This is a genomic window from Microbulbifer sp. ABE4_465 (assembly GCF_056160765.1).
Genome location: NZ_JBSWXV010000001.1, coordinates 230,687 through 346,029, shown reverse-complemented (window position 1 = coordinate 346,029; position 115,343 = coordinate 230,687). Strand labels below are relative to the sequence as shown.

Annotated in this window: 76 protein-coding genes and 3 tRNA genes (2 of these 79 running past the window's edge); 24 read left to right on the top strand and 55 right to left on the bottom strand. The window is 56.0% G+C overall.

What is annotated here, in order from left to right; translation table 11 throughout:
* On the top strand, positions 1–692 hold the final stretch of the coding sequence (locus ACXAG1_RS01385; RefSeq protein WP_475118717.1) for an aldehyde dehydrogenase family protein. Its footprint begins 769 nt before the window's first position; 692 of the gene's 1,461 nt are visible here — the last part of the coding sequence; its start codon lies off the left edge, out of view; it ends in the stop codon at positions 690–692.
* 55 nt (positions 693–747) lie between these two features.
* Here the strand turns inward: ACXAG1_RS01385 and ACXAG1_RS01380 are convergent, their stop codons facing one another.
* From ACXAG1_RS01380 to ACXAG1_RS01370, 3 genes are all read right to left on the bottom strand, one after another.
* Entirely contained in the window at positions 748–2,463 is a 1,716-nt protein-coding gene (locus ACXAG1_RS01380) for an FG-GAP repeat domain-containing protein (RefSeq protein ID WP_475118716.1), read from the bottom strand.
* Positions 2,464–2,730: 267 nt separating this feature from the next.
* Positions 2,731–4,206: a sulfatase-like hydrolase/transferase gene (locus ACXAG1_RS01375; RefSeq protein WP_475118715.1), complete on the bottom strand. Its 1,476-nt coding sequence runs from the start codon at positions 4,204–4,206 to the stop codon at positions 2,731–2,733.
* A 74-nt stretch (positions 4,207–4,280) separates the two neighbouring features.
* Entirely contained in the window at positions 4,281–5,771 is a 1,491-nt protein-coding gene (locus tag ACXAG1_RS01370; RefSeq protein WP_475118714.1) for a sulfatase-like hydrolase/transferase, read from the bottom strand.
* A gap of 394 nt (positions 5,772–6,165) precedes the next feature.
* Between ACXAG1_RS01370 and ACXAG1_RS01365 the strand changes: the two genes are divergently transcribed.
* Genes ACXAG1_RS01365 through ACXAG1_RS01350 form a run of 4 tightly spaced genes read left to right on the top strand, consistent with a single transcriptional unit; the run spans position 6,166 to position 10,651 of the window.
* Complete coding sequence (locus tag ACXAG1_RS01365) at positions 6,166–7,266, top strand: XdhC family protein (RefSeq protein WP_475118713.1); 1,101 nt, start codon at positions 6,166–6,168, stop codon at positions 7,264–7,266.
* Positions 7,263–7,883 carry a nucleotidyltransferase family protein gene (locus ACXAG1_RS01360; RefSeq protein WP_475118712.1) on the top strand — a complete coding sequence of 207 codons (621 nt, stop codon included), beginning with the start codon at positions 7,263–7,265 and terminating at the stop codon, positions 7,881–7,883. Before ACXAG1_RS01365 ends, ACXAG1_RS01360 begins: the two co-directional genes overlap by 4 nt.
* 16 nt (positions 7,884–7,899) lie before the next feature.
* Entirely contained in the window at positions 7,900–8,394 is a 495-nt protein-coding gene (locus ACXAG1_RS01355; protein WP_475118967.1) for a (2Fe-2S)-binding protein, read from the top strand.
* Positions 8,387–10,651, top strand: a complete 2,265-nt coding sequence (locus tag ACXAG1_RS01350; RefSeq protein ID WP_475118711.1) for a xanthine dehydrogenase family protein molybdopterin-binding subunit — start codon at positions 8,387–8,389, stop codon at positions 10,649–10,651. Before ACXAG1_RS01355 ends, ACXAG1_RS01350 begins: the two co-directional genes overlap by 8 nt.
* Before the next feature lie 84 nt (positions 10,652–10,735).
* Here the strand turns inward: ACXAG1_RS01350 and ACXAG1_RS01345 are convergent, their stop codons facing one another.
* From ACXAG1_RS01345 to ACXAG1_RS01335, 3 genes are all read right to left on the bottom strand, one after another.
* A complete protein-coding gene (locus tag ACXAG1_RS01345; protein ID WP_475118710.1) occupies positions 10,736–11,470 on the bottom strand; it encodes a FadR/GntR family transcriptional regulator in 735 nt (244 codons plus the stop codon).
* A gap of 65 nt (positions 11,471–11,535) precedes the next feature.
* Positions 11,536–12,273: a FadR/GntR family transcriptional regulator gene (locus ACXAG1_RS01340; RefSeq protein WP_475118709.1), complete on the bottom strand. Its 738-nt coding sequence runs from the start codon at positions 12,271–12,273 to the stop codon at positions 11,536–11,538.
* Between the two features lie 131 nt (positions 12,274–12,404).
* Positions 12,405–14,840 carry a glycoside hydrolase family 42 gene (locus ACXAG1_RS01335; RefSeq protein WP_475118708.1) on the bottom strand — a complete coding sequence of 812 codons (2,436 nt, stop codon included), beginning with the start codon at positions 14,838–14,840 and terminating at the stop codon, positions 12,405–12,407.
* A 352-nt stretch (positions 14,841–15,192) separates the two neighbouring features.
* Here ACXAG1_RS01335 and ACXAG1_RS01330 point away from each other — a divergent pair, with 352 nt between their 5' ends.
* Together ACXAG1_RS01330 and ACXAG1_RS01325 are read left to right on the top strand one after the other, a co-directional pair.
* On the top strand, positions 15,193–18,693 hold the full coding sequence (locus ACXAG1_RS01330; RefSeq protein ID WP_475118707.1) for a LamG-like jellyroll fold domain-containing protein: 3,501 nt from the start codon (positions 15,193–15,195) through the stop codon (positions 18,691–18,693).
* Between the two features lie 107 nt (positions 18,694–18,800).
* Positions 18,801–21,938 (top strand): Ig-like domain-containing protein, encoded by a 3,138-nt coding sequence (locus tag ACXAG1_RS01325; RefSeq protein WP_475118706.1) that lies wholly within the window; start codon positions 18,801–18,803, stop codon positions 21,936–21,938.
* Positions 21,939–22,027: 89 nt separating this feature from the next.
* On the opposite strand, the gene ACXAG1_RS01320 is transcribed toward ACXAG1_RS01325, so the two are convergent.
* From ACXAG1_RS01320 to ACXAG1_RS01255, 14 genes are all read right to left on the bottom strand, one after another.
* The gene (locus tag ACXAG1_RS01320; protein WP_475118705.1) at positions 22,028–22,990 is read right to left on the bottom strand and encodes a DUF4862 family protein; all 963 of its coding nucleotides are present in this window, start codon (positions 22,988–22,990) and stop codon (positions 22,028–22,030) included.
* Between the two features lie 69 nt (positions 22,991–23,059).
* A complete protein-coding gene (locus tag ACXAG1_RS01315) occupies positions 23,060–23,692 on the bottom strand; it encodes a 2-dehydro-3-deoxy-6-phosphogalactonate aldolase (protein ID WP_475118704.1) in 633 nt (210 codons plus the stop codon).
* A 25-nt stretch (positions 23,693–23,717) separates the two neighbouring features.
* On the bottom strand, positions 23,718–24,737 hold the full coding sequence (locus ACXAG1_RS01310) for a 2-dehydro-3-deoxygalactonokinase (protein ID WP_475118703.1): 1,020 nt from the start codon (positions 24,735–24,737) through the stop codon (positions 23,718–23,720).
* A 124-nt stretch (positions 24,738–24,861) separates the two neighbouring features.
* Positions 24,862–26,025 (bottom strand): mandelate racemase/muconate lactonizing enzyme family protein, encoded by a 1,164-nt coding sequence (locus ACXAG1_RS01305; RefSeq protein ID WP_475118702.1) that lies wholly within the window; start codon positions 26,023–26,025, stop codon positions 24,862–24,864.
* Positions 26,026–26,218: 193 nt separating this feature from the next.
* Positions 26,219–27,661 (bottom strand): NAD-dependent succinate-semialdehyde dehydrogenase, encoded by a 1,443-nt coding sequence (locus ACXAG1_RS01300; RefSeq protein WP_475118701.1) that lies wholly within the window; start codon positions 27,659–27,661, stop codon positions 26,219–26,221.
* A 334-nt stretch (positions 27,662–27,995) separates the two neighbouring features.
* Entirely contained in the window at positions 27,996–28,775 is a 780-nt protein-coding gene (locus ACXAG1_RS01295) for a glucose 1-dehydrogenase (protein ID WP_475118700.1), read from the bottom strand.
* A gap of 29 nt (positions 28,776–28,804) precedes the next feature.
* The gene (locus ACXAG1_RS01290; RefSeq protein WP_475118699.1) at positions 28,805–30,433 is read right to left on the bottom strand and encodes a sugar porter family MFS transporter; all 1,629 of its coding nucleotides are present in this window, start codon (positions 30,431–30,433) and stop codon (positions 28,805–28,807) included.
* A gap of 90 nt (positions 30,434–30,523) precedes the next feature.
* Positions 30,524–31,411 (bottom strand): SMP-30/gluconolactonase/LRE family protein, encoded by an 888-nt coding sequence (locus ACXAG1_RS01285; RefSeq protein WP_475118698.1) that lies wholly within the window; start codon positions 31,409–31,411, stop codon positions 30,524–30,526.
* Between the two features lie 14 nt (positions 31,412–31,425).
* Positions 31,426–32,589 carry a mandelate racemase/muconate lactonizing enzyme family protein gene (locus ACXAG1_RS01280; RefSeq protein ID WP_475118697.1) on the bottom strand — a complete coding sequence of 388 codons (1,164 nt, stop codon included), beginning with the start codon at positions 32,587–32,589 and terminating at the stop codon, positions 31,426–31,428.
* Between the two features lie 58 nt (positions 32,590–32,647).
* Positions 32,648–33,355, bottom strand: coding sequence for a hypothetical protein (locus ACXAG1_RS01275; RefSeq protein WP_475118696.1), 708 nt, complete (start codon positions 33,353–33,355; stop codon positions 32,648–32,650).
* 92 nt (positions 33,356–33,447) lie between these two features.
* Positions 33,448–35,259, bottom strand: coding sequence for an Ig-like domain-containing protein (locus ACXAG1_RS01270; RefSeq protein WP_475118695.1), 1,812 nt, complete (start codon positions 35,257–35,259; stop codon positions 33,448–33,450).
* An 83-nt stretch (positions 35,260–35,342) separates the two neighbouring features.
* Positions 35,343–39,020 (bottom strand): TonB-dependent receptor domain-containing protein, encoded by a 3,678-nt coding sequence (locus tag ACXAG1_RS01265; RefSeq protein WP_475118694.1) that lies wholly within the window; start codon positions 39,018–39,020, stop codon positions 35,343–35,345.
* 611 nt (positions 39,021–39,631) lie between these two features.
* The gene (locus ACXAG1_RS01260; RefSeq protein ID WP_475118693.1) at positions 39,632–41,068 is read right to left on the bottom strand and encodes a sulfatase; all 1,437 of its coding nucleotides are present in this window, start codon (positions 41,066–41,068) and stop codon (positions 39,632–39,634) included.
* Between the two features lie 108 nt (positions 41,069–41,176).
* On the bottom strand, positions 41,177–43,741 hold the full coding sequence (locus ACXAG1_RS01255) for a TonB-dependent receptor (RefSeq protein WP_475118692.1): 2,565 nt from the start codon (positions 43,739–43,741) through the stop codon (positions 41,177–41,179).
* Positions 43,742–44,140: 399 nt separating this feature from the next.
* Here ACXAG1_RS01255 and ACXAG1_RS01250 point away from each other — a divergent pair, with 399 nt between their 5' ends.
* From ACXAG1_RS01250 to ACXAG1_RS01240, 3 genes are all read left to right on the top strand, one after another.
* Positions 44,141–46,096 (top strand): Ig-like domain-containing protein, encoded by a 1,956-nt coding sequence (locus ACXAG1_RS01250; RefSeq protein ID WP_475118691.1) that lies wholly within the window; start codon positions 44,141–44,143, stop codon positions 46,094–46,096.
* A gap of 129 nt (positions 46,097–46,225) precedes the next feature.
* Positions 46,226–47,257 carry an aldose epimerase family protein gene (locus tag ACXAG1_RS01245; protein WP_475118690.1) on the top strand — a complete coding sequence of 344 codons (1,032 nt, stop codon included), beginning with the start codon at positions 46,226–46,228 and terminating at the stop codon, positions 47,255–47,257.
* Positions 47,258–47,309: 52 nt separating this feature from the next.
* Complete coding sequence (locus ACXAG1_RS01240) at positions 47,310–48,764, top strand: sulfatase-like hydrolase/transferase (RefSeq protein ID WP_475118689.1); 1,455 nt, start codon at positions 47,310–47,312, stop codon at positions 48,762–48,764.
* A 69-nt stretch (positions 48,765–48,833) separates the two neighbouring features.
* Here ACXAG1_RS01240 and ACXAG1_RS01235 read toward each other — a convergent pair whose 3' ends face one another.
* From ACXAG1_RS01235 to ACXAG1_RS01215, 5 genes are all read right to left on the bottom strand, one after another.
* Complete coding sequence (locus ACXAG1_RS01235) at positions 48,834–50,291, bottom strand: sulfatase family protein (RefSeq protein ID WP_475118688.1); 1,458 nt, start codon at positions 50,289–50,291, stop codon at positions 48,834–48,836.
* Between the two features lie 87 nt (positions 50,292–50,378).
* Entirely contained in the window at positions 50,379–51,434 is a 1,056-nt protein-coding gene (locus tag ACXAG1_RS01230; RefSeq protein WP_475118687.1) for an SMP-30/gluconolactonase/LRE family protein, read from the bottom strand.
* A 5-nt stretch (positions 51,435–51,439) separates the two neighbouring features.
* The gene (locus tag ACXAG1_RS01225) at positions 51,440–55,876 is read right to left on the bottom strand and encodes an FG-GAP-like repeat-containing protein (RefSeq protein WP_475118686.1); all 4,437 of its coding nucleotides are present in this window, start codon (positions 55,874–55,876) and stop codon (positions 51,440–51,442) included.
* A gap of 2 nt (positions 55,877–55,878) precedes the next feature.
* Positions 55,879–58,245 carry a beta-galactosidase gene (locus tag ACXAG1_RS01220; RefSeq protein ID WP_475118685.1) on the bottom strand — a complete coding sequence of 789 codons (2,367 nt, stop codon included), beginning with the start codon at positions 58,243–58,245 and terminating at the stop codon, positions 55,879–55,881.
* Positions 58,246–58,266: 21 nt separating this feature from the next.
* A complete protein-coding gene (locus ACXAG1_RS01215; RefSeq protein WP_475118684.1) occupies positions 58,267–59,568 on the bottom strand; it encodes an MFS transporter in 1,302 nt (433 codons plus the stop codon).
* Between the two features lie 225 nt (positions 59,569–59,793).
* On the opposite strand from ACXAG1_RS01215, the gene ACXAG1_RS01210 reads away from it, so the two are divergent.
* Complete coding sequence (locus ACXAG1_RS01210) at positions 59,794–61,611, top strand: carbohydrate-binding protein (protein WP_475118683.1); 1,818 nt, start codon at positions 59,794–59,796, stop codon at positions 61,609–61,611.
* Positions 61,612–61,691: 80 nt separating this feature from the next.
* On the opposite strand, the gene eno is transcribed toward ACXAG1_RS01210, so the two are convergent.
* From eno to ACXAG1_RS01195, 3 genes are read right to left on the bottom strand one after another with little or no spacing between them, the layout of a single operon-like run.
* A complete protein-coding gene (eno, locus tag ACXAG1_RS01205) occupies positions 61,692–62,996 on the bottom strand; it encodes a phosphopyruvate hydratase (RefSeq protein ID WP_475118682.1) in 1,305 nt (434 codons plus the stop codon).
* Positions 62,993–63,985, bottom strand: coding sequence for a phosphotransferase family protein (locus ACXAG1_RS01200; RefSeq protein WP_475118681.1), 993 nt, complete (start codon positions 63,983–63,985; stop codon positions 62,993–62,995). The genes eno and ACXAG1_RS01200 overlap by 4 nt, the downstream gene beginning before the upstream one ends.
* Before the next feature lie 2 nt (positions 63,986–63,987).
* Entirely contained in the window at positions 63,988–65,472 is a 1,485-nt protein-coding gene (locus ACXAG1_RS01195; RefSeq protein WP_475118680.1) for an aldehyde dehydrogenase family protein, read from the bottom strand.
* 265 nt (positions 65,473–65,737) lie between these two features.
* Here ACXAG1_RS01195 and ACXAG1_RS01190 point away from each other — a divergent pair, with 265 nt between their 5' ends.
* Together ACXAG1_RS01190 and ACXAG1_RS01185 are read left to right on the top strand one after the other, a co-directional pair.
* Complete coding sequence (locus ACXAG1_RS01190; RefSeq protein ID WP_475118679.1) at positions 65,738–68,167, top strand: agarase; 2,430 nt, start codon at positions 65,738–65,740, stop codon at positions 68,165–68,167.
* A 404-nt stretch (positions 68,168–68,571) separates the two neighbouring features.
* Positions 68,572–72,669 (top strand): carbohydrate-binding protein, encoded by a 4,098-nt coding sequence (locus tag ACXAG1_RS01185; RefSeq protein ID WP_475118678.1) that lies wholly within the window; start codon positions 68,572–68,574, stop codon positions 72,667–72,669.
* 99 nt (positions 72,670–72,768) lie between these two features.
* On the opposite strand, the gene ACXAG1_RS01180 is transcribed toward ACXAG1_RS01185, so the two are convergent.
* From ACXAG1_RS01180 to ACXAG1_RS01165, 4 genes are all read right to left on the bottom strand, one after another.
* Positions 72,769–73,539, bottom strand: coding sequence for a ThuA domain-containing protein (locus tag ACXAG1_RS01180; protein WP_475118677.1), 771 nt, complete (start codon positions 73,537–73,539; stop codon positions 72,769–72,771).
* Positions 73,540–73,550: 11 nt separating this feature from the next.
* The gene (locus ACXAG1_RS01175) at positions 73,551–75,239 is read right to left on the bottom strand and encodes a GMC oxidoreductase (protein WP_475118676.1); all 1,689 of its coding nucleotides are present in this window, start codon (positions 75,237–75,239) and stop codon (positions 73,551–73,553) included.
* A gap of 27 nt (positions 75,240–75,266) precedes the next feature.
* Entirely contained in the window at positions 75,267–75,797 is a 531-nt protein-coding gene (locus tag ACXAG1_RS01170; protein WP_475118675.1) for a gluconate 2-dehydrogenase subunit 3 family protein, read from the bottom strand.
* 85 nt (positions 75,798–75,882) lie between these two features.
* The gene (locus ACXAG1_RS01165) at positions 75,883–79,377 is read right to left on the bottom strand and encodes a TonB-dependent receptor (protein WP_475118674.1); all 3,495 of its coding nucleotides are present in this window, start codon (positions 79,375–79,377) and stop codon (positions 75,883–75,885) included.
* A gap of 469 nt (positions 79,378–79,846) precedes the next feature.
* On the opposite strand from ACXAG1_RS01165, the gene ACXAG1_RS01160 reads away from it, so the two are divergent.
* Both ACXAG1_RS01160 and ACXAG1_RS01155 read left to right on the top strand, forming a co-directional pair.
* Complete coding sequence (locus ACXAG1_RS01160) at positions 79,847–80,821, top strand: sugar kinase (RefSeq protein WP_475118673.1); 975 nt, start codon at positions 79,847–79,849, stop codon at positions 80,819–80,821.
* Positions 80,822–80,849: 28 nt separating this feature from the next.
* Positions 80,850–83,237 (top strand): alkaline phosphatase D family protein, encoded by a 2,388-nt coding sequence (locus ACXAG1_RS01155; protein WP_475118672.1) that lies wholly within the window; start codon positions 80,850–80,852, stop codon positions 83,235–83,237.
* 40 nt (positions 83,238–83,277) lie between these two features.
* On the opposite strand, the gene ACXAG1_RS01150 is transcribed toward ACXAG1_RS01155, so the two are convergent.
* The 3 genes from ACXAG1_RS01150 to ACXAG1_RS01140 all read right to left on the bottom strand — a co-directional run bounded on the left by ACXAG1_RS01150 (position 83,278) and on the right by ACXAG1_RS01140 (position 88,468).
* The gene (locus ACXAG1_RS01150; RefSeq protein ID WP_475118671.1) at positions 83,278–84,027 is read right to left on the bottom strand and encodes a SapC family protein; all 750 of its coding nucleotides are present in this window, start codon (positions 84,025–84,027) and stop codon (positions 83,278–83,280) included.
* Positions 84,028–84,041: 14 nt separating this feature from the next.
* Positions 84,042–85,595: a tryptophan halogenase family protein gene (locus tag ACXAG1_RS01145; protein WP_475118670.1), complete on the bottom strand. Its 1,554-nt coding sequence runs from the start codon at positions 85,593–85,595 to the stop codon at positions 84,042–84,044.
* A 92-nt stretch (positions 85,596–85,687) separates the two neighbouring features.
* The gene (locus ACXAG1_RS01140; protein ID WP_475118669.1) at positions 85,688–88,468 is read right to left on the bottom strand and encodes a TonB-dependent receptor; all 2,781 of its coding nucleotides are present in this window, start codon (positions 88,466–88,468) and stop codon (positions 85,688–85,690) included.
* A gap of 263 nt (positions 88,469–88,731) precedes the next feature.
* On the opposite strand from ACXAG1_RS01140, the gene ACXAG1_RS01135 reads away from it, so the two are divergent.
* On the top strand, positions 88,732–89,826 hold the full coding sequence (locus ACXAG1_RS01135; RefSeq protein ID WP_475118668.1) for an RICIN domain-containing protein: 1,095 nt from the start codon (positions 88,732–88,734) through the stop codon (positions 89,824–89,826).
* Entirely contained in the window at positions 89,827–90,099 is a 273-nt protein-coding gene (locus ACXAG1_RS01130) for a carbohydrate-binding protein (RefSeq protein ID WP_475118966.1), read from the top strand.
* A 79-nt stretch (positions 90,100–90,178) separates the two neighbouring features.
* On the opposite strand, the gene ACXAG1_RS01125 is transcribed toward ACXAG1_RS01130, so the two are convergent.
* From ACXAG1_RS01125 to ACXAG1_RS01115, 3 genes are all read right to left on the bottom strand, one after another.
* Positions 90,179–90,254: transfer RNA gene (locus tag ACXAG1_RS01125), tRNA-His, on the bottom strand.
* Between the two features lie 229 nt (positions 90,255–90,483).
* A tRNA-Arg gene (locus ACXAG1_RS01120) sits at positions 90,484–90,560 on the bottom strand.
* Positions 90,561–90,577: 17 nt separating this feature from the next.
* Positions 90,578–90,654 (bottom strand) — tRNA-Pro (locus ACXAG1_RS01115).
* 285 nt (positions 90,655–90,939) lie between these two features.
* Between ACXAG1_RS01115 and folD the strand changes: the two genes are divergently transcribed.
* The 3 genes from folD to ACXAG1_RS01100 are packed head-to-tail and all read left to right on the top strand — an operon-like array spanning position 90,940 to position 93,549.
* Entirely contained in the window at positions 90,940–91,785 is an 846-nt protein-coding gene (gene folD, locus ACXAG1_RS01110) for a bifunctional methylenetetrahydrofolate dehydrogenase/methenyltetrahydrofolate cyclohydrolase FolD (protein WP_475118667.1), read from the top strand.
* Positions 91,778–92,497, top strand: a complete 720-nt coding sequence (gene rsuA, locus ACXAG1_RS01105; protein WP_475093237.1) for a 16S rRNA pseudouridine(516) synthase RsuA — start codon at positions 91,778–91,780, stop codon at positions 92,495–92,497. Before folD ends, rsuA begins: the two co-directional genes overlap by 8 nt.
* Positions 92,498–92,529: 32 nt before the next feature.
* Complete coding sequence (locus tag ACXAG1_RS01100) at positions 92,530–93,549, top strand: class I SAM-dependent methyltransferase (protein WP_475118666.1); 1,020 nt, start codon at positions 92,530–92,532, stop codon at positions 93,547–93,549.
* A gap of 43 nt (positions 93,550–93,592) precedes the next feature.
* Here the strand turns inward: ACXAG1_RS01100 and ACXAG1_RS01095 are convergent, their stop codons facing one another.
* The 11 genes from ACXAG1_RS01095 to ACXAG1_RS01045 all read right to left on the bottom strand — a co-directional run bounded on the left by ACXAG1_RS01095 (position 93,593) and on the right by ACXAG1_RS01045 (position 106,527).
* Positions 93,593–94,048 (bottom strand): hypothetical protein, encoded by a 456-nt coding sequence (locus ACXAG1_RS01095; protein ID WP_475093239.1) that lies wholly within the window; start codon positions 94,046–94,048, stop codon positions 93,593–93,595.
* An 88-nt stretch (positions 94,049–94,136) separates the two neighbouring features.
* Positions 94,137–94,889 (bottom strand): methyltransferase domain-containing protein, encoded by a 753-nt coding sequence (locus tag ACXAG1_RS01090; RefSeq protein ID WP_475118665.1) that lies wholly within the window; start codon positions 94,887–94,889, stop codon positions 94,137–94,139.
* 17 nt (positions 94,890–94,906) lie between these two features.
* The gene (locus ACXAG1_RS01085; protein ID WP_475093241.1) at positions 94,907–95,377 is read right to left on the bottom strand and encodes a GAF domain-containing protein; all 471 of its coding nucleotides are present in this window, start codon (positions 95,375–95,377) and stop codon (positions 94,907–94,909) included.
* A gap of 146 nt (positions 95,378–95,523) precedes the next feature.
* Positions 95,524–95,973, bottom strand: coding sequence for a hypothetical protein (locus ACXAG1_RS01080; protein WP_475093242.1), 450 nt, complete (start codon positions 95,971–95,973; stop codon positions 95,524–95,526).
* A 361-nt stretch (positions 95,974–96,334) separates the two neighbouring features.
* Positions 96,335–97,051: a hypothetical protein gene (locus ACXAG1_RS01075; RefSeq protein ID WP_475118664.1), complete on the bottom strand. Its 717-nt coding sequence runs from the start codon at positions 97,049–97,051 to the stop codon at positions 96,335–96,337.
* Positions 97,048–100,683: an ATP-binding protein gene (locus ACXAG1_RS01070; protein WP_475118663.1), complete on the bottom strand. Its 3,636-nt coding sequence runs from the start codon at positions 100,681–100,683 to the stop codon at positions 97,048–97,050. Before ACXAG1_RS01070 ends, ACXAG1_RS01075 begins: the two co-directional genes overlap by 4 nt.
* A 120-nt stretch (positions 100,684–100,803) precedes the next feature.
* On the bottom strand, positions 100,804–101,517 hold the full coding sequence (locus ACXAG1_RS01065) for a DUF4194 domain-containing protein (protein ID WP_475093245.1): 714 nt from the start codon (positions 101,515–101,517) through the stop codon (positions 100,804–100,806).
* Complete coding sequence (locus ACXAG1_RS01060; RefSeq protein WP_475093246.1) at positions 101,510–102,949, bottom strand: Wadjet anti-phage system protein JetA family protein; 1,440 nt, start codon at positions 102,947–102,949, stop codon at positions 101,510–101,512. The genes ACXAG1_RS01065 and ACXAG1_RS01060 overlap by 8 nt, the downstream gene beginning before the upstream one ends.
* Positions 102,950–102,973: 24 nt before the next feature.
* On the bottom strand, positions 102,974–103,162 hold the full coding sequence (locus ACXAG1_RS01055) for a DUF3012 domain-containing protein (protein ID WP_475118662.1): 189 nt from the start codon (positions 103,160–103,162) through the stop codon (positions 102,974–102,976).
* A gap of 149 nt (positions 103,163–103,311) precedes the next feature.
* Complete coding sequence (gene cysS / locus ACXAG1_RS01050; RefSeq protein WP_475118661.1) at positions 103,312–104,685, bottom strand: cysteine--tRNA ligase; 1,374 nt, start codon at positions 104,683–104,685, stop codon at positions 103,312–103,314.
* A 168-nt stretch (positions 104,686–104,853) separates the two neighbouring features.
* Entirely contained in the window at positions 104,854–106,527 is a 1,674-nt protein-coding gene (locus ACXAG1_RS01045) for a glutamine--tRNA ligase/YqeY domain fusion protein (RefSeq protein WP_475118660.1), read from the bottom strand.
* Positions 106,528–106,691: 164 nt separating this feature from the next.
* On the opposite strand from ACXAG1_RS01045, the gene ACXAG1_RS01040 reads away from it, so the two are divergent.
* Both ACXAG1_RS01040 and ACXAG1_RS01035 read left to right on the top strand, forming a co-directional pair.
* Entirely contained in the window at positions 106,692–107,201 is a 510-nt protein-coding gene (locus ACXAG1_RS01040) for a peptidylprolyl isomerase (protein WP_475093250.1), read from the top strand.
* 54 nt (positions 107,202–107,255) lie between these two features.
* Positions 107,256–107,984 (top strand): UDP-2,3-diacylglucosamine diphosphatase, encoded by a 729-nt coding sequence (locus ACXAG1_RS01035; RefSeq protein WP_475093251.1) that lies wholly within the window; start codon positions 107,256–107,258, stop codon positions 107,982–107,984.
* A gap of 84 nt (positions 107,985–108,068) precedes the next feature.
* Here the strand turns inward: ACXAG1_RS01035 and ACXAG1_RS01030 are convergent, their stop codons facing one another.
* Together ACXAG1_RS01030 and ACXAG1_RS01025 are read right to left on the bottom strand one after the other, a co-directional pair.
* Positions 108,069–109,718 carry a SulP family inorganic anion transporter gene (locus tag ACXAG1_RS01030; protein WP_475093252.1) on the bottom strand — a complete coding sequence of 550 codons (1,650 nt, stop codon included), beginning with the start codon at positions 109,716–109,718 and terminating at the stop codon, positions 108,069–108,071.
* A 131-nt stretch (positions 109,719–109,849) separates the two neighbouring features.
* Positions 109,850–110,524, bottom strand: coding sequence for a carbonic anhydrase (locus ACXAG1_RS01025; RefSeq protein ID WP_475093253.1), 675 nt, complete (start codon positions 110,522–110,524; stop codon positions 109,850–109,852).
* 123 nt (positions 110,525–110,647) lie between these two features.
* On the opposite strand from ACXAG1_RS01025, the gene ACXAG1_RS01020 reads away from it, so the two are divergent.
* On the top strand, positions 110,648–111,589 hold the full coding sequence (locus tag ACXAG1_RS01020; RefSeq protein WP_475093254.1) for a hydrogen peroxide-inducible genes activator: 942 nt from the start codon (positions 110,648–110,650) through the stop codon (positions 111,587–111,589).
* Between the two features lie 13 nt (positions 111,590–111,602).
* Here ACXAG1_RS01020 and ACXAG1_RS01015 read toward each other — a convergent pair whose 3' ends face one another.
* Positions 111,603–112,226 (bottom strand): MiaE family protein, encoded by a 624-nt coding sequence (locus ACXAG1_RS01015; protein ID WP_475118659.1) that lies wholly within the window; start codon positions 112,224–112,226, stop codon positions 111,603–111,605.
* A gap of 268 nt (positions 112,227–112,494) precedes the next feature.
* Between ACXAG1_RS01015 and ACXAG1_RS01010 the strand changes: the two genes are divergently transcribed.
* The gene (locus tag ACXAG1_RS01010; protein ID WP_475093256.1) at positions 112,495–113,463 is read left to right on the top strand and encodes a hypothetical protein; all 969 of its coding nucleotides are present in this window, start codon (positions 112,495–112,497) and stop codon (positions 113,461–113,463) included.
* On the opposite strand, the gene ACXAG1_RS01005 is transcribed toward ACXAG1_RS01010, so the two are convergent.
* The 3 genes from ACXAG1_RS01005 to ACXAG1_RS00995 all read right to left on the bottom strand — a co-directional run.
* The gene (locus tag ACXAG1_RS01005; RefSeq protein ID WP_475093257.1) at positions 113,444–113,875 is read right to left on the bottom strand and encodes a hypothetical protein; all 432 of its coding nucleotides are present in this window, start codon (positions 113,873–113,875) and stop codon (positions 113,444–113,446) included. The genes ACXAG1_RS01010 and ACXAG1_RS01005 overlap by 20 nt on opposite strands.
* 44 nt (positions 113,876–113,919) lie before the next feature.
* Positions 113,920–114,825 (bottom strand): lipid kinase, encoded by a 906-nt coding sequence (locus ACXAG1_RS01000; RefSeq protein ID WP_475118658.1) that lies wholly within the window; start codon positions 114,823–114,825, stop codon positions 113,920–113,922.
* A 75-nt stretch (positions 114,826–114,900) separates the two neighbouring features.
* Positions 114,901–115,343, bottom strand: the 3' portion of a protein-coding gene (locus ACXAG1_RS00995) for a DUF1289 domain-containing protein (protein WP_475118657.1). It continues 184 nt past the right edge of the window; 443 of the gene's 627 nt are visible here — the last part of the coding sequence; the start codon falls outside the window, past its right edge; the stop codon is at positions 114,901–114,903.

The window sequence follows — 115,343 nt, the reverse complement described above, 5'->3', positions numbered from 1 at the left end:
GAGGTAAGGCCTCGTTTATCGTGCTTGACGATGCGGATATCGACAAGGCCGCGGATGCGGTAGTCATCTCCCGCTACGCCAACTGTGGTCAGGTGTGTATCTGTGCCGAGCTGGTGCTGGTACACGAAAAGGTCGCGGATGAATTCACTCGCAAGGTGCTGGAAAAAGTAAAAGCGCTAACAGTAGGCAACCCCATGGACAATCCCAGCATGGGACCCTCGGTTACCGCCCAGGGTCTGGACCGCGTGGACTCCATCGTGCAGGAAACCATCAACGCCGGCGCCACCCTCGCCTGCGGCGGCGCGCGCCCTGAAGGCGCCGAGTTTGAACACGGCAACTGGTACCAGCCCACCGTGCTCACCGACGTGACCGCGGATATGGCTGCGGCGCGGGAAGAAATCTTCGGACCGGTACTGCCTATCGTCAAAATTAAATCCTTCGATGAAGCTGTAGAAATTACCAACCGCCGCAACGATGGCCTCAGCTGCTACCTGTGGACCGACGATTACCGGGTAATCATGGACGGTATCAGCCGCCTGGAAGTAGGTACCGTATTCGTAAACAAACAGATCGTCGGGTATATCCAGGGCTACCACTCCGGCCACAAGCGCAGCGGCATCGGTGGCGAGGACGGCATCTACGGCATCGAAGGCTACCTGCAGAAGCGCGCTGTGTATCTAAACTGCAACTAGGAAACCACGGAACAGCTACTGCGCGCGCATCTGGCGGCGTCCGGCTGTGATCACGCTAGCGCAATGCGAACAGGGACACCTTGGTGGTGCCGGCCAGATCAACGGTTTGCGTTACTGTTTCCCCGGTGGTCCAGGTCGCAGTCAATTGCCCGCGCTCCGAACAACCTGCCAGGCCGAAGTAGACATGTCGGTTATAGCCACGCTCGTAACCGGCGTTGCTTGCACCAACCCGACGGGTTTGTGTTCGGCCGCACGCGCTTAATTGCAAGACACCATCGAGCAGGGTGGATTCAGTTGCCTTACCTTCGCTCAGATCGATGACGAGAGATTCTCCAGCCTTTCCGGTCTGATTTTTGAACAGGTGCCACTGCCCGTGTTCATTGGCATACAACAGGTCCTGTTTACCGTCCCGATCAAAGTCCAGGGCCACACCGCCGAGGCCCCAGGCACCCAGGTCGTTTGTGACCACTTGATGGTTGCGCACAACCTCGAAGGTTCCGTTGCCCTTGTTACGATAGATACTGGACTCTGTGGGGGTTACCAGGTTGCCACGCTGTACGAAGAACAGGTCCTGGTAGCCGTCGTTATCAAAATCCGCGACTACCGCACCGGTGCTGTTAGACGGAGCATCCAGACCAGCCTGCGCAGTAACATCCACGAATTTGCCATCGCGATTTTCCAGGAGGATGTTGCTCAATGCATCCTTGTGTTTATCGCTTTGCGGGCTCGGGTTCTCTGCTAACCCCTTTACCACACCGGCGGTAGGAGACCAGATTTTGCCACCGATCCTCCACTGGCGATTGCCGATATAGCCGGCATGTAGCCCCTGCTTTGCCTGATTATCGGGCCAACCCAGGGAGTCGCTGTTAATCAGGTCGAGGGTTTTACCGCTATGGGTTTCACCGGGGAACTTGTACTGATAGGCGGATTCGCCGATGTAGATCTGCCGGTGCGGCCAGGGACTTTGGTAATTGACCAGTTTAAGAAGGTCACCCGCCGCCAGGTCGAACTCGAACCTATCGCGGCGCACGTAGAAGCCCCAGGTCCCGGTTTCTTCATCGTAAAAGGTTTCACCGCTTTCAAAGGGATTTGCCCGGCTCAGAACGATATCGAAGTCGCCGTCGTTATCGAAATCAATTTCTACTGCACTGGTGACATCCCGGTATTTAACCGGTAACCACTGTTTCGTCACTTCCTCAAAGTCAAAACCGCCCTGGCCGCGGTGCAATGAGATGGGGCCATAGCCATACAATAAAAGATCCTGCTGACCATCGCCGTCGATATCGGTAATCAGGGTTCGCTGCCCATCGCCATGCACCCTGGCATTCAAGCGGCCGGCTAACTCAAGGGTGCCATTTTGTGTATTGCGATACAGGTAATTCTCACTCTCACCGCGCTTCTTTTTGGAGGGAAACGCGAAGTTCAATAAATCCACGGCGCCATCGTGATCGAGATCTGCAAACTGTACGGTACGACCGCGCATATGTATCAGCGGCTCGGGAAAATCTTCCAGGCGTTCGAAATTGCGCTCGCCATCCACCCGGTAGATGACGGAATTGCGTGCATTCGAGCCAGAGCCGCCACCGCGGGAGACGATGATTTCCAACGCGCCGTCCTGGTCAAAATCCGCGACCGAAACCCCGTGAGAGTCTCCCATCAGGAGATCATAAGGCTGTCCAAATTCTCCGGCGTTGTTCCAGAGTATCCGCACACCGAAGCCATGATCGTTCAGGATCAGATCTGGCCAGCCATCCTGATCAAGATCCGCCACGGCCGGAGCTCCCCACTTCCGCTGGTTTTTCTGCTCACCAAAATAACCAGTTTTTACCGCAGCAAATCGTATGCCATCATTAACTGGTACGGCTCCAGCCGTTCGGTGCTCACAGCCCAACAGGCTAGTGGAGGAAATTGCAACCAGCATCGCAGCCAGACACATCTTTGGAACCATTGGACTCATGTTCGGAAGCCTAAAAAATCGGCAACCGAATGTACTTGGGCGGCCGAGAAAACTGATGATTTACAGATAATTTCTGAAAGTTCAATCCGTGGAAAAGGTTTTATCAAACCGTGGCATGCCGTGTTGACGCCACAGCGCGCCTTCGTTGTGGATGTGGAACCAGCCGGGCTGCACGTTATCCCAGGACCACACCTCCATTTCACGCACCATGTCGCGCAGCATCAGTGGGTGCTTTTTGGCAAGGTCACGCGATTCTTCTTTATCCTGTTCGATATTGAACAGCTTCCATGGAGTGTTCTCCCCCACCTTGACTGCCTTCCATTCATTGCGGCGAACAGATGCATCGCTGTAGCTACCGCGGTGGCGCAGGGCGAAGATCAGTTCATCCTTGTGGGGCGCCTCGCCCGATTGCAGGAATGGGACCAAATTTTTTCCATCGAGCTTGTTACCCAGTTCAAGCTCGGCACCGGCTAAACTTGCAAAGGTCGGGAACAGGTCCAATGCTTTAACCGGGTGTTCAAAGCGCGCCCCAGCTTTGATCTGTTTCGGCCAGTGCATCACCATTGGCGTGCGGAAACCGCCTTCAAATACACTGCCCTTCCCTTCTCTCAGCGGATCGTTGTTGGCACCATATCTTTTATCACCGCCGTTATCGCTAAAGAAGACAATCAGGGTGTTGTCCAGCTGCCCGGTGCTCTTGAGTGTTTCCACCAGATCGCCAACGCCGCGATCCATGGCGTACACCATGCCGGCGTAGGTTCTTCGATCTTTGTCCTTGATATCGGGAAACTTTGCCATATCTTCCTGTTTCGCTTGCAGTGGCGAATGGGGCGCGTTGTAGGCCAGGTAAAGGAAAAACGGCTTTCCGGTGTCTGCGGCTTTGCGCACAAAATTGACGCCCTCACGGGACAGAGCATCGGTGATGTATTCGTTCACCTCCACTTCCTCGCCATTGTGCTCCAGCGGCCTGATATAGGGATCGATATTGGTGAGCCCCTGCGCTTTCTGTTTGGCGTATAGCTTTTTGAACAGCTCGGGGAAGTAATTGTGACCGCCGCCGAGGAAGCCGTAGAACTCGTCAAAGCCGCGGCGATTGGGATGGTATTCCGGTGCCTCACCCAGGTGCCACTTGCCCACTGCCCCAGTGAAGTAGCCATTTTCCTGCAACATTTTGCTGACGAACTTATCTTCCGTAGGGATCCCCACAAAAGAGCCGCGGACTGGCAGATTGAACTGGGAACCGATCTTGTGGGGGTAGCGGCCGGTCATCAGTGCCGCCCGGCTTGGACCGCAAAATGGGTGTGCGGTATAGGCCTCACTGAAGGTCATGCCCTCGTTGGCGAGCTGGTCCAGGTTTGGTGTGACGATATCGTCAGAACCGTTAAAACCGACATCGGCGTAGCCCAGGTCATCGGCCAGAATCAGCACGATATTCGGGCGCGTGGCTTCATCGCCAGCCGTTTCTTTGGCATCTGCAGTATTGAGGGAAAGAAACCCGGTCAGTATGAGTATTGTCGTAAAATGTGCGGCAAATTGAATCAGTGTTTTTATTTTCATTCTACTTCCCTCGTCTTATCGACTCTGCCACTTTGCGGACAGCCAATATGGCACCGGCAAAAAGTGATCTGGTTTTAATGGTTGTTCGCTTTGCCCATCTGAAGATCGAACCGCTTCAGCATCGGGTCCTGATTTTTCTTCAGTGCAACCCGCATCAGATGGATCATTCGCTGGTGCGCACGAGCGTATTCCGGATTGTCGACCTGATTGTGTACTTCGCTCGGGTCTTTGTTCAGGTCGTAGAGTTCATCGCGCTTGTCGCCCGGGTTCCAGACAAATTTCATGTCCGGGGTACGCAGAGCGCGGATACCGAACCAGCCGCCGTTGTACCATTCGTAGGCGTAGAGTGCGGTGTCCTGCCGATCCCTGTCTGCGATATCACCCTGATCCATCAGCGTGCGCAGAGAGCGGCCATCCTGTACGCCGTCTTCCGGTAACTGCATGACTTCTGCGAGCGTGGGAGCGATATCCAGTATGGAAACCTGACGAGTAACGGATTTGGGGGCTACTGCCGGATCGCGAATCATCAGCGGTATACGCATCAGTTCGTCGTAGGCGTAGGGACCCTTGTCGTACAGGCCGTGCTCACCGAGCATACTGCCCTGGTCGCCCACAAAAACGATATGCAGGTTTTCGTAGAGGCCGGTTTCTTTCGCGGTTTCGAGGATTTCGCCCACCGCGCGGTCGATCATCGCCATGGCGCCGTAGTAGTAAGCGCGCATTTTCAACCACTCTGCATCACTCAGATGGCTGACGTCGTGCCAGGGCCAAAACGGTTCATCTTGGGACAAGGGTTTGTTGACCCGTTTGCTCAGGTGGTTTGCCGGTAGCGCCAGGGTTTCGGGATCAAACATACTGGCGTAAGGCTCCGGTACCCGGTACGGCGGGTGCGGCTGATCGAAGCTGATAACGCCAAAGAAGGGACGCTTTTCTTTTGCCGCCTTGCGCAAAAGATCCTGACCTGCTTTTACCTTTTTATAGGTGCCGGTGTCTTCGTAAGTGCCGGGCAACGTCTGAAAGTACTCGACCTTCTCGCCATTGAAATAATCGGCCTTTTCGTCTTCTGGCGCATTGGCTGCGGCCTTGTATTTGGCAATATTTTTCTGGATACCGTAGGGCGTCAGCTGGCGCATACTGCGGGACCAATCCGCTTCCTTGATTTCCGCGGTGTAGTCGGCGCCGCGCAGGCGAACCCCCTGAGGGCCCAGGTGCCACTTGCCTACGTATCCAACGAAATAGCCTGCATCCTTGGCACGGGCGATCAGACCACCTTCGGACAGGTCAAGCTCGGAGAGGCGGGAGTGATACAGGCCGACGTTATCGTCCAGTCCAGTTCTGTGCCCCCAGCGGCCGGTAAACAGGGCCGCGCGGGACGGCGAGCACAAACCGGTGGTGGTCATGGCGTTGTCGAAGCGCACACTTTCCCGGGCCAGGGAATCGATATTCGGCGTAGGCACCGGACCCTCGCGGTAGGAAAAAGTATCGAACCGCATATCGTCGAACATCAAGATCAGGACGTTTTCACGCTCACTGGTCGCATACCCCGAATCAGAAGGAGCTGCCATAGGGGATGCGGCGGAAGCCAAGCTCGCGACCATCCCCGAAAAGACCCCCGACAAGACACCCGCAACTACACAGGCAAACCCACCTGCTGGCCGTTTATTCATTAGATCCACCCGGACATTATTCTTTTGTACAGCGAGATGACCGCGGCATATTTAGGAATATACCTGCGATCTCGCTTGAATCAGCAAGATAGAAATAATATAAACATATGATGTTTATCTGCAAGTAGTTAGAACCCAGTCAACGGTCGGCCCACGTCTTCATTTCAACGGAATCGGGCAGGCAAGAAGTGCGCTTCGTGATAGGGTACCGCAGCGTACCTGAGACGACCGCCCTCAATGGGGTTCAGCCGTAAACCGCTGATTTCAATATAAAAACCGCGGAATAATCACCATGCAAGACCTCCACGAGGCACCTGCAAATCACCTGAGCACACTGCTGGATCTGTGGTTTCACAACCGCGACAGCCGGGGCTGGATTCTTGGCACCGTTTACCGGACCCGTGGGCCCAGCTACCGCAAGGCGGGCTCGATGATGCTGTGCGACGACCTCGGCCGACATTACGGCCTGCTCAGCGGCGGCTGTCTGGAATCGGACATTCAAAGACATGCGCTGAAGGCGCTACACACCGGAAAGGCGGCCACCATCCGTTACGACGGCAGCGACGAGGACGATGTCGCTTTCCAGCTGGGCATCGGCTGTGGGGGCGAAGTGGAGATACTGCTGCAACCCATTACCGCGGAGAACAGCTACCTGCAGCTGGCGGAACTGAGAAGCCAGCTCAGGCAAAGGCAAGCGGTGGTTTTCCGCCAGAAGATCTCCACAAATACGGAAGCTCGTGCGGAGCTGCGACCACTCCATACCAATCCGCAGGATGCAGGTATTCCGCTGCAACGGCCGGTGCTGGCGGAGAACGACGGCGCCCTGTGGCTGAACACCCCCCTGCTCCCCGCGCCGCACGTATTGATTGTGGGGGGCGGTATTGACGCGCGCCCCATGGCGCAGCAGTTCAACGCCCAGGGCTGGCAGGTCAGCCTGTGCGACCCGCGCCCGGCCAACGCTCGGCCGGCCTACTTTCCCAACTGCACCAGCTACCGCTGCCACCCCGACGCACTGCCTGAACAGCTGGATCTCAACAGCATCGATGCGGCCGTTGCCATGAGCCACAACCTGAACCTGGATGCGGCCGCGATTCGCCTGCTGCACCTGCGTCCGCTGCGCTACCTGGGGCTACTCGGTCCCTTAAGCCGCCGTGACCGGGTACTGGCTCTGAGCGGGCTCTCCAACAGCGACCAGGAAAAGCTGATTCAGGGCGTATTGCGTGCGCCCATTGGACTGGACCTGGGGGGTGAATTACCGGAAAGCATTGCTCTCTCTACCTGCGCTGAGATTCACAGTGTGTTGCACGGCAAAACCGGTGCGGCACTCAGCAACCAATCATCGCCAGCTCCCCCTGAGGCTTGTGCCAACGCAGCATTACAGGATTGGTCGTGAGCGGCGCGCGCAACGAATTGACCACCGTCATTCTCGCCGCCGGTGCCGCGCGGAGATTTGGCGACTGCAAACACCTTCTCTCACAGGGTGGAAAATCGGTGTTGCAGCAGCGTGTAGACGCGGTGCTTGAAGCGAGACTCAATAGCCCACTGATTGTCACCGGCGCCTGGCATACTGAAATTCAACAGGCGCACCCGGAGCTGGATCTCCAGCACCACCAACACTGGCAACAGGGCCTTGGCTCGAGTATTGCTTTTGCCATGCGTTGTCTGCCGGAAAACACCGAGGGAGTATTGCTGCTTCTCGGAGACCAGGTTGCGGTAAACGGCGAACAGATTGCTCAATTACACCGACAGTGGCTGCGACAGAAAACGAAAATCGTCTGCGCACACTACCAGAGTGCACCGGGTGTCCCGGCAATTTTTCCGCGCAGCCTGTTTTCAGAACTGCGCAAACTGGACGGCGACAGGGGAGCAAAAGCACTGCTCCAGGCAAATGCCAATTTACTGCACACGACCCCCATGCCCAGTGCCGCTATCGATATTGATACCCCGGAAGATTGGCAACACTGGCAAAACACTAATCAAGAATTCACAGAATCTCTGACAGAACACTAATGAATAGTGGAGACGCATTATGGAATTAACCATCAACGGTAAAGTCCACCAGGTGGATGTGGACGAGGATATGCCTCTGCTCTGGGCACTGCGCGATGAGCTGAAGCTGACCGGCACCAAGTTCGGCTGCGGTGCCGGCCTATGCGGCGCCTGCACGATTCATATTAATGGCAACCCCGCGCGCGCCTGCTTGACACCGGTATCCGCAGCCAAGGGTGCGACGATTACCACCATCGAAGGCCTGAGCGAAAACGGAGAGCACCCACTGCAACAGGCTTGGATCAAGCACAATGTGCCCCAGTGTGGCTACTGCCAGAGTGGCCAGCTGATGTCTGCGGCGGCACTACTCGCCAATAATCCGAATCCAACGGAGCAGGAAATCGACAGCGCCATGAGTGGCAACCTGTGCCGCTGCGGCACCTACCCGCGCATCAAAACTGCGATTAAAGACGCGGCACAGGCGTATCCGGCGAAAGGAAGCAAAACGAAAGGGAGCAGCACCAATGCGTAAACAGGACCCGCGTATTTCTGTGGTCAGCCGCCGCAAGTTCCTGCAACTGGCGGGTATTGGCAGTGGCGGCCTGATTCTTGGGAGCGGGCTTACCGTAAACCAGCCGGTGTGGGCCGATGCCGCCAGTGACAGCGATCACCCTCTCAACCTGTTCGTCAGCGTCGCCCCGGACAATACCGTGTCGATCGTCTGCCACCGCTCGGAAATGGGCCAGGGTATCCGCACCGGCCTGCCACAGATTGTGGCGGACGAAATGGAAGCGGACTGGGAAAAAGTAAACGTAATCCAGGGCCTCGCCGATAAACGCTACGGCAGCCAGAATACCGATGGCTCCCGCAGTATCCGCAACTTCTACAAAACCATGCGCACCATGGGCGCCAGCGCCCGCCATATGCTGGAGGCTGCAGCCGCCCAATTGTGGTCTGTCCCCGCCGCAAGCTGCCAGGCATTGCAGCACCGCGTGCACCACAAAGCTAGCGGACGCTCCATCAGCTTTGGCGAGCTGGCGGAACTGGCCGCCTCACAACCGGTGCCAGAAGCCAGCGCACTGAAATTGAAAAACAGCAAAGACTTCAACTACATCGGCAAACCGGTTGCCACCTATGACACGCCGGATATGGTTGTGGGCAAGGGTCGGTATGGGCAGGACGTACAACTGGAGAATATGCTGATTGCCAGTATCGAGCGGGCCCCCGTATTGGGCAGCACCGTCGCCAGCGTGAAACAGGATAAAGCCCGCGCGGTGAAGGGTGTGGTCGCGATTGAGACCATGGACGGCGGGCAACAGCCCCCGCTTTTCCACCCGCTCGCCGGTATCGCAGTGCTGGCCACCAATACCTGGGCCGCACTGAAAGGCCGCAAAGCACTGGAAATCACCTGGAGCGACAGCGCCCACGGCAACCACAACAGCGCAGAATATATCGAGACCCTCAAGCAGCGGGTGGCCGAACCGGGTAAAACCGTGACTGCCTACGGCGATACGGACACGGAGCTGGCGAAATCCGAACAACGCCACAGTGCGACCTACTCGGTCCCCTATCTGACCCACGCGGCCATGGAGCCCCCCAGTGCCACCGCCGTAGTCAGCGAGAATAGCTGCGAGATCTGGGCCTGCACCCAAACACCGCAATCTGCACAGCAGAATGTGGCCAAGGCACTCGGACTAAAGCCAGAGCAGGTCAAGGTAAATGTCACCCTGCTCGGCGGCGGTTTCGGGCGCAAGTCCAAACCGGACTTTGCGGTTGAGGCCGCGGTGCTTGCGCGAAAAATGCAACGCCCGGTCAAGGTGGTGTGGAGCCGCGAAGACGACATTCGCCACAGCTACTACCACGCCGCCAGCGCCGCCTATTTCGAAGCGGGACTGAACAGCGACGGGCTGGTAACCGCCTGGCGCCAGCGCACCGCCTTCCCGTCTATCAGCGGCACCTTTTCCGCCGGTGCCAACCGCCCCTCTGGGGGAGAACTGAGCATGGGCTTTGCGGACCTGCCTTTCGATATTCCCAACCGCACCTGCGAAACCGCCGTCGCTGAATACCATACCCGCATCGGTTGGATGCGCTCGGTGGCCAATATCCAGAACGCCTTTGGTATCTGCAGCTTCGCGGATGAATTGGCGCACCTGAGCGGGCAGGCACCGGATGCGTTTTTGCTGGAGCTGATCGGCAAAGACCGGCATGTCAATCCCAACCAGGGCGACTTCAAATACGGTAATTACGGGGCGAAGCTCGATGACAGCCCCGTTGACACAGCCCGCCTGAAGCGGGTGCTGAAGGAGACCGCGGCGAAGGCCGATTTTTCCCTGAACGACGGCAAACCGAATGGCGAAGGCTGGGGTATTGCAGTACACCGCAGCTTCCTTTCCTACGTGGGTATTGCCACCCGGGTGCAAATGCAGGACGACAAGCTGAAAGTGGTTGAAATGCACTGCGTCGCCGATGTGGGGCTGGCAGTGAATCCGGACCGCGTTACTGCACAGATGGAAAGTGCAATGATCTTCGGCCTGAGCCTGGCGCTAATGGGCGAAGTGACCATGCAGAATGGCGCAGTGGAAAACAGCAACTTCCACGATTATCCGTTGCTGCGCATGCAACAGTGCCCGGAGTTGCACGTACACCTGTTAAGCTCCGACGAACCGCCTGCGGGAGTGGGCGAACCCGGCGTGCCGCCGGTGGCACCGAGCATCACCAATGCCATCTTTGCCGCCTGTGGCCAGCGCATTCGCGATCTGCCCGTCAACAAGCACCTGACTCCAGTCTGATTCAGCCAGGCACAAAAAAGCCCGGCGCCCTACTTTTAGTAGGGTGGCCGGGCTTTTTTGATAAGGCTGCCAATCAAGCTACAACTAGCTGGACATCTCTTTGCGCAGTCGCTCCGCGGCGTCTTCCAGCAGTTTACTGGTAAGCTTTTCGGCTTTATCGCCATCGCGGGCAGCAATGGCTTCCAGTACTTCACGGTGGAAAGGAATCGACTTCAGATTACTCTCACGGGTCTGGTTGGTGATTTTGATACTCACCAGCAGCGCGGAGTAAATGACCCCTTCAATGGCGGTAAGAATATCGTTCCTTGCAGCACTGAGAACGGCCTTGTGGAACAGCGCATCGGCAACCACAAACCCTTCCGATGAGCCAACCGAGGCTTCCATCTGGTCACAGGCCGCACGGATGCTGGCGATATCCTGCTCGGTGCCCCGCTCCGCCGCCCAGCGCGCAGCCTTGGGCTCGAATGCCAGGCGAATTTCCAGCAATTGCATCAGAAACTCACGGCTCGGCGGCGCAGACAAGTGCCAGGCAAGTACATCATCGTCCAGCAGGTTCCAGTCGTTGCGTGGGCGCACCCGGGTACCAATGCCCCGGCGCACATCCAGCATGCCTTTGCTGACCAGTATTTTTACCGCATCGCGAATCACCACCCGGCTGACTTTGAAGCGCTCGGCCAGGGTATTTTCTTCGTCCAGCAGGGTTTCTGAGTCGATGGCACCAGCGACGATGCGGCGGCCCAACTCGCGGGCTACCTGTACGGAGAGGCTCGGTGACATGGACACCGAGCGTTTTAGATCGTAATAGACTAGTTCACTCATGGGATGCATATAAACATAGCATCTGACACTTGCCAAGAATTTAATCCCGGCGTACCACAAGCAAATCAGGCGTCGGCGTTTTCCAAACGTAAGCGCCGACTGGTGTCACTGAGCAGGTTTTCAGTGAGCGCTTCAGCCTTGTCGCCATCACCGGCTGCGATAGCTTCATACACTTCCCGATGAAAAGGTACCGAGGCACCATTTTCCCGCGGGTCTTTGTTGGTCACACGAATGCTGACCAGCAGAGCGGAATAGATCACCCCTTCCATGGCGATAAGGATGGAGTTGCGCGCAGCCTTGATAATGGCTCGGTGGAACATGGAATCGGCAATCACGAAGTCCTCGGCGGAACCACGCTCTTCTGCCATGCGGTCACAGGCCGCTTCAATTTCCGCAAGATCTTCCGGCGTTGCCCGCTCGGCCGCCCAGCGCGATGCCTTGGGTTCGAACGCCAGGCGGATTTCCATCAGCTGCTTCAGAAACTCGGGGTTGGGTGGCGCCGACAGGTGCCAGGCCAATACGTCGTCATCCAGCAGAATCCACTGGTTGCGGGGGCGCACCTTGGTGCCGATGCCGCGGCGCACATCCAGCAGGCCTTTGCCCACCAGGATCTTTACCGCATCGCGCACTACCACCCGACTGACTTGGTAACGCTCGGCCAGAGCAGCCTCATCGTCGATCAGGCTGCCCGGCTCGAAAGCACCGGAAACAATTCTGCGGCCAAGTTCCCGCGCCACCTGCACCGAGAGGCTCGGTGACATGGTGGGGGCACGCTTCAGGTCGTAATAGATCAATTCGCTCATGAAACCTATTTAAACATTATACCTTTAGGCCAGCAATAGAATTTTCTCAATCGGTGCTATTCCCCTCAAGAAAAGAGACTTTCGGTCTCATTTCACGCAGGTTCGAGCAACAAGGTTCGAGGTACGCTGACTTAGCCAGCGCTCACCCTGAGCAACATCACGCCTTTTGGCGCCAACTCGAATTGAGTATCCAGCTCGTTTTCGGTAAACAGGTCGGTTACGGCAATGGTGTCGGAGCCGTCCAGGCTCAGATTGAGCTTGGCGGTGTGTTTACCAATATTCAGGATGCTCACCAGATAAGAGCCGTCATCCTGCTGCACAACACGCCAGGTGGTGCCTTTGTGATCGGTGCCATTGTCCTCCACCAGCTTGATGGCCGGCAGGCTCGCTGCAGCCACTTCAAGCGCGGCTTCGCGCATTGCGGCAACGTCGTTCTTTTTGTTCAGAACAATGAGCTTGCCCTTGCCCTGCTCTAGGGATTTTTTGTGCGGCTTGCCGTACTCATCCATGCTCAGGCTTTCCGCGCTGTCCACGATCACGGTGCCGCCCTTATTCAGATAATCCTGCAGTGCAGACAACTCAGAAGCACTCACAAACTGAGTACGGTGCACGGCAATCACATCCCACTGACTGTGATCCTGCTTGTTGATAATATTTTCAGTGGCGAAACCCACCGGGAATCCATCAAAGAACAGGCTCTCGTAGGCTTTCCACTGCTCGCTCATATGCTTCGGCTTGTTGATCGCCGAGGTTTCTGAATAGAACAGGCGGATGGGGCGGCGCTGCTCACGCAGTGCGACGATTTCCTCCGAGAAACTGTTCAGGTCATACATCACCTGGGTATAGGCATTGGCGATGTGCGGCTGCTGATTGACTGAGCCGGCGAAGGAACCGGCCAATGCCGGATCGAAAAAGTTCATCTCGCCTTCCAGACGATCTTCCGGTGACCCATCCGGATCCCGCGCCCAGAACCAGGCCATGTTGGCATCCATCCCCTGCAGGGTCGCCAGCCAGTAGACGCTATGCACGTAATCCACACTGGTATCCAGCTCCCGCCACCAGGACGCGGAAAGAAAATGGCTCTCACTGTTTACGTGAATTTTCCCTGGCGAGACCGACTCCATAAAGTCGTAGCTCATGCTCATCTCTTCCCAGAACCAGCTGTAATGCGCCTCCCAAGGTTCCGCCTGGTTGCGGTTTAGCGCGCGCGTCTCGCGGGTTTTGGCATCGTTACCGATCATCGAGGTCAGGCCGGTAAGCGCTTCCACATCAATACCGTGGGAGCGTGCGTTTTCGGTGAACATGTCGGGCATGATTTTGATACTGGTATCCGCTTCCGGGTTGCCCTTGCGCAACTCGCCCTGCAGGAAGGTAAACCAGTTGATGGCGCGGTCCATGTTGTAGCGGGACCAGTCGTACCACTTGGCGGTACCGCGGATCGCGAGGTCAATGGGAATCTCGATCTGCACACTGTCGAAGCCCGCAAAGTCACTGTCCCAGTTGCCGTTCAGCTGCTTGATGTCACCCTGGTATTTGCCGTCGAGCCAGTTGCGGAAGGCATCCAGGGTATAGGAGCTGATCGCGTTCATTTCCTGAAAATTCTGGCTCCAATGGCCTTTCTCACTGAACCAGTGGGGTTCATTGGCGAGGATATAACCCAGCTGGGTCACTTTTTTGCCGCGGGTCAGCTCACCGGTATGGCTGGCGATCTTGCCCCAGACATCGCGCACCAACGGGTTGTCGATGTCATAGCCGGTAAACAGAGAGCGGCCGAGGCGCACTTCCGGCTCTTTCTTTTCCACCCACTCGGGGATACCCATGTTCCAGTAAATCAGGAAACCGACATTGCTCGGGTCGATGTCGGTAACCTCTTTCATCAACGCCTCATCAAAGGTGCCGTTTTCTTTCAACAGGAAGGAGTTGATGGCGCGATCGTGATCCACCGGGTAGAGGTTTTCACCCCCGTGGTAAATGGCACCGAGGTGGTCGTTGTACACCGCGGTATCGGTCAATGGCCGGCCGACGGATTTGGAGAAGTAGTCGTAGAGGAATGCGGGCTTGCCGTTGCTGAGCAGCATATTGTCGCTGACTTCGATATTTTCCCAGTCGATCCTGGGCACCGGGCGCCGCTTGATCGAACCATCGATGACCTTGCCCAGCTCCTCAATACTCGCATCGAGAATCTCGATGACTTTGCTGCGTTCGAAGTCCGGCAACTCTTCGGCCAGCTGGTCTTTTTGATCTTCGTAGGGGGCGTAGGCCCCGAACATATAGGCCACCGCATCGCGATTCTGCTCGTCCCAATTGGCAAACTTCAGGAACTCCCGGGCGAACCAGAGGGTGGTTTCTTCCCGGGTAACATCCAGGCCTTTGCTTTGTGCTTCCTTTACCTGCGCCTCGAGAGTGCTGATTTTGTCCAGTGCAGTGGCTTCCAGCCGGTTGGCGCTGGCCACACTCTCACTGGCGGGCTTTTCCAGCCCGGTGGCTTCCGATTTCTGCTCGGAACAGGCCCCAAGGCCCAGCGGCAGAAGCGCAGCAATGGCGGTGCACAACAATGTCTTTTTCATTTTTCTCTCGGTCCAGGCGATATTTTTGACTGTTATTGGCTTAGGGGTAGCGCGGCCGACCGAAGCCTTCCATCGAATCCCGCACAGCAACTTATATCACTTATTTAAACATCATATGTTTATACCCGCAATATGCGCAAAAAAGCCGCCTCCCTCTTTTTAGCAGCAAATTAGTCCGTAGTTTCGCCCAAAAACTGTGCGCCACATAGCACAACATCATTGGTATGATGTTTACAGACGTGCTACATTCTCATGACTCTCAGACGAGAGCCCTCCTCAATATGCGGTAACGCCTCAGCTCTCGAGGCTATTTGAGCAAATACATAAAAATAACGTCCGGAGGCATTCAGCGATGAAACTTCACGTGCCCGCTATACTGCTCGCCCTCACAGCGAGCTATAGCTATGCAGTCCCAGAGAGACCCAGTATCGACCGAACCATCCATATGGCAGAAGGCCATGTGCCTGGCGGCACCAATCGGCACTGGCTTAACCCCTACGTTCCGCCGCTCACCACCAGCAAGGACAGCCGTATCGGGTTGACCCATCGACCCTATCGAGGGGTCTATTTCCGCCTGTTAAAGCCGGAAAACATCCAACAGCCATTTCTCGAGTCCCCTGCCGGCATGGAAATCATGAGCCAGCAGGAATACACCTACGAAATGCAGCCCAATGGGGCCATTCCCACCCGCGGTACTTCCGGCCACATGACCCTGTGTGACCCGTCCGGCGACCTTTCTGACGACCCGTCGGCGGCGCCCCACCGGGAGAATGCCAACCCCTACGCCTGCGGCGTCGACGGCGCAGACGATTGTTACGACCTGGTTGTCATCACACAGCTGGAGAACCGACATCTGGCCGGTACCGACGTACACCTGCGCGTAGAGAACCCCAAAACCACCGATGCACGTATTGCCGAAATCACCGTGGGCGATACCGTAGAGGGCGATGTGAGCTTTCCCGGTGGCTCTTTTTTCGAACCCAGCATCACCGGCGACGGCCACCTGATGGTTTCCCGAACCGATAACGCGCGCATTTCCTGGCGTCATCCGGACGGAGGCAATCGCTCGGTCACCTCGGACATTGTCTACTACGTGAACGACAACCCGGACAATTTTGAGGCCTGTGACGTTCGCCAGTTTACCGACCGCTATCCAATTGGCCACGCGCCCTACGATGAAACCATCAACAGCCGTTACGGTTTCGCAATGCATCCCTTCGAGACGCTGGACCACCGAGGGGATCGCCTGGTGCTTGCCGATGGCTTCGGCTTTGGTACCTATCCCTGGATTGATAAAAGCGGGGCGAATATCACGTTTACCTCTATTGGCGGTCGCCTGTCTGGCGCAGGCTATCCCACCCGTTGCCCCCCAGAGGTTCAGGCAGCCTACGGCGGCTGTTCAGGCGGTGCGGAAAACTCACCGCTCAATGGACGCACGCTTCTGGGCCTGTGGACCCGCGGCAAAATGGTGCTGCTGGATAACATGATCAACCATATGGACAACATGGAAGATGTGCGTGAAACCGCGCATCGTGACGTATTGCTGTATGCACCCGATGGTGCCGATGATGGCTACAAGCGCGTGGGTGATACCCGCAGCCGCAACATCGATGTTATGCCCAACGGGAATGTGCCGAACACCAGCTTTTTTGACTCCAACGAGCACCGCTTCAATTACTTCGACAACATGCGCCCCATCAGCCCGGCAGATGTCACCTGGCTGATGAGTACAGGTCGATCTACAGATGAAGTCATCTTTGACGATTACGTCAATGCGAATGGTTTTATTGTTTCGCACATGGTGCAACAGCTGAGGTTCAACACACAGTACAACGTAAAAGCGGTGCTTAATGGCCATATTCAAAATTCCGCGACCTCGCTGTACTGGAACAAACCGCTAAGTGCAGAAATGACCGGTGACGGACGTGCAGAAATCATCGCCAATGGCGGGTTTACCGGAAAAGGATACTGGCTGGATGGTGAAAACATCGGGCTGGAATACGAGGTTCCCGAGCAGCCGCAGAGTGTTCTGAATACCCCGTGGTACTACAGCCTGTTCATTGATAGCCGCGACAATACTGGCGAGCGCACACTCATCGAATTCCCCGATGGCTCCCAGGTCCGCCTGCAGAATAGCGATCGCATCGCCTTCATCGATAGCGACGGTGCACAAGTTCACACCCTGAACACGGTGGAAGCAATTCCGCAATCAGGCTGGGCACACCTGGGCTTTCAGCTGAACGCAGGTAACCGCACCATCGAGACGTATATTAACGGATATAAGGTCGATACCTTTACCAGCGGGCAACCACTGTTCGCTCTCCTGCCCGGCACCCTGACTATCGGCGCCGGCGCCCATGGAAATCCGTCCTTCCGCGGTTGGATTGACGACTTCAAAGTATTTTCCGAGATCGTCAATAAAGAAGTTGCCTGCAACCACGCGAAAGGTACTCTCGCCGGCGTTACCGGCAGTGCGCCTGCCCAGTGGCGCACGCGAGCCAGTGCGTTCCCTGCAGACTCCCACAGCGAAATCAGTAATGTTCTGCAGCAATTCGGAGAGAACACCTATTCGCAATACGCGTGCTATCACGACTATAGCGATGATTACGCCGCGCACTTGCAGAATATTCCCGCCGGAATGGTCGGCGTTCGCGAAGCGATCAACTTCCCGGAAGGCCCCCTGCTCGCAGACCGCCCTCGCCCGGAGTCCCGCGCAAATGCGTTTTGCCTGAGCTGTCACACCAACGATGGGCGCGGCGGCCTTGATCTCGACGCACTGGCATTGCGCCCCTCGGTAATGGCACCACTGGACGATCGTCGCCAACCAATGCAACCGGACCCGTATATTTACGGAAATATTCCTGCTGGCTGGCTCGGCAACGGACGCCCGCGCACGCGCCTGGTGTCCAACCGACAAAATGCGTTCAACGTCGACCACTATCTACTTGGGGGAGCAGGTGGAACCGCGCCGGAACCTGAGCCCGAACCCGAGCCCGAGCCCGAGCCCGAGCCCGAGCCTGAGCCCGAGCCCGAGCCCGAGCCCGAGCCTGAGCCCAACCCGAACCCCGGTCAATCATCGCTACTTGTAAACAGTGGTTTTGAGCAGGGTATGACCGGATGGATCACCAACGGCTCCGCCAATATCGTTACCGGCAACAGCCATTCCGGAAGCAATGCCGCGCATATCAATGGCGCTGGTGGCTTCAACCAGGTACTCACCCTTGAGGCCAATACGGAATACACCGTTAGCATCCAGGGAAGAGTTGGCGCTGCAGGCGAGTCCTATTTTATCGGTGCAACCAACGCAACCACCGGTCAATTCATCCGCAACACCAGTATTACCTCTACAAACTACACACTGAATAGCTTCAACTTTACAACTGGCCCCAACGCAAGCCACGAGTATCGAATCTGGATGTGGAATGATGATGGTGGCAATTACTACGGCGATGTATTCACCCTTACGCCGCTGGACGGCACACCGGAGCCCGAGCCCGAGCCCGAGCCCGAGCCTGAACCCGAGCCGGAGCCCGAGCCCGAGCCCGAGCCCGAGCCCGACAACAGCATCTGCGGACCGAATCAACCCAACTGGGTACCGGTGGAAAGTCTCCAACTCAATGTAGAAGGCACCGTTTACCTGAACGTTGGCGACACCCTGTCTCTGGATACAACCGTCACACCGAGCTGTGCAAGCCAGCAAAATGTGACTTACCAATCGTCCAGCTGGCAAATTGCCAGCCCGAGCACCTCCGGTTTGATCACCGCACAGGGCGAAGGGCAAGCCACCATTACCGTCGTCTCCAAGGCAGACTCTTCCATAACGGACACAATTTCTATCGTTGTGTCGCAATAACACCATTTTGAGGAAACGCTGACCCGGCACCGGTAGCAGTGAGTGACCTGGTCAGCGTTGAATCAAGCCGGAAAAACAATAATAAATCCTGAAAAGGAATTAACTCGATGAATAAAAATATCAGAGCCTCGCTTGCGCTCACCGTGGCGGTCGCCGCGGGGCAACAAGCCGTCGCGCAGGAAATCCCCCCGCCCCTATCCGACCAGGACAATAGTGCAGGCTGGGTCATCAACCCTACGGTTTCCGATGAATTCAACGGTTCGAGCTTTGACAGAAGCGTATGGTTAAACCAGGGCGAAAATGGCCAGTGGAACGGACAGTGGCGCGGACGGGCTCCGTCCGAATATGACCCGGATAACGTGCGGGTGGAAAACGGCTACCTATATATGACAGCCCGCTGGGACCCAGGCCATAACTTCTCAAATGGCAATGGCGGCGGCAATTCCCAGGGCAACTGGCAATACGGTGACGTGCCCATTACCACCGCGGCATTGCTTGGCAAAAACACCTTTCTGTACGGCTATATGGAGATGCGCTCCAAGGCTGCACCTGGCCCCATTTCCAGCTCATACTGGACTACCGGCGTAGGCGGTGAGACCGATGCCTTCGAAAGCTTTGGCTGGAACCCGAACAACCCCTGGTCCGGCAAGCGCTTTCACACCAGCTTTCACGACTGGCGCAATGGCTCTTCCACCTACGGCCGGCGCATCTGGGAAAATGACCATATTTTTGATTTCGGTGTAGCCGATGATTTCCACGTGTACGGGTTTGAGTGGGATCCCAACTATGTCGCCATTTATATCGATGGCGCGCTGGTAAACTGCGTTACCCGTGAAGAAATGGGCAATGCATGGGTTGCCACCAACCCCCAGCGCCCGTGGATCGATATGGAAACCTTCGACTGGGAAATCAGCGCCTGGGATCTGCGACCTGAACACTTTAACGGTGCCGAAGGTATCGACTTTGTCGTTGACTACAGCCGCGTCTACCAGCGCACCAACGGACAATCCGGCGGTGTCTGTCCCAACCGGGAAAACCTGCTGACCAACCCCAGCTTCGAAAATGACATGCAAGGCTGGAGCGGCCCTGCCACCATCACCACCAACGAAAAATCCGATGGCAACAAGGCGGCGTCACTGACCAGCGGCGGCACCATCGAACAGACGGTCGCGGTAAAACCCAATACTTCCTATATCGTCAGTGCCTGGGCCAATAGCGCCGACACCAATCAGGCAGACCGCTGGTTTAACGCCTACCTGGGCGTAAGGGACCACGGCAATGCCACCTCCAATGTGCGCTATTTCTTCAACCGCTGGCACGAAAAGAGCCTGCAGTTCACTACAGGGCCAAATACGACGGAAGCAACCATCTTCTTTACCAACCAACCCCAGGGTGGGCTGACGTATGTGGATGAACTCGCACTGTATGAGGCGGAATACACCTTTGCCGGGGATCCGGTTGCATCTGTCAGCCTCACTCCTGCGAATCTCGAAGTGCTGCAACGCAACAGCGGTCAGCTTACCGCAACCGTAGCCCCTGAAAGCGCAGGCAATAAAGCATTGCTCTGGACCTCGAGCAACGAAAACATTGCCACAGTGGATGCGGTCGGCAACGTAACGGGACACAACCCCGGAACGGTAACCATCCGGGCCCAGAGTGTGTACAATCTGCAAGCTTCCGATACCGCCACGGTAACGGTACTGGCGAATAACAACCTGCTCGACAACCCCGGGTTTGAAAAACAGAGCCTCACCGACTGGTGGGACAGCTTCGGCCTGGTCTCAGCGGTTGAAAACTCCGGGCGCGAGACCGAAGGCAGCTACGCGGCCAGAATTGAGGCCGGCGCCAACCTGTCCCAGCAGTTTGCCGTAGCGCCAAATACCAGCTACCGGATAACCGCAGACTGTGTGATAGAAAACCCCAGCAGCAATGGATTTTTTTTTGTCATTGATGGTTGGGAGGCCGGCCCCTGGGGCATCCCTATGGATGCCAGCGCCTTCGCCAACACCGCTGCGTTTAGCCAGGAGTTCACCACCGGCCCCAACGACGATGGCAATATGAGCCTGGCGGTTTGGAATAGTGAAACGGTCAGCGCAAGTGGCACGCCCCAGCATGCGCAGACTGCCTACTGCGATAACTTCGAAGTCCGCAACCTGGATAACGGTGGAGATGACAGTGGAGACGACGACCCCATTGCGGTAACCGGTGTAGACCTGAGCCCGATTGCCGCCACGATCAACCCGGGAGAAAGTACACAACTGACAGCCAACGTTATCCCCGCAAATGCCGACAACCAGGCCATCAGCTGGCACTCGGAAGATGTCGCTATTGCCACCGTGGATGACTTTGGTCTGGTAACCGGGCAGGCTTCGGGACAAGCCATCATTACCGCAACCGCAGAAGATGGCGGCTTCTTCGAAATCGCCACCATTGAAGTCCTGCCGGTCGTTGCCGACAACCGGTTAACCGACGGGGGCTTTGAGTCCGGAACCCTGGAGGCCTGGCCAACCAGTTACGGAAACAGCGCAGTTTCAAGCGCAAATGCCCACAGCGGCACTTTCTCCGCACGGCTCAACGGCAATGGCGCGATCGAACAGGACTTGCCGGTTGAACCGAACACCACCTATACGCTGACTGCAATCGTCAGAGTTGGCTCACAGGGTGACGATGCCTGGCTCGGAGCCAAAAACTTTGGCGGCGAGGAAACCGCGACACAGGTGACTGAAACCGCCTACACCGAAAAAACGGTAACCTTTACCACCGGAAGCAACGCCACCAGCGCCCGAATTTACCTCTGGAATGGTGACGCCAACCACGAGGTGTTCGGTGATAACTTTGCGGTGGTAGCGGCAGGTTCGGGTTCAAGCTCCAGTTCCAGTTCCAGTTCCAGTTCCAGTTCCAGCTCCAGCTCAGGCTCAAGTTCCGGTTCGGGTTCAGGCTCCAGTTCCAGCTCCGGGTCTAGTTCCGGCTCTGAAAACTGCAACGGCAACTGGATTTCGGTTACCGGAGTCGATATTTCGGAAGCGAGTATTGTGATGGATCTTGGCGAGCAAATTGTGCTCGATTACAATATTTTCCCAAGCTGCGCTTCCCAGCAGAATGTCACCATTAAAAGTACCAACTGGAATGTGGTTGCCCCCAACAACAACGGTATTCTGACGGCCAGGAACGCAGGATCCGCTGTTATTACTGTGGTCACAAAAGACGGATTCTTTGAAGACACAGTGAACGTTACCGTTCGCTAAACCAAGAAGAACAAAAATCAAGCAGCACGAAAAAGGGGAGCAAATTGCTCCCCTTTTTCGTTGAACTTCCAAATGAATCTTGGCGACGATCAACCCTTCGTAAATAAATCCAGCGCTGCCAGTGCATCGCGGTTATAGGCCACTCGGGCATCTGCGCCCAAATCCTGCGGGCGCACACCAATCTTGATACCGAGAAAATCCAGGCTGGACCAGTCTGCCACCTCAAGGCTTGCCTTCATCTGCTCAGCGGTCAACAGGGACCCCTCGGCAAAGCTTCCGCCTTCAAAGATTTCCGCCGGCGGCATATGGGTGTCTCGCCATACGCCATAGGGCGTATCCTGATCAGAAATACCGGAGAACATAAAGCCGCGCAACAACCCGGCCTCGCGCGCCGCCTGCAGGTGCTGTAGTGGCCCCTGCACGCTGCGGGTTTCCAGCGCGGAGCGTCCCCAGTTCACCGACAGGCCGATCTCGCAACCACAAGCGCGGTTGACTTCTGACACCGCCTGAATTTCTTCCTCGAGCGTCAGGAAGCCCTTCTCTGGCTGTGCACCCTCCACAAAGGCATCACAGTGCTCGATCACCAACTCAGCGCCGTCCCAGTCCCAGGACTGGATCTCATTCAGCGACTCGACCAGCGAGGCCACGGAAGAAGTGCTTCCGGTGCGGTTTGGGCTGGTATGCAACTGGATAAAATCCACCGCTTTGCGCCCCAGATGTGCATTCAGTTTGTGCACTGCGGCACGCATTTGCTGATAGAAGGCGATACCTTCCGCGCGACCTTCCGGGTTGTCGGAAGCGATACCAAAGTGCGGGTTTTTCCCCAGGCGGCCCATGATGCCCGGCACACCGGTGAACACGAAATCCCAGGTGGGGTCGATGTCCTGCAAAAACCAATCGTCATCGTGCGGGTGCAACTGACCGGTAAACGGGTGTTCGATACCACGGATGCTGCTCAGTTTTTTAATGCCATCCAGGTACTGGGCCTGCAATTCAGGCTGCCAGTCGTCGGTCACCGGTGCTGTTGCGTAGGCCGCGAGTATGGTTTTCATGGGAATCAATCTCCTGGAAGAATTTGCGGGAAATGATACACCGGGCATCATTGCTTGTCCTTCCTGCGCTCAGGCAGACAGGGCGCGATAGCCAGAGGCATAGGCCTCCGCATTGTCCCGCACCTGCGCCACGGTCATACCCGCGCGATACAGCCCGGAACCCAGACCGAAACCGGAAAAACCAGCGGCCAGATATTCCGGCATATCCTGTGGCCCTACACCACCCACCGCCAGCACCGGCAGGTCCGGGAATACCGCCGAGGCCACTTTGAACCCTTGCGGCCCGAGCGCGGTGGCCGGGAACAGTTTGAGCGCGTCCGCGCCCGCATCTGCGGCCGCGAGCGCTTCGGTAGGCGTGCAGAAACCGGGCATGGAAATCAGGCCAAGGCGTTTGGTCTCGCGAATCACGTCCACATTCACGTTCGGAGAAATAATCACCTTGCCACCGGCTTCTGCCACCGCTCGTACCTGTTCTACGGTCAATACGGTACCGGCGCCGACCAGTACTTCATCGCCCATCACTTCCGCCAGCGCCTGGATGCTGGCACAGGGCTCCGGGGAATTCAGCGGGACTTCGATAATACGGAACCCGGCTTCGCGGATGGGCTCGGCAATTGCCACAACCTCGGTGGGCTGAACACCGCGCAGAATGGCCACCAGGGGCAGTGCTTCGAGATAGGAATTCAGTGCGTTTACAGTCATGTTTTTCTCCAAAAATTCTTATGGTTTAGAGCCAGCCGGCGTTGCTGGCAATGGCCACCAGCCCGCGGCGCACGGCGCTGTCGCCGTCGATGCTTGCAGAAGGAATGTCGCGGAGCTCGAGTGCACGCTGGTACAGGGCGGTGAGGTTGCCACCGCCCACCAGGGTCACATGGGTTGGGCGGCCAATTTCTGCGGTGACCGTGTGCATTTCCGCACCGATCAACAGGCCCGACAGATAGCTGTGGACTTGATCCGCGTTTAGCTTAAATGTATCGGCAACGGCACCCGCAACCACCGCGCTGCGCGCACTGAACAAGGTGTGCAGCAGGTTTGGATGCTCCGCGGCCACACCGACACCGCGATCAAACGCGGTAGCGTTGAACGGGCTTGCGACCTTGCCCGCACCATCAACAGGAATCAGACGACCGAGGATGCTGTGCTGGCACAACACGTTGAATAGTTCGCCGGTCATGCAGGTGGCGAAATCCATAATCGCCGGCTCGGCCTCACCGCCGGCAGTGGAACACAGGTCCACCCTCGCCCACTTGGCATGAGTGCCCGGCAGGCACAACAGACGTACACCTTCAATGGCTTCACCGGCCCCTACTTCACTGCCCTGCAGTATTTCAGCACCGAGAATCTGCACCTCTTCGCCGCGCATGACATCGGCAAAGCCACTGAAGGAACGGCCGCGCACGCCGGGCACAATGCCCATGGAAAGCCCCTGGCCGTTTGCCACCGGGCACAGCGTCTTACCCATTGCCGACAGTGGCAGCGGGCAGTCCACGTAACCGGCATCTTTCCAGCCCTGGGCACTGCCGACCATGCCGGTCATCAGTACCGGCAGCTTGCCGCCTTCGAGCCAGGGAGCAATCTGTTCCATCAGAAAGGATTCAAATGCTTCCTGGTCGAGCGTCAACATGCCCCTGGGGCTGGTGGTTTCCTGCAACAGTGCGGCACGGTGATCCATCAGAAAAGCGCGGAAGTTGGAGCTGCCCCAGTCGACGCCGATTAATGCCGGCGCGGTGTTTGCGTGATCAGTCATGGATTAATCCATCAGATAGAAAAAACCCCGGTCGACCACTGGAAAGATGCCAGATAGACCGCCGGGGCAAATAACGAAAGCATTGCAACAATTACGAATAATTGAGCGCAATTAAGACAAACTATCAGGCGTCGACTTCAAAATGCTTGATAAAGTCGCGGTCGGGCTCGATGCCAAGACCCGGGCCTTTTGGCAGCGCAACGGTGCCGCCGCTCTCTGCGACCTGTTCCTGAATCCGCAGGGGTTCGGTAAGCAGCTCTTCACGGAAGCGGTTTGGCGTGGTGTCGTACTCCAGCATGGGTTGAACCGGGTGTGCCGCACCGGGCAGATCCGGCAGTGCCGCCAGCAGGTGCAGGTTGGTTCCCACGGCCACCGCCGAGCCCCACACATGGTTGATCACGGGAATAAAGTTCGCCGTGGCCAGTGCCAGCACTTTTTGATACTCAGTAATACCACCCAGCGCGCAGACTTCCGGCTGCAGAATATCCACGCAGCGGTTCTGGATCAGTTCGCGGTGGCCCCAGCGGGTGAACTCACACTCACCGCCGGAAATATTCAGGTCCAGGGCTTCGCACAGGTCGCGATAGCCGCGGTAGTCTTCCGGTGCTACCGGTTCTTCAAACCAGTCCACGCCCAGCTTTTCAAATTCGCGGCCCATGGGGATGGCTTCACGGGTGGTGTAGGCGTGGTTGGCGTCGACCATCAGGCCCACATCGTCACCGATGGCGTTGCGCACAGCTTCCACCAACTCGACATCTTTTTTGTGGCCAAGACCGGTTTTCATTTTCATTGCGCGGAAGCCCTTCTCGCGGATGGCGACGGCCTCCTCGGCAAAACGCTCTTTCAGATCCGGTACACGCTGCAGCATCATGCCGTAACCGTACGCTGGAATACGTTCGCGGAACGCACCGCCCAGCAGTTGGTAAACCGGCTGGTTCAGGGCTTTACCTGCGATGTCCCACAGGGCAATGTCCACACCGGACAGGGATTGCATGGGCATGCCCTTCTGACCGTGATCCCGCAACAGGTTGTAGACGGTGTGCCAGATCACTTCCCGATTGAGAGGATTCATCCCCAGAATCATCGGCTGGATGACTTTTTCCACGATAGCTTTATTGGCAAAAGCCACGTTACCGCCACCGAAGCATTCACCCCAACCGGTAATGCCCACATCGGTCTGCACTTCCACCAGATGGGTGGTGCGCTTCAAGTAGTACTGCTGTGAATAGCCGAGCTCTTCCTCGAGATCGTACTGCAGCACGTGACTGATGATTTTTGTTATTTTCATGGAGTTAACCCCTAACTCAATCCCGAAGTATTTCGGAAATTAGTTCAGAGAACCTCTGAATAATGTAGCGAGCGAGTGGATGGTTGTGACCGCCTGCGCACAGGACGCGGAGCGTACTTAAGTACGTGAGCATCCGAGCACAGCCGGGCGCCGCCAGGCGCTCGCGCAGTAATTATTCAGAGGTTTCTCAGTTTTATTTTTTAATGGCGCGCGTTACACGTTTCGGTGCCAGGTAGTCGTCCAGCGCAAGGTGTGAACAATCCACACCAATACCTGATTGTTTGACCCCGCAGTGGGGGAGGTCGATGGCATACTTGATACCGTTAATCTGTACCTCGCCAAATTGCAGCTGCGCCGCGCAGCGCTCTGCTTTTTCGATATCGGCGGTGAAAATATACGATGACAGACCGGCGTCGGTGTCATTTGCCTGCACCATCACTTCATCTTCATCGGTAAAGGTGAGCAGGCTGATCACCGGGCCAAATACTTCTTCGCTGTACAGGCGCATGCTGTTATTGACGCCGTCCAGTACCGTCGGCGCGTAGAAGGCACCCTTCTCCAGGCTATCATCCAGCCCTTCCGGCTTCTTGCCACCGTGCACCAGGGTCGCGCCCTTCTCTACTGCGTCCTGAACCAGCGCATCAATGCGCTGTACGGAACGCTGATCGATCACCGGACCCATATCAATATCGCCGTCGCGGTCGTAACCCACCTTTACTGCTGCGGCACGAGCCAGCACTTTTTCACGGAATGCGTCCGCGACACCGGCTTCCACGAACACCCGATTAGGCGTTACACAGATCTGCCCGGAGTTGGCGTACTTCACACCGCAGATCACATCGGCGGCGAGATCCAGATCCGCATCGGCAAATACCAGTGCCGGCGCATTGCCACCAAGCTCCATGGAATAGCGCTTAATAGAGGTGGCACCGGTGCGCATGACATGCAGCCCGGTCTGAGTGGATCCGATCAGGGTCAGCAGCGCAGGAATCGTAGAAGCAGAAATGGCATCGCCAATCTCGTGGTCCGTACCAGAAATAATATTGACCACACCGGCCGGCAGGCCGATCTCGGCGCAGAGCTCGCCCACCGCATAGGCGGAAAGCGGGGTTTTGGAAGACGGCTTGATCACAATCGGGCAGCCGGCAGCCAGGGCCGGGCCGAGCTTGTAGGCCAGGTTCAGCAGCGGGAAGTTCCAGGCCAGGAAGGCCGCCGCCACGCCAACGGGCTGACGGGACAGGGTGTGCACGTGGGTGCCTTCGCGGTCCACCAGGGACTCGGCATGCATGCGGGTAATTTCTTCCGCGTAAAACTCCAGGCTGTGTACCAGCATCTGGTAGTCGTCTTTGGTGGCCGCCCAGGGCTTGGCCATTTCCAGGTGAATGCACTCGCGCAGGTGGGTTTCATTGGCCAGCACGGCATCGCGCAGCTTGTGCATCCAGCTGACGCGCTCGGCGACGCTGGTGGTCGACCAGCCGGGGAAAGCGGCCTGAGCGGCTTCCAGCGCCCTATGGGCATCGGCTACGGTCGCCTCGGCAAAACTGCCAACCACTTCATTGGTTGCCGGATTGACCACGTCCAGGTAGCCGTCACCACACAGCTCTCCCCCGATATACATACGTTTGGCCAGTGCCATATTCAGTCCCCTGTTGCCTGCCTTGCGGGTGGCCACGCATAAGACGCCAGCAACCACCCACCTTAAGCTTATTGATTCATTCCAGTTGCAAACAATTTAAACATATGATGTTTACACTAACAATACGTTTATGACTTTTATCGGCCAACTATGCGAGATTGGTCAGACAGGTCGGGGACAGGGATAAGCGGTAAGGTAAGCGGAGCGGAAATCACTGAAGGAGCCGGCCAAAAAAAAGCCGGCACCCGTGAAGGTGCCGGCAAGACAACACTTTGAACGCAACTCGCATCATCAAAGTGAGGGAGAATGTGGTGAGATGAAAACCACATTCACCCTAGTCGTGGTAGAGCACCGAGCGCCCACCGTCGACAACAAGACTGTGCCCAGTCATGAAACTTGAATCGCTGCTGGCCAGGAACAACGCGGGACGTGCGATTTCCTCGACGCTGGCATTGCGGCGCAGCGGGTGTACATCGCCAATGGCCTTGCGCGCTGCGGCTGGATCTTCGGTCTGCTCCCAGGCCTTGAAGGCGTTGGGGGTTTCCACCATGCCGGGGCACAGGGCATTTACTCGTATGTTATCTGGCCCAAATTCCACCGCGAGGTTTCGCGTTAAACCAATCACGGCATGCTTGGTTACGCCGTAAGGGAAGCTGTCGGGCACAACTTTAAAGGAATGCACTGAACCAACATTAATGATGCTGCCACCACCGGCGGCTTTCATCATCGGTAGTACCGCACGGCAGCAGTGCCACATGCCGTCCACGTTGACGGCAAAATTGCGTTGCCACTGCTCGCGAGAAACATCCAGCACGCTCTTCCCCATGGGAGTGAGGGCGGCGTTATTGACCAGAATATTCGGCGCGCCGAGCTGCTCGCAGGTAGCCTGCACCATGGCATTCACCGAATCTTCATCGGCGATATCGGTCTCGGTGAAAATGGCTTGCTGCCCTGCCGCTTTCAGTTCTTCTACCAGCGCCAGGCCGCGCTCGACATCCACATCCGCGACACAGACTTTGGCACCCTCACGGGCAAACAACTGGGCGATTGCACTGCCGATGCCATCCGCGGCACCGGTGACAATGGCGACCTGATTCTGCAAACGATTTGTCATGTTACTTCTCCAACCGACTCCCTTGGGAATCAGGTTGCCAACTCTGCTTTGCCGCCACTTTCCGGGCGCACCAGATCTTTTTCAATCTGCTCGATGGACTTGTTTTTGGTCTCCGGCAGGATCATCAGCATGACCAGCATGCCCACGAAGGCGATCACTCCGTAATTCAGGAAGGTATTCGCTGCACCCAGGTGCTCCAGCTGCCAGGGGAAGAACTGCTGAATCAGGTAGCTGGAAATACTCTGCACCAGTGCCGCGAACGGCAGGGCCACACTGCGTACCCGATTGGAGAAGACTTCCGAGAAAATCACCCACATCACCGGACCGATGGACATATTGAACGCAGCCAGGAAAGCGAAGATACCGAACAGAACAAAGCCCGCACTGATTTCAATCGTCGAGTTGATGATCGGGCCACTCACCAGCGGCACATCCTTTTTCGAATAGACTGCGGCGATGTCGTTTTTCAGTGCAACATCATTCTCGTAAGTCTTGCCGATATAGGGAGCCAGCGGCGCTGCGTCGATCTGCTGCGCTTCCAGGGCCACAATTGCATTGTCATCCAGGGTATAGCGGGCGGATTCGAATCCGTACCAGGTGGAAGCGTGGGCAACCACGATCAATGCCAGGCCGGCAAGGGTCAACACACGGCGACCAAGCTTCTCCACGGTGGTGATGGCCACCAACGTGAATACAACGGCAACCAGACCCAGCACGATAGTCTGCATAAAGCTGTCTTCCACGCTCATGCCCACCTGCTCGAATACGGTCGGCGCATAGAACAGCACTGCATTCATGCCGGTCGCACCCTGCACCACTGCGTAGCAAACCGCGATCAGCACTACCAAACGCATGGGTTTGCTGAACAGGGTTTTGAGCTGGTCGAGGGTACTGTTTTTACGCTCCTCATCGATACTGCCGCGCACCTCAGCCACCAGGCTGCCAACCTGTGCTTCCGGTGCAACACGGGCGAACACTTCGCGGGCTTCCTGCTCGCGCCCCTGGGTCACCAGCCAGCGCGGCGATTCGGGAATGGTCAGCAACAGGGAGATCCAGATAATGTTCGGGATGAGTTCAAAGCCCAACATCAACCGCCACACGTTTTCATTGTGGACCCAGCTGATATCCGACATGGATTTAACGAGGAAGTAATTGACGATAAACGCCAGCAGGCTACCTAGGGTAATCAACAACTGATTGACCGAGACAAACTTGCCGCGTTTGTCTGCCGGCGCCACTTCGCCGATATACATGGCCGAAACCGTGATTGAGGCAAAGGCGACACCACCAATAAAACGGCCGAGGACCAACATGTTGTAGTCCACGGCGAAGGCCGAAACAAGAGTCGAGAGAGAGTAGGTTCCTGCAATGGCAAGCAGAACCTTCTTGCGGCCAAAACGCTCACACAGGGTACCGGTGAAAAACAGCGCAATAATCACACCGACAATGGCGCAACCCACCAGGGTGCCCACCTGCATACTGCTCAACTCAAACTGGGAGCTGACAAAGCGTACGGCCCCGGAAATATTGGCAGCATCCAGACCAAACACAAAGCCGCCAAAGGCGGCAATCAGTGCATATTTGGTGACATTACTGGCGGCACTATTGTTATTCATTGTTGGTACCTTGTTGAATTCTTCATCGCTAATTGCCGACACTTTGCTGTGCCTTTGGCAACGTATAAGACCTATTTAAACATATGATGTTTAGGCTGGCAACGTATTAGCCCGAGATCATCCGCTAACCCCTTACAGAATGACGGCGGGCTCCGCCTGCCCTTTCACTGCATTGCGATACACCAGGGTCACACCATTGGCCACCGGGGCATCGGGCGCATCCTCAAGTCCTACCGCTGCGGTAGTCACATAGAGATCGGTAAAGTCCCGCCCGCCAAAGGCCGGGCAGGTGGTGCGGATAATCGGTGCCTTCAGGGCTCCCAGTTCGACACCGTCCGGGCTGTAGCACTGGGTACGCTCTCCATCCCAGAGGGAGGTCCACATATTCCCCTGAGAATCTGCCACTGCACCGTCGGGAATCAGCGCGCCATCGGTCAGGTCCAGGTGCACTTGGCGTGACGATTCCGGCCAGCCTGTTTGCGCACCCAGCGACACTCTGTAGACGGTGTTCGCCGCGGAATCCGCGTAATACGCCTTTCGACGCTCACGATCAAAACAGAGACCGTTGGGGACCGTGAGGCCTGTATCGAGCCTGCGCAGCTCACCGCGATACCAGCGGTAAAGATTACCCGCGCCCTCTTCACCGTTTTTCCCCATGGTGCCAATCCAGAATCCGCCCCAGGGATCAGCGCGACCGTCGTTGCTGCGGTTACCCGGAAGCTCCGGCTCCAGCGCACGCAGCAGAGTCTTCTCTCCAGATTCCACGTTGAACAGGTTGAGCCCGCTTTCGCAGGCCACCAGCAATTGCTCGGCATCAATCCAGCCAATCGCCGAGGGCATTTCCCCCAGGTCCCAGGCCAGCTCGACACCGGCTTCGGTTTTCGCCATCAGGCGACAATTGAGCAGGTCCACCCAGTAAAGGGTCTGGCGCTGCGGATGCCACAACGGCCCCTCACCCAACTGGCAGGGGCGCCCATCGAAGACTTCCGCGGTAACATCGGTAAAAGGCGTTTCAGACATAGTGCTCATCTTGCTTACCAGTTGGTCACCGAGCCATCGGCCCTGCGCAGGTGTGGCGCCTCTGCGGCGACCGGTGGCGACTGTCGGAAGGCCTCTTCATTGACCTCCACACCAAGCCCCGGGGTATCCGGCAATACGAATGCGGTGCCGTCGAGTTTGTGCTGCACCGGGAAGAGTGCCGGGTCGTGAAAACCGAAGGTGCAGAATGGCCCTTGATGGGTCTCCATCAGGGCAAAATTGGGCAGTGCTGCGGCAAAGTGATTGGAGGCAGCGGTGCATACCGGACCCAGCGGGTTGTGCGGCATCACATCGATATAGTGTGCCTCGGCCATGGCCGCGGCTTTCATCGCCTCGGTAAATCCACCGATATTGCACACGTCCACCCGCAGGTACTGGGTGAGGCCTTTTTCCACAAAGGGCATCGCCGCCCACTTGGAGCTGAACTCCTCGCCAATGGCAAATGGCACCGTGGTCAGGGTGCGCAGAGTAGCGTAAGCGTCCGGCGATTCATTGCGGATAGGTTCTTCAAGAAAATCCAGAGTGCCCGGGGCCATGCGCTGACAGAAAGACGCCGCCTCGGCCACGCTCAGGCGATGGTGGTAATCGATACCCAGGGTGATATCCGGACCGATGATTTTGCGCAACTCGGTAAGACAGCGAGCGGTGCGTGCAATGGAATCCTGCGGATCGAAAAATTTCGGATCATCGAAACCGGCGGGAATCACCCGAATGGTGGTCCAGCCGAGTTCGATCAGTGCGGTGACTTCTTTTACCAACTCGTCCAGGCGGTCTGGATCCGCTTCCGTATAACAGCAGGCAAAGCAGGGAATATTGTCCCGCTGCTTACCGCCCAGCAACTGATATACAGGCACCTGTAGCGCTTTGCCAGCGATATCGTGCAGCGCAATATCGATCGCGGACATGGCCGCGGTCAGCACCCTGCCCCCTTCAAAATACTGGCTGCGGTAGATTTCCTGCCAGATACTGCCAATCTGGCGCGGGTCACGGCCACGCAGGAATTCGGCGAAGTGCGCCACGGCACCCATCACCGCCTGCTCCCGGTTTGAAAGCCCGGATTCCCCCCAGCCCACCAGGCCGCATTCAGTAACGACTTTGACCAGCAGTTGATTGCGGGTGCCTACGGCACCCAATAATGTTTCAACGGATTCAATTTTCAACAGAAACTACTCACATCAGGAAAAATTACTAACCAATTCAGCGCCCAGGGCAACAGCGTCACCCGCCATACACGGTAAAATGAAAAACAGCCTCATCACCAACGGCACTCTCTCCGTCCTCGGCCAGCAGTAGGACTTTCCAGGTGAACCTGCCTGCCCCGACTTTGCCGAATAAATCATCAATTGGCAAAGAAAAGTCGCCAGACTCAGTTACCGGGTATTGGATATTGGAAATGACATCCCCGTCCCCATTCAGCAAATCAAGATTCAAAAGTTTTGGGGCGTTGACTCGATAGCTAACACCCAGCACTTCCTTACCAGTGCTGACGCGACGGGGCCAGCGAACCTCAGAAATCGCTTCCGTTGAAATATGCTCATTCCAGGAACTTTCAGTCAGAACAGACGTAACGGCGTTAAGCTCATTACCCACTCGATGATTCCAGTTTTGATCGCGCGGCGTTACGTACACAACAACCCGATACTTTCCCGGTTCGACACCCTTCGTATCAAAATTTACGTGATACTTGCCGCTAGCCGTAACCCTTGCCGTTTTTTCCTTTAATTTCTTCCAGCTGCCAAAGTGCTGCAACACAAAATAGACATCCCGGGTCTTGGCCACTTTCAGATCAACATCCACCCGCAGTGGCTGATCGCCACCTATAACATCCGGAACATCGAGACTGTTAATAAAATCGTCCGAATCAGCAGAAGCAACGCATGAAAATGCAGAGACCAGCAACAGAAATAAAACTAAAAAATGTTTCATAGCAAGATTACCTATTTCAACAAGTGAAAAAAATAGCCGCCGCGAAATTCACGGCAGCTATTGTTAGGTCAGGATACCAATCCCACGTTATGTTATTGCTCCATGACAGCAATATCATCAAACAGAATTTGATCGCCTGCAGTTAACCCGGTTGCATAGATGAAGGGCATAACCGTTGTATTCGCCGTTCCATCAATCGCCCAGGTGGTAGGGATCGTATAGGTAGAAGAATCATCGCTTTCATCTTCTGTATGGTTACGGTTTACCAGGTTAACAAGTTGCCAGGCGGTGGTCGGCGCCAGCTCCGCTGCAAAGTCAGAGCCGGTTTTTTCCGCATTCGGGAAGCTACCTGCAGCCTTGTTATCCAGAGAGTTACGGCTGTCATGCCAGGGCGCGAGATTGAAGTGGACCTTCACACCTTCGCGCGGCTGCTCAAGCTTCACCCACATGGAAACACCAAACTCCACACCGTGGCCGCGGGGGCCTACGCCATAGTAGGAGCCCCACATATCGAAGGCAGCGTCACCATTGGTCCAGTTGGTTTTGACAACACCGGCGATGGTATTGTCTTCCTCTGCGGTCACACGCAGGGAACTACCGAAAATGGGATCTCCCACAGCCTGGTCGAAAGCCCCTGATATGTACTTGTTGTACCCATTGCCCGGAAAACTGTGCTCGAAGGTGTGATCCCAGTTCGAGGCATTACCGGCATTATTGGCTTTCAGGCAGGCCTTGTTGGGCACAACACTTACCGCAACAGACAGCGAATCGATATCCTCTTTTGCTGCAGTGGTTTCACCGGATTCGTAGGCAACGGAAATCGCCTCAGCATCCTGTGCGACATTGCTAGCCGGGCTCTTATCGCCATCGCCAACTTGAAGGATCGCCCACTCGCCATTTTCAGTATCTGCATCTGGAACCAGATCAAGCAATGTGAGAAGACTCTCTTCTTCCGTGTTCCAGCTATATTGATAGACGCCATTCAACATCTCGCCAAGCGTCGGTTCTGACTCCACATGCAAGCCACCATAGGTACACGCAGCAATCTCTTTCACCAATGCATCACGAGGGCCTTCGGCATTGGTAACACCGATGCGGAAATCGGAATCGACGGCCACCGTAACGGTAGAAGAAACATTGCTGTCCGGATTCCAGACAGTAAGCTCCGCTTCACCTACGCCCACCCCCGTAACGGTACCTGCCTCGTCCACAGTTGCCACAGATTCGTCGTTCACCTCGTAACGCAATTCCTGGTCACATACGGCTTGAGGAGAAAAGCTGGCAGAGGCATTAACGGATTCGCCCAGTCGAACAGACAGATTCTGAACATCAATCTCTTCAATCTCGGCTTTCACACCATTGATCGTAAGATTCAGGGTTCTGGTTACCGGATCACCGCCATTGATGACGTTGTAGGTAAGGGTGTAGGTGTGAACGGGGCGCGGCCAGGGGTTGACACTTTCACCCGGCGTAAACTCAGAGCATGAGATCAGTCTTTCATCGAATCCGTTCAGATCTACGACCATTTGATTACCGTCGAGGAAAAACGGCGTTACCTGCTTGCCATCCTCCACGATAGTCGGCACGGGAAGACCGTACATAGGCTGATCGTTATTCTCGGCATCTGGATCCCAGGTGATGGTGTCCTGGGCGAAGCTTACCTGGCTCACACCAACTCCACTTTGCCCGGAAAGCGGATCGCCACCAGCGGTGGCGCCCTGAAGAAGATCAATCACGATTACGCCCTGATCTTCATCAACCACAATATTCAGCGCATCTTCACTAAATACGATCGGTTGATCGCCATCACCGACAAAGTCCTGACCTTTATCGACTTTACAGCCCGCCATCAGAGCAACAACCGGCGCAATAAGGGCTACACTTTTCAGAATTCTAGGTTTCATATTTTCTCTCCATTTCAACCTCTTTCTCTGTACACGACAGAGAAAGAGGTTGAAATCAACATTAGATTTATTATTTGGATTGCTTAGAAGTTCATTCTCGCGCCCAAGCGGAATACTCGACCGAAGTGCCACTCGTTAATGGTACGACTTGTGTTTACGTCGCCTGTAACCGCATCGCCTTCATCCCAATAACTTCCATCTGCCAATAGCATGTCCCGAGCAGTAACAAAGGTTCGGCGACCTTCATCACCCAGGTTCGTGGCCTGGAAAGTAATAGACAAGTTGTCGTTGACGTAGTAGCTGGAGCTGAAGTCCAGGCGGTTGTAGCCTTCCTGCCAGATGGAGGTACCGGTTTGACCATGATCCACGGCCTGAACGCCAACATAGCTGTTGGCAAGCCGCAGGCTTAGGCGATCGTCTTCCCAGAAAACCGTAAGGTTTCCGGAGTGTCGCGGTGTATCCACAAGGGATTTCGACGCAATGACGCGACCGGTGGTCTGGATAACAACTTCGTCCTGCTGTGAATCCTGGAAGGTATAGTTTGCCTGAACACCCAGGTTGGACCAGATTCCAGGAAGGAAGTCGTACATTTGCGTGTAGCCCAGCTCCAGACCGGTAATGGAAGCACCGTCACCGTTCTGGACCTGCTGAATTCGCGCAGAGCGACACTCGATTTGCATGTACTGGGTTTGCCAACCAGCGATATGCCGGCGCGGCAAACAGGTTTCCCCTCCCGCAGCACCTTCTCCAGGAACACCGACCGGATCAATCAGGAGATTGGCATCTTCCAGTTCGTAATCTCCTCGAGCATCCTTAATGAAATAGGGCGTTTCGACCCTTGTCTCAAAGTTGCTCATATCTTTGTGGAAAACAGTGGCAGACAAGTTGTTGCCCTCGCCCCAATACCATTCCAACGATAGATCCAGGTTGATCGATTCCAGGTTTTGCAGTTGGGTATTACCAGCCGTCCCAGTGGCGTGTTCGTTCCAGTTGTTTTCGTTGACCTGCAGGCTGGGGTTCAAGTTATCAAATTGCGGGCGCGTCATGGTCTTGGATGCCGCAAAACGACCAATCAGCTCTTCATTGATCTGATAACTCAGGTTCATACTCGGCAGAAGCACATCAAAGAAGCCTTTATCAGAGATTTCCGATGCGCGGATATAGTTCTGTTGAGTATTCAGGCTGTCATCGCTATTTGAACGGTAGATATTGGTACTTCTATCCAACCAGCGCTCCATGCCCCCATTATTATTGAAGTACCAATGACTTTGCGTATTGGTCGTGAAAGAGCCATTGCCATTTGGATTATCGAAATTCCCGCCGTTGAACTCGGCCATGGCCGCATTGAAGCCTTCAATACCACCTTTGATGGTCCCATCATCGTTGTATTCAATGTTTACGATACGGTTGAAGTCCTTACCGTCCTCGTGAACCCACTCGCCATTCTCCGTATCGTACGGCAGGGAATCTGGCTTAGTGACGTCATACGCGTAGTTCAAACGCCAGGAGAAACAGTTCCGGTCCACGCCATCCTGGCCGGAATTTTGTGGCTCATAACGATGATCGCCATCTTGCGGGCCACCGGTCCAATCAGGCTCCTGACAGACCGGGTTTTTATCGTTAAATAAACCGCGCTGAGCCAGGTCATACAGGTCGATCACGTGGGGGTTCGGGTAATACTGCATACCCGCATAGCCTCGCGCGTTGGTTTCATCCTCGGCGTAACGGAGACCAATATTACCGCGCAGGCGGCCATCCATCGCTTCAAAGCTGGATTTGATGTAGGCAGCGAAGGTATCGGTATCGATATTCCGGGTACCGCGATTGTCAATATCAACCCGGATGGAACCCGGCTTCCTTCCGAGCAAGGCCTCAAACGCCTTATCGTGATCGATCATCGGCCAGCCATTAAACACGGGGTTGGACTGATCAATACCCAGTTTTTCACCAAAGTTCTTATACAGGAACGCTTCCGATGCGCTCATATCCACCAGGCGGACGGAAGAAAGTCCGTCGTAGGCATAGTCGGTGCCGTCGCCATCTCTAAAGGTGGACCCCAGGCCGATGGTGGTATTTTGTGTGTGAACGTCTTTTACGCGATTCGCATATTTTGCACCGAACTCAACCGTGGTAAGCCCGAATCGATCAACATCCCAGTCAAAATCAACAAATACCGAGGTATTGGTATCCGTCTGGTAGTTATCGCGAATGTTGGTATTACCCAGGTGGTTGGCGTAGAGGTCAGTCGGGTTAAACCGCCCGGTTGCCGCTACGACATTACCGGTAACCGGATTAAAAATCGCATTGGTCGTGCCATTATAGAAAGTGCATACACCCGTCGAACAGTCATACCCCGTAGGTTCGCTCAAATCGGGGTCATTGTTTTCAACCGCCCCAACACCGATAGTTCCCCAGGTCTCCGTCCCCATATTGACGAAGTCATCGGTGTTGTCATCGGTCCTTGAATAGCCGGCAGTAATGTTCATGGTCAGCGAGTCGGTAAGCTGCTGATCCAGCTTCAAAGAAGAAACCATTGTTTCGGAAATGGTGTCGCCTTGAGAACGGTTCATCCAGCCGCTGCGCCCAACACCGCGCATGGATTCGAGTGTGCTGTTATCGGTGTTTACCAGCGCCCAATCCGTTTGATCTATCGCTTGCGCCGCCTGGGCCCCCATGTTGTAGCGCATGGAGTTGTAATCAGTGGTTACCGTTTGCTTAGTATAGGACGTATCCAGGCGGATATCCGTGTAATCGGAAGGCTGGAACTGGATGCCAAAGTTGCCGGTCTGACGCTTGCGCTCGTTGCGGCTCAATGCCAGGTGTATTGAGTCGCGTCTAAGCACCTGTACAGGATCAGCAAACGCAACCTCTGTATCCGGATCAAATCCTTCGGGGAGGCTACCGTCTTCGTTCAGATAGCGAATGGCCTTGCCAGTTGCTTTATCAATTGCGTGGAAGCCGTTTGAACCAAGCCCTGACACTCCGGCATCTACAACCGTCGCCATGGAATCACCCCAGTCATGGGTCATGCGATCTTCACGATAAATCTGGTTATCTTCCGATACCGTGAATACCACGCCGAGCTTGTCGTCGAAAAACTGATCGAGATAGCTCGCGTTATATCGATAGTCATCTTCACCGGAATATTCGTTGAAACGACTCTGCATCGAACCATTCAACACGCGCTCATTACGACTCAAGGGCGCAACGGTTTCCAGAATAACCGTACCGCCGAGTGACCCTTCGTCCTGGTCAGCGGTAGCTGTTTTGATGACGCGAATGGCAGAGAGAATGTCAGATGAGAAAGCGCTGAGGTCGACACTCTGGTTGGCTTCCGCGGTATCCGCGGTATCACCGGCACCCAGCGAACCAAGGCCACTGGTCAGCGCGACGCCGTTCATTTGAATCTGGTTTTGATGAGAGGCGGTACCACGGATTGAAATTCTCGCGCCTTCACCACCCTCCTCGGTCACGCTGACACCGGTAATACGGTTCAGGGCATCGGCAATATTCTGGTCTGTAGATTTACCGATATCTTCGGCAAAAATAGAGTCGGAAACTTCGTCCGAGAGACGCTTCGCATCGACTGCACGCTCTACGGTTTGTCTGAACCCGGTAACCGCAACCTCTTCCAGGCTCTCACTTTGCTCCGCTGGCTCTTTAGGCTCTTTAGATTCCTCTTCCTGAGCAAAAACCGGCACTGCAAACATGACCCCCACGATCGCAACCGAGAGCGCATGTGGCTTAAACCTATTTTTCATTTGATCTCTCCACCGTAACTATTGTTGTTGTACTAATCGCTAACGCTGACACCCTGCATACCGCTCACAGGCTCCCCAACGCACCTGATTGACGCACCACGCTGCTTTGCAATTGCACTTGCGGAAAAACTGAGATCGATCGCTTGTCGCCCCGGTAGTGATATCGACGTTCACTCCAGGGGTGGCTTACACAGCCAGGAAACCCACTGACTATTTGCGTGCTACACCTTATAGTTTTTCTAAATGCCTATTTAAGCGGCGTGTGTTGCCAGTCTGGGATCAGGCGTACTTATTGTTGATTCATCCACTTCCGAGAGCGGCACCACGACCCCATGCGATCTATTCAAACATATGATGTTTGTGCGGGCAATACGTCACACGCAACATTTTTCAATGTTTTACGCATTCTTTAGCTATACGGGAGTTGCGAAATTCATCGGAAAATTGCCGCACTGGTCGCGGGCGACAGTACCCCAACCCACTTTGACCAGAGAGCTCTATAGGTAGGATGTTACTTAGGTGGGGCCTTGAGACATGGCCGCCAAGGGATGGCGGCCACTGGTCGTCATTGCGGGAGCACCAGGCACCCGCAATGCAAAAAGGGAGGCTTATCAGGCGTCAGGCTGCTTGGGCACCCGGTACTGATCCATGCGGTCAATGTCGTATTTCTCGTACTGACGCTTGAGCAACCACAGCGGACGCTCCAGGGTAAGCTCCCACTCGAACAGCTCTTTGAACATACTGCGCACGCGCTCGGGCTGGGCGGATGCCAGATCGTTCTGCTCGCCGATATCTTCCGCCAGGTTGTACAGCTCGGCCGGGCGGTCGGGGAATCGGATCAGCTTCCAGTCGCCATCGCGAATCACCGCGCGAGACTCTTTTTTCCAGAACATTTTCTGGTGCGGACGCTCTTTGTTCTGGCCGGTGAGATACGGAGTCAGATTTACGCCATCCAACTGGGACTCGTATTCGCTACCGCCCGCAGCCTCATAAAAAGTCGGCAATAGATCGAGGGTAGAAACCGGATATTCGTAATCCACTCCAGCGGGCAGCTTGGCGGGCCAGCGCATTATAAATGGCACGCGCAAACCACCTTCCAGGTGATTGGACTTGGTACCCGCCAGAGGATAGTTGCTGGAACCGTTTTTGTCCGAGGGACCGCCATTGTCATTGGTGAACACGACGATGGTGTTATCCGAGAGGCCCAGCTCTTCCAGCTTGTCCATTACGCGGCCGGTGGCACGGTCCATGGCGAGTGTCATTGCCGCCAGCTCGCGGCGCTTTCCGGAGAGCTGCGGGAACTGTTGCATGTCTTCTTCCAGCGCCTCCATCGGTGTGTGCACTGCGTTGAACGCCAGGTAAATAAAGAAGGGGCTGTCCTGGTTCTGCTCGATAAACTGTGCCGCTTCATCGGCCAGCACGTCGGTCAGGTAGCCGTCATGCTCTTCATAGTGACCGAAGCCACGCTCCAGTTTTTTATCGAATGCGGCCACCACGTTGTCCAGAGGATTCTCACCATCGTATTTAAAATAGCTGCGGTCGCCACCGCGGAATCCGTAGAATTCGTCAAAGCCGCGCTTGGTGGGGTGAAAGCGATCGGCGTCTCCGAGGTGCCACTTACCGTAGACCGCCGTTTTGTAGCCGCGATCTTTCAGGTAGTCCGCCATGGTTTTCTGATCCAGCGGCAGGCCCATTTCGGCACCCTTAATACCGGAGTTTTCACTCATAAATCCCGGCACGTTGATTTCTTCGTAACCGAAGCGCTGCTGGTATTTACCCGTCATCAGGCCCGCGCGGGAGGGGCCACAGGTGGCATCAGACACATAGCCCTGTGTGAATCGCACACCGCCTTCGGCAATTTCGTCCAGGCGTGGTGTTTTCATCACCGGGCTGCCCTGAAAACCAAAGTCTTCAAAGCCCGCATCATCGGCAAACAACAGCACGATGTTCGGGGCGCGCTCGCTTTTTACAGGTGCCGCCTTCTTGGCATCTGCGCAGGCCGCAGGTGCAAGCACTACAGCCATCAACAGCATCAGGATTTTTTTCATTGCATCACCGAAAATAAACTAAAAAAGCCCCTGAACGCCGCCCGAGTAAATTCTGGGGTTACTCGGGCGGGTACCAGGGGCACACTACATATCAAACGACCTGTGAGATCAGAACATGTACGTTACGCTGGCACCGAAGTAGCGAGAGTAATCGCGCGGGTAAAACAGTGCCTGGTTGCCCCATTGATCGGCAAACTTGAAGGTGTTGTAGCTTTCGTCCATCACGTTTTTCACGAACAGATTGCCACGCAGCTTGTCGTTACCGATACCGATGTAGAGATCCAGCACATCGTAATCTGCGTTCGGCTCAATTTCTTGAGCAATCATGTTCGCAGACGGAGAGAAGTCACCTTCGTAACGCCATACAGTGCGCACGTTTGCATCCCAGCCGGTGCTGCCAATCTCGCGATTGTAGTTCAGGGTCAGCAGTGCCTGCTCCTGCGCATTGTTCTCAACCGGCAGACCGGTTTGATCAAACACGTTGCGACCACCAACAACGCTACAACGATCCGCCAGGGTGCCGCCCGGGCAGTTCACTGGGGTATCGGCGAAGTCCTCATAGGTCGCTTCGTAATTGGCATAGCTAGCGATCACCTTCAGATCGGAAGTCAGCTTGTACACCGCATCCGCTTCGATACCGGTGGAGCGTACTTCGTCCGCATTCACGTAGCCGGCAAAGTAGGTGTTAGACGCTTCGTCCACCAGGCGCTGAGCGCGAACCTGGTAGTCTTCCACGGCCATATCGAAGTAGGTCAGGTTGAATTGCAGTTTGTCGTCCAGCAGGCGTGAACGCACGCCCACCTCAAAGTTGGTGGACTGTTCCGGACGGGTCGGGAAGTACTCTGCATCCGCCGGGTTGGTGTTGCTGGTTACAAAGTAAGATGGGCCTTTGTAGCCAGTGGAGTAGTTCACGTAAGCGCGAATATTGTCCGTGAAGTCGTAACCCAGTACTGCCTTGTAGATAAAGTCAGTATTGGAGTCGGAGAACTTCGCACCTTCCGGATCGTTACGGATCAGAGATGGGTCAGACTTGGACATCGCCAGCACTTCATCGAAGGTTTCCATGCCGGTGCCGTCGGTGGGCGGACGCAGCCACAGCGCGTCGAAGGAGGCGGAACCTTTCTCGTGCAGGGCACGGAAGCCCAGGGTCGCATCCAGGCGATCGGTAATCTGGTATTCCAGCTGACCGAACAGCGCGGTATTGGTGAAGTCTGCGGTGAAGTCACCGGCGGACAGGTTGCGATCGGCAACCAGCAGGGAGCGGTCCTGCGTACCGGTTTCGTTGTAATGGTTGATGAAGGCCAATGCAGAGGCATTGCTTACACAACCAGTCATCACCCCATCTTCAATCACACCACGGGAGCTGGCACCACCGCCGCCTACACAGCCGTCGGTAATTTCAGAGCGCTGGCCGGCAGTATCGTGGAAGAAGGCACCCAGTACCCAGTTGAAGGTTTCGTTGTCAAAATCACTGATGCGCAATTCTTGCTGAATCACCTCAACGGACTCGTTACCACCGAAGTGTTCGCGGTGTACCGGGAACTTGAAGGTAAAGAAGCCGGAGCTGTTGTTCAGCTCGAAGTCGCGGTAGCTAGCCAGATAGGTCAGGGACATGCCGTTGGAAAGATCGTAATTGACCTCCGCAGATAGGCCGGCGTTTTCAACGGAGCCGTAGTTGGATTCCGGGTTGCGCGCGGTGACCGGCTCACCGAAGTCGTTGTAGCCCGGCTCAGAATCGATTTCGTTATATGCGGAAGCAGTCACAACGCCATCTTCGATACGGACGATCGGTTTGGGACCAAACTGCGGGTTGGCCTCTTCTTTGACCATGGCACAGCAGTTGGTATCGCGCTCGGAGTAATCCAGGCGCACCAGCGCGCTCAGATTGTCGTCATTGTCGAACAGCAGCTGGGTACGGATACCTTTCTTTTCTTCTGCGCCCACATCTTCAGCGCCAGGGTATTCGTTGCGGATCCAGCCGTCCTGCTCACCGTGCTGAACGTTGATGCGCGCAGCCCAGTTATCGTTGATCGGCAGGTTGACCGCACTGCTCACCTGACGGCCGTTGTATTCGGTCATTTCTACTTTGGCGTTACCGTAGAATTCGCCAATTTGCGGGCGCTTGGTCACATAGTGGATAACACCGGTCGAGGTGTTCTGGCCGAACAGAGTACCTTGGGGGCCACGCAGCGCCTCAACGCGCTCCACGTCGGCAATGGCCAGATTCATCATGGACTGGCGCGGCAGCACTTCGCCATCAACCACAATCAAGTTGGACGACTGCAGGCCAATGGAATTAGTAAAAGTACCAATACCGCGGGTTTTCAGGGTGGTAGTGCGGATCTCGTTGTTGTCGTCAACACCGAAGCCCGGCAGGTATTTCACGATATCAAAGCCAGTATCTGCACCCAGCTCCTCAATCAGGTCTCCGGAGAGAACCTCCATGGATACCGGGACATCCTGAACAGACTGTTCACGCTTCTGGGCGGTCACAACCACTTCTTCCAGGGCGCTGGTCTCATCGAATTTTTTCTTGCTCTCCGCCTCTTGGGCGATGGCGACATTGAAAAGCGTGGCTACGGAGCAGCAACCAAGCAGCAGCAAGCTGTGCATGGATTTTTGACTCTGGTTTTTCACGTCTTCCCTCTCATTTTTATACTGGATTATTTTCATCGCGCTTCCGCCTTCACCGGAGCCCGCTGTGCCGCCAGCTTCCGGGTCGGGCGAGTACCTATAAAGCGCACTACGCCCCATACATATGGACGAATGAATGGTTAGACACCTCAATGCTACCTGAGATCTAGGTCAAAAAGCATCCACAACCTATTCATGCCACGCATTCAAACATATGATGTTTACAAAGGCAACACGTTCCGCCTCCAGATACCATCCGCTCATCTCTGTAGACCGACTGGGAACCAACTCGCAATTCCAGCAGGTACAGGCGTCACCCCGGTAGCGACAGCTTGAACCCCCAATACATCATATGTTTATATTAATTTGATCTTGAGAGAAAGGAATGACTCTGCATTCGAGACACAACAATAAATCGACTAGCGAAGAGAACCCCCTATGAAAACCACCCCCTTACTGGCCGCGCTATTGCTCGCCAGTACAGCCGCTGTGCAGGCACAGGACGTCCGCCCACAGGGCGCCGTCGAAGGCGAGATACGCTGGCAGGAGCTCGGCAACCGTACCGACGACTTCAACGGCAACAGCCTGGACACCAGCAAATGGATCAACGACCCCAACGACCTGGTGATCGGTGCCTGGACCTTTGATAGCAACAACGCCTATGTGGCCGACGGCAAGCTGAATATTGCGGTCACCCAGGAAACCCACACCCGCCCCTTCCGCGATGTCTGCCAGGGCGGTGCCACGGTACAGCGCGAGCTCTACTACAAATCCGGTGCGGTGAAGTCCACCAATGACGGTGTCTACGGTTACTACGAAGCCAGCCTGAAGGGGGTCAAGGTATTCCCGGGGCTGAGCCCGGCGTTCTGGCTGTACAGCGATGGCCACCCCTACCCCGACCGCAATGTGCCCGGCAGTGTGGATTACAGTGAGATTGATATTGTCGAGCTGCAGCAGGCGGACTGGTACGGCCCAGGCCCGAACGACGCCGACCCGATCAACGTAATGGACCACAACCTACACGCGCGTATCGTGGGGGAAAATGGGAACACCTACTGGCGCCGCCCCAAGCCCTACCCGGAAGCACAGTTGCTAAAATTTGATGCTCCCTTCGACCCTTCTGAAGACTTCCACACCTACGCGGTGGAAAACCGCCGGGACGTCATCCGCTGGTACGTAGACGGCGAGCTGATTGGCGAGAAGCCAAACCTGTTCTGGCACCGCCCAATGCACGTGATCTTTTCCATGGGCCTACGCCGTCAGTTCATTTACTTCAATAGCGCCTGTAACCGTGCGGACCCGAATCCCAATACGGTCACATCCGAAGGCTTCCCGGAAGATGCCACCATGCAGGTGGACTACGTGAAAACCTGGGAAGTACTGCCATCAATTTGGGTAGACGATAAGAGCAAGTACCTCACCACCAACTACAACAACAGCGGCACGCTGGACGTAGTGGTGAACTACCACGGCGGTAGCAACCACCATGTGGCGGGCGGTCAGTACAACGGCATTACCGTCAACCTGGTAGAAAAAAATGCGGATGGCTTTGTGAAAATCGCCGCGAGCGCTAACGATGCGTCAGTCACGACGGAAGAAAAACGCTACGGTGGCCAGACCACTCTCAGCCTGAATTTGAGCGGGGTTACCCCGGTTGAGCACCTGCCAGAAGGACATTACTACGCGCTGGCACCGGTATTCCGTTCTTCAAACGGCAGTGATGTCTTCCAGCTGGGCGGTCTTCAGCCGGTAAATATTGTCGGCAATGACGTGCCGGTTGCAGTAACTGGAGTCTCCGTCTCAACCGGAGATACAGAGCTGGAAGTCGGTGAAAACACGCAGCTTACCGCCACCGTCTATCCCGCCAATGCCGCCAATAAAGAGGTCAGCTGGCGATCCAGTAACACCAGTGTGGCCAGCATCAATCAGCAAGGCCTTGCACAAACCCACTCCGCCGGCAGTGCCACCATTACCGTGACCACGGACGATGGCGGACATCAAGCTACCGCCAATCTTTCGGTCAACGCTGCCAGCGGCAGCTCGTCTGGCGGTTCTTCCAGTAGTAGCTCCTCCAGCAGCTCGTCTGGTGGCAGCTCCTCCAGTAGCTCAAGCGGTGGCGAAACCTGCGACGGCGGCTGGGTTGCGGTTACCGGTGTCAGCGTATATCCAAGCTCCGGCACCATCGCAAAGGGCCAGTCCGTTTCACTCAATCCCGTCGTAACGCCGACCTGTGCATCGAACAAGAGTGTGGTGTTCTCGACCAGCGACCCTCTCGTCGCAACGGTAAATTCCTCCGGGGTCGTGGTCGGCAAGAAAGCCGGTTCAGCAACCATTACCGTCAAGACCAAAAACAAGGGGAAAACAGCCACTTATTCGGTCACTGTCACCCAGTAAGTTGCAATCCCTTCAATCACCAATATTCTCATTGGTGACCGAAAATGGCAGCCAACAGGCTGCCATTTTTTTGCACGACACCTCGAAAAGTGCAATTCTGATTTATTGTTTGATTCACCTGTGAAACCCATGGCAACCCCCACAGCAACCATTGAACACCTGAATGGCGAAAACTTTTCAGTATTTCGACTTAAAAACCGGTTTCTATCCCTGGACATCGCCCCAGACCTGGGTGGCAAAATTATCAGTCTGCGCTCCAGCCGGGCGCTGCAGACCGAATGGCTGTGGAAAAGTGAACGAGCTCCTTATCAGCCCGCGCAGCTGGACCACAGCTACACACGCCAGCACGATACCGGGGGCATCGACGAATGCTTCCCCAGCGTGGATGCCTGCGAACTGCCAGCGAACGCAGGCGACCGGGCCGGTCACCCCCTGCCCGACCACGGCGAACTCTACGGCCGCCCGTGGACACATCAAGAGAGTGCCGTGAATAGCGATGGCACCGCAACACTGACACTCAGACAACTGTGCCAGACACTACCGGTAACTTTCGAGCGCCGCCTGCTGCTCGCCCCGGACAGCGGTACACTCCGGTTCGAATACCGTGTCGAAAACCTGAGTGACAGCCCGGTTCCATTCAGTTGGTGTATGCACCCAGCGCTTGCCATCACTCCTGGTATGCAACTGCGCTTGCCGGATAACCACCATTTGCACTGTTCCTACGCCAGCGACAATGCCCCACTAACCACCGGCGAGCAGTTCCGCTGGCCACTAACCCCGAACGGTACCGATATGTCGATCATTCCAGACCCGGATACCGATAGCGGATACGCTACTAAGTTACTTTCCTATCAGGACCTGTTCGACTGCACCAGCGGCAATTCGCCGGCCATAGTCGGACTGGAAAACCCGGCAACCGGTGAGGCGCTGCATTTTGTGTTGCCACCGTCGGAAGTGCCCCATGTCGCCCTGTGGCTCAATTACCGAGGCTGGGCCGGGGATGGCGGTGCGCCCTATTTCAATCTGGTACTGGAACCAGCGATTGGCAATGCCGACAGCCTGCGGGAACTTCTGGACAGGGGGACGGCGCCGGCGATTCCACCCCACTCTACCCACAACTGGTCCTTCGAGATTCAAATGACCACGCCACCTCTTTGTTAACAATATACAAATAACGGTACACTACCCCGATCATTCAGCATTGGGGTTTTCCATGTCTTTCCACAACCATACTGGTGGCTGGCGCCGCTTATTCGCCACACTGCGCGTCCTTTCCGTGTTCGTCGCGCTGATCCTGGTTTCCGCCACGGCGCAGGCCGCACAAAAGCCCAATATCATCCTGATTCTGGCAGACGACGCGGGCTACGCGGATTTCAGTTTCCAGGGCAGCGAGGTATTCCAGACACCGAATATTGACCGTATCGCGGAGAATGGTGCCCGCTTTGAACAGGCCTACGTCAGCGCGGCGGTTTGTGGCCCGTCTCGCGCGGGATTGGTTACTGGTAAATACCAGCAGCGGTTTGGCTATGAAGAAAACAATGTGCCCGGATATATGAGTGCCAGCGGCACAACCGGGGACGATATGGGGTTACCGCTGGCTGAGAAAACTATCGCGGATCACCTGAAGCCACTGGGCTACCGCAGCACCATTCTGGGCAAATGGCACCTGGGCAATGCGGACCGCTATCACCCAATGAACCGGGGCTTCGATGAATTCTACGGCTTTCGCGGCGGTGCCCGCTCCTACTTTCCTTTTACTGAAAGCAATCCGAACCACCGCCGGGAAGATTTTCTCGAGCGCGACTTTGGCGCCTACGGGGAAACACCAAAGTACTTTACTGACGCACTTGCCGATGAAGCGGTAGCCTTTGTAACCCGCAACAAAAACAATCCTTTCTTCCTGTACCTCTCCTTCACTGCCGTACACGCCCCCATGGACGCCCTGCCAGAAGACCTGGCAGCTTTTCCACAACTGAGCGGCAATCGCCAGAAGGTAGCGGCCATGACCCGCGCACTGGACCGTGGCGTGGGCAAACTACTGGATGCGCTGGACTCATACGGACTGACCGACAACACATTGATTGTCTTCACTAACGACAACGGCGGGCCCACGGACCAGAATGCATCCAACAATTTTCCACTGAGCGGCACCAAGGCCACACACCTGGAGGGTGGTATCCGCGTTCCATTTGTGATGCAGTGGCCCGGGCAAATTCCAGCAAAGCATACCTTTCCGGCCCCCATTAGCCTGCTGGATCTGTTACCGACATTCTACGCCGCCGCCGGTGGCCAGACTTCCACACTCGAGGGTATCGATGGTGTAAACCTGCTGCCCTTCGTCAGTGGCGAGGCAAGCGGAAAACCGCACCAATCGCTCTACTGGAAGAAGGAGAACCGCGCGGCAATTCGCGATGGTGACTGGAAGCTACTGCGCTTCCCCGATCGCCCTGCCGAACTGTATAACCTGGGGAAAGACGTTCGAGAACTCAACAACCTTGCTGGAGCACACCCGGACATAGTTGCTGCGCTGTACCGCAAGCTTTTCCAGTGGGAACTGCAACTGGAACGCCCCAGATGGCAGCTCAAACGCGAATATGAAGGACACGCCATGCAGCGGATGGACGAATACCGCAAGGCGAAAGTCCCTGAATCCGCTACTCAACAGTAATTGACAAAATGAATGTAAAAAAGCGGCGCTCAAAAAAAGCGCCGCTTTTTGTCGAGGTTTATTCCCGGATTATTGCACCACAATTGGCTCGCGTTCACGCGCCTGCTTTACACGCTCCTCATACAGCGCCTTGTAAAACGCCTGCCGACTCTTCTGGTACTCGGAGGCCTGTTGCAGCACGTTCTGTTGATTGCCAGCATTCCACTGATTCCACAACTCTGCCAGTTCTGCCTGACGCTGCGGAAATTGATCCACCCGATTTATCTGCTCATAGGGATCATTCCGCATATCAAAGTAGCTGCGCCCTACACCCGGCAGCGTCTGGTGCATATATTTCGCATCTTCCGTACGCACCGCCCAGGTATTCCCATCACCTTCCTCAAGGTGCCAGAACAATGCCTGGTGGGGTGAACCCTCTGCAGCACCGGTCAGGTAAGGTATCAGGTTCACGCCATCCAGTGGCTTTTCGGGTGCCGGAGTCTCCCCCAGAGCCATTGCAGTGGCGGCAATGTCCAGAGAGGAAACCAGCCCGGAAAATCGACCGGGCTCAAGTCTTTCCGGCCAGTGCAGAATAAATGGGACGTGAATGCCACCTTCCGTCAGGCTGACCTTGCCGCGACGAAAGGGCGTGTTATCCGCCCAATCACTATCGGGCATCCAGTATTCCGGGTAGACCCCACCGTTATCCGACAGGAAAAAGATCAGGGTATTGTCAAATTTTCCGGATGCCTTAAGCGCGTCCATCACCATGCCGATGCCAGCGTCCATCTCATCGATCATCGCCGCGTAAATACGGCGTTCCGGATCCTCAATATTCCGGTATTTTTCGATGGTCTCTTCCGGCGCCTCCAGCGGTGAGTGCGGCGCATTGTATGACAGGAACAGGAAGAAAGGATCTGTACTTTCCCGCACAAACTCGGCGGCATCGCGACTCAGGGCCGTGGTCAGGTATTCGTTCAGCTCACCGGCGCCACCATTGCGCACCAGTGGCAGGTAGCCACCTTCGTTGGCCATATAATCGTTGACACCATCCACTGTTTCCAGAGAAATCTTGTTGGAAACCCCCTCCGGAAAATACGTGTGGCCGCCAGAAAGAAACCCGTAAAAGTGGTCGAAGCCGCGATTGTTCGGATGAAACGGAGGTGCCGCACCGAGGTGCCACTTACCAACCAGCCCGGTGTAGTACCCGGCTTCCTGCAGGCTTTTGGCAAAGGTCTTCTCGCTGACGGGCAGCCCCATATAGTTGTCAAAAGGCGAATAGGTACTGTTGTTTTCCATCCCGAAACGCGCCTGGTGGCGACCGGTCAACAGACCGGCACGAGAGGGACCACAATAGGGGTGACTGACGTAGCCATTCTCGATTACCACCCCTTCACTCGCCAGCTGATCAAGATTCGGGGTCTTGATGTCTTTGGCTCCGGTAAAACCGGTATCCGCATAACCAAGATCATCGGCAAGTATCAACAGAATATTGGGTTTGTTTGCCCCGTCGCCGCCAGATCGCTCCTGGCTTGGAAACTTTTCCATCGCACTTGCCACCGTCTTTACGGATAGAAGTGCAACGGCGAGTACTATCGGAATCAATTTCATGATTTATGCACGCTCATTGCTCTCTTAAATAATTACCGCGGGTTCAGGCTGCCCCTTCACCGCATTGCGGTACACCAGGGTTACCCCGTTGGCGACCTTTGCACCGGGTTCATCCTCCAGTCCGACCGCGGCGGTGGTCACGTACAGATCGGTAAAATCATCGCCGCCGAATGCCGGACAGGTGGTGCGAATTATTGGGGCGCTGAGTGCGGAAGTGGCCTTGCCGTCAGGGGTGAAACACTGGGTACGCGCACCATCCCAAAGGGAGGACCACATATTGCCCTGTCCGTCCATCACCGCACCGTCGGGGATCAGGCCTTCGTCGCTCAGATCCAGAAACACTTCTCGCTCGCCGGCGAGCCATCCGTCCTCTGTGCTCAGTGGTACACGATAAATCACGCCTTTGGCGGAGTCGGCGTAGTAACCGAGATTGCGCGCGCGATCAAAACAGATCCCGTTCGGCACCGTCATACCGCTGTCCAGTTGCCGCAGCTCACCCTTGTACCAGCGGTACAGGTTGCCCTGGTCCGGCTCCCCTTCCTTGCCCATGGTGCCAATCCAGAAACCACCCCAGGGGTCGGCGCGGCCATCGTTACTGCGGTTGCCGGGAAGATCCGGTTCGAGTTCGCACAGCACCGATTTATCGCCGCTTTCCAGGTTCATCAGGTTGAGCCCGCTTTCACAGGCAACCAGAAGACGGTCCCGATCAATCCAGCCAATGGCCGAGGGCATTTCATCAAATTCCCAGACTTGCTCGCCATCGGCACCCTTGCCAAGCACCCGCTTGTTCAGCAGGTCCACCCAGTACAGATTTTTGCGCTCAGGGTGCCACAGGGGACCTTCACCCAGGCTGCAGATACGCTGGTCGAAAACTTCCGCCTCATTGCTTCCGGCAGAATTCTGTGAATGCTCACTCACGCTCACTTCCTCGCGATTCGTTTTGTCGTTCAATGTAGCGGTTGCCCGACTGTTCGTTAACAGCGATCTGGCCACGGCGCTTGATGACAGTGCGCCGAGTGCGCTGGAAAGGATGCCCAGCACCAGTTTGCGACGAGTCAACCCACCTGTGATGTTTTTCAAGTTATCTACCCTTCTGGAGTAGCACCAGCCTTCCCGATGATTTTCGCCTGCACTGCCTTATCGAGGTGAATCGTCGCCGGCGCTGTCTCACCTATCTCGGTGAGGCCACGGACAATCAGCAGTGCTTTGCCTTCACTGGTGCGCAATTGTGTATTTTTATAACCCGTCATACGAGAGGTACGGCCATTATCCGTTCCCAGCAGCTCCAGTCCATCGACATGTTCAAAGGTGATACGCCGATCCTCATGACGAACAGGTCTGCCCTGTTCATCCACCAGCTGTGCCGTTACATGGGCGGCGCTGTAGCCGTCAACCGGCAGAAGGTCACGATCAAGCGAAAGCGCAATCGCGGTTGGTGCTCCAGTGGTTTCAACTTCCGCAGAAACATCGCAGCCATTTATGCCTTGCGCCGTCAGACGACCACCAGAGAATGGCAGTGCCCACTTCAGGAGGCGGTCCGGGCTATCCGCGAGAGATCGCGTTCCCAGGGATTCTCCATTCAGTGACAAGGTCACTTCCGGACAGTTGCTCAGAACCTCGACGATAATGGGTTCTCCGTCCGGGTAATTCCAATGACGATTCACGTCCTGCCAGCCCCACACCCGCTGCGCCCAGGCGCCCGGGGTCTTTTCCACTACGCCGCCATCGGCATCACGGCGGTACAGGGATTTGTCCTCGGTTTGCGAGGTAATCGCGATATACGGGGCACTGTTCCAGAGGGTGCGATAGAGGTCATAGGCCGGGGTCTCGAAACCCGCCACATCCAGCATGCCGCTACGCACCGCTTTACGTGGCCAGGCGCCGTTGGCTTCACCCAAGTAATCTGCACCTGTCCATAAGAAGGTGCCGGGAATAAACGGACGCTCTTCAATCGCCTTCCACTCGTGCCACTGCACCACATTTTCGCTACCCATAATCATTTTGTCGGGATAACGCTGGTGGCCGTAGTCGTAAATCACCCTGCGATAGCTATAGCCGACAATATCCAGGGCGTCGGTATAACCGGAAATATGACTCACCGAGGGCAGAATCAGGTTCGCGGTGACCGGTCGGCTGGTATCCAGCTTCTTCACCCAGCCAGACAACTTCTTTGCAGTTCTGGAGAGCACATACTCACCCTCTTCGCTACCGTGAAAGCGGTCCTTGATTTCCTGCTCGGTTATAAACGGCGGGTTGTAAAAATAATTCCCCGACGCGTTCATATCGAAATAGCCGGTAGCGTCCTTGTAACGAGGATAGGTCCACTCGATCTCGTTACCGATGCTCCACATAATGATGGAGGGATGGTTGCGATCACGCTTTACGGCCAGTCTCAGGTCCGATTCGGCCTCTTGCTGGAAGTAATCCGCATAGCCACGGCTGATGTAATCGCTGTGCCGCTCCCACTGATTCAGGCGCTTGTCTTTGGGGTTGTCCCACTCATCAAAGATTTCCGCCTGTACCAGAAACCCCATCTCGTCACACAGGTCGAGAAACTCTTCTGAAGCGGGGTTGTGCGCGGTGCGAATGGCATTGGTGCCAGCGGCTTTCAGGGTCTCCAGGCGGCGGCGCCAGACATCCTTCGGAACCGCAACGCCCACCGCTCCGGCATCGTGATGCAGGTTCACGCCCTTGATTGGCGTATTCACTCCGTTCAGGAAAAAGCCTTCGTCTGCGTCATAGCGCAAAGAGCGAATACCGAAGCGGTTCTCCACCTGATCGACAATGCGATCGCCTTGCAGTACGCGGGTTATCGCCGTGTATAAATTCGGACTTTGCGGGCTCCACAGCGCGGGGTTGGCAACATCCAGTCTAAGCTCGACGGTCCCATCGCTGTGTTCCGCCAGGGATTGATGGGCACGGCTTTGGGCTACGGCGTTACCCGCCGCGTCCAGAACCTCAGTCTCAATCACAAAGGGTTGCGCCAGTGATTGATTGACGACTTCAACCTGGACGCTCACCTGCGCCGTTTCTGCGCTGATTTCCGGCGTCTGGATAAATACCCCGGAAACAGGAATATGCAGCGGGTCCAGTGTCAGTAGCTTCACATTGCGGTAGATACCGGACCCGGTGTACCAGCGGCTATCGATATAACGGCTGCGATCCACCCGTACTGCGACAACATTGTCTTGCCCCGCCGGGGCCAGGTGGTTCGTCAGATCAAGGGAAAACGGAGTGTAACCATTGATTCGACCTCCAATTTTCTCCCCGTTCAGCCAGATCTCGGAGTGGTTGTAGATTCCGTCAAAATTCAGATAGGTGACTTTTCCCTGGGCGTGTTCGGCCGTGGTAAAGGTTTTTCGGTACCAGCCGATGCCGCCGGGCAAATAGGCGGTGGCGCCGTTCAGTGCCGGGTCGAAGTCGTGTTCGATACTCCAGTCGTGAGGCAGGCGCAGGTCGCGCCACTGGCTGTCGTCATATTCAGGTTTGCGGAAGTCCTCGTCATCCTGCAGGAGGAATTTCCAGCCAAAGTTAAAATCCACACTGCGCTGGGGCGCCGCACTGAAAGTGCCATTTTGAGCGCTATCGGTGTGACCACGCACGAATACGCGCTGATTGACGGCGATGCCGTGCAATGTGGCCTCGGTGCCATCGCGCCAGCGCACATGAATATCTACCGGGTCACTACTCCGCCCCAGGCCAAAGTGGGCGATATCCAGCTGCCCCTGTGAATGGGTTGCGCTGCCCGCGCCGATTCTTTGATAGCGACGCTGGGGGCTGGCTAGGGAAACCTCGGCACCCTTTGGATCGGTACCTTTGACTGAGTAGCCAACGCGCACCTGCAGGTAATTATTTTTAGCCGACGGAGATTTATGGGGATTCAGCCCATTTTCGAACAGATGCCAGCGCCCCTGATCGTCATCTCCACTGAGCAGGTCCAGGTCACCGTCCTGATCGAAATCAAACACCGCGCCCATGTCGCCGTGACTGGACTGGCCCAGAACGGTGCCGCCGTGACTGGATGCCTGCCGGAAAGAATCGCCATCGTGATTCAACAACAAAAGATCTTCTACCCGACGGTGCAATTCGCCGAAGCGGTACACAAAAAAGTCGGCGTAGCCGTTATTGTCCAGATCCCCGGTGGTCACGCCCCAGTTATTGTCGGCAGTTTGTGGGGGAAGACGGTCGCTGATGTCGGTAAAACCCCGGCCATCGTTTCGCAACAGGATATCGGCAACGCCCAGCGCCTGGGGCGTCCAGTCAGGCGCTATCTGCTTAACGCCATGTACACTGGCGCGGATATCCCAGGCGAGATCACCGTTTAACAGCCACTCCAGACGCCACTGGTAAGGGCCATTGCCTGTCGCCCGGGAATCCGGTTGCTCCACCACGCCGAGATGCCAGCCATTTTCGCTCAGTTCTGCGGGAAAGCCCTGCGCCTTCTCTGGTGACACGGTCACCAGGGATTTGCCCGCTGGGGTGGCCAGAGTTTCTCCATTCGCGCCGAGATGCACCGGCAGGGAAATTTCCTGTCCGCGCTGCCAATGGAAAAATTCATTGAGTTGCAGTGGCCCGTCACTGTAAAACGTGATTCCGTCGCGGCTGCGATTACCTTCATCGCGCAGGTCCAGGCGCCCACTGGCGGAATCAAATGACACCGCGTTGTTGGCGATCTGGTAATAGGTTTTGCCGCGAGCCAGGTAGTAATCCAGGTCGCCATCATTGTCGATGTCGGCCTCGGCCACCGCCATCACATACTCCCGGTCTATATCCTTCGGCAACCATTGATCGGTGACATTTCGGAAGCCAAAATCGCCATTGCCCGCCCACAGGCTCAGTGGGGAGAAAGCGATCAGATCATCTATCTGATCGCCGTTAAAATCCGTAATCAATACACGTTCGGCCTCCAGCTGCTCGAACGCCGGCGCGGGGCGATAGCGAAACTGATCCTCGCCGATATTTTCGAACAGGATATTCCGTGGGCCGGTTTCACCGGGCAGCATGACGGCGTTGATCTGCAATAGATCGAGATCCCCATCCAGGTCCATATCGACCCAGCGCACCGAGCGCCCGCGGGCGCCCATGTTTCCGATACCGCTACCGACGGTGATATCGCGAAAGTTACCCCTGTCGTTCTTAAGGATCCGCGGCGGTTGCGGGCTGGTGCCATTACCCCCGCCGAGCGCGACCGCCACATCCTGGTCACCATCCCCGTCATAGTCACCGGCCGCAATACCGTGTACGTCCCAGCGTATAAGCGGTGAATCGTGCTCGCGGTAGTGTCCATCAGTCCCGCCCCAGAATAGTTGTGCAGGCACCTTGTCGTGATTGCTCAGCAACAATTCATAACGACCATCACCGTTCAGATCCGCAACAGCAGGGCCGCCGTATTTCCAGGTCGGCTCGGTATTCAGCCCCTGCTGCTCACTGACTTCCGTGAAATGCACATCCGCCAATGCGCAACTGAAACCTATTAGCGCAAGGACTCCGAGAGGAACACGCAACGACAGAGACAGCTTCATGATCAGTGTGCCTCACTACTGGAACCCGACGCCTTTCCGAATCGGCGTTGGTACAGGTTCTCGTTCACTTCCTTGACCGCGTCCACTAATGGTTGATACGGAATATCGGTAACAGACACGAAGCCCACGTTATAGTTTTCACCGTCGTAGGCGCGGCCGGTCAGTGGTGAATCGATGTACTGGAACCAGTGGGCGCCAACAAAGTATGGGTTGTCGATCACACTGTTCATATACTCGGCAAATTTCTTGCCACGGTCAGCCTGCGAACTGGCGTGAATCAGCCCGGGACTCAGCAAACCAGAGTCCAGAGAGCCATTGTGGAACTCGCCAATAATGGAAGGACGGTCAATGCCTTCGAGGAAATCCCAGAACTTTTCGCTCACGCCTTCCTTGTAATAGTTGTAACTCACTACATCCGCGTATTTCGCCGCAGCGCGGCGCACCTCCGGTGTCATTCCCCAGTCGGCAAAGCGTGCGCCCAGATACATGTGATTGGGCATATAGTGCTTGACGGCTTCCCGCACGATTTTGAAGTACTGACCGGTGTAATGTTCCAGCATGGTGGAGAAGTCTTCGATCATGGCATCGTTGAAGTCGGTCAGCGCCACGCCCCTTGCAAAGCTGTCCCAATCCGCCAGCTGAATATTCCAGGCAGTATTCAGCTCGTCGATTTCGCCATACTTATCCTGCATCAGTCGCACAAACTGCGCCTTGGTCGGGCTTTCACCCGCTGCGCGGCCCAGGGTATTGATCACAATGCCGTACTGGGAAGCGGTGGAACCCTCCTGCCCCCAGCTCTTTTCATTGTCCACAAATACACCCACGCACCAGGGGTTGTTGGCGACTTCCCTGGCAATCTGCTCGGCGGTGATATAGGCGCGCTCTTTGAACAGCGGATCGAACGGGTCCGGTAGTGGGCTCCAGTAATCGTTGCCACTGCTCACGGTTTTGAAATTGCCGATAATCCAGCCGTTGGCAAAATACGGAATGCGATCCATCTGGTAGTAATCAGGATCAATCCAGTTACCGAAGGAAGTGAAACCCCAGCTGAGCATGCGATCAACGGTGGTTTCCCGCCACTTCGCCATCAATTGCCCTTCATCGGCAATGTCGTATTTACGCTGTAAATTGGCCCGGTAAAAACTGAATGTCTCACCGTGCTCAACAGCACCGGTGTGCACTTCACGGCGGTAGCCAAAGTTTTGCCCCAGGGGTTCGTCGTACTCCGGCAGCCAGGTAAACATCTCCGCGCGTAGAGGCGAACTGATGTGGCGCGTCGGAATGGCCGCATCGGGCACCGGGTTCAGACCGAGTGAATCCTCCGGCGTCAGATCACCGGGGGTGCGCTGGGGGACTTTGGATCTGTCAAAGTCGTACCCGGTGATTGTGGAGGTATTGGCCAGGCGTACATTGGCAATGCCGGTGGAGAAGAACAGATGGCCCTCCGGATCTACCAGGGCCCATTTTCCATCGACTTTCTCGGTGCGGAAGTAGCCGGTCGCCTCCAGCTGCAGCCCTTCTGCCCAGCCGCCAAAGCGGGAGCGGCCATCCATCGGCGTTTTGCGCAGCTGTGATTGCTCTTCTGCGGAGATTGCACGCAATTCCTCAAGAGATTCCACCTTGTTGGCGAAATCCAGCTTATCGTTCTGGCCAAACTCATCCACCAGCCCCTTGAGGTAATCTTTATCCAGAGATTTGGGCTGAATCAACCGTACGTTGTCGATCACCAGGGTCTTGTCTTCAAGTACCCCGGTAACCGTAAAGGCGATGCTCTCAATCGCACTGACATCCAACTGCTTATCACCCCAGCGGTAGATCATGTCCTGAAACTCGGAGTCCCAGCTGGGTGGATTGGAACGAATCCCGGTCTCCACCATCAGATCCGGCCCTTTCAACTCCATAAAATAGGTGCCGCTGGATTTCTCCGGCACCGCGAAGCTGCGATTGTGCGCCTTACCGTTTTTGTCCGTCGCGGTAACGTACAGGTGCACGGAAGAGGCCTTCGGATTGGCGATATCCAGGGCAAAGGCAAAATTTCCCAGACCGCTCCAGTCCCACGGCTGCTCAGGGGCGAAGGTAAGATTCGCCGAGTACTGGGTTTTGGTACGCAGCTGCACTTCCAGCGCCTTGCCAGTCTCCCCATCAATCATACGGGCATCCGCATTCTCAAGCTGTATTGCAGCCGGCACCTGCCCCTGTTCAAACGTCCACAGGGATTTGGCATCACCACCTTTCTCGGACGCTTGTGTATTTTCCGTAGCCGACTCTGTAGCGTTGGAACGGGCATCATCGCCACAACCACTGATCAGGGTTGCAAGAAAAACAGCGGCTGAAAGTTGTTTTATCGGGAAGTTCATAAATCGACTCATCAATATTTTCAGGTAGAGGGGTCAAGCCGAAGGCTTGGCATCTTCGAGATCAGGGTTTTGATTTGGGCGCTGCATGGGAATTTCTTCAATCTTCCCAACCAGGAACACATAGGCGCATAGCCCCAGCAATGCCAGGGCTCCGATCAGGGCCAGCGCGGGGCGGAAGTCACCATCCTGTACCAGGAAGCCAATGGCTACGGGGATGGTTACGGCGGAGAGACCACCGATAAAGTTGAAGCAGCCTCCCACCAAACCGACCATTTGCTTCGGGGCGATCAGGGAGACAAATACCCAGTTGATGGAAGCGAGACCGTTGCCGAAGAAGGCAAGGGACAGGAAAAAGGTAACGGCGGCAATCGAGTCCACATAGTTAGCACCAATCACGGAGCCGGAAAGTAGCAGGCCGAGAATCACCGGTGTCTTGCGCGCAAACTCGTTCGAGAAGCCACGCCGCACCAGCCAATCGGAGGTGAAGCCGGAAAGCAACACCCCGCAAAAAGCCGCCAGAAAAGGCACAGAAGCCAGTAAACCGGTTTTAAGATCTCCCATTCCCCGGTATTCGGCGAGATAGGTCGGGAACCAGGTAAGGAAGAAGATCAAAGTGCTGCCGAGGCAAAACTGCCCGATATAAATACCCCAGAGCTTGCGGCTGGAGAATGCTAGACGGATATTGTCCCAGCTGACCGCCGCCGGTGTTTCAGTGTTCTCCCTTCCCGGCGACTTCTGTCCCTTCTCATGCCCGGTCGCATCGCTATTCTCACCCCCGGGCTCACGATACAGCCAGTACCAGATCGCCGCCCACACAATGCCGATCACACCGGAGACAATAAACAGCCCGCGCCAACCGAACCACTCCTGAATCAGGGCCAGTACCGGCATCAGAAAGGCCAGACCAATAAACTGACCAGAGGTGTATACGGCAATCGCGCTGGCCCGCTCCTGCTGAGAGAACCATTGGGTAACGATCTTGTTATTGGCGGGATAGGATGGCGCCTCGAAAAAGCCGATTGCCATACGGCATCCGACCATCGCCGCCAGAGAACTGACCAGTCCCTGCACGATGGTCGCCAACGACCAGGCCACCAGGATAAACGGATACAGAATCCGTACCTTCACCACATCCACAATCATTCCACCGGGAATCTGCATGATGGAATAGGTCCAGGCGAAGGCGGAGAAGATAATCCCCATCTGAACCGGGGTAAGACTCAGGTCCTGAGAAATCGCATTGGCCGCCACCGAGATATTGGTGCGGTCCATATAGTTGATCACCACACTGATAAAGATCAGCGCGAGAACTCCGAATTTATTGGCTGCTTTCATACCGCTACTGCATCGTCGTTGTTATTGATTGTTATTGGTTGGTGTTGGCCGGTGTTGTGTCCAGGTGAGGCAGCTCTGAAACCCAGAAAATGCGAACGAATGCCCAATCCACACCTGCACAATCATCAGCCGCTTCAAATTGTCAACAATTAACAGTAACCTAAGCGCTCCGATATAACAATAACCCGCTCATCCAGTATTGGATGGAGCGCAAGGAGCAAAGCGATGAAGACCTCGAAACGCGCACTGGCTGCGCTGATCCTTTCCACCCCCCTGCTCTCGAGTGCCGCTATGGCCGCAGACTGGGATGGCATTCCCGTTCCCGCCGATGCGGGCGCCGGTAACACCTGGGAGCTGCACCCACTGTCAGACGATTTCAACTACAGCGCCCCCGCAAACGGCAAAAGCAGCACCTTTTTTGAGCGCTGGAGCGAAGGCTTTATCAACCCCTGGCTCGGCCCGGGCGAGACCGAGTACCACGCGCCCAACTCTTCCGTAGAAAACGGCAACCTGGTGATCAAGGCCACCCGCAAGCCCGGCACCATCAAGGTCTACACCGGAGCGATTCATTCCAAGGAGAGCCTGACCTACCCGCTGTATATGGAAGCGCGCACCAAGATCACCAATCTCACCCTGGCCAACGCCTTTTGGCTGCTGAGCGCCGACTCCACCCAGGAAATCGACGTACTGGAGTCCTACGGTAGCGACCGCCCCAGCGAGACCTGGTTCGATGAGCGCCTCCACCTGAGCCATCACGTGTTTATTCGCGAGCCCTTCCAGGACTACCAGCCCAAAGACGCCGGCAGCTGGTATCCCAACCCCAACGGCGGCACCTGGCGCGACCAATTTTTCCGTATTGGTGTTTACTGGATTGATCCCTGGACCCTGGAGTACTACGTAAACGGCGAGCACGTACGCACCGTATCCGGCCAGGACATGATTGACCCCTACGGCTATACGGGCGGCACTGGTCTCAGTAAACCCATGCAGGTCATCTTTGATGCCGAGCACCAGCCCTGGCGCGATGCCCAGGGTACCGCGCCCCCCACCGGCGAAGAACTGGCAGATTCCAGCCGCAACCGGTTTGAAGTGGACTGGGTGCGCTTCTACAAACCGGTACCGGCGGGCGACAACGGTGGCGACAATGGCGGTGGCAACCCCGGCGACGGTGGCGAAACCGGTAATGGCGACACCATCACCGTAGAAATGGGCAGCTTCACCGATACCGGTAAAAGCGGCAGCGCGGTCGAAGGCGATACCGTGGTCGGCTTCAATGCCAACGGCGAGAACATCAACTACAACACCCAGGGCGACTGGGGCGACTACACCGTCAACTTCCCTGCCGCGGGTTATTACCAGGTCTCCGTAGTTGCCGCCTCACCGACAACCGCAGGCATTGGTGCCGATATTTCCCTCGACGGCAGTTTCTCCGGCACCATCAATATGAGCAGCACCGGCGCCTGGGAGCTGTACGACACCTTCACCCTCGCCGATCCCATCTACGTTGCCAGCGCCGGCACGCACACCGTGCGCGTACAAAGTACCGGCGGCAGCGCCTGGCAGTGGAACGGGGATGAAATCCGCTTCACCCAAGTCGAAGACAATGGCACCCAACCGCCCCCCAGTAGCGGTGAAAGCGTCACCGTAGAAGCAGAACACTTCGACACCGTCGGCGGCACCTTTGACGACGGCCAGGCACAGGCGATCAGCGTGTACACCACCAATGGAAGCACCGCGATCAACTACGTCAACCAAGGGGACTTCGCCGACTACACCATCAACGTCCCTGCCACCGGAAACTACAACATCACCTACTACGCGGGATCCGGCGTTAGCGGTGCGAGTATTGAGTTTCTAGTGAACGAGAACGGCAGCTGGAACAGCAAAACCATCGCCACCGTTCCCAACCAGGGGTGGGACAACTTCCAGGCGGTATCTGGCAACAGTGTTTATCTGGCGGCGGGAAGCCAGCAGATTCGGTTGCATGGTGTGGGGGGTAATGATTGGCAGTGGAATCTGGACAAATTTGTATTGAGCAATTGACCTGCCAGATTCTAAAAACAAAAAACCGGATCTGAATTCAGTTCCGGTTTTTTTGTATCTGCTCTGAAGGTGATTTCCAGTCAGGAAAATATTGTCTGATAAAGCTCCGCCCCCACAAACCGCGCCCGGCTACCCAGGCTCCGCTCAATCCGCAGTACCTCATTCCATTTCACCATCCGCTCACTGCGGGCAAAGGAACCCACTTTGAGCTGACCCGCATTGGTCGCGACAGCGAGATGAGCAATAAATGCATCTTCGGTTTCGCCGGAGCGGGCGGAGACGACGGGGAGCCAGCCAGCTTGCTGGGTCATTTCGATGGCCGCCATGGTTTCGGATACGGTGCCGATCTGATTGAGTTTGATCAGAACCGAATTGGCGAGCTGGTTGTCGATGCCGTTCTGGATGCGTTCGATATTGGTGGTGAACAGGTCGTCACCGATAACCTGTACGCGCTTGCCCACTTCCGCGGTGAAGCGCTTCCAGCTGTCGAAATCGGTATCGGCGAAAGGGTCTTCGATGGAAATGATCGGGTACTTGTCGCACCACTGGATTATCAGGTCGCAGAATTCCGTTGGCGTGAAGGAAGTACCATCTTTCTTCAGGTTGTAGCGTTGACCATCGAAGAGGTCGCTGGCAGCGATGTCCAGGGAGATGGCAACGTCTTTGCCCGCTTCGTAGCCAGCCAGGCGTACCGCTTCCAGGAGGACTTCGAAGGGTTCTTCGTTGCTGTCAAATGCCGGCCACCAGCCGCCTTCGTCGGCAAGACCGACGCTTTTGCCCCGCGCCTTCATCACTTCGCCGGCGGCGTGGTAGATATTGAAGGTCATTTCCAGGGTTTCTTCGTAGGTCTTGGCACCCACGGCGATGATCAGGAAGTCCTGAATATCGATGGCCCAGTCGGCGTGTGCACCGCCACCGAGGATTTGAATTTCGTTCAGCGGCAACAGGGTGCCCTGCCCTTTGCCAAGGTATTCGTACAGCGGTACACCGCGAGCATTGGCCGCAGCGCGGGCACACGCCATGGATACACCGAGGGTGGCGTTGGCGCCGAGGCGGGATTTATTGGCCGTGCCGTCCAGCTCGACCAGTTTGCTGTCGATGGCTTTAAGATCGGTAACCGGCATCCCCTTTAACACGGGGGCGATTTCTTTCTGGATATTTTCAATGGCCTTGAATACAGACTTGCCGCGAAAGCGGGCTTTGTCGCCATCGCGCAATTCCAGCGCTTCAAACTGCCCGGTGGATGCACCACTCGGTACCAGGCCGGTACCGGTGACGCCGCTTTCGAGGGTGACCTGTACTTCTACAGTAGGAAAACCGCGGGAATCGTAAATCTGAAAGGCGTCAATGCTCTGGATATTCATGGTTTTCTTACCGTTATTCATTCAGCGGTCAAAAGCTCCATCCATTGATGGATAAGTTGATTGAGTGTTTTGGGAGAATCCGGGATTACCACATAGGCAAAATCCCGTACGGTCTGCTGCTGGCTGCTGTCGAGGTATTCCACCGGGGATTTTCCATCGACCCGGGCCAGCATCAGCATCGGCAACAGGTGACACAGCCGCCCTTCAAAAGCGTCGTCGACGACCGTATCTGCAGACGCGGTGTAGCTTTCCCACACCTTCAGGCCGAGGCCCAGTACCTGCGCGGCATTTTTCGGCCGGTGCAGCGCTTTCAGCAGAAAGTGATTCAACAGAAAGGCGACATCGAATACCGGGTCGCCGTACCAGGCGACTTCACAATCCAGAATCACCAGCCGGCCACTGCCCACCATCAGGTTTTTGGGACTGTAGTCACCGTGAATCAGGCAGGTGCGGGTACCCGCGATCCGCTCTGCTTCCGCAGTGAAATACGCATTCAACTGCGGGTGTCGGCTTCCGGTTTTCAGCAGATAGGGATCCAGCCGCAGTTCGGTGAAATCTTTGAGGGTGTCAAATGTTTCCCGGGCAACCGCATCCCCGAGAGATTGGCGGTGAATGGTTCCAAGATAGTCGCCGGCGAGGCGCGCGTACTGCCGGTCGTATTCGCCCAATAGCAGGCGTGACTTCCAGTTTTCCAGGCCACCTTCAATCATCTCCATACAGAAAAAGTACTTTTCCGTATCAGAGTAGAGAATCGCGGGTACGGATTCCGGCAGGAATACGCCCACGTAGCGGAGGTATTCCTGTTCGGTGATATTGCGTTTGATATCCGCAAACCAATCGTCTTTTACCTTGAGCTTGTCCAGCGCGCGCTTCACCACGAAGCGCGACTGGCCGTCATCTACCAGCAGGATTTCACAAGAAACCCCGCCGGAGAGCGGGGTAAAGGTTGCATCCTGTGAGAGCAGAAGACCTTTGTCGATCAGGTAATTACATAACGCTACCTGATCCACAGTTATTCCTCTTCGGGTTCGGCAATCGACAGATTGCGGGTGTAGTCCAGCATGGTTTCACGACTGTTCACACCGCCACCCATACCACTGGCACTGCAGGCGCCGTAGGGGAGTCCGTAAGCAAATACGTTGTGGGCATTGACCCAGCTATTGCCGGAAACCATTTTCTTGGCAATGGCGATGGCGCGGTCGTTGTTACCGGTCCAGACACTGTTGGCGAGGCCGTACTCCAGGCTGTTGACCTGACGCAGTGCGTCCGCATCGTCCTTGAAGGTGGTGATATAGGCAACCGGGCCGAAGATTTCTTCGCGGAAACAGATGTTTTCTTCAGAGCCCATCAGCAGCGTGGGACTGACGTAATAACCGGAGCGCTCCGCATCCGAAATAGTGTTGCCACCGTAGACCACTTCCGCGCCCTGTTCCTGGCCCTGCTGGATGTAACCGTTGACCGTTTTCAGTTGGCGCTCGCTGACCAGCGGGCCCATCTGGCTGTCTTCGTTCATACCGGCTTTGATCAGCACTTTATCCAGCTCCGCTTTTATCTTTTCGATAAATTCAGAGGCGACGCTCTCATGCACAATCCAGCGAGTCGCGGTGCAGCACACCTGCCCGGTATTCAGGGTGATGGCTCCGGCAAGGCCGGCTGCCGCCGCGCTGATATTGGCATCGTCACAGATAATGGATGCACCCTTGCCGCCCAGCTCCAGCTTCACTGGCTTGAGGTTTGCACCACAGGCTTCACCGATCAGGCGGCCAACCCGGGAGGAGCCGGTGAAGGAAACAAAACGCACTTTCGGGTGGCGGGTAAACACGGTACCCACTTCCGGACCGTCACCGGGCAGCACATTAATTACGCCCGCAGGGAAGCCCGCCTCTTCTGCCAGCTTGGCGAGATACAGAGTGGACAGCGGAGTTACTTCAGACGGTTTAACCACCACGGTGTTACCCGCGGCCAGTGCCGGGGCAATGCCCCACTGGCACAGGGTCAACGGGAAGTTCCAGGGAAAGATAAAGCCGACCACGCCGTAGGGAAGGCGCACTTTGCGGGCTTGTTTCATACCGGCCAGGGTCAACGGAGTTTCAAATTCTTCCTTTTCGCACAGGTCCGCGAAGTAGCGTAGGCATTCGATACCGAATGGCACGTCGAAGCCGCGGGCGTTCTCTACCGGCTTGCCCACATCCAGGGCTTCCAGCTGTGAGAGCTCTTCTGCATCCCGCTCACACAGATCCGCGAGTTTGCGCAGCAGCGTGGCGCGCTCGGCGGGTGTGGTGTCCTGCCAGGATTGAAACGCGGTATGTGCAGCCTCAATGGCCTGTTCCGCGTCGGTGGCGACCGCTTCCGCAATGTTAGCCAGGGGAGATTTATCTGCGGGGTTCTCCACCGCCATGGACTTGCTGGTGCCGCCGGTCACCCAGGCACCATTGGAATAGAAAGGAACGGGGGATTGCCCAAGGAATGCCTGGACTTTCGCGGTAGTTTCAATCATCACTTTACCCATTATTGTTGGTTATCGACGCAAGGTGGGACTGCTCTGAACCCGACACTACCTTTTTTGTTAACAATCTACAACGATTTTGAGGCGCTCTCCACTCAATTTATATTCAAGCGCCACCTACCCCGCCAAAAAGACACGCCTGGCATAAATGTTCCAACTCTGACCACTTTGTTAACAATTTACCATTTACAAATAGATCACGACGCTATTAGCATCCTTCCCTACAAAAATCATAAAACGAGATTGGAGAGAACGGATGAAGCCGCATTCCCTGCCCGCACGATTTGCCCTATTGACCCTCACCGCCGCTCTGGCTGCCTGCGGTGGCGGCGGCAGTGGCGGTTCCAGCAATGACCAGCCGCCACAAGACGGTGGCGAAACCCAACAGGACACGAGACCAGATGCGTTCTCCTTTACCGCCGTCTCCGATGCCGAAATGGGCACCACCTACATCTCCAATACCATTACTGTCTCCGGCATTAACGCCGCGGCCAACATCAGCGTTAGTGGTGGCGAGTACTCGGTAAACAACGGGGATTTCACCAGTGACGCAGGTACCGTGAATAACGGGGACACCATTTCCGTTCGTGTCACCACCAGTACCGAATCCATCACCGCAGTCACTGCGTCACTGACTATTGGCGGCGTTAGCGCAGACTATTCGGTGACCACCATGGCAAAACCTGCTGAACCTGAACCCCCAACTGACGATGCGGTAAAAGTAGACTTCAATCTGAATATGCGTCACACCGTTGGTGGGGAATCAGAGTTTGATCGGCGCAAGTTTATTACTGTGCATGCCTCCAATATTGAGAACGATTGGTTTGGCGGCAACTCGCAAAGCGCCGGCGCCCCCAATGATGACCCGAACCTGATGACCAATTTCCTGGAAGGCTACGACGTGTATTTCGGGCGGGATACCGGCGGTATGAAGTGGCAATTAAGCCAGCTCCCGGAGGATGGCACACGCGCCGGTTTCATTGATGTTGAGGCAGCAAAAACCAATGGCGGCGGTGTGCGCTGGAATTACACCGAAATCAGCGCGGAAAACGCGGTGCTGGCACGAAAACATGAACACCGGGCAATAGATATGGTTGTCGGTGGTCAACAGCACCCGTATTGGCCCAATGGTGACGACGTGGGCATGGGCTGGTCATTCTCCCAAACCAACACTGAAGAAGAACCACTGGGCACAGCGGTGGGCCACTATATGGCGAACTACCTGTACGAGTATTTCAATCGCGGCGGCAGTGACACCTACGGTCAACCGAAGCCCGTGTATCTGGAAGTAATGAACGAGCCGCTCTATGACCTCGTTGACTATCCGAAAGATAAAGACGCTGACACCACACCGGAAGACGTATTCAAATTCCACAATGCGGTCGCCAATGAAGTCCGAGCCTACCGGGACCAGTGGGGTCTGGCCTCCCACGAAAATATGCTGATCGGCGGCTATACCGTCGCATTCCCAGACTTTGAAAAGGACAATTTCAACCGCTGGGAAGAGCGCGACAAGCTGTTTATCGATATTGCCGGCACGAATATGGACTTCCTGTCCGTGCATTTCTATGACTTCCCATCTTTCAACGGTACTCGCCAGCTGCGCCGCGGTAGTAACGTGGAAGCCACCTTCGATATGCTCGAACAGTACAGCCTGATGGCGACCGGCGAGCGAATGCCGTTTATGGTTTCCGAAATTGGTGCCACCGTGCACAGCATGATGAACGACCCCTGGACTCCGGAGCGGGATGGCTACAAGCTGCGCGCGCTGAATGGCCTGACCATGAATATGCTGGAGCGCCCGGACCAGATCCTGAAATCCATTCCGTTTGTCACCATCAAAGCGGAATGGGGTCGTACCGAGGTGCCCTACACCAACCGCCTGATGCGCCAGAAATTTGAAGCCGAAGGGGAGACCGGAGACGCCTGGGTATATACAGAATTTGTGAAGTTCTACCAGCTATGGTCTGACGTAAAAGGCACGCGGGTAGATAGTTGGGCCAGCGATCTGGATATTCAGGTAAACGCCTATGTAGATGATAAAACGGCCTACCTGGTGTTGAACAATCTGGAGCAGGAAGACACCGAACTGAACCTGGCTGCACTGGGTGTCGATGGAAACAGCCTGCAAAGCGCAACCATCAAAGAACTCTATTACGACACGGATGGCAAGCCGGTGCTGGACGTAAGTGACGGAGCAGAACTGCCACAGATGTACACGCTGAAGTCCGAAGCGACGACCATTCTGCAATTGACTTATACGAACTCAATTGCCGTTGATGGTGATGGGACAGAAACTAAATACTACGCCGACAAATACAAGCAGGCCATCAGTGCCGATGCCAAGTTGCAGTTTGCAATCAACGACGTATTGGTTGGCGATACTGGTGAAGCGGTACTACGCCTGGGCGTTGGTCGCGAGCACGGAAAATCCCTGACGCCGAGCGTTACGGTGAACGGTAATGCGGTCACCGTACCAGAAGATTACCAAGGGTACGATCAGTACTACGGAGGTAAAGGCCGCGCACAGTTTTTTGGAGTACTCGAAATTCCCGTGGATCTCGAATACCTGAATGAGGACAACATCGTAGAAATCGTGTTTGAGGACGAAGGAGGTTTTGTCAGTACGGCAACACTGCAGGTATTCAATACCTCGTCAGCACTCGCGCGTGGCGTCCGTGAATAATTCAAATTTATAGAAAAAAACAAAGACGAGCTTTTTCAGCTTTCTTTTCACCCTTTTCAGGCCGGTGGTTTCCAACCCCGGCCTGCCTTTTATTCCCCCTCCACTTCTCGAGAACTAGAGGCAGTTCTCATCCCCACAAAAAACATGAACGAAATACACGACAACTCCGATCAAACATATTGTCGATTGTTAACAGTTTATTGTTTAATTCTTGTGACAGCAGATATAACGCTAACAGCGCCGCACTTCCAAACCTTTCACAACATTCGGTTTTTGCGGCAACTGCAGTCGATCTGGAGCCACTCACTGTGTGCTCCGCCATTCCGAGGTACCGGCGGAACGCCCGAGCGGTTCAAAAATAATAACGACACCCGATGTACCGTGTCTCAATCTCGGAGCAAGCGATGAAACTTCCTTACCCCAGGCGCCCACTGGCGCTGGCACAGTCTGTGCTGGCCGCTGGTATCGCCTTCAGTACGGCAGCGACGGCGGCGGATTACCGCATCGAGGCGGAAGCCTTCAGCAGTGTAGGCGGCACCTACGCTGATGGGCAGCCACAAAAAATCAGTGTTTACACAGTCAACGGCGTAACCGCCATCAACTACGTCAACAAAGGCGACTACGCCGAGTACTCCCTGCAAGTAGCCGAAGCGGGTACGTACAACCTCCAGTACCTGATTGGTACCAGCGTGGCCTCCGGTGCGGAAGTTGATTTCCAGATCGACATTGGCTCCAGCTGGACCTCGCTGATTAAAAAAGCTGTTCCCGCCGGAAACTGGGATAACTTCCAGCCTCTAGATGCCGGCAATATTTCCCTGCCGGCGGGCACGGTCAATCTGCGTGTGGTCGGCTCTGGTAGTAACGACTGGCAGTGGAACCTGGACGCACTGGAACTCACCCAGGTCAGCACCGGTGGCGGTTCCAGTAGCAGTTCCAGCAGCGGCGGCAGCAGCTCCAGTAGCAGTGGCGGTGGTAGCCTCGACCTCACCGTAGAAGCAGAGAGCTTCTCCCAGGTCGGTGGTACTTACGCCGATGGCCAACCGCAAAAAATCAGCGTTTACTCCGTAAACGGTGCGACGGCGATTAACTACGTCAATAAAGGCGACTACGCGGAATACACCATATCCATTCCCCAGGCCGGCAACTACGACCTGACCTATTTCGCTGGCACAGCGATTAACGGCGGTCGTATTGACTTCCAGCACAACAGCGGTGGCAATTGGCAGACTCTGGCACAAACCAGTGTTCCCAACGCCGGTTGGGATAATTTCCAGGCACTGGTCGGTGGCAGTGTCTACCTGCCCGCCGGCGCTCAGCAGATCCGCGTGTACGGCGGTGGCAGCAGCGACTGGCAGTGGAACCTGGATCGCTTTGAACTGAGCTACGACAGCGCAGGCTCCGGCTCCAGCGGCGGCTCATCGTCCAGCTCATCTTCTTCCAGCTCATCTTCGTCTTCCAGCTCAAGCTCATCCAGTAGCTCCAGCTCCTCTGGTGGTAGCAGCTCAAGCTCTTCTTCCAGTTCGTCGAGCTCGTCCTCCTCAAGCTCCGGCGGTTCGAGCTCCGGTGGTAGCAGTCCCGGTAACGGCAGCCCGGTTTCCGGCACCTTCACCCTGCAGGCCGAAAGTGCACACGTTGTGGGTGGTGATATCGATACCTACGCCATCAACGGCGGTACGGCGGTGAACTACTTCAATAGTGGCGACTACCTCGAGTACAACCTGAGCCTGGATCAATCCGGTCTTTACCGTCCGAAATTCTTCGTTGGTACCGGCAACACTTCCGGTACGTCTGTTGGCCTGATGGCCACCGACCACGAGGGTGAGCTGGTCATCAAGAACACCACTGATGTACAAAGCCAGGGGGGCGACTGGGACACTTTCTATCTGCTCAACGCCTCCAGCGAAATCAACCTGTTCGCCGGCGACCTCACCATCCGCATCTACGGCGCGGGCAGTCAGGACTTCCAGTTCAATATCGACTACGCCACTTTTGAACGTGTGGGCGATGCGAACCTGGCCCTTGATGGCGACGGCGACGGCACCCCGGATGTGGACGATCAATGCCCGAGCACGGACCCAGCAGAAACCGCCAACAGCGTAGGTTGTGCGCCCTCTCAACTGGACACCGATGAAGATGGCATTACCGACAATCTGGATCAGTGCCCGACGACCGCGGCCGGGGAATTCGTTAACGCCGTTGGCTGTGCAAGCCCGGGCGGCGACGACGATGACTTCGACGGCGTGCTCAATGGCACGGACCAATGTGCGAATACCCCGTACGGTCAGAACGTCGACCCATCCGGCTGTTCCGGATTCGCCGACAGCGATAACGATGGTATCGCCAACAGTGCCGACAACTGCCCCTCTACCCCTGCAGGTGAGTTTGCCAATGAGTCTGGTTGCTCTGCCTCACAAGTGGGTAACAGCCACGCCGCTACGGTAACGGTCAACGCCAATATCAAGCACAGTGTGAACGGTGTTTCCGACTTCGGACGCAAGCGCCACATCACCGCACACACCACCATTTACGAAAATGATTGGAACGGTCATTCGGACAAGCTGAACTATTTCGTAAATACCCTGGATGTGACACTCGGTCGCGATAACGGTACCGCCACCTGGAAATTCCAAGACACCAAGGAAGATCCAAACCGGGACAACTGGCCGGATATGGACTACATGGTGGAACGTGGGCAGGAGCTACGTGAACTGTACGAAGGCAATCCCTTCTACAAACGCTTCAGTGCTGAGAGTACTGAGCTAATCGCCGGTACCAACCCGCACCCAACCTACCCGACTCTGAGCTGGTATGACAACGGCAAAACCTGGCACAACTGGCAGCCGATGAATATCGAGACCTCTGCTGCCTGGATGGGCCAGTACCTGAAGCACTACTACGCCAACTCCAGCAACGATTACCTGGGCGACCCCATGCCCAAGTACTGGGAAGTGATCAACGAACCGGATATGGAAATGAAAACCGGCAAGTTTATGGTCACCAACCAGGAAACACTGTGGGAATACCACAACCTCGTAGCACAGGAAATCCGCTCCAAGCTGGGCAACGAAGCACCCATGATTGGCGGTATGACCTGGGGTCAGCACGACTTCTACCGTCGCGATGGTATCTCCCGCTTTGCGGACGATAACTACGACCAGTGGATTACCAACGAAGACCCGGAAGTCCAGGAAAGTGCACGCGCCTTCTTCCGCGAGGCCATGACCACAACGGTTGATGACACGCGCAATCAGGATTGGTACCAGTGGGACGTTATGTGGAAAGGCTTCATGGATGCCGCCGGCCACAACATGGACTTCTATGCAGTACACGTCTATGACTGGCCTGGAGTAAACGATGATTCTCGCTCCACGTTGCGCCGCGGTGGTCACCTGCCCGCCATGCTGGACATGATGGAGTGGTACGAGGTGCATAAAAACGGCGAGGCCAATCGCACCCCAATCGTGCTTTCCGAATACGGTGCCGTACAGGGTGGTTGGGACTATCTGCCCCATAACAATCGCTATGAGTCCGAGGTGATCAAGTCCTTCAACGGTATGCTGATGCAGATTCTCGATCGCCCGGATTACGTGATCAAATCGATGCCCTTTACTCCAGCCAAACCACTGTGGGGCTACAAGCCATTCGGCTGTGGCTATGAAGAAGTGCGCACGTGTACCGCGCCCTACCACTACAGCATGATGAAAGAGTCTCAGCTGAATAATGACGACTGGCACTGGTCTGACTATATTCAGTTCTTTGAGCTGTGGGCTGATGTCGACGGTACCCGTGTTGACAGCGTTTCCAGTGATGCGGATGTGCAGGTGCAATCCTATGTAGACGGCAATGAGCTGTTTGTCATCATCAACAACCTGGAGACCGTTGCAACCACCATCAATCTCGATGTCGCGGGCCTTGGGTCTGCTGTACAAAATGTTGAAATGCGTAATATGCACTTCGACAGCAGCTTCGACACCGTGACCGATCGCCATCATATGCAGCAAGCACCAAGCAATCTCACTTTGGCCGCCGACGGCACCGTTGTACTCCGATACTCCCTGAGTAGCAACATCGCCGTTAATCAGACCATGGACGAGAAAAAATACTTCGGTGAGAGCGTCAGTGGCGGCAGTGAGCCGCACCGTATCTCCGTCGCCGGTGGTGCGAAAACGCTGCAGGCGAACAACGTGACAGTTCCGGCTGGCTATGCCGAAGCGCAACTGCGCCTTACCGTGGCCCTCTTTCCGGGTGAAGACGACAGCCCCGACAGCCTGCTGCAGATCGACAGCCTGACCATCAATGGCCAGACCGTTGAGACGCCACTGGACTGGCGTGGACGCAAGCAGAACGCGGCAGAACGGTACTTCAACACCCTGGAGATTCCCGTTCCGGCTGACGTACTGCAGGCCAACAACACCATCAGCGTCGACTTCCGACACAATGGTGAGTTGACCGTCGCCAACCTGGTTGTCAAAGACTACAGCACCGTGCCGGTGCGCAACTAAGTCTCCTTGACCACAAGGTAAAACAAAAAACCCCGCCCTGGTAACAGGGCGGGGTTTTTTAATGATTCAGTAAACGTTAAAGGTCGAGATCATCGGAACCTATTCGATCCCTCTTCCGGTCGCGGCCCAGTAAATTCCACCATAAAGGTGCGACAAAAACATGGCATTACCGTAGGACGCCGGCAAATGGCCGAGGCCCGTGTAGAAAGCGCGGCCGCCATCGTACTGTTGGTACCATGCAACGGGATGAAACTCACCCATACCGTTGGACTTCACATCACCCCATGCGGCCTGTGCCTTGTAGGTGGTTTCATCCACGGACAAAAGATACTTCAGGGAATCGCTGTGCTCCGGCCCATAGGTGTAATACTCTTCGGTCCACAGGAAACGCGCTGGCATATACTCGGCACCCGGAAAGCCCGCCGCCAGCACATCCACTTTCGCAGACTGTATTGCGGGATGAATCACAAAGTTCCGCCCTACCAAGCCCCGGTACCAGGACCAGTCGTACTCGGTATCCGCTGCAGAGTGGACGCCCACATATCCGTTCCCTGCGCGGATAAAGTCCTGGAATGCATCCTGCTGCTGCTCATTCAGGACATCACCAGAAGTCAGCAAAAAAACGACCACATCGAACTGTTGCAGGTTTTCCGCGGTGAAAACTTCCGCACTGTCCGTGTGCATCACCTCAAAGTTGTGCAACCGGGAAAGCTCGGTGAGCCCGGATACTGCGGCGGGGATACTGTCATGTTGCCAACCCGCTGTTTTGGTAAACAACAGAGTATTGAACTGGCTGGCGGCGGCAGGGCCGGCCACTGTCATCAGAGCCAGCAGTGATGCCAATGATCGGATTGTGTGTCTTTTTCTCATTCGGCCTCTCCCTAGATTTGTCCCTGCGCCATCTGACGGTGGGCATAGTCTACCGCCCGCGCGGTGAACGCCATAAAGGTGATCGAAGGATTCACACAGGAGACGGATGAGAACGCAGCGCCATCGGTGACGAACAAATTTTCCACATCGTGACACTGGTTCCACCTGTTCAGATATGAGGTTTCCACCGAATGCCCCATACAGGCGCCACCCATTTCGTGAATCGCGCCGCCTGGCGGTGCCTCGCCCTCAAAGCGGCGGATTTTTTTAAGCCCCGCGGCTTCCAGCATTTCAACTGCGGTATCGCTCATATCCCGCACCATCGCGCTTTCGTTTTCTCCATAGGCCACATCGGTGACGAGCAATGGCATACCCCACTTGTCTTTTTTGGACGAATGGAGATAGATACGGTTTTCATACCTCGGCAGGCTCTCGCCAAAACCCCACATGGTGAAGTACCAGTTGCCCGGCTGGCTCACGCTTTCCTTGAAGGCTTTGCCAATCCCCTTTCCCGTTTTGGCCCAGTGCCACCCTGCACGGCTGGCACCGCACTGGAAACCATAGCCGCGTTCGAACTTTCCGTGCTTACTATTGATATTTCGGAATCGGGGAATATAGACTCCGCCCGGGCGGCGTCCCTTGTAATAGTCCTCAAGGTAACCAGGCACCATGCCCGAAGCCCCGCCCCCGCCACAGTGGTCCATCACATAACGACCGAGCACATCAAACCGGTTGCCAATCCCTTCGGGAAAGGTCTCGGATTTTGAATTCAGCAGAATCTGTACCGAGGCCAGTGTAGAGGCACACATAAATACGGTACGCGCAGACACCTGCTTGCGCTCTCCGCTGCGCATATCCACATAGGCCACGCCAGTGGCGCGGCCGCTGGCCTGATCGTACAGCACCTCCTGAACCTGGGCATTCGCCACCAGCGTCATATTGCCGGTGCGCTCGGCGGCCGGCAGCGCCGCCGAATTGGAAGAATAGTAGGCACCAAATGAACAACCGCGAGGACACTCGCTGCGGGCCTGGCACTGCACCCGACCCAGTTCCAGGTGCTGCTTCTGGGGTTGTGTGAGATGCGCGACCCGCGCAGGGATAAAGTGACGACCCGGAAAAGTTTTCTCAATTTTCTTTTTCATATCCCGCTCTACCACATTGAGCGGCAATGCGGGCAGAAACTTGCCGTCGGGCAAAACATCGAGTCCTTCATAGCTACCGGAGATTCCCACAAACGGCTCCACCCGGTCATACCAGGGCTCGATATCCTCATAGCGCACCGGCCAATCGATACCATTGCCATCCAGCTTGTTGGATTCAAAATCCAGTTTGCTCCAGCGGTAACTCTGCCGACCCCAGATCAGCGACTTGCCACCCACCGTGGCGCTGCGGTACCAGATAAACGGTTTTTTCTGTTCGTAAGGGTGATCTTTGTCACTGATCAGGTGGTGGCGGGTGTAATCATTGTAGATATACACTTCCTTCTGGATATGCTGCTCTGCCTTGAACTCCTCCGGTACATCACCGCGGAAAGGCATTTGCCACGGAGCTTTACCCTCAGTTTTATACTGACCGTGTTTGACCATCTCACCCCGGTCCAGCACCAGGGTTTTGTAGCCCTTCTCGCAAAATTCCTTGGCCGCATAGCCACCGCTCATTCCGGAGCCGACCACAATTACATCAAATTCGTTATTATCCATTGCTACCTCACATCCAAATCCAACGTCTTACAGCCAGGTCCGGCCGACTTCCGCAAGCTTCACTTCTTTGTAGGGGCCCGGAACCGGGTCGTAACGCAGAGCTTGTGTAGCACCGATCTGGGAGGTGTAGTAACCGATAACAACCAGCTCTTTGAAATTTTTATACGCGGCACTTACAGTATCGGTGCCAATTTTGTCATCCAGCGCCTGGACGACCTCAATTTGACGAATTTCATCCGACTCTAAATATTCCGCTACGTTTCCACCAGCCAATTCAATCACTCCGGATATAAATGCTTCCTGATCTGACTCCACCATATAGTTAGTGAAATAATGGTGAATATATTCAGGAACACCGGCCTGACTTGCCGATGGTGTTTCAGTTTTTGGAATGATGATATCGGCAACACATTGAATAAGATCAGCAATTTCTCCACTAAAGCCTTTTCCGCCAATTGGACTAAAATCCATCCCCGCTTCGACGGCTTTCAGATTGATAGAGAGAGGGCTGCAGCCAAGCACTAACGCAACGTTGGTCAAAAATTTTCTTCTATCCATAACAGTCACCTGCTACTTAACTCATAAAAAAGCCGCGCCTGTTTCCAGGCGCGGCTAAGCAATGACAATCAATCAAAGAGAGGACTCAGAATCGTGCCTGAACACCGAATCGGAAGGTGCGACCAGTGCGATAATCCACAACAGTGCGAGACTTGGTTGCCTCCCCTTCCAGTGGGTTACCTTCATCGAACAGGACGGTATTACCGTCTGCATCTACGTCACCGAGGTCCATAAAGCGGCTGGTGTAGTAGGTGCGAACACCTTCGTCGGTCAGGTTTGCTGCCTGGAATGACAGTGTAATATTGTCATTCAGTGCGTAGCTGGCGGAAAGGTCAAGAGTTTGACGACCTTCTTGCCAGAGCGCACCATTATTCCAGCTGCGTTGGGCCAGCTGATCGGAGGTGCCCTGATACGCAAGGCGCAACTGGTGACCATTCTGCTCCCAGAACACGGTAGCGTTGTAGCTGTGTTCTGGAGTATGCGCTACAGGAAGCTCCGGCAAAAGAATGCTCGGATCCAGAGAAGAAACTTCCTGCTCATAGGCACTATCCTGATAAGTGTAATTCAGGTTGGTACCCAAGCCCGCGAAGATGCCGGGCAGCATATCGAAGCTCTGGGTGTACTGAAGCTCGATACCCTTGATCTCAGCACCCTTACCATTCTTGATTTGAGTGGTGCGGAACTGGGCACACATTTGCTCCGGGTCACCGGAGAATGCCCAATCTGCGTTCAGCATTACGTTGCCCTGTATGCGCTTCGGCATACAGTTCTCAAGATCATCTGCCTGCTTGACGAGCTCTTCGGGATCATATGCTCCTTCGTTCTCATCCAACCCAAGTCCACGTAGATCATCCATGTAAGTGACGATCGTCTGGGACTCCTCGAAGTTGGTCATATCCTTGTAGAACAATCCTGCAGCAACCAGGGAATTCTCAGAAAAATACCACTCAAACGAAAGATCCAGGTTGTTAGACTCGAGCGGATCCAGCTTGGTATTGTACAGCGTTATAACACTGCCAGTCCGGTCTCCCCAAATGCTCTCCCGAACTTTAAAGCCAGGGCGAAGCGAATCGATCTGGGGACGAGCCATGGTTTTGGATACAGCAAAGCGCCCCACCATCTCATCATTAATAATGTAATTCAGGTTCAGGCTAGGTAGAACGGCATTGTACTCATGCTCGTCTTGAACAGCGAAAGAGCGCTGACTCAAATCTGGGCCCGCAATGAGATTGCCATTCTCATCAAATTGGCGCTCACCATAAATGTTATATGATTCGGTTGAGACATCGGAATGGCGCCAGAGCCACCACTCAGTAAGATTTTCTCCAGCCCAGTTATCTTTAACAGCGAGCGGCTCGAAACAAGCTCCAGCATCGGCAAGGGCCACATCATCCTGACGGTCCGAAGTACCCACTGTGTCGTAGCCTAGTCCATCGACGCGAGACCACTTCACTTCTTCATTAAAGTTAGACCCGCCGTAGAACAAAATGTCTGGGCACACAGGGTTAGAGGAATCACGCAGAGCCTCTAAAACAAAGGGGTCAAACACTCGACCAGTATTGTTCGGATCTGAATGGAAGTTAACACCAGAATATCCGTCAGCCTCTACCGTCGTACTGACATATCGAACGCCCACATCCCCCGTTAGCCGGTCATCCAGGAATGCGAAGCTGCCTTTCAAGTAGATCGCTTGATTTTCCAACTCGGTCAGTCGGGTCTCTGTATTATCCGGCTCGTAGTCTACATCGGTATTACCCAGTGCAGCCAAGAACGCTTTTTCTGCAGAAACAACTGCCCAGCCATCCGTGATGTTATTACGGCCATAACCCAGTGACGACATAAAGTCATCTACCGGGAATGCCCCACCAGCGATATTCGTTCCGCTGATATCGGTCATACCACGAACCGTCGTGAAAACCTCTCCAGTAACCGGGTCTCGCGTAACGGTACCCTCGCTAACGTTATTGAAATTTACCACCTGGTTGTCGACAAATTTTTCGCGATCTGAGTACTTCGCGCCGAACTCGATTCTATTCACGCCGGAAAAATCGACCTCCCAGTCAACATCAAAATACGCAGCACTCTGTGTATCTTCAACGGACCGGTCTGTTTTCGTGAGGTAGCTTAAATGCTGTGCTGCTAGGTCGTCGGGGTTAAACCCGGTGGTCGAATAGTTATCTTTCGTATGCTCAGTATCGGGAGGCAAGACTTCGCCATGATCAACGATACCTGTACCAGCAACAAGTACACAGCGACCGGACGTGCAATCATAGCCCACCGGCTCAAGATCATCCGGATGCGTATTCATCATCTGAGTCGCGTTAATCCGGTCGAAGTTTTGCATATTGACGTAGTAGGACTCACCCGGAAGCTGCTCCGCTTTCGAGTAATTCAGCCCGCCACTTACAACAATTGAGTCACCTATTTGCTGAGTGAGATCAAGAGAAACTATTGTATTTTCATTGGAAAATTCATTGCTACCCTGAGAGATATCGCCCATTGCTGTGCGGTTTACCATTTTGGTAAATGTCTGGGTCTCGGTATCATAAACATGCCAATCTTCCTGAGGATCGGTCCATTCAGAAGGGTCCATATTGATACCTGGAACCGTCTCGCCTTCGATCATATTTTCGAAGGCGCCGATGCGGGTTTTCAGGTCGTGCATCGAAGATACGAGATCCTGCTTGTTCCAACTGACATTCGCATTAACTTCAGTGGTTTCAGTTGCATACCACTGCAATCCGAGATTTACACCCTGGCGATCTCGCTCGTTCTGAAACAGTTGCATATGTGAAAACGGAACGGCAATACCAGTAACATCTTCAATGACATTACCATTCTGATCACGAGCGATACGGGAGGTCTTTGCGACAAAATCCTCAGCTTCATATTGATCTTTTCGGACAGAGTTGGTCTCGTCAAATGCCGTGACGATTACACCAACCGTGTCATTCAGGAACTTTCCAGTGTAGGTAACGGAAGCCTTGTGATCTTCACCTTCTGCCAGATCGTTGTACCGCCCCTGACCGGTAATATTCAGACCTTCGCTGACTTCAAGAGGCTTGGCAGAAACCAGATTGATACTGGCACCCAGGGATCCTTCGTCGTGGTCCGCACTGGGGGTTTTCACAACTTCGATCTTGGAGAGAATATCGGCAGAGTAGCTAGAAAGGTCCACCGCTTGGTTAAACCCAGTAGAACCCAGCTGCACACCATTCAAGCTGATGTTGTTCTGCTGCGCATTAGCACCGCGTACGGTGATGGTAGTACCTTCACCGTCGGCAGTCTGCATGGAAACACCGGTCACGCGGGACAGGGCTTCTGCAATGTTCTGGTCGGTGGTTTTGCCGATGTCTTCGGCGTTGATGGTGTCTTTGATGTTGCCGCCGTAGCGTTTGTCATCAATGGACTTTTCGATACTGGCACGAATACCGGTCACCTGAACTTCTTCAAGTGCCTCGTACTTGCTCTGATCTTCGGTTTCGTCTTCCTGTGCAAATGCCTGGCCGCTACATACGGACAGTACAGCAACAGATAGTGCGGACATACGGAAGCGATTACGTACAGTGGACGTAGACATGGCTCACTCTCTCCATCGGATCGCATTTTTATTATCAATTCGGCATTCACTGATACCGCTAGTGGCGCCGCCCCTAGTTTTCGAAAGAAGACCCGGTTTTGTTATCTAGTGGGTTTCTTCCATCGATGGCTTAATCATCCACCAACCCCGGAAACTATGTCAACTGTTGATTGTTAACAATTTAAATCCGTTGTTTAATGGTTGGTGAAGGGGGCGTCAGCCGCCAGCTCGAGGCGATCCGAGCCTAAATATTTTAAGTTATTGTTTTATAAGTATTTTTCAATAAGCTACGCATTTCTTCGCAGCCCCTTGTTGACAATTTACAAGGTCGCCCTGGGGGAGTAAAGGTGCAATCCCCTCGCCCCAGGCCCTCAGCGCTCAAGCGGCGTGACTTAATTGCCATTAGTTCATTTGGTGGCACGAATTGTTGCAGATGGCGCGTATAAGGCAACGTATAAAGGTGACTGCTATGACAGATCTGGTAATTCTGGGAGAGAGCATGGTGGAGTTCAGCCAGCGGGAGCCCGGAGTCTTCCAGCAATCCTACGCTGGGGACGTGCACAGTGTGGCGGTGTACTTCAAGAGACTGGTCAGTCCCAATGACCGGGTGCGCCTGATGACTGCGGTGGGGCACGATGCGGCCAGCCAAGGGCTGGTATCTGCCCTGGAGCAGGAGTCCATCGATACCTCACTGGTGTTCCGCCACCCCACTCGCCAGTTGGGGCTGTATATGGTCAATACCGATAACCGGGGTGAGCGCAGCTTCAGCTACTGGCGATCGGACTCTGCGGCCCGGGAGGTGATGCCACTATTCCGCGAGGCCACCCAGGTGGCTGGGGATGGCGGTTACCTGCCCTGCGGCATCGCCCCGCGCCCGGATCTGATTTTCTTCAGCGGTATCTCTCTGGCCGTACTAACCCCCAATACCCGCCCCGCGTTCTGGGAACTTATCGAGCAACTGCACGGTGCCGGCACCCGTATTGTGTTTGACCCGAACTACCGCCCGAAGCTGTGGAGCTCGGTCAAAGAGACCAGAGCGGAGTATGCACGCGCTTTTAAGTACGCGCACCTAGCATTGCCCGGTATTGAGGACCTTTCGGCTCTGTATGGGGTGAAAAGCTTTGACGGTGCCTGCGATTTCCTGGATGACTTTGATATCGAAGAGCTGGTGATCAAGGACGGCCCCAATGGAGTCTGCTACCGCGGGCCGACGGAACAGTTTTTGGAGCCGATTACCCCGGTTGCTCAGGTAGTGGATACCACCGCTGCCGGGGATTCGTTTAATGGCTCCTATCTCGCCTACCGCAGCCAGGGCTTGAGCCCGCGCGACGCCATTGCACATGCGGCCAAAGTGTCTGCGCTGGTGATTCAACACAAAGGGGCGCTGGTGGATGCCGAAGTATTCCACCGTTCAATAACAACACCTGCACTCAGCGAACAATAAATCCGATCGAGAAAACGGAAACCCGACCATGAAAAGAAGAAGCTTTCTGAAACTTGGCTCCGGTGCCGCGCTGGCACCTGCCCTTCCCCCCTCCCTCGCCGTCGCCATGGCGGCAGCTCGCCCGAAACTGGTGGAAACCACTCCCCTTGGCGAACTACCCAAAACCACTCAACACTGGCTGGGTGGCCACTTCTGGGGCAACCGCCTGCAGGACTGGCAATGCAGCGGCGGCCGCCTGGAGTGTTTACAGGGGGACAAGACGTTCGAGGTGCGCACCGCGTCCATACTTACCCGGGAACTAAACGAGGCGCACAAGCCCGGCCGAATCCGCGCCCGTGTGGGCTTGCTGACACCGGAGGCCAAAGGCTTCTGCGGTTTTCTGCTGGGTGTTGGTGCCGGTGCCCTGGATTACCGGGGCGCGGCGCTGGCGCAACGGGCTGGCGGCACCAACGGCGGCTTTATGGCGGTGCTGGATGAGAGCGGCAACTTGGGTTTCCGGGACTTTTCTGATCAGGAAAACAGCATGGCGTTTACCCGCCTGGAGCGGGAAGGCAGCACCAGTATCTCGGAAGTGGGCCAGCGGGAAATTCAGCTGGATTGCCATATCGACCCAGTGGCCGATGGCCGCTTTGATGTGCGCCTGATCGCCAGTGATGCCCACAGCGGTGAGGAATTTGGTTTTGCCGTGCGCAACGATGTGCCGGCGGAACAACTGCGCGGCGGCCTGATGCTGGTTTCCTCACCACCCACCGATGCGGAAGGTGCACGCTGGTGGTTTGCGGATATTGAGACCGGCGGTGAAAAAATTACCCATGACCCGCAGCGCGCGCTGGGACAGGTCATGGGCTGTATGCACAGCCTGAACAGCAGCGGTGAACAGCCGGTGATGAAACTGTCTGCGCAGTTTATGCCCATTGATACTGCGGCGAACCCCCGCGCGGTGCTGGAGTACTGCACTGGAGGCACAGGAAAATGGCAGCTGGGTGCCGAGCGCCCGATCGAAGACGGGTATCTCGCCGCTTTCCGCATCAGCGGCTGGGACGCGAGCCGAGATCACGATTACCGGATACGCTTCGCCGGCAGTGACGAAACGCTGTTTAGCGGCACTATTGCACGGGACCCGGGCAATGCGCGCCCGCTCAAAATTGCCCTCTATTCCTGCATCATTCCCACGGCGAAAAGCCTGGATGAAACCGAATTCAAAAAGCATATTCCGGAAGAGCGCATCCTCGGCCGCTATACCGAAGACAGTATCTTCTTCCCGCACAACACACTGGTAAACCACTGCGACAGTCACCAACCGGATCTGTATGTGTTCGCCGGTGACCAGTACTACGAGACCTTCCCCACCCGCTACGGCCGCGATACTCCCCAGGCAAAACTGGACACCCTGTACCGCTGGTATCTGTGGTACTGGACCTTCCGCGAGTCGGTGCGAAACCGCCCGTCCATTGTGCTGGTGGACGATCACGATGTGTTGCAGGGCAACCTGTGGGGCAATAAGGGCGATGCCACCGGCGGCCCGCGGGAGGAAGACGGCGGCTTCAAGCACGATATCGACCTGGTTAAGATGGTGTACCGCATCCAGAGCAGCCACACACCGGATGCTTATGACCCCACGCCCATCCGCCACGGTATCCCGGTCACTTACGCCCACTTTGTTTACGGTGGCACCAGCTTTGCCATGGTGGAAGACCGCAAGTTCAAATCCGCACCGGACTATGAGGCGGACCGCCTGACGGTAACCGGTGATCTGCTGGGAGCGCGCCAGGAGCAGTTCCTGCGAGACTGGGCCACCATGGATCAGGGCATGCCGAAGATCTGCCTGACTGCCTCCATATGGGGTTCCCCGCAGACCGACGAGGAAGGCAAGGGCCTGATCGACTACGATGCCAACTGCTATCCGCCGGACGGGCGCAAACGAGCGGTAAAACTGGTAGAAGATGCGAAGGCGCTGGTGCTTGCCGGTGACCAACATCTGGGGCTGGTGGCACGACAATACAGTGGTGCCTTCCCGGCAGACGATAATGAACCGCACGGAGCGCTGTTTTTCTCAGGTCCGGCTTCTGCGGCTTTCTGGCAGCGCTGGTTTGAAGGCTTTGGCAAGCTGGAGAACCGCTTTGGGGACGATCCGAATACCGGTAATTTTACCGATCCGTTCGGCAATAATATGCGGGTGTTGGCAAGTGCCAATCCGAAGATTACCCATGCGGATTTCAGCGATGACAATACGACCTGGGGTAAGTTTGTTTCGGACCGAAATCTGAAAAGTGAGGGCTACGGCATTGCAGTAGTGGACCACGCAGAGGGACAGTATCACCTGGAATGCTGGCCCTGGGATGCCAACCCACAAAAGGACCGACAGTTTGCCGGCTGGCCGCAGTCTCACCCGATAGAAACAATCAATAAAAGTTGACTCGAGGTATTAGCGCGGCTATGGCCGCGCTAATACCTTGTTAAAGCTGATTTTTCTTTTGAATCAACTTCCGCACCTGTCCCATAGACGCCCCTAACCAGTACGCCGCCTGCAAATATCCGTGTTGATGAAAATGCACGAGTTTATCCGCGTCGAGCTTTTGCAGATTTTCTTCGTTGATCGTATAAAGGCCTTCGTAACGCTTCTGTTCGCCACTGGCAAACTGCACGTTGATATGAGCGGGTTCGATCAGGTCGTTTTCTGCCAATATGTTGAGGAACGCGGTGGTGGATTCCATGCCGGCCACCAACTGTCCCATCAGGTCGCTGACCTGCTGCATAAACGGGGTATTGTTACCTTCATCGTCGAACAGGCGCTCACCCTCCCCTCCGTCTTCGTTAACCCGTTTGCTGTTCAGGTCCAGGGTGATTACGGCTCCCTTGTCTTCGCCGGGAGTTGCCTGTGGATTTTTGTAGCCGACCATAAACGGCTGGCGGCGGATGTGCATGGGGATGTATTGGGCATCCCAGCGGTCACCGTTCAGATAGAGGTTTTCGCCGGGTTCGAAGCCGAGCAATGCGCAGAGTGAGAACTGGCCGTTGTTGGGATCTTTGGTGATACAAACCGGGTATTCGAGTACCAGGTTGCGCAGTTCATTGGCAACCACTGGAATCAGGTGGGTGGCTTCGCCGTATTCGGCGCCGCGTTGGGTTACGACGGTGAGGTTGCGGTGGCTTTCGTTGTTGAGGGCAACCACGTTGCCATTCTGTGAGGTAGATTGAGCGATCATTGTTTTTCTCTCGTTCAAATTTTTTGCATGCCGTGCAGGCAGATTTTATTGATCAGGTCGCGGTGATTATCCAGGCCTGCGAGTAACTGCTGTGTGGCTGACTTTTTTTGCTGCAGGAGTTGTTGTGCCTGCGTCTGATACTGTTCCGAAAGGCCGAATGCACTGGGCTCGGTGTTAAATCCCATGCCATAGAGCACGTACTGGTAGCTGGCGGCAGGGAACACTTCCACGGCGCGGTCAAAGTCATCGTGCCACGGGGGCTGGTAGCGCCACAAGGTCAGCAGTTCCTGCAGGCTCTCTGGCACCGTCGCCGGGTCGCAGTTGTCGATCCAGAAGCGGCTGTCGGTGCGCTGGGTGAGCACATAGTGCAGCTTCAGGAAATCGATGATGCGGTCCCAGCGGTACAGGAAGGTATCGTTAAAACGGCGCGCCACCACATCCATCGCTGCGCGGCTGGCCGGGAACTGTTCGGCAATCATATTTGCCGAGATTTCCACAAGCACCAGTGCAGAGGCTTCCAGTGGTTCCAGGAATCCCGCGGAAAGCCCAATCGCTACACAGTTGCGGTGCCAGAATTTTTCCCGGTGGCCGGGCACGATGGGGATTTTGCGTACCCCCATGCTATCCAGCTCTGCCTCACTCAGGTTCAGGTAGGCGGCGAGCTCGCGGTAGGCTCCGGTTTCGTCGGTATGCGCACTGGAAAATACATGCCCTACTCCGCGGCGATTCTGCAGGCCAATATCCCACACCCAACCGGCGCTCTGGGCAGTTGAGATGGTGTGGGTGGCAATGGGGCTGTCTTCATTTTCGTACGGGACCTGAACCGCTAGCGCGTTGTCGATAAACAGCACGTCTTTGCAGGAGCGGAACGGGATACCGTAGTGATCCCCTAGCAAACGCGAGCGGAAACCGCTGCAATCGATAAATAGGTCACCATAAATTTGCCCGGCGGTTTCTGTTTGCAGGCTGGCGATATCACCGACTCGCGTCGCATTCACTGCGGTCACTTCAGCCAGAATATGCCGCACACCGAGATTTTCAGAACAGTGTTTCTGCAAGAACCCGGAAAATTTTCCGGCGTCCAAATGGTAGGCGTAGTTTGCTATCGCCGAATATTCAGGGGTGCCGATCTGTTTGGGCGCCAGATTGTGCTCGCACAGGGCCTCCTGTGGGCAGACCGTGTCCGAAAAAGACTGCTCCCGGTCGCTACTCAGCCAGTGAGGGGCCAGATTGAACTGGTTGAAATTTTCCGGCAGAACCAGGGGGTGGTAGTAGAAGTCGTCTTCTGCACCGGTGGTCCAGCGGGCGAATTTAGCCCCCTGTTTAAATCCTACGTTACATTCACGGATAAAATCGGTCTCGCGAATACCCATCTTTTTCAGGGTACTGCGCATGGTGGGCCAGGTGCCCTCCCCTACGCCAATGGTCGGCACATTGGGCGACTCGACCAGAGTGACACTGACGGGGTTTGCCTGGTCTTTTTTAAAGCGGGCAGCGAGTGTGCCGGCGGTAATCCAACCGGCGGTGCCGCCGCCAAGAATGACCACTGACTTTACTGGATCAGTCATCTCTGACCTCTATTTATTACAATTTCAAACAAAGAGGGCCACCACATTTGTGGCAGCCCTCCCTGGTATTACATGAACAATACTGTTCTCACTTAGAATTTGGCGCGAACACCAATATTGTAGCGAGCGCCGTATTGTTGGGCACTAACCAGCTGGTTGGAGAAACGGCCGTGGCGACGGATCGTCTCCTCGGTGATGTTCAGGCCTTCCAGGAAGACGGAAATGTCTTCAGTTACTTCGTAGCTGGCGTTCAGGTCCCACTGACCGTAGGCCTCAGTGAATACCGGCTGGCCGCCAATCTGAGACTGACGGGTGGCCAACAGGAAGTCATCGCGCCAGTTGTAAGCCAGACGAGCCTGGAAGGCATCTTTTTCGTAGAAGCCGATCAGGTTCGCGGAGTCACTCATACCTGTCAGTGCGAAGACATTTTCATTGTCGTAAACATCGTAATCAACATCACCGTCAACCAGTGTCGCGTTGAAAATCGCCCCGAACCCGCTGTCACCAAACATATGCTGAACAGCCAGCTCCCAGCCGTAAACTTCCGCATCTTCCAGGTTTCCGGGAGTTGCTACATTCCAGGTAACCACCGGATCGCTGCCAGTGCCCAAACAGGCCGGATTTGCACCGGTGGAATCCGGGCAACCCGGGCGCGGGTTGATGCTTGGATCAGTAATCGGATTACCGTTCACATCATTGATTACACGATCCTCAAAGGTTGCGCCGATAAAGTTTTCGACGTACTTTTTGAAGTACCCCACAGACGCATAGCTACCCTCGTCGTAGTAATACTCGACAGACAGATCGAAGTTGTCGGATGTAATCGGCAACAACCCCGGGTTGCCCTGGGACGCATTGAATGGACCACCGGGGCGTGAAACGTTCAAAGAAGTCGACGGGAACATCGCTGAGATATCCGCGCGGCTCAGAGTACGACTGTACGAGGTACGGGCAACCAGCGTTTCGGTCAGTTCAATGCTCGCGTCCAGGTTCGGCAGGAAGCGGGTGTAGCTGCCTTCCAGGGTATCGGCGCTTGGCGTGTCATCGTTGACTTCGCGCAGTTCTTCATCGTGCCAGTAGCTAAGACCGAGAATGCCGTTCTGGATTGAAGTACCGACCACGTCCGTATCTTCAAACCGCAGCCCGGTGTTCAGGCGAACGGGGTAGCCGTTAAATTCGGTTTCAAAATCGGCCGTAACAAAGGCCGCCAGGGTTTCCTCTTCAACCTTGTTGAAGGTTGGTGTTGCCTCGAAGTACTGGCCGCTGGCTTTAACCGCATCGATAAAGTCAGATGCCTCATAGTCAGCAAGCAGTGGGAAAAGCCCAGCGTTACTGCCAATTTGATCGCCAAAGTCGCCCCGCTCTTCAAAGTCGATACCGAGAGATGCCAAGTCCCCCAGATCTACAAAGGCAAAAGACTGGCTATCGTAGGAATCCACCTTGTAATCAGTGCTGGCAATACCAAATTTGATGGTTTTGAGCGCACCGTCGTCCAGGTTCTCCCAGGTACCGTCCAGCTGGACCTGTTGAATCTGATTTTCGATTTCCAGGCCGCGTTCCTGGAACAGGTCGGAAGCGATGTTTTCTGGAGAAAATGCACCACCAGCGAGCGCGGAGTCGTCAAAGCTGATACCTGGTAAACCACTTCCGCTGGAAAAGTCCGCGGTAATATCCACCAACTTACCCGGGTTCTTGGTATTTGCGATGGTCTCTGCGGGAATGCCGCCCGGCTGGGAGTGGGAGGTAGAATCGTGCACGTCCAGGCCGAAGCTCAGGGATTCGGTTGCATCCCATTCGACATTCAACCCGACAGAGTCATTGTCTGTGACAAACTGATAATTCCACGCCCAGAAGTTCAGCTCGTCGTTCTGGACACTTGGGTTGATTACGGTACCGTTGCTGTCCGCTACGCCGGTGGAGCTGTCAAACCAGACGCTGGTGCGGTTCATGGAAATATCTTCGTCGTAACGGGACGCGGTGTAATCCAGGGTCGCCGTTACGTTGTCAACCGGCGCAAACTGCACAACCAGCTGCGCATTCTGACGCTCGCGCTGGTGGTCGGCCACGTCTACGTCAAAGGTCCAGGGTGCCCAATAAGTCCCTTCCGGGTTCTTGCTACGGTCAATAGCGGAAGTATCTGCCACCCCATAATTCGGTACCCAGGCCTGGGTGCTTACGGACTCGCTACGGCTATCGCGCACAGCGTGGGACACTGCCACCAGCACACCCAATTTATCTTCAAAAAAGGTGCTGCTCACCATACTGGCGATTTCCGGGGTTACGGTATCACCTTTTTCGACACTGGTGTCCATTACACCTTTTACGCTGGCAGAAGCGACAAAGCCGTCGTAATCAAACGGGCGCGCAGTCTTGATATTTATAGTAGAACCAATACCACCGGAATAGACATCGGCTTTGCCCGTTTTATATACCTCAACGCCGGACACGCTTTCTGCGGATATCTCGGAAAATTTGAAGCTGCGGGTAATCCCTTCAGACTGCAGCGCCGAAGAATTCGGCATCTGACGACCGTTCAGGGTCACAAGGTTAAAGTTGGGGCCAAAGCCGCGCACCGTAACCTTGTTGCCTTCGTTATTACTGCGATCAATGGATACGCCGGTAATACGTTGCAGGGACTCAGCCAGGTTGGTATCGGGAAATTTACCGATGTCTTCCGCGGAAATCGCGTCGACCACACCGGCGGAATCGCGCTTGATGTCCATGGCGTTGGTGAGGGACTGGCGGATGCCGGTCACGGTAATTTCTTCCAGTGTGTTGTTATTCGCTTCCTGGGCGTAAACACCGGTAGATGCCGCACTGATCACGGCAGCGGACAAGGCGCTCAGGGTAAAGCGCTTGTTATAGATAGGCATGGATGCTCTCTCTCCATCTGGAGGCTCGAAGCTCAGACCTCATACCTGCCGCCAGGTGACCGAGCATCGAGCGCTTATTTGTTATTGAGTTGAACCTTCCGATGCGGCCCGCACGGCGGCGAATGAATATCCCGCCTATCGCAGACTGCGCAGCCATCCTGTGCGCCTCACCACTTAATGTCAATAGTTAATTGTTAACAAAGAGTGGTGTTTGCGATAAGGTGCCCGGGAATAGCGATAAAAAACCCAAGGAGAAAGAAGCGATGAACCGTTTATTCATCACCCTCCTCGCATCCCTGCTGGACACGGGAGCAACCGCTGCGGACTGGGACGGCGTCCCGGTTCCGGCGGATCCAGGTGAAGGCAATGTCTGGGAGCTGCACCCGCTTTCCGACGATTTCAACTATGAGGCCCCGGCTGCCGGTAAAAGCGCGGTATTTTACGAGCGCTGGAAGGAAGGCTTTATCAACCCCTGGACCGGGCCGGGCCTGACCGAATGGCACCCTGAATACTCACTGGTCAGCAATGGCCGCCTGCAGATCAAGTCCGGCCGCAAGCCGGGTACCAATCAGGTGTATCTGGGCAGCATTACTTCAAAGACCACCCTCACCTATCCGCTGTATATGGAAGCGCGAGCCAAGCTGAGCAATATGGTGCTGGCTTCCGATTTCTGGCTGCTGAGTGCGGATTCCACCGAAGAGATCGACGTGATCGAGGCCTACGGCAGTGACCGCCCGGGGCAGGAGTGGTTTGCCGAGCGCTTGCATCTCTCGCACCATGTGTTCATTCGCGAGCCGTTTCAGGATTACCAGCCAAAAGACGAAAGCACCTGGTATGCCGACGGCAACGGCACCCGCTGGGCCGGCGACTACCATCGTGTGGGCGTTTACTGGCGTGATCCGTGGCACCTGGAGTACTACGTGGATGGGCAGCTAGTACGTACTGCATCTGGCCCCGACATTATCGACCCCAACGGCTTTACCAATGGCACCGGCCTGAGCAAACCGATGCACGCCATTATCAATATGGAAGATCAGGACTGGCGCTCTAACGGCGGCATTACACCTACGGATGCCGAGCTGGCCGATCCAAATCGCAATACCTACAACGTGGACTGGGTGCGCTTTTATAAGCCAGTGGCGACCGGCGGTGGTTCCAGTAGTGGCAGCAGCTCTGGTGGTAGTTCAGGTGGTAATTCCGGCGGCAGCACAGAGGGCGGCGTGACCACCGTTGAGCTGGGAGATTTCTATAGCACCGGGAAAGACGGGGCGAGCGTGTCTCGCGATACGGTGCCTGGCTTCAACCACAATGGCAGTAACATCAACTACAACACCAGCGGTGATTGGGCAGAGTACTAGCTGGATGTAGCCAATAGCGGTAATTACGTGCTTACCCTTGCGGCAGCAACTCCGATGTCAGGAGATATTAACACCCAGGTTTCCGTCGATGGCCAAAATGTGGGCACTATCGCCATCAGTAATACGGGCGACTGGGAAAGTTACGTAGACTTCGTCCTGCCCTCCCCGGTTACCCTGTCCGCGGGCACGCACACGTTACGCGTACAAAGCAGTGGCAACAGCGCCTGGCAATGGAATGGTGACAAGGTGGCACTCACTGCGGATTTACAATAATCCCACCCAGCGCCACTCGAAACCAAAAAACCCTGCACTTGGCAGGGTTTCTAAGACCTTGATTTACAAGGGTTTTATATGGGGTGGCCGACGGGGATCGAACCCGCGACCTCAGGAGCCACAATCCTGTGCTCTACCAACTGAGCTACGGCCACCATTGAGCGGTGTTTAACGTTGCACACTGTGGCTGTACAACGGCGATGTTTCCACCGCACCCCAACCCGGCACAGGGCCCGGCAGGGTAAAAATCGCTGCTTGCAAAGCACCGCTTTGCGGCGATTTTTACGCCCATCAGCACAGCTGATGGGCCGGAATAGTCCTGCGTTTAGAAGCTCGCTGCGGACTATTCCTAGCCTGCCAAGCTCGCAGCCACCATCAAGGATATGGCACGCCCGGCAGGACTCGAACCTGCGACCATCCGCTTAGAAGGCGGATGCTCTATCCAGCTGAGCTACGGGCGCAAGAAAACCCGGTAAATTGGTCGGGGCAGAGGGATTCGAACCCCCGACATCCTGCTCCCAAAGCAGGCGCGCTACCAGACTGCGCTATGCCCCGTTTCTTTCCCGAGGGTGTCCCCCCCGTTCGAGAGCGCGCATATTACTTGCGCCCCCCTAGGGTGTCAACGGCGCTAAGCCATTCTTTTTTAAAGTAGTTTAGCCTTTCGCCAATGTGGTGAACTTATGAGTGACTGAATAGGGAAAATGTTCGCCGCTTGTGCGAAAATGCCGCGCCTAAATTAAGCTGTAGCAGAGCAGTCCTCGACGGCCTGCTCGCTCCTACACCCAATGAGTGCCCTGCCCGCTTGGCACCGGTACTCCCTGTTCAGGTTGAGAAAACTCTATGTCTGCACTGGTTCTGGACGGCAAGGCCCTTGCCCAGAAAACAGAAGAAGAACTGTCTGCCCGCGTGACGGCGATGAAGGAAAAGAGCGGCGGTCAGACGCCTATTCTGGCCACCATCCTGGTGGGCGACGATCCCGCATCCGCCACCTACGTAAAGATGAAGGGCAATGCCTGCCGCCGTATCGGCATGGACTCCCTGCAGGTGGAACTCCCCTCCTCTACCACCACCGAGCAGCTGCTGGCAAAGATTGAAGAGCTGAACGCCAACCCGAACGTACACGGTATCCTGCTGCAGCACCCGGTACCGGAGCAGATCGACGAGCGCGCCTGCTTTGATGCGATCGCCCTGGAGAAGGACGTCGACGGTGTAACCTGCCTCGGTTTCGGCCGTATGGCGATGGGTGAAGAGGCCTACGGCTGCGCGACCCCCAAAGGCATCATGCGCCTGCTGGAAGCCTACAACATCGAACTGCAAGGCAAACACGCCGTTGTTGTCGGCCGCAGCCCCATTCTCGGCAAGCCGATGGCCGCCATGCTGCTGAATGCCAACGCCACCGTGACCATTTGCCACTCCCGCACCCAAAACCTGGCAGACCATATCCGCCAAGCCGACATCGTAGTGGGCGCGGTGGGTCGCCCGGAGTTTATCAAGGCGGAATGGATCAAGGATGGCGCCGTGGTTGTGGACGCTGGCTACCACCCCGGTGGTGTGGGTGATATCGAACTCGGCCCTCTGGCAGAGCGCGCATCTGCCTACACTCCGGTGCCCGGTGGTGTTGGCCCCATGACCATCAACACTCTGATTTACCAATCTGTTGATTCCGGTGAGAAGAAACTTGGCTAAATCCACTTCTTCAACATCCATACGGTTGGACAAAGCCGTCAGCCAGGTCACGGACCTGTCCCGGGCGGATGTAAAGCGGGCCGCACGCCAGGAACGGATTACCGTCAATGGCGTGGCGGTAACCGACCCTTCTGCCAAAATCAGCGATACCGACGAGCTGTGCCTGGACGGGGACGTGCTGAGTGCGGCCGGTCCGCGCTACTTTATGCTGAACAAGCCTCTCGGTTACGTGTGCGCCACCAAAGATGGCGAGCACCCCATCGTGCTGGACCTGCTGGACGAGCCAAACCTGCAGAAGCTGCATATCGCCGGGCGCCTGGATATCGACACTACCGGACTGGTGCTGATTACCGACGATGGCCAGTGGTCGCATCGGATTGCCTCGCCACGCCACCAGTGCGCCAAAACGTATTATGCGCACCTGGCGGAGCCGATTGCCGACGATGCGGTAGAGAAGTTTGAAAAAGGGATCTGGCTCAACAACGAGAAGACCCGCACCAAACCCGCCAAGCTTGAAATCCTTTACCGCAACGAAGTGCGCATCACCATTACCGAAGGCCGCTACCACCAGGTAAAACGCATGTTTGCCGCCCTTGGCAATAAGGTATTGGAGCTACACCGGGAAAGCATCGGTGAGGTCCAGTTGGACGAGATGCTGACGGAAGGGGAATACCGCCCACTGACGCCAGAAGAAGTCGCCAGTATTGGCTGATTCACTCCGATCACTTCCGCCGGAATCTGTTTATGTCTGCCATGCTCTCCCAACTGTTACGCGACAGTGATGCAAACACTCTGTGGATCGCAGATGAAAACGCCAAAGCCCTGCTAACCCAGGGCTTCGCCTTTTCTGGCACGCTGCTCAGTAACCGCTGGGACCTGGTGCAGGCAGCACTACAGTGTGGGATTACCGCCATTTTTTCAGACTTCGAGCTGGCGAAAGCCGGCTCGGATTTCTCGCAGATTATTTATCCCGCCTCCAAGGAAAAGGCGGCGGTGCACCATGTCATCAATTCCGCACCGAGCGTTTTGCGCGAAAACGGCGAGCTGATTCTGCTGGGCAGCAAGAACAGTGGTATCAAAACCTATGCGCAGAAAACCGCACAGTACTTTGGAACGACGAAAAATCTTCTGAAGCACGGCACCGAATACCTGAGCCGAAGCATTCTGCCCGCTGGTGCAACTCCAGGCCCGCAACTGGATGACAGCGATTATCCGTCTCTTCGGAGTTTAATGGAGCTGGACGGCCTCTATTCCAAGCCAGGCCTGTTCGGCTGGAATAAGATCGATGTCGGCAGTGCCCTGCTGGCCACCCACCTGACAGACCACCTGCGCCCAACTCCGTTCACCGCGGTCGACCTTGGCTGTGGCTACGGCTATTTAAGCCAGCAGTTGGCAAAGTTGACTACACATGTGCGCATTCAGGCTACAGACAACAACGCGGCAGCCCTGAACGCCTGCGGCAAAAATTTCTTTGCGCTGCGAATTCCAGGAGAAGTGATTCCCGGCGACGCAGGGTCGGCGATCGACAGCGCTTCCGCAGATCTGATTCTTTGCAACCCGCCATTTCATCAGGGGTTTCAGGTTGAAGGGGATCTAACCGACAGGTTTTTGACTCAAGCAGCCAGAATTCTGCGCCCCGGAGGCGTGGGTCTGTTTGTCGTGAATGAATTTATTCCCGCGGGAAAAAAGGCCGAGCAGCTCTTCCTCAAGGTAGAGTTGCTGGAAAAAACGAAAGGGTTCTGCGTATACCGACTGACACGCTAATTCTTCGCGCGATTATCAAACCATTGCAGTGCAAGCTGCCCACTCAATAGTCACGCAAATTAAACAGATTCACCGACAAGGTGTGCTCCTCCAGGCGCTCTAACTCCAGCAACCTTTCCAGCGCGTGCTTTGCTGAGGGCGTATCTGCAATCAGTAGAAGATCGCGGTACTGATCGGCAAGGTACATCTCGATCTCCATTGCCAACTGGCCAATGGCGTCCACATCCGATATATCAATTTTGCGCAAACGCTGGAGCAATTCCGGCTCACGCCCTTCAGGCGCAAACTGAACCCAAGTATGCAGAGCACCTTCCCCCACATCATCCCGGAAATTTTCCAGGGTATGGGACATCGAGACTTCTCTTCGCTTTAGCTGATCCAGCAACAGGCTCGCGCGCTCATTCGCAGAGAGCAGCTCAAACTCTTCATACTGACGACTCAACTTTAAGTGGAACTCCCTCCCCTCCTGGATCACATCTTCCAAGGTCTTGTACCGCATCAACTGGTCCCGGGAAAATAACTGACTAAAACCAGTATAGACTCAAGGATCATTAACCCGCCAACCTAAATACCGGCTTGGCAGAAAGCTATGGAAGCGGGCGCAGGCGGGAATGCAGTTTACGGCGGACGTTACCGGGATTAATGGCCGCTGGAGCGTGGGACTTTAACTCTTTGCGAATTAGGGGCGCTCGACTAAAGGCGCCAATGCAGTTTTCGTATTCGGGATGTTCCAGGGTCCAGGTGCCGTTTTCTTGGGCCAATCGGGCGCGAATGTCCGGGGCTCGCCAGCCGCTGTTCAGCAGCTCTCGGCGGCTGCCGAAATTGCTGACCACTAACCCTTGGGGCGCGAGAAGGTTCAGCAATTGAGCGCACCATTGTGGGTCAGCGGGAATGGCTCGCTGTGCCTCGCCATCAACGTGACCGAACAGATCGTCGACCACCAAGTCAAAGTGCTCAGCCGAAGAATTCTGAAACTCTGCAACAACCTGCCTGGCATCCCCGCAGATCAGCTCTGCGCCCTTCACACCAAAAAAACGCGTCGCAACATTGAGGTGCACCCGGTCAATATCCACACCCACAACGGATACCGTCCCTGCGAACGTCTGCAACAGCCGGATCAACGCGCCGCCGCCCACGCCAAGCAGCAGGACGCGCTTGAACTGTTCGGGAGGACGAAAGAAAACAGGCAGTAGCAACAGTTCCCACAGGGAACCTTTGAGCGGGTCTTTCGGGTTCCACTGGGAATGGAACACTCCGTTGCTATAGAGCCTTACCGTTGCGCCGTGGGTTCGCACTTCGTAGTGGTCGCCCCCGCGGCGCTGTTGCCAGATTACTGCCATCCCTGAGCCAATTGTCCTTAACCGGCCGGAAGGTCCGAGTGTTCCAGCAATGTTTTTGCGAACAGCTCGATACCCGCAAGATCCTGCTCGGTAAAGCGGGCGATCTGCGGGCTGTCGATATCCAGTACGCCGATGCAGCGTTCGCCATTGTAGAGCGGCACCACGATTTCCGATGCGGAGACCGCATCACAGGCGATATGCCCCGGAAAGGCATGTACATCTTCCACCAACTGGGGCAGCCCCGTCTTCACGGCGGTACCGCAAACACCGGCGCCGACCGCAATGCGAGTACATGCTGGCTTACCTTGGAAAGGACCGAGACACAGCTCGTCGCCATGCAGGAAATAGAACCCAGCCCAGTTGATATCGGGCATTTCCAGCCACAACAGCGCGCTGGCATTGGCCGTATTGGCCAGCCAATCGCGTTCACCGGTCAGTAGGCCGGCCAGTTGACTGGAGAGAGATTGGTAGAAAGTAGTCACCGTCATAGCGCCCTCTAAACATTGGAGTCCGCAAGGTGACTCCAGTACCAGAAAGTCAAAAGCCCGCAGTCAGCGGGCTTTCGGGCGATTGTACGGGTTGGATAGAGCGGAATAAAGTCCGCCGGTTCCGTCATGCAACCAAGTTACTGCTGTTACTGGTAAGGGTCTGTTACCGGCGCTTCAGACTCGGACTGAGTCTCATACGCCTCCGCGTCCACCGTGGGCTTTGCCCACTCGCTATCGTCACTTTCCGCTTGATTCGAGCGGATCGCAGGCCCGGTAGTGGTAACGTCCCCGGCGACCAGAGCGCGCTTGCGCGCATTTGGCCCAGGCTGACTTACTGGTGCGCTGGGTGCTGCGGGCTCATTTTTGAGCACACGGCTGGCAATATTGTTCAGGTTCGGGCGGCGGCGTTCGGACAGCTTGACGGCTTCCAGCTCCGCATTCAGGCGATTGATCTCTGCCTGCATATCACCCAGCTTGGCCTGGAGGTCGGTAATCTGGGACAAAACCCCTTTTACCTTGCGACTTTCCTGCTCATACAACACTGCAGCGCCTCCAAAGGCCACCACGAAGACCAACAAAATCGAAAACTGACGCATTCAAGCCTCCCCTGCTTACGCGTTTCTCATTAAAGTTTCTGGTACCAGTTCTTCGATAAATGGTACCGGAGTTGGGTATATGTTCCGTGAACTCGCGTGTAAAACGCAAGATCAATCAGTGACTAAAGAATCACAACCGTTTTAGACGTAGGATTTGACTACAAGCAAGTGACACCCACCAGGTCGCGCACCGAAACAACTTCTTGGTCAACAAATCTGCCGGTCTCGGCAATGGCTGGCAGTAGAGATGTGTCTGCATAGGCACATCCCGTAGCGACTAAGGCCCTCTGCTTACCTTTACCAGCTTGCTCAGGAGTGTGGCCATTACCCGCCGCAAGTTCTCTTAGCATGGGCGCGTAACCTAACTCTTAGGCAGGTACACATGCAGTAAGAGTGGGCGAGAGGTAATTTTTTCAGAAAGCCTCGGATAAAATTTCTTCACCAACGACTGATGCGCCTCGGATTCCAAAAATTTCGAATCCCCTAAAAAACAGCGTGCAGAGAGGTGCCGCCAACTGGCACCGCCGCCGGCAGATAAAGCCGCCCCTATTGAACCCCAGCAGGACAAAAATTGGGCATAATCCGAATACCCAGGCGGCAATTCCGGACGCTTCCAGGTCAAAATTTCCTCGGTCGCCTCAAAGGAATTCAGGTGTATCTCTAACGCACTTCGCCATTCAGCATCCCGGGGATCTGTCGCCGGCCGTCCCAGCCACCGTCGGACCATGGCTTCCGCAGAATCATTAAAGTACAACTTCGCATTGACCCACTCGGGATCAGAAAGCGCTCTTTTTCTAGCAGTCACTTCAATATTGAAACATTCGAACTTCCGACTCACCCAGCAAAGTTCCCCCCAAAATTCTGACTCAGAAACTGTCGGGTCTCGCAGGACTGCCACCAGACTTCGGGCAGCATTTCCATTGGGGTTATCAGGGTTCAGCACGATTGGTCGCAACGGTGTTTTCACACTCTGCTTGAGTCGACGATCCAATCGATCAACAACGAACCCAAGCAACTTGAGTAATTCGTCGCTGTGCTGCAACCCCGCCAGAGGCGATACTGACCCGAGAGTGTTCACGCGTCTTCCGTCTCAAGCAGATCCAGGAACTCCAGACTTGCCTGTTGCCGGATAGTCCGGCGGTGGTTGGCCCAGAGTTTGGCGATTTTCTCTTGATTGCACACCTTGCGGTCTACGTAAACCCGGGTATTCAGCTCGCCGATGGGTTTGGGGCTCGGGCATTTGCTGAACACGAATTGGTTTGAAATCAGATCCATAAAGGGACCCGACTTGCTACTGGGCATGATGAACAGCAGCTGCAGACCCAGAGTTTCGGTCAGATACCGGATCACCTCGCGGGAGCGGGATTCGTCCATTTTGGAGAAGGCCTCGTCCACCAGCACCATTTTCAGGTGGCTGTTGCCGTCGTTGAAGCGGAACGCGGAAGTGACCGCGGCGGAGCGGATGATATACGCGGGCGTCTCCAGCTGGCCGCCGGAGCCGGTGCCGTACTGGCTGAGCGCGATGGGCTCCTTGCCCTGAGGTTCTTTGTAGATCTCGTAGTTGCGGTAGTTGCGATAGTCGCTGATGCGGTCGAGCTCACGGCGGGCGAGCTGCTCGTCCTCGCTCAGCAACATATTCAGCAGCTTATCCCGCACCTGCTGATGCTTGGGTTCCAGGTCCGCATCGAACAGGCTCTGCTCTTCACCGAGATTGGGCAGCTCGATCACCGCCTTGAAGAAATTCCAGTACTCCTTGAATTCCGGCACCCAGCGGTAGTCGAAGCGGAAGCGCTCGCGGTCTGCACCAAAGCGGTGGTGCTCCAGCTCGCCGTTCAAGTCATCCAGCACCCGCCTACCGTCATTGATCGACTGGTAAATCGCATGGCATAGGTGGGTGACAAAGGTGGTGTTGAAGGACTTCTTCAGGCCCTGCAATTGCTCGTGACGATCCACCAGCAGATTGTTTTTCAGGCGGTTGCGCAGCGCATTCAACTGCTCCACCAGCTGGCATACCAGCTTGAACTGCGCCTCATTGTGGCCACCGGCGAAATCCGGATCGAAAGAAAGCGTGTCGCCGGTGCTACAACTGCTGTTGTAGTCCATCACCGCCTTTAGCAAATGGTGGCTGTACTTTTGCAGTAGCCCGCGCCATTCGGCCACATCCTGGGAGAAATCAAAGCCGTCATCCGCTTGTGCAGCCTGCTGGTCTGCCTGCTGCAGCACGGACTCCACATCGAAATCCGGGGTGATCTGTGCAATACGCTGCACCGCTGCTTCACTGTCCGTCAGCGCATCGTCGAGCTGATCCAGTTGCGTGGACAGCGCTTGTAGCTGCTTGGCGATACTGTCGAGATTGCTCTCCAGTTTGCCGGCGAGCTTTTGCAGCCCGGCACCTTGCTGGCGCTCGCTTTCGAGTTTTTCATGCAGGGCATTGGCCTGCTGCTCCAGCTCCAGGCCGTCGTCCAGGTCCAGGTTTGCCAGTGCCTGCTCGGCATTGCGCCCCTGCCGCTGGGCGTCCAGCGCGGCATCCACCGCATCCAGGAGTTTGAGCGGGGTCAGGCTGCGCACGGCCTGTGCGAGGTTACGCAGCTGTTGTTGCTGCTCGTGTATCTGCCCGGCTTCTTTTAGTAGTTGTTGCAGCGCGCGCTCCTGCGCAGCCAGCGCCCGCGCGCGTGCGCCCTGTCCGAACACCAGCTCGCTGTCGTCGATATCGCAGCGCCACATGCTGTAATTGCCACTGGCCAGTCCTTCCGGGGTCAAGCCGCGCCGCGTGCCGCGCAGCTCCTGTGCGTCACGCACTTGCAACACGGTGCCGTAGGATGCCCGCAGATAGTATTCCGCGGTCTTGTGATTGAAGGTCATCAAGTCGACGATCGAATTTTTCGGCGCGTCCATGCGCTCTGCATCGCACCGAGCCTTGTCGCCCTGAATCACCCGCGCGCGGTTGCTGCGGCCGGGTATGGCGCGCACCACGGCGATGGCCTCGGCCTCGTAATCTGGATCGACGATGATCGAGAAACGCGCCCCACCCAAATAGCCCTCCACCGCCATCTGCCAGCGCTCGTCGAGCACTTCCACAAAATCACACAACACCTGCGGCTCCGCCTGCGGGCACTGCTCACGAATGGCCGCCAGCGCCTGATCGACATATTGCGGGTAGCGCACGCGATTGGATTGCAAATGCTGAATGCGGGATTCCTGGGTGTGCAGCTGTTTCTGCAACTGCTGCACCTTGAGCTCGCCGCGAGATACGAGATCATTAACCTGATCGCGCAGGGTAATCTCGCCGGCCTCGGCCTCAGTCATCTGGCGCACCAGGCGGCTTTGCACAGCTTCGGCGTTGGCCACTTGATCGCGCAACGACTCCTGAGCAGCAAGGTCAATCCAGTCCTTGGCGAGCAGCCCATCCAATTGCGGCAGCGCATCGCTACGACCGACCGCTTTCAGTGACTTCACCAGCCCGCCATCGCCAAAAGCCGGTATCTCCAGTGACACCGAGGTCGTGCTGAGCAAGGACAACAGTTCACCCGCCGCCGCCTGATTGGATGCGAACACCTGCTGCCGGCTGGCAAGTGGTGCCGCTAGCGAAGACAAGGTGCGGTTGGCCTCGGCGATTTTACGGTCCAGCTCGTCTTTGGCGCGCAGCGCCGATATGCCTTGGCGCTGCGCTTGCACTGCCACCCACTGCTCGTTCAGGTGACGTGCGCGGTTCTCGGACTGCTGAATTTCCTGCCCAGTGCGCTCGAGCTCAACCCGGGTTTCCTTCTGTCGATTTTTACCTTCCACGTAGGTTTTCTGCACACGCAGTTGCTGGTGCTTGGCCTGCAGATATTCCTGCACGCGCAGTTGCAGCCACTGCTCGGTGTAGAGCTCCGCGGACTCAGCAATGCGTTGCAGGGCATCGACGCGATCGACAATCTCCCGCGCTTCCAGCTCCATGCCGTGGATGGTTTTCATCAGCTCGGAAACCGAGCGGATGGCTTCGCCAAGGTCGCGTTTTTCCAGCACTTCCTGGGCGACGAAATCGTTGATGCTCTTTACCGGCTTGTAGGCCATAAAGTTGGCAAAGGTACGTGCTGCATGAGTGGCTTCGCGATCCGGCACTGCGTCTTTGCGGCCGCGCAGCGCGCCGTAGAGTCGACGGAGGTACGCTTTTTTCTTGTCGTACTCCTCTACCCGCTCGAACTGTTTACTGACAACACCGTAAAACTTGTCCAGCGGCAACAGGTGTTTGCCGTCTTTGTATTCCTTGATGAAATCATTCATCGCCAGCTGTTCACCTGGGATAACAAAAAACTTCAGACTGTCCTGGCGCGCCTGGCTCGGCTTGGTACTGGTATCCAGATGCGCGCGAATGCCCATAATGGCGGTAAAGGGCTCGCCATCTTCGCCATCGGTCGGATAGAAGTTACCGACAATATAGCAATCAGTAGGCTTGAGACGCGCGTAACTGCCGTCGTCACAACCGAGCACATAGGACGCAAGTGTGCGTACCTGCTTGCCACCACGACCGCGCTGGGTGGTCTCGTCCTGTCCCGGGTTGAAGGTAAACAGAGTATCGTGGGCGGCGGTCATCAGTGTCTGAATGGCATCGGCGGCGGTGGTTTTACCGGAACCATTGCCACCGGAAAACAGATTGATCGGGCCAAAGTCATATTCCAGCTGGGGGATATTGCCCCAGTTGATCAGCATGAGTTTTTTCAGAAACATACGTTTCGTGTGCTCGGTTTAATTATTTCTCATTGGCGGATGCACTTTCGTCATGCCGGACTTGATCCGGCATCCAGTACTACGTAGCTCTGGATTCCGGCCTTCGCCGGAATGACGGTTCTACTCTTCCACTGCAAACAAGCTGTGATCTTCGCTCACAGGCGTAATCCGCTCTATTTTTGCCGATTCTGCCGGCACTTCACTTTTCGAACTGCTCTCAAGCAATTGAGCCAATGCAGCCTCACTCACAAACTGGGCAATGGTCGGGCGCACCCGCAATAGGAACTCGGCCGCAGACTCGCTGTCATCCCCATTGAACTGAATCAGGCGCAGCTGCCGCAGTTTTTTCAGCAGTAGCTTGCGCTCGGCCAGTTTGTCCGGCAGGGACATCTTCAGCAGGTTGCGTAACCCCAGCTCCAGCGCTTCTAGCGTAAGTGCAACACAGCCGTGGTCGTCCACCTGCCCTTCGCGCAGCGACTTGTCGTATTCCACTCGCAGCACCAGAATCGCTGCGACTTCCTGCTGCGACAGTCGCGCGCGGAAGCCACCGTGATGCGGCTCTTCCTGATCGGGCATTCCCGGCACTTCCGAGCCCGGCGGGTACACGCGGATAAACTGAAAGCGACTGTCATGCTGCAGCCGCAGCCCCAGTGGCGCTATCCACTCGCGGACGATCTGCTCGCAGCGTTGAAAACGGTCATAGAGCACCGTTTCGATATTACTTTCATCTCGGCAAATGACGCCGTAGTCCAGTAACCGCACCAACAGCTCGGAAAATTCGCTGCGTGTGAGTTTGGATTGGGCCAAAGCCTCTTCCAGTGCCTGTTCAATCACGTTTGTTCAACTCGGTTTTCAATTCAAGCGTGTATTCATCAAATTGCTGGAAGTAATCATTACTCGCTACGTCGCCGGTAAAGTGCACTTCCATAAACGGACCACTGCCGTCCTGCGATACTGCTGCGGCCTCCAGCGCATGACTCATGGCCAGCAGATCCCGCGCATTCCTCAACGGCAGGTCGCGGCTGTTCACCCGCTGGCCGCTGCCCAAGGTACTGGAAAGATAGCTTCGCAAGTCACTACTGTTGAAATTGAATGCCTGATCCAGCAACTGCTGCAGCAGTATGTCGCGCTGGCTTTCGTCGCTGATGGGCGCTTCGTCTTCCACCAGCGTGTTGACCGGCTGCCGGCGACTGCGCTGCCACAGCTGCGTCTGTTTGGGGTCATATAGCCGCAGTTGGAAAGCGGACAGGTCGCTACCCAGTTTGCCGAGCAATTCGTCGCGATCGCTGTTTGCACCAAGCTCCTGGCACAGATCGGTAAAGGCCCCTTCGGTGGTACTTTGCAGGTAGCTCAGCTGGCGGATGATGATTTCCGCACGCTTGGTAAACCCCTGCAGGGCCTGGCGCAATGCCGGAAGCTTCACTTCACAGGCTCGGCGCATGCGGTCTTCGATGGTGTCCAGCATTAGCCACAGCACAGACTGCCCTTCCGCGTGCAGTTCCGGCAACTGTTGGCGCAGGCGTTGCTCCCACTCGGCTTTCTTGCTGTTGTCCTTGCGGCGAATCTGGCCGATGACTCGGCTGATACTGTCGCGATGCTTTTCCACGCTATCCGCGGAAAGGCGGATCGCCAGGTCCGGCTGGAAGCGACTCTCCATAAAGGAGAAGAATTCGTCGGTGGCCTGCTGCACAAGAATCTGCGCTTCCACCTCGCGTACCATCTCCCGCTTGCGCTCCTCCAGCTCCGCAATCATATCGGTGAAGTCGGCGACGATACGCTCGGAATATTCCCAAGCGTCAATCAGGTCGTACACCTCACCGCGGTTGGCAAAGGCATCCAGGGAGTTAAGCGTGTTGCGGGTATTGCGGTGGCGGGTGCGCACGCGGGTGCTGTTGAGCTCCACCAGCGGCTGGGTAAACAGCCGACCGCGCCGGCTGAAGGGATAAGAGACGGTGAGCGTGGCGGTGTCCACCAGCTTCTCCAGCCAGCCAAACTCCACCAGACTGTTCAGCACCCAGACGGACTGCTCGCGCAAACCGCGAAAGCGCCCTTCCGGCTCCGCACTGCCGTCACTGTCCAGCTGCGGGGCTCGGGTCAGGGCCTCGGAAAAGATTTCCAGAATCTGTTCGCGGGTGAGCGACTCGCCGTAGTCCGCCTTGGCGGTGTAGAGGCGCTCGTATAACAGGCGCAGGCATTCGACCACCTGCTCGCGGTATTTACCGGTGAGCGGGCGGAAGAAGTGCTGATAGGAATCTGCGAAAAACAACGGGCAGGCTTCCGAGTGGACGACTTATTGGTCTTCAGGCTTTTGATTTAGCACGCAGTATTTGGTGTAGTCACCGGCGTCTTTGAAGCTCCAGTCGCCTTTGGGGGTTTCATCCATTTTCTTGCACCAGGCGTCGGAGCCGCGTTTTGGTTCGCAGGCACTGAGCAGGAAGGCGGCGGAGAGGATACATGCAACTGTGAAGATCTTTTTCATGGTCGTTTTCTCTAATTTTTTATCTTCTCTTTCGTCATTCCGGCGACTCGCAAGAGCAGCGAAGCTCACGCCGGAATCCAGGCTACGGAGCATCGAACTGGATACCGGCATACGCCGGTATGACGGTTTAAGTAGCGCTTATCCGAACATTACTCCCGACGCCACTTGGTGCCTTCGCGGCTGTCTTCCAGCACCACACCTTTAGCCTTGAGTTCCTCACGGATTTCATCCGCACGGGCAAAGTTTTTGTCTTTCTTGCTCTGCTGACGCTCGGCGATCAGGGCTTCGATTTCGTCTTCACTGATCTCGTCGCCACCGCGGGATTGCTTGAACCAAGCTTCTGCATCCAACTGCAGAATTCCCAGCATCTCGCCTGCGGCCAGCAACTGCCCCTTGAGTGCCGGCTTATCGGCATCGGCGGCCTTGTTCAGTTCGCGCGCCAGCTGATGCAGCTCGCTGATCGCGATTGGCGTATTCAGATCGTCGTGGAGAGCTTCGATAAATGCGGAGCCTTCCAGATTCGCTTCAGCCGCTTCAACGGATTGGGTTTCACGCAGTGCACCGTACAAACCATCGAGGGTACGCCAAGCCTGATCCAACAAATCCGCGCTGAAGTTCAGCTCCGAGCGGTAGTGAGCAGACAGCAATGCGAAGCGCAATACCTCACCGGGGTACTGTTGCAGCAGGTCGTTAACCATGCGGAAGTTGCCCAGGGATTTGGACATCTTCTCGCCGTCGATATTGACGTAGCCGTTGTGCATCCAGTAACGCACAAAGTCTTTGCCGTTGGCACAGCAGCTCTGGGCGCGCTCATTCTCGTGGTGCGGGAAGGTGAGATCGCGGCCGCCGCCGTGGATATCAATGGTATCCCCAAGGTGTTTCTTGATCATCGCCGAACATTCCAGGTGCCAACCCGGACGGCCGTAACCCCAGGGGCTGTCCCAACCGGGCTCACCTTCGGAAGACGGCTTCCACAGCACGAAATCACCGGCGTATTTTTTATACGGCGCAACTTCCACACGGGCACCGGCGAGCATATCGTCCAGGGAGCGCTTGGAGAGTTTGCCGTAATCCTCCATGGATTCCACCGCGAAAAGCACGTGCCCTTCCGCGGCGTATGCGTGCCCTTTGTCTACCAGCGCCTCGATCATGGCGATCATTTCTGGCAGGTGCTCGGTGGCGTAGGGCGTGACATCCGGCTGCAGGGTGTTCAGCGCCTGCATATCCTCGAAATAGGCTTGGGCGAAGCGCGCGCTCAACACGCCAATTTCTTCACCGTTGTCCCGCGCGGCCTTCATGATCTTGTCGTCGATGTCGGTAATGTTGCGCGCGTACACCACATCGCTGTAGAGGCTTTTCAGTACGCGATAAAGGGTATCGAACACCACCGCCGGACGCGCGTTGCCGATGTGCACACGGTTGTACACGGTCGGACCGCACACGTACATACGCACGCGGTCTTCCAGGATGGGCTTGAAGATTTCCTTTTCACCGGAGAAGGTGTTGTAAACCTTGAGAGACATCTCTTCTCACTGTTTCTGATTATGTGACTTTGTAGTAACTAGTGGTGGATGCGCTTCGCTTATCCACCCTACTGGCTCGGTGCCAACGCTCTGGATACCGGCTTTCGCCGGCATGACGAACTTTGAATACCGTCATTCCGGCGCATGCCGGAATCCAGCGACCGGAGCCTATTTGTTTTGCTCTTTGGCCCAGCTATCCCGCAAGCCAATGGTGCGGTTGAACACGGGCTTTTCCGGGGTACCGTACTTGCTGTCGCGACAGAAGTAGCCGTTGCGCTCGAACTGGTAACCCTTATCCGGCTGGGCTTCGGCGAGGCCGATTTCGGCTTTACAGCCGGTCAGCACCTGCAGGTTGTCCGGGTTGACGGACTCCAGGAAGTTTTTGTCGCCCACGTCCGGGGATTCCTCATTGAACAGACGGTCGTAGAGGCGTACCTCGCAATCCACGTTGTTGTCCGCAGACACCCAGTGGATCACGCCTTTCGGCTTGACGCCGTCGGCGGGATCTTTACCCAGGGTATCCAGGTCCACGGAACAAAGGACTTCCACAATCTCACCGGCATCGTTCTTGACGACTTCGTCCGCCTGGATCACGTAGGCGTTGCGCAGGCGCACTTTTTTGCCCAGTACCAGACGCTTGTACTTCTTATTGGCTTCCTCGCGGAAGTCTTCCTGTTCGATATATACGGTCTTGGTGAACGGCAGCTCTCGTGCCGGCAGATCTTCGCGCACCGGGTGGCCCGGGGCGCTCAGCATTTCCTGCTGCCCTTCGGGGTAATTGGTGAGGGTCACCTTGAGAGGCTTCATCACGCACATGGCGCGCGGCGCATTCTTGTCCAGGTCGTCGCGGATCGCGTATTCCAGCATACCCACGTCCACGGTGGAGTCGGAACGGGTCACCCCAATCATTTCACAGAACTGACGGATGGAAGCCGGAGTCACACCGCGGCGGCGCAGGCCGGAAATGGTGGGCATACGCGGGTCGTCCCAGCCGTCCACAAAGCCCTCATCCACCAGCTGCTTGAGTTTGCGCTTGGACACCACGGTGTAGTTCAGGTGCAGGCGGGCAAACTCGTACTGACGCGGGCGCGCCGGCACCGGCAGGTTTTCGATAAACCAGTCGTACAGCGGCTTGTGGTCTTCAAACTCCAGGGTACAGATGGAGTGGCTGATCCCTTCGATGGCATCGGACTGGCCGTGGGCGAAGTCGTAGCTCGGATACACGCACCATTTATCACCGGTCTGGTGGTGTGCAATTTTTTTGATGCGGTAGATGATCGGGTCGCGCAGGTTGATGTTCGGCGCCGCCATATCGATTTTGGCGCGCAGGCTGCAGCTACCCTCATCGAATTCGCCCGCGGCCATGCGCGCAAACAGGTCCAGATTCTCCTCCACGGTGCGATCGCGGAAGGGGCTGTTCTTACCCGGCGCTTTCAGGGTGCCGCGGTACTCCCGCGCCTGCTCAGCATTGAGGTCACAGACGTAGGCCTTGCCCTGCTCGATCAGGTAGATGGCCCACTGGTGCAACTGGTCGAAGTAGTCCGAGGTGTAGCGCACATCCCCTGCCCAATCGAATCCCAGCCAGGAAACGTCGCGCTTGATCGCGTCTACGTATTCCTCTTCTTCTTTGGCCGGGTTGGTGTCATCAAAGCGCAGGTTGCATTCGCCACCGAACTCTTTCGCCAGGCCAAAATTCAAACAGATAGATTTGGCGTGGCCGATATGCAGGTAACCGTTGGGTTCCGGCGGGAAACGGGTGGTCAATTGCTCGACGCGGCCCTCGGCCAGGTCTTCGCGAATGATGTTCTGGAGGAAGTGAGCGGGCTTGCTCTCGGATGTCATGGCTTTCTCTAAATCAACTACTCGAAGTAAGCGGCGGATTATAACGCAGATGGCTGCCGCCGCATGGGGTTTTCACTGCTTGTATGCCGCCAGCCTGCGCGGCTTGCGTCGGTCTGTGAACAGAGTATCATGCCGCCCCAAACCGACCCCGGACAGGACATTTTATGATCACTCTGCACACCACTTACGGCGATATCGCCATCGAACTGGATTTTGACAAGGCACCGAAGACCGCCGCGAACTTCCTGCAGTACTGCCGCGACGATTTCTACACCGGCACCATCTTCCACCGGGTGATCAACAATTTCATGATCCAGGGCGGCGGCATGACCCCAAACATGGACCAGAAGCCGACTCGCGACGCCATCGAAAACGAAGCAGACAACGGCCTGAAGAACGACACCGGCACTCTGGCCATGGCGCGCACCATGGACCCGCACTCCGCCACCGCTCAATTCTTCATCAACGTGAAGGACAACGACTTCCTGAACTTCCGCGCCAAAGACGCGCAGGGCTGGGGTTACTGCGTATTCGGTAAAGTGGTTGACGGTATGGACGTGGTCAACAAGATTAAGGACGTCGCTACCGGCAGCAACGGCTTCCACCAGGACGTGCCTACCGAGACCATCGAAATCAATGGTGTGACCGTATCCGACGCCTACGCTGACAAGTAAGCGAATCTCACACAACAACCTCTCACACCCATCTCAACCGGGCGGAGCAGACCAGTGGCAACCTACCTGATTTCAGACCTGCACCTGGATGAATCCCGCCCGGATATCACCCGGGCTTTTTTTGACTTTCTGAAAGGGCCCGCGGCGGGCGCGGAAGCGCTCTACATCCTCGGCGACTTTTTCGAAGTATGGATCGGGGATGACGACGATGCTCCCCTGATCGAAGAAGTTGCGCGCCAACTCAACGCCTATTCCGCATCCGGCCCGGCACTTTACCTGATGCACGGTAACCGGGACTTCCTCATAGGCGATGACTTTGCCCAACGCTGCGGCGCCACCCTGCTCCCGGACCCAAGCCTGGTGGAACTGGCGGGCCAGCCGGTACTGCTGATGCACGGTGACAGCCTGTGCACCCGCGACCAGGAATATATGGCGTTCCGCCAGCAGGCCCGCAACCCGCTGTGGCAACAGGGGCTGCTGGCCAAACCCCTGGAAGAGCGCCGCCAGATCGCCGCTCAGATCCGCGCCACCTCCAAATCCATGAACAGCCTGAAGGCGGAAGACATCATGGACGTGACCCCGGAGGAAGTGGTGAATGAGATGGAAGCCCACCACACCCAGACACTGATCCACGGACACACACACCGGCCCGACCGCCATTCACTGGCTGCCAATGGAAAGCCGGCTGAACGCATTGTGCTGGGTGACTGGGGAGAGTTGGCGTGGTGCATCAAGGCGGATGAAAGCGGCCTGTCATTGCAACACTGGCCTATCCAGCCCTGATTTACTCGCTTGAGCAAACAGACAAATAAAAACGGGGCACTGAATGTGCCCCGTTTTCGTTATACGCGAAGTCAGCCCGACCAATCAGGCCGCGCCTCCACTGGGCAGGCCTTTGTGAACATCCGCATCGGCTTCGGCGGTCGATTCGATCGACGCTTCCGCCGCTTTCAATGCTTCGCTCAGGGTCTCATAAGTACCCGAGGCAGGAATCCGGCCATTCAGGCCTTTCAATACCTTATGCACCTCTTCATTCATGCCCGCCAGATAGAGCTGCTTGCCGCCGCTCTTGGCATCCGCTGCGATCGTCTCAACCGCAAGCGCGGCAGACAGATCGAGGAACGGCACCGACGAGAAGTTCAGAATTAACACGCGAGACGCGTTGCTGCTCTGTTCACGCACGTGGTGACCCAGATCCGCTGCCGCACCAAAGCTGAGCGGACCGCTGAACTCAAACAGGGCAATGCGATCGCGGTTCCGCTGCAGAATGGCCTTGTCGTCCTCGCTGTCCAGGTGCTCCGGCAGATTGCGCAGACGCTCGATCTGCAGGCTCGCTACCTGCTTCACGTAGGCCAGCGCAGCCAGTACAACACCTGCAGCAACGGCGGTGATCAGGTCAACAAACACGGTCATGCTCAGCACAAGCACCATCAACAGCAGGTCCCAACGGGGGCCCTGGTGCGCGCGCTTGAGGTATTTCCAGTCGATGATATCCAGGCCGACTTTCACCAGGATACCGGCCAGCACTGCCTGAGGAATATTCTCCGCCAGCGGACCGAGACCCAGCGCCACCGCCAGCAATACCAGGGCATGGGTCATGCCAGAGATACGGGTCTGACCGCCGGAGCGGATATTCACCACGGTACGCATGGTCGCACCCGCACCGGCGATACCGCCGATAAGGCCCGCGGCCGTGTTACCGATACCCTGGCCAATCAGCTCTTTGTTGCTGTGATGCCGGGTGCGGGACATATTATCTGCCACCAGCGAGGTCAGCAGGCTGTCCAGAGAACCGAGGATCGCAAGAATGACCGCAGCCTCCACCACCAGCATCATGTTTTCGCCGCCCAGCACCGGCATATGCAACTCTGGCAGACCGGTGGGAATGCTGCCAAGAATCGGCACATCCAGCATGAAATAGGCAACGACCGTACCCAGAATCAAGGCGGCCAGCGGGCCCGGAAGATAGCGTCCCCACTTACCGGGCCACAGGTAGACCATCGCCAGGGTTGCCAGACCGAGCACCAGATTCGCCGGATGAGTCGAAGACAGTGCTTCCGGCACGTTGCCCAGTGAACCCAGCACGCCACTGGGGGACGCGTGCCCCAGCAGTGGGTTCAATTGAAGAATAATGATGATGACACCGATGCCGGTCATAAAGCCGGAAATCACCGGATAAGGGACCAGGCGAATATAGTGCCCGATACCGAGCACCCCGAAGGCGATTTGCAGTACGCCAGCGAGTATCACGGCGGTAAAGATAAGCGCGGCGTCGCCAGAAAGGCTGGCAAACAGCCCCGCGAGCACCACCACCATCGGCCCTGTGGGGCCAGAAATCTGAGGACCAGTGCCGCCAAACAGGGCGGCGAAGAAACCAACGGCAATGGCACCGTACATGCCCGCCATGGGACCAAGCCCGGAAGCGACGCCCAACGCGAGTGCCAGAGGGAGCGCAACCACACCCGCGGTAATACCACCGGTAACATCACCACGCAGGTTAGATAAATCGAACTTCATTACTACTGAACCCCTATTACTTCACTATCTTCCTTGCTGCGGGGCCATTGACTGGCCCCGAACTACTCCCATGAGCGCAAAGCGGCCACGCAACCGCCCCGCACTTTTGAGACATCGACCCAAAGTCGCGATCAGCTGCCGCAGGTATCTTTGGCAACGGAATCTGCCAGCTCACCAAAGGTTGCGCGATACTGCTCGTCCATCGGCTTGAACTCGCGCGTGGACTCGTCGAAGCACAGCACCTCACCGCTACCGATGTTGTACACCCAGCCATGCAGGGTCACACGACCATTGGCCAAGCCACTGGCCACCGCCGGGTGGGTACGCAGGTGCTGCAATTGCTGGACCACATTTTCACAAGTCACTTCGTCGAGGTGCGCCTTACTCAGCTCACCGTGGCGATCCCGCACCACATCGGTGGCGGAGCGGCAGTGTCCAAGCCACTCCTTGACGTGGGGCAGCGAATCCAGGTTTTCCGGTTCGATAGCACCCTTCATGGCACCGCAATCTGTGTGACCACAGATCACAATGTGAGAAACACCCAGGGCGGCAACCGCAAACTCAATCGAGGCGGTCATACCACCGGAATGATTGCTGTGCGGCGGCACCACGTTGCCGGCATTGCGGCAGATAAACAGCTCACCCGGCTCGGTCTGAGTAACCAGGTTTGGGTCGATACGGGAGTCCGCACAGGTGATAAACAAAACTTCAGGATTTTGACCGTCGGCCAGCTTCGAAAAACGCGCTTTTTTGGTGGGGTAGACTTCTTTCTGAAACTTCGCCACGCCGGAAATTACGTGCTCCATGAATACTCCTTGCAATCAAACTGGAACGGACACTCGATTAAGAATCCATTATTTTTTGATAGCTCAATAAGTTAAAATACTATTTGCTGATAACGATTAATTATCAATGTACACCTAGCCGCCATGCCGAAAACATCCCCGCCACCCAGCTTCAAGCAACTCGAATATTTTGTGACTATTGCGTCACAATCCAGTTTTCGGCGCGCAGCCGAAGAGCTCAGAGTGAGCCAGCCCGCCCTCACCACCCAGATTCAGGCACTGGAAAGCAACCTCGGTATTCCACTGTTCGAGCGCAATCGATCAGGCACCCTCCTGACCCCTGAAGGCCGCGAACTGCTCGCACATGCAAAGCAGCTTATCCTCGGTGTTCGTGAATTTTCGCAGCATGCAAGCCTGATATCACAGGGACACCAGAGCACTTACAAGCTCGGCGTCCCTCCGACACTCGGCCCGTATCTGCTACCGAACGTGTTGCCCGCCCTCCACCACAAGCACCACAAGTTGAAACTGTATGTACGCGAGGCACCGCCGAACCGCCTAATCCAATCACTCACCGAAGGACTCTACGACATCGCGATCGTCCCTCTTCCGGTGAAGCGAGACGACATTTCCATCGAACCCCTGTTCACTGAGCCATTGAAGTTTGTCGTGCCCGCGGATCATCGCCTGGCGGGCAAAGCCAAAGTGATGCCTTCACAACTCAAGGGGGAGAAAGTGCTGACGCTCGAGGGACAGCACCACTTTCACCACCAGGTACAGGAGATTTGTGAGGGGCTGGGCGCCCAGTTACAACGGGATTACGAAGGCACCAGCCTGGACACATTGCGCCAGATGGTGGTGATGGGATTGGGGGTCGCATTTCTTCCGGGACTCTACGTCCACTCTGAAATGCACAACCCGGAAGCGCTACATGTGAGCGAATTGCGCGCAAAACCGATACGCCGACAACACGGCCTGGTATGGCGCGCCAGCGCGCCGGCTCGTCGCTTTTATCGAGAGCTGGCCAGTGATTTGCGCACCATCGTGGCGGAGCGCCTGGGGGATGTCGTAGAAGTGTACAAGTGATCGCGAAACCGGCTCAGGCCAGACCAGGCACACCGCTATGGAAGCGGAAATCTTCATCTACCGCCTCGACCAACTCCCGCTCCACTTCGAGTAACGCTTGTATTCGAGGCTGAATATCCTCCTCCGTCGCCTTCTGGGCCAGAGTCAGGTAATCGCGAAAATGCCGCGCCTCAGACTTGAGCAGCGACAAGTAGAACTTTTGCAGCTCGTCATCCAGATGAGGCGCTATGCGCGCAAACCGCTCGCAGGATCGCGCCTCGATAATCGCACCGCAAATTAGAGTATCCACCAGGCGCCCGGGCTCCTGCTTGCGCACCTGATCGCGCAGGCCCGCCGCATAGCGCGATGCGGTTACGTGCGGGTAGCGAATCCCGCGCGCCTTCATGATTGCGATCACCTGTTCGAAGTGGCGCAACTCCTCCCGCGCCAGGCGCGACATCTTGTTCAGCAACTCGAAGTTATCGAGATAGCGAAACATAAGATTCAGCGCGGTACCTGCGGCTTTCTTCTCGCAGTTGGCGTGATCCACCAGCATCATCTCCGGCTCCTTCAGCGCCGCCTGCACCCAGGCATCGGGGGTGTCGCACAGTAAAAAGGCGTGGATGGCGGAAAGATCGGGGACCGGGGCACTGCTCATAACGGGACTCATTGCAAAATCATCAAGCGGACTTGGCAAGCCTCAGGACCTGCCGGCGCGGCGCATTATAACGCCCCTCCCCCGCTTTTGTTGACCGGCGCTACGAAGTGCGAGATTGGGGCGCGGAATGACAAACTTCATTTGATAACGACTTATTAAGTGGATTATTATTTTCTCTGGTGCTCACTCATTTCAGGTAAGACTCCTGATTGCGCAGCCACCTAGATCGCACGCAGAGACCCACAAGTCGAGTAACCAGGCACCGCCAATGGCATCACACAATCCGAGTAACGCCGACAGCGAAACACTAGGCGAGCTACGCCCGCAACTGCCCACAGCACTTGAGGAAATGCACAGGCTGGCGGAACGCCTGGCCGAGCAATTGTCAGCCCTCGATACGCTGCAGCCACCGTGGCAGCACTTTTTACTGCGCCCCGCTTTCGCCACTGATTCTGCCGATCGACTGGGAGTAGACTTCGACCAACCCTTCACCCTGAGCGCGGCCCTATTTGCCAATCTGGACTACGGCGAACAGCACCAACCGGGAGACGCCCGCAATACCTTACAGATTCCCGGATTGTTGGCCGCCCCTGCCGCGGTTATTGCGACAGCTCAGGAGTTGAACCAGGCCAAGGCAACATTTCAGCAGCTCACGACAAATATCAAACAAGCCCTCGCCCCACGCCCCGCCCTGGAGCGCGACCGACTATTGCGGGACATGCTTGACGATGCAGGCTTCCCCCGCGCGCACCTGCGTCAGTGCTACCGCCAGATTCTGCTTTGCCCAAGGCGTCCGGATGCCCTCGCCCTGAGCTGGATCAAGGCGCGCAAGTCCATCAAAAAAGTAAGTGTCGACTGGTGTGAAAAGAAGCTGGTGCAGCTGGACCCGCAGGGACAGGACCCTGGCATTCAGTACCAACGGCAACTATTGGCGGGACTGCACCGCAAGCAGCACGAAAGCCTGCGCCAGATTCAGACCCAAAGCAGGCCGAACCTGCAGGTGGCAGAAATTTTCCACAACAGCGAAAAAGAAGAGCGTGAGGAGTATCGGCAAGTGGGCTATTCCGCCATGCCTGTGCTGGTTTACGGTGGTGAAGACCACACGCTACCGGAATTTACCCGCGTGGATCACAATCCACCCGTGAGCCAGCGACGAACGCGACGGGATTTGAAAGTAGAAAAGACACCGTTTTTGGCGGCGCTGCGGGTGCATCTGATCACGCCCCCAAACGCTTGATCGCCCGCTCCGCACTGGATTTGCAATCCGCCAGAAGCGACGCATATTGAGACTCGACGAGCACGCCCGCCTCCTGCGTCACCTGCTCAAGCCACCCTTGCTCCCGGGCTCGGCAATGATCCAGCATGGCATCGCCACCCTGCTCGGCAAATACGCTGGCGAGCTGCTCCTGCAATTGCACCACAGCCTCGCGATCCGGATCTGGCTCTGAGGGCAGGTCGTCGGTTTCTCGAATGGCATCGGCCAATTTTCGGGACAATTGCTCGCGCTCTGCGGCGAGCTGGTTGCACAGTGTTGCCGATTCCTGCCCGACGTCATGCTCCACCACAAAACGGAAATGTGCCAGGGTTTCCAGTGCCCAGCCATGTAGCCACTGCAAGGCGACCTGAACATCGTTTCGCAACAAACTCATTCACCGACTCCCTCTTTCCGTTCAATTCTTTCACGCTTGACCAATCACACGAACGAACCCGGGGGCACCACCACCTCAAGTGCCCGCTCAACTACGCGGATCGTCACCGGGGTTTTCGCTACAGGCTCGCCATCGGCGTGCACTTCCATCCCCGGGGGTACAGTTTCAATTCTTACCTCTTTGCCAGACTCGGCAAAGACGCGCCTCGACACGCGGTGCTGCCCCAGGCGCAGAAACGGTGCCAGCGAGCAAAGCTCCACCAGGCTTTGAGGCTTCAGACTGTACAGATGGAGCTCCGCATCACTTATCGTAGCCTGCTCGTGCACCACGTTGCCGCCGCCATAAAATCGGCCATTGCCCACGGCCAACTGCATTGAGCGAAACCGGAACGCACGCCCGTCGATTTCCAGACGAACCTTGAACTGATGATTTCGGGTCAGGGCTTCACTGACCGCCTTCAGATAGCTCAGCACACCCCAGCGCCGCTTCACCTCTGGCGTCAGCGCCTCGGTGACCTGAACCCCCAACCCCAGATTCGCGACATTGAAAAAGTAATCGTCACCAACCTGCCCGAGATCGATCGGCGCCGTATGCCCGTCGAGAATGGCGGTAAACGCCTGCTCCAGCGACTCAATACCCAGCGAGCGCGCCAGATCGTTTGCCGTTCCCATGGGCAACACCGCAAAGGGACGCCCACGCTCCAGCAACGCTTTCGCGCAGCCACTGACGGTACCGTCACCGCCACCCAATGCGACAATATCCGCACTGGATTCGAGTATGGAGGCCTTTGCATCGGCCGGGCCGCCGGATTCTTTCAGCTCGACATTCCAGCCGCGGTCTCTCAACCGGGAAACGCCGCTCTCGAGTTGCTCAGAACACTCGCTACCACTACGACTGGCAGGGTTAATCAATATCAGAAGATGCTTGCCAGAATGGTCTGTCGCGTCCACCAATCAGTTCTCCTTGAACACTGGGGGTTGCATAAGACTTGCCCGGGTATAGATTCAGAAAAACGGGGCGGGAGATCAGTCAGCGGCCGCGGCCATTCCGGGAGCTACAAACCGCAAATAATAGGCCTGCGAGAGTGCGTAGAAATCCTCATCGATCCGTCGGCGCAACTCAGTGAGCGGCACACCCCGGGCAACGGCAGTGACCCGGAGTCCATACTCCCCCGGATGTTTGATTTGACTGGCACCCGCGCGCAACAGTTCAAACACCCAGCAATACGGGTTTTGATCTTCGTTATAGCGGATCTGTTGATGGCGCAACTGCGAAAGCAGCAGGTTCTGGTCGACAATCTCCAGCTGGCTGCGCACGGCATTTGCAAGATAACCGTCACGGCGCTCCGCTATGATGCGGCGCTGCTCTTCGGAATAAGCGTTCCAATCGATCACTTCGTGAGCGAAGCGTTTGCAACCACGGCAGACATTATCGCCAATGCCGGTGGAGCAGACGCCAATACAGGGCG

Excerpts from the sequence above, each read along its gene's own strand:
- ACXAG1_RS01370 (WP_475118714.1), bottom strand. The coding sequence starts at position 5,771 with ATGGCAGCTCCTTCTGATTCGGGGTATGCGACCAGTGAGCGTGAAAAC.
- ACXAG1_RS01260 (WP_475118693.1), bottom strand. The coding sequence starts at position 41,068 with ATGAAAAAAATCCTGATGCTGTTGATGGCTGTAGTGCTTGCACCTGCG.
- ACXAG1_RS01240 (WP_475118689.1), top strand. The coding sequence starts at position 47,310 with ATGTCTTTCCACAACCATACTGGTGGCTGGCGCCGCTTATTCGCCACA.
- ACXAG1_RS01030 (WP_475093252.1), bottom strand. The coding sequence starts at position 109,718 with ATGAAGTTCGATTTATCTAACCTGCGTGGTGATGTTACCGGTGGTATT.
- ACXAG1_RS01170 (WP_475118675.1), bottom strand. The coding sequence starts at position 75,797 with ATGGATAGAAGAAAATTTTTGACCAACGTTGCGTTAGTGCTTGGCTGC.
- ACXAG1_RS01045 (WP_475118660.1), bottom strand. The coding sequence starts at position 106,527 with ATGACATCCGAGAGCAAGCCCGCTCACTTCCTCCAGAACATCATTCGC.
- ACXAG1_RS01315 (WP_475118704.1), bottom strand. The coding sequence starts at position 23,692 with ATGACTGTAAACGCACTGAATTCCTATCTCGAAGCACTGCCCCTGGTG.
- ACXAG1_RS01085 (WP_475093241.1), bottom strand. The coding sequence starts at position 95,377 with ATGACGGTGACTACTTTCTACCAATCTCTCTCCAGTCAACTGGCCGGC.
- ACXAG1_RS01235 (WP_475118688.1), bottom strand. The coding sequence starts at position 50,291 with ATGGAAAAGTTTCCAAGCCAGGAGCGATCTGGCGGCGACGGGGCAAAC.
- ACXAG1_RS01220 (WP_475118685.1), bottom strand. The coding sequence starts at position 58,245 with ATGAGTCGATTTATGAACTTCCCGATAAAACAACTTTCAGCCGCTGTT.
- ACXAG1_RS01295 (WP_475118700.1), bottom strand. The coding sequence starts at position 28,775 with ATGACAAATCGTTTGCAGAATCAGGTCGCCATTGTCACCGGTGCCGCG.
- ACXAG1_RS01310 (WP_475118703.1), bottom strand. The coding sequence starts at position 24,737 with ATGACTGATCACGCAAACACCGCGCCGGCATTAATCGGCGTCGACTGG.
- ACXAG1_RS01015 (WP_475118659.1), bottom strand. The coding sequence starts at position 112,226 with ATGAGCAGTGCCCCGGTCCCCGATCTTTCCGCCATCCACGCCTTTTTA.
- ACXAG1_RS01070 (WP_475118663.1), bottom strand. The coding sequence starts at position 100,683 with ATGTTTCTGAAAAAACTCATGCTGATCAACTGGGGCAATATCCCCCAG.
- ACXAG1_RS01375 (WP_475118715.1), bottom strand. The coding sequence starts at position 4,206 with ATGAAAATAAAAACACTGATTCAATTTGCCGCACATTTTACGACAATA.
- ACXAG1_RS01335 (WP_475118708.1), bottom strand. The coding sequence starts at position 14,840 with ATGAAAAAGACATTGTTGTGCACCGCCATTGCTGCGCTTCTGCCGCTG.
- ACXAG1_RS01275 (WP_475118696.1), bottom strand. The coding sequence starts at position 33,355 with ATGAAACATTTTTTAGTTTTATTTCTGTTGCTGGTCTCTGCATTTTCA.
- ACXAG1_RS01145 (WP_475118670.1), bottom strand. The coding sequence starts at position 85,595 with ATGACTGATCCAGTAAAGTCAGTGGTCATTCTTGGCGGCGGCACCGCC.
- ACXAG1_RS01095 (WP_475093239.1), bottom strand. The coding sequence starts at position 94,048 with ATGCGGTACAAGACCTTGGAAGATGTGATCCAGGAGGGGAGGGAGTTC.
- ACXAG1_RS01100 (WP_475118666.1), top strand. The coding sequence starts at position 92,530 with ATGTCTGCCATGCTCTCCCAACTGTTACGCGACAGTGATGCAAACACT.
- ACXAG1_RS01265 (WP_475118694.1), bottom strand. The coding sequence starts at position 39,020 with ATGAAAAATAGGTTTAAGCCACATGCGCTCTCGGTTGCGATCGTGGGG.
- ACXAG1_RS01365 (WP_475118713.1), top strand. The coding sequence starts at position 6,166 with ATGCAAGACCTCCACGAGGCACCTGCAAATCACCTGAGCACACTGCTG.
- ACXAG1_RS01320 (WP_475118705.1), bottom strand. The coding sequence starts at position 22,990 with ATGAAAACCATACTCGCGGCCTACGCAACAGCACCGGTGACCGACGAC.
- ACXAG1_RS01090 (WP_475118665.1), bottom strand. The coding sequence starts at position 94,889 with ATGGCAGTAATCTGGCAACAGCGCCGCGGGGGCGACCACTACGAAGTG.
- ACXAG1_RS01215 (WP_475118684.1), bottom strand. The coding sequence starts at position 59,568 with ATGAAAGCAGCCAATAAATTCGGAGTTCTCGCGCTGATCTTTATCAGT.
- folD (WP_475118667.1), top strand. The coding sequence starts at position 90,940 with ATGTCTGCACTGGTTCTGGACGGCAAGGCCCTTGCCCAGAAAACAGAA.
- ACXAG1_RS01025 (WP_475093253.1), bottom strand. The coding sequence starts at position 110,524 with ATGGAGCACGTAATTTCCGGCGTGGCGAAGTTTCAGAAAGAAGTCTAC.
- ACXAG1_RS01150 (WP_475118671.1), bottom strand. The coding sequence starts at position 84,027 with ATGATCGCTCAATCTACCTCACAGAATGGCAACGTGGTTGCCCTCAAC.
- ACXAG1_RS01195 (WP_475118680.1), bottom strand. The coding sequence starts at position 65,472 with ATGATTGAAACTACCGCGAAAGTCCAGGCATTCCTTGGGCAATCCCCC.
- ACXAG1_RS01350 (WP_475118711.1), top strand. The coding sequence starts at position 8,387 with ATGCGTAAACAGGACCCGCGTATTTCTGTGGTCAGCCGCCGCAAGTTC.
- eno (WP_475118682.1), bottom strand. The coding sequence starts at position 62,996 with ATGAATAACGGTAAGAAAACCATGAATATCCAGAGCATTGACGCCTTT.
- ACXAG1_RS01185 (WP_475118678.1), top strand. The coding sequence starts at position 68,572 with ATGAAACTTCCTTACCCCAGGCGCCCACTGGCGCTGGCACAGTCTGTG.
- ACXAG1_RS01180 (WP_475118677.1), bottom strand. The coding sequence starts at position 73,539 with ATGAGAAAAAGACACACAATCCGATCATTGGCATCACTGCTGGCTCTG.
- ACXAG1_RS01300 (WP_475118701.1), bottom strand. The coding sequence starts at position 27,661 with ATGGCACTGGCCAAACGTATGTATATCGGGGGAGAGCTGTGTGGTGAC.
- ACXAG1_RS01210 (WP_475118683.1), top strand. The coding sequence starts at position 59,794 with ATGAAGACCTCGAAACGCGCACTGGCTGCGCTGATCCTTTCCACCCCC.
- ACXAG1_RS01080 (WP_475093242.1), bottom strand. The coding sequence starts at position 95,973 with ATGCGTCAGTTTTCGATTTTGTTGGTCTTCGTGGTGGCCTTTGGAGGC.
- ACXAG1_RS01160 (WP_475118673.1), top strand. The coding sequence starts at position 79,847 with ATGACAGATCTGGTAATTCTGGGAGAGAGCATGGTGGAGTTCAGCCAG.
- ACXAG1_RS01330 (WP_475118707.1), top strand. The coding sequence starts at position 15,193 with ATGAAACTTCACGTGCCCGCTATACTGCTCGCCCTCACAGCGAGCTAT.
- ACXAG1_RS01345 (WP_475118710.1), bottom strand. The coding sequence starts at position 11,470 with ATGAGTGAACTAGTCTATTACGATCTAAAACGCTCGGTGTCCATGTCA.
- ACXAG1_RS01340 (WP_475118709.1), bottom strand. The coding sequence starts at position 12,273 with ATGAGCGAATTGATCTATTACGACCTGAAGCGTGCCCCCACCATGTCA.
- ACXAG1_RS01285 (WP_475118698.1), bottom strand. The coding sequence starts at position 31,411 with ATGTCTGAAACGCCTTTTACCGATGTTACCGCGGAAGTCTTCGATGGG.
- ACXAG1_RS01255 (WP_475118692.1), bottom strand. The coding sequence starts at position 43,741 with ATGAAAATAATCCAGTATAAAAATGAGAGGGAAGACGTGAAAAACCAG.
- ACXAG1_RS01225 (WP_475118686.1), bottom strand. The coding sequence starts at position 55,876 with ATGAAGCTGTCTCTGTCGTTGCGTGTTCCTCTCGGAGTCCTTGCGCTA.
- ACXAG1_RS01135 (WP_475118668.1), top strand. The coding sequence starts at position 88,732 with ATGAACCGTTTATTCATCACCCTCCTCGCATCCCTGCTGGACACGGGA.
- ACXAG1_RS01325 (WP_475118706.1), top strand. The coding sequence starts at position 18,801 with ATGAATAAAAATATCAGAGCCTCGCTTGCGCTCACCGTGGCGGTCGCC.
- ACXAG1_RS01245 (WP_475118690.1), top strand. The coding sequence starts at position 46,226 with ATGGCAACCCCCACAGCAACCATTGAACACCTGAATGGCGAAAACTTT.
- ACXAG1_RS01165 (WP_475118674.1), bottom strand. The coding sequence starts at position 79,377 with ATGTCTACGTCCACTGTACGTAATCGCTTCCGTATGTCCGCACTATCT.
- ACXAG1_RS01175 (WP_475118676.1), bottom strand. The coding sequence starts at position 75,239 with ATGGATAATAACGAATTTGATGTAATTGTGGTCGGCTCCGGAATGAGC.
- ACXAG1_RS01010 (WP_475093256.1), top strand. The coding sequence starts at position 112,495 with ATGGCATCACACAATCCGAGTAACGCCGACAGCGAAACACTAGGCGAG.
- ACXAG1_RS01250 (WP_475118691.1), top strand. The coding sequence starts at position 44,141 with ATGAAAACCACCCCCTTACTGGCCGCGCTATTGCTCGCCAGTACAGCC.
- ACXAG1_RS01270 (WP_475118695.1), bottom strand. The coding sequence starts at position 35,259 with ATGAAACCTAGAATTCTGAAAAGTGTAGCCCTTATTGCGCCGGTTGTT.
- ACXAG1_RS01055 (WP_475118662.1), bottom strand. The coding sequence starts at position 103,162 with ATGAAAAAGATCTTCACAGTTGCATGTATCCTCTCCGCCGCCTTCCTG.
- ACXAG1_RS01190 (WP_475118679.1), top strand. The coding sequence starts at position 65,738 with ATGAAGCCGCATTCCCTGCCCGCACGATTTGCCCTATTGACCCTCACC.
- ACXAG1_RS01020 (WP_475093254.1), top strand. The coding sequence starts at position 110,648 with ATGCCGAAAACATCCCCGCCACCCAGCTTCAAGCAACTCGAATATTTT.
- ACXAG1_RS01040 (WP_475093250.1), top strand. The coding sequence starts at position 106,692 with ATGATCACTCTGCACACCACTTACGGCGATATCGCCATCGAACTGGAT.
- ACXAG1_RS01140 (WP_475118669.1), bottom strand. The coding sequence starts at position 88,468 with ATGCCTATCTATAACAAGCGCTTTACCCTGAGCGCCTTGTCCGCTGCC.
- ACXAG1_RS01155 (WP_475118672.1), top strand. The coding sequence starts at position 80,850 with ATGAAAAGAAGAAGCTTTCTGAAACTTGGCTCCGGTGCCGCGCTGGCA.
- ACXAG1_RS01305 (WP_475118702.1), bottom strand. The coding sequence starts at position 26,025 with ATGAAAATAACAAAAATCATCAGTCACGTGCTGCAGTACGATCTCGAG.
- ACXAG1_RS01005 (WP_475093257.1), bottom strand. The coding sequence starts at position 113,875 with ATGAGTTTGTTGCGAAACGATGTTCAGGTCGCCTTGCAGTGGCTACAT.
- cysS (WP_475118661.1), bottom strand. The coding sequence starts at position 104,685 with ATGTCTCTCAAGGTTTACAACACCTTCTCCGGTGAAAAGGAAATCTTC.